The organism is Azospirillum endophyticum (genome assembly GCF_016595245.1).
GTDB lineage: Bacteria > Pseudomonadota > Alphaproteobacteria > Azospirillales > Azospirillaceae > Azospirillum > Azospirillum endophyticum.
On the sequence record NZ_JAENHM010000018.1, the window covers coordinates 1 to 104,915 of the forward strand.

General features: G+C 68.1%; 98 protein-coding genes. 38 read left to right on the forward strand and 60 right to left on the reverse strand.

The features are described from left to right. Positions 1–481: 481 nt before the first annotated feature. Both JHL17_RS04920 and JHL17_RS04925 read left to right on the forward strand, forming a co-directional pair. Positions 482–1,180, forward strand: coding sequence for a hypothetical protein (locus JHL17_RS04920; protein ID WP_200190944.1), 699 nt, complete (start codon positions 482–484; stop codon positions 1,178–1,180). Between the two features lie 201 nt (positions 1,181–1,381). Next, positions 1,382–2,389 (forward strand): LysR family transcriptional regulator, encoded by a 1,008-nt coding sequence (locus JHL17_RS04925; RefSeq protein ID WP_200190945.1) that lies wholly within the window; start codon positions 1,382–1,384, stop codon positions 2,387–2,389. Positions 2,390–2,396: 7 nt separating this feature from the next. Here the strand turns inward: JHL17_RS04925 and JHL17_RS04930 are convergent, their stop codons facing one another. The 8 genes from JHL17_RS04930 to deoC form a co-directional block, all read right to left on the reverse strand. Then, positions 2,397–4,037 (reverse strand): FGGY-family carbohydrate kinase, encoded by a 1,641-nt coding sequence (locus JHL17_RS04930; RefSeq protein WP_200190946.1) that lies wholly within the window; start codon positions 4,035–4,037, stop codon positions 2,397–2,399. A gap of 21 nt (positions 4,038–4,058) precedes the next feature. Further along, positions 4,059–4,982 carry a ribokinase gene (rbsK, locus tag JHL17_RS04935; protein WP_200190947.1) on the reverse strand — a complete coding sequence of 308 codons (924 nt, stop codon included), beginning with the start codon at positions 4,980–4,982 and terminating at the stop codon, positions 4,059–4,061. A gap of 30 nt (positions 4,983–5,012) precedes the next feature. Beyond that, entirely contained in the window at positions 5,013–6,098 is a 1,086-nt protein-coding gene (locus tag JHL17_RS04940; RefSeq protein WP_200190948.1) for an aldose 1-epimerase family protein, read from the reverse strand. 26 nt (positions 6,099–6,124) lie between these two features. Next, positions 6,125–7,117 (reverse strand): ABC transporter permease, encoded by a 993-nt coding sequence (locus tag JHL17_RS04945; RefSeq protein ID WP_200190949.1) that lies wholly within the window; start codon positions 7,115–7,117, stop codon positions 6,125–6,127. A gap of 12 nt (positions 7,118–7,129) precedes the next feature. Further along, complete coding sequence (locus JHL17_RS04950) at positions 7,130–8,107, reverse strand: ABC transporter permease (RefSeq protein ID WP_012977088.1); 978 nt, start codon at positions 8,105–8,107, stop codon at positions 7,130–7,132. Positions 8,108–8,118: 11 nt separating this feature from the next. Then, positions 8,119–9,621 carry a sugar ABC transporter ATP-binding protein gene (locus JHL17_RS04955; protein ID WP_200190950.1) on the reverse strand — a complete coding sequence of 501 codons (1,503 nt, stop codon included), beginning with the start codon at positions 9,619–9,621 and terminating at the stop codon, positions 8,119–8,121. Between the two features lie 87 nt (positions 9,622–9,708). Continuing rightward, positions 9,709–10,755: an autoinducer 2 ABC transporter substrate-binding protein gene (locus tag JHL17_RS04960; RefSeq protein WP_109047330.1), complete on the reverse strand. Its 1,047-nt coding sequence runs from the start codon at positions 10,753–10,755 to the stop codon at positions 9,709–9,711. A gap of 183 nt (positions 10,756–10,938) precedes the next feature. After that, on the reverse strand, positions 10,939–11,610 hold the full coding sequence (gene deoC / locus JHL17_RS04965) for a deoxyribose-phosphate aldolase (protein WP_200190951.1): 672 nt from the start codon (positions 11,608–11,610) through the stop codon (positions 10,939–10,941). A gap of 237 nt (positions 11,611–11,847) precedes the next feature. Between deoC and JHL17_RS04970 the strand changes: the two genes are divergently transcribed. Beyond that, positions 11,848–12,615, forward strand: coding sequence for a DeoR/GlpR family DNA-binding transcription regulator (locus JHL17_RS04970; protein ID WP_200190952.1), 768 nt, complete (start codon positions 11,848–11,850; stop codon positions 12,613–12,615). Between the two features lie 3 nt (positions 12,616–12,618). Here JHL17_RS04970 and JHL17_RS04975 read toward each other — a convergent pair whose 3' ends face one another. The 13 genes from JHL17_RS04975 to JHL17_RS05035 form a co-directional block, all read right to left on the reverse strand. Beyond that, positions 12,619–13,005, reverse strand: a complete 387-nt coding sequence (locus tag JHL17_RS04975; protein ID WP_200190953.1) for a DUF6455 family protein — start codon at positions 13,003–13,005, stop codon at positions 12,619–12,621. A 69-nt stretch (positions 13,006–13,074) separates the two neighbouring features. Next, entirely contained in the window at positions 13,075–13,821 is a 747-nt protein-coding gene (locus JHL17_RS04980; protein WP_200190954.1) for a TetR/AcrR family transcriptional regulator, read from the reverse strand. A 79-nt stretch (positions 13,822–13,900) separates the two neighbouring features. After that, the gene (locus JHL17_RS04985) at positions 13,901–14,515 is read right to left on the reverse strand and encodes an isochorismatase family protein (RefSeq protein ID WP_200190955.1); all 615 of its coding nucleotides are present in this window, start codon (positions 14,513–14,515) and stop codon (positions 13,901–13,903) included. After that, positions 14,512–15,558, reverse strand: a complete 1,047-nt coding sequence (locus tag JHL17_RS04990; protein ID WP_200190956.1) for a 2,5-dihydroxypyridine 5,6-dioxygenase NicX family protein — start codon at positions 15,556–15,558, stop codon at positions 14,512–14,514. The genes JHL17_RS04985 and JHL17_RS04990 overlap by 4 nt, the downstream gene beginning before the upstream one ends. Positions 15,559–15,582: 24 nt before the next feature. Further along, positions 15,583–16,389 carry an alpha/beta fold hydrolase gene (locus JHL17_RS04995; RefSeq protein WP_200190957.1) on the reverse strand — a complete coding sequence of 269 codons (807 nt, stop codon included), beginning with the start codon at positions 16,387–16,389 and terminating at the stop codon, positions 15,583–15,585. An 11-nt stretch (positions 16,390–16,400) separates the two neighbouring features. Then, positions 16,401–17,156, reverse strand: a complete 756-nt coding sequence (locus JHL17_RS05000; RefSeq protein ID WP_282189276.1) for a maleate cis-trans isomerase family protein — start codon at positions 17,154–17,156, stop codon at positions 16,401–16,403. A gap of 13 nt (positions 17,157–17,169) precedes the next feature. After that, complete coding sequence (locus JHL17_RS05005) at positions 17,170–18,390, reverse strand: FAD-dependent monooxygenase (protein WP_200190958.1); 1,221 nt, start codon at positions 18,388–18,390, stop codon at positions 17,170–17,172. Between the two features lie 106 nt (positions 18,391–18,496). After that, positions 18,497–19,255, reverse strand: coding sequence for an ABC transporter ATP-binding protein (locus tag JHL17_RS05010; RefSeq protein ID WP_247893319.1), 759 nt, complete (start codon positions 19,253–19,255; stop codon positions 18,497–18,499). Beyond that, on the reverse strand, positions 19,252–20,040 hold the full coding sequence (locus tag JHL17_RS05015) for an ABC transporter ATP-binding protein (protein WP_200190959.1): 789 nt from the start codon (positions 20,038–20,040) through the stop codon (positions 19,252–19,254). The genes JHL17_RS05010 and JHL17_RS05015 overlap by 4 nt, the downstream gene beginning before the upstream one ends. Next, a complete protein-coding gene (locus JHL17_RS05020) occupies positions 20,037–20,996 on the reverse strand; it encodes a branched-chain amino acid ABC transporter permease (RefSeq protein ID WP_200190960.1) in 960 nt (319 codons plus the stop codon). Before JHL17_RS05020 ends, JHL17_RS05015 begins: the two co-directional genes overlap by 4 nt. Position 20,997: 1 nt before the next feature. Beyond that, positions 20,998–21,870: a branched-chain amino acid ABC transporter permease gene (locus JHL17_RS05025; protein WP_200190961.1), complete on the reverse strand. Its 873-nt coding sequence runs from the start codon at positions 21,868–21,870 to the stop codon at positions 20,998–21,000. Between the two features lie 31 nt (positions 21,871–21,901). Continuing rightward, positions 21,902–23,038: an ABC transporter substrate-binding protein gene (locus JHL17_RS05030; RefSeq protein ID WP_200190962.1), complete on the reverse strand. Its 1,137-nt coding sequence runs from the start codon at positions 23,036–23,038 to the stop codon at positions 21,902–21,904. Positions 23,039–23,448: 410 nt separating this feature from the next. Continuing rightward, positions 23,449–24,423, reverse strand: coding sequence for a LysR family transcriptional regulator (locus JHL17_RS05035; protein WP_247893320.1), 975 nt, complete (start codon positions 24,421–24,423; stop codon positions 23,449–23,451). 123 nt (positions 24,424–24,546) lie between these two features. On the opposite strand from JHL17_RS05035, the gene JHL17_RS05040 reads away from it, so the two are divergent. The 11 genes from JHL17_RS05040 to fdhF all read left to right on the forward strand — a co-directional run bounded on the left by JHL17_RS05040 (position 24,547) and on the right by fdhF (position 38,799). Next, positions 24,547–26,043 (forward strand): form I ribulose bisphosphate carboxylase large subunit, encoded by a 1,497-nt coding sequence (locus tag JHL17_RS05040; RefSeq protein ID WP_200190963.1) that lies wholly within the window; start codon positions 24,547–24,549, stop codon positions 26,041–26,043. A gap of 15 nt (positions 26,044–26,058) precedes the next feature. Next, entirely contained in the window at positions 26,059–26,499 is a 441-nt protein-coding gene (locus tag JHL17_RS05045) for a ribulose bisphosphate carboxylase small subunit (protein ID WP_200190964.1), read from the forward strand. Continuing rightward, complete coding sequence (gene rpe, locus JHL17_RS05050) at positions 26,489–27,229, forward strand: ribulose-phosphate 3-epimerase (protein ID WP_200190965.1); 741 nt, start codon at positions 26,489–26,491, stop codon at positions 27,227–27,229. The genes JHL17_RS05045 and rpe overlap by 11 nt, the downstream gene beginning before the upstream one ends. Continuing rightward, positions 27,226–28,146: a CbbX protein gene (gene cbbX / locus JHL17_RS05055; RefSeq protein WP_200190966.1), complete on the forward strand. Its 921-nt coding sequence runs from the start codon at positions 27,226–27,228 to the stop codon at positions 28,144–28,146. The genes rpe and cbbX overlap by 4 nt, the downstream gene beginning before the upstream one ends. A 45-nt stretch (positions 28,147–28,191) precedes the next feature. Next, complete coding sequence (locus tag JHL17_RS05060) at positions 28,192–29,304, forward strand: class 1 fructose-bisphosphatase (RefSeq protein ID WP_200190967.1); 1,113 nt, start codon at positions 28,192–28,194, stop codon at positions 29,302–29,304. Between the two features lie 14 nt (positions 29,305–29,318). Then, positions 29,319–30,194 (forward strand): phosphoribulokinase, encoded by an 876-nt coding sequence (locus JHL17_RS05065; protein WP_200190968.1) that lies wholly within the window; start codon positions 29,319–29,321, stop codon positions 30,192–30,194. 37 nt (positions 30,195–30,231) lie between these two features. Then, entirely contained in the window at positions 30,232–32,283 is a 2,052-nt protein-coding gene (tkt, locus tag JHL17_RS05070; RefSeq protein WP_200190969.1) for a transketolase, read from the forward strand. A gap of 31 nt (positions 32,284–32,314) precedes the next feature. Beyond that, on the forward strand, positions 32,315–33,406 hold the full coding sequence (gene fba, locus JHL17_RS05075) for a class II fructose-bisphosphate aldolase (RefSeq protein ID WP_200190970.1): 1,092 nt from the start codon (positions 32,315–32,317) through the stop codon (positions 33,404–33,406). An 11-nt stretch (positions 33,407–33,417) separates the two neighbouring features. Further along, positions 33,418–34,128 carry a phosphoglycolate phosphatase gene (gene gph / locus JHL17_RS05080; RefSeq protein WP_200190971.1) on the forward strand — a complete coding sequence of 237 codons (711 nt, stop codon included), beginning with the start codon at positions 33,418–33,420 and terminating at the stop codon, positions 34,126–34,128. Between the two features lie 125 nt (positions 34,129–34,253). Continuing rightward, positions 34,254–36,017, forward strand: coding sequence for an NAD(P)H-dependent oxidoreductase subunit E (locus JHL17_RS05085; RefSeq protein WP_345773752.1), 1,764 nt, complete (start codon positions 34,254–34,256; stop codon positions 36,015–36,017). Positions 36,018–36,027: 10 nt separating this feature from the next. Beyond that, on the forward strand, positions 36,028–38,799 hold the full coding sequence (gene fdhF / locus JHL17_RS05090) for a formate dehydrogenase subunit alpha (protein ID WP_200190972.1): 2,772 nt from the start codon (positions 36,028–36,030) through the stop codon (positions 38,797–38,799). Here fdhF and JHL17_RS05095 read toward each other — a convergent pair. The 5 genes from JHL17_RS05095 to JHL17_RS05115 all read right to left on the reverse strand — a co-directional run bounded on the left by JHL17_RS05095 (position 38,759) and on the right by JHL17_RS05115 (position 42,562). Next, on the reverse strand, positions 38,759–39,496 hold the full coding sequence (locus JHL17_RS05095; RefSeq protein ID WP_200190973.1) for a (5-formylfuran-3-yl)methyl phosphate synthase: 738 nt from the start codon (positions 39,494–39,496) through the stop codon (positions 38,759–38,761). The two genes, fdhF and JHL17_RS05095, sit on opposite strands and share 41 nt — an antisense overlap. Then, positions 39,493–40,077 (reverse strand): DUF447 domain-containing protein, encoded by a 585-nt coding sequence (locus JHL17_RS05100; protein ID WP_200190974.1) that lies wholly within the window; start codon positions 40,075–40,077, stop codon positions 39,493–39,495. The genes JHL17_RS05095 and JHL17_RS05100 overlap by 4 nt, the downstream gene beginning before the upstream one ends. Further along, positions 40,068–41,462, reverse strand: a complete 1,395-nt coding sequence (locus JHL17_RS05105) for a DUF6513 domain-containing protein (RefSeq protein ID WP_200190975.1) — start codon at positions 41,460–41,462, stop codon at positions 40,068–40,070. Before JHL17_RS05105 ends, JHL17_RS05100 begins: the two co-directional genes overlap by 10 nt. A gap of 82 nt (positions 41,463–41,544) precedes the next feature. Further along, complete coding sequence (locus tag JHL17_RS05110; protein ID WP_200190976.1) at positions 41,545–41,988, reverse strand: dihydroneopterin aldolase; 444 nt, start codon at positions 41,986–41,988, stop codon at positions 41,545–41,547. A gap of 43 nt (positions 41,989–42,031) precedes the next feature. Continuing rightward, positions 42,032–42,562: a DUF3280 domain-containing protein gene (locus JHL17_RS05115; protein WP_200190977.1), complete on the reverse strand. Its 531-nt coding sequence runs from the start codon at positions 42,560–42,562 to the stop codon at positions 42,032–42,034. On the opposite strand from JHL17_RS05115, the gene JHL17_RS05120 reads away from it, so the two are divergent. Continuing rightward, positions 42,554–43,291, forward strand: coding sequence for a hypothetical protein (locus JHL17_RS05120; protein ID WP_247893321.1), 738 nt, complete (start codon positions 42,554–42,556; stop codon positions 43,289–43,291). The two genes, JHL17_RS05115 and JHL17_RS05120, sit on opposite strands and share 9 nt — an antisense overlap. Positions 43,292–43,300: 9 nt before the next feature. Here JHL17_RS05120 and JHL17_RS05125 read toward each other — a convergent pair whose 3' ends face one another. From JHL17_RS05125 to JHL17_RS05145, 5 genes are all read right to left on the reverse strand, one after another. Then, positions 43,301–44,608, reverse strand: a complete 1,308-nt coding sequence (locus JHL17_RS05125) for a quinoprotein dehydrogenase-associated putative ABC transporter substrate-binding protein (protein WP_345773753.1) — start codon at positions 44,606–44,608, stop codon at positions 43,301–43,303. A 46-nt stretch (positions 44,609–44,654) separates the two neighbouring features. After that, positions 44,655–45,236, reverse strand: a complete 582-nt coding sequence (locus JHL17_RS05130) for a c-type cytochrome (RefSeq protein WP_247893322.1) — start codon at positions 45,234–45,236, stop codon at positions 44,655–44,657. A gap of 96 nt (positions 45,237–45,332) precedes the next feature. Then, positions 45,333–47,171 (reverse strand): methanol/ethanol family PQQ-dependent dehydrogenase, encoded by a 1,839-nt coding sequence (locus tag JHL17_RS05135; protein WP_247893323.1) that lies wholly within the window; start codon positions 47,169–47,171, stop codon positions 45,333–45,335. A gap of 410 nt (positions 47,172–47,581) precedes the next feature. Beyond that, the gene (locus JHL17_RS05140; RefSeq protein WP_200190979.1) at positions 47,582–48,397 is read right to left on the reverse strand and encodes an ABC transporter permease; all 816 of its coding nucleotides are present in this window, start codon (positions 48,395–48,397) and stop codon (positions 47,582–47,584) included. Further along, positions 48,394–49,197, reverse strand: a complete 804-nt coding sequence (locus JHL17_RS05145; protein WP_200190980.1) for an ABC transporter ATP-binding protein — start codon at positions 49,195–49,197, stop codon at positions 48,394–48,396. Before JHL17_RS05145 ends, JHL17_RS05140 begins: the two co-directional genes overlap by 4 nt. A 161-nt stretch (positions 49,198–49,358) precedes the next feature. On the opposite strand from JHL17_RS05145, the gene JHL17_RS05150 reads away from it, so the two are divergent. The 3 genes from JHL17_RS05150 to JHL17_RS05160 are packed head-to-tail and all read left to right on the forward strand — an operon-like array spanning position 49,359 to position 52,221. Then, entirely contained in the window at positions 49,359–50,483 is a 1,125-nt protein-coding gene (locus tag JHL17_RS05150; protein WP_247893324.1) for an ATP-grasp domain-containing protein, read from the forward strand. Beyond that, positions 50,480–51,388 (forward strand): RimK family alpha-L-glutamate ligase, encoded by a 909-nt coding sequence (locus JHL17_RS05155; protein ID WP_200190982.1) that lies wholly within the window; start codon positions 50,480–50,482, stop codon positions 51,386–51,388. The genes JHL17_RS05150 and JHL17_RS05155 overlap by 4 nt, the downstream gene beginning before the upstream one ends. After that, entirely contained in the window at positions 51,385–52,221 is an 837-nt protein-coding gene (locus JHL17_RS05160) for a RibD family protein (protein WP_200190983.1), read from the forward strand. Before JHL17_RS05155 ends, JHL17_RS05160 begins: the two co-directional genes overlap by 4 nt. Before the next feature lie 51 nt (positions 52,222–52,272). Here the strand turns inward: JHL17_RS05160 and pqqA are convergent, their stop codons facing one another. The 9 genes from pqqA to JHL17_RS05205 form a co-directional block, all read right to left on the reverse strand. Continuing rightward, positions 52,273–52,353, reverse strand: coding sequence for a pyrroloquinoline quinone precursor peptide PqqA (gene pqqA, locus JHL17_RS37955; RefSeq protein ID WP_085083035.1), 81 nt, complete (start codon positions 52,351–52,353; stop codon positions 52,273–52,275). Positions 52,354–53,013: 660 nt separating this feature from the next. Continuing rightward, complete coding sequence (fae, locus tag JHL17_RS05170) at positions 53,014–53,496, reverse strand: formaldehyde-activating enzyme (RefSeq protein WP_345773754.1); 483 nt, start codon at positions 53,494–53,496, stop codon at positions 53,014–53,016. 358 nt (positions 53,497–53,854) lie between these two features. Beyond that, positions 53,855–54,241 carry a hypothetical protein gene (locus JHL17_RS05175; protein ID WP_200190984.1) on the reverse strand — a complete coding sequence of 129 codons (387 nt, stop codon included), beginning with the start codon at positions 54,239–54,241 and terminating at the stop codon, positions 53,855–53,857. Between the two features lie 150 nt (positions 54,242–54,391). Further along, positions 54,392–55,366, reverse strand: a complete 975-nt coding sequence (locus JHL17_RS05180; RefSeq protein WP_200190985.1) for a PQQ-dependent catabolism-associated beta-propeller protein — start codon at positions 55,364–55,366, stop codon at positions 54,392–54,394. A 13-nt stretch (positions 55,367–55,379) separates the two neighbouring features. Then, positions 55,380–56,579 (reverse strand): ABC transporter substrate-binding protein, encoded by a 1,200-nt coding sequence (locus JHL17_RS05185; RefSeq protein ID WP_247893325.1) that lies wholly within the window; start codon positions 56,577–56,579, stop codon positions 55,380–55,382. A 49-nt stretch (positions 56,580–56,628) separates the two neighbouring features. Then, entirely contained in the window at positions 56,629–57,384 is a 756-nt protein-coding gene (locus JHL17_RS05190; protein ID WP_200190986.1) for a formylmethanofuran dehydrogenase subunit C, read from the reverse strand. Next, positions 57,381–58,292: a formylmethanofuran--tetrahydromethanopterin N-formyltransferase gene (fhcD, locus tag JHL17_RS05195; protein ID WP_200190987.1), complete on the reverse strand. Its 912-nt coding sequence runs from the start codon at positions 58,290–58,292 to the stop codon at positions 57,381–57,383. The genes JHL17_RS05190 and fhcD overlap by 4 nt, the downstream gene beginning before the upstream one ends. Next, positions 58,292–59,959: a formylmethanofuran dehydrogenase subunit A gene (locus tag JHL17_RS05200; RefSeq protein ID WP_200190988.1), complete on the reverse strand. Its 1,668-nt coding sequence runs from the start codon at positions 59,957–59,959 to the stop codon at positions 58,292–58,294. Before JHL17_RS05200 ends, fhcD begins: the two co-directional genes overlap by 1 nt. After that, positions 59,953–61,257, reverse strand: coding sequence for a molybdopterin-binding domain-containing protein (locus JHL17_RS05205; RefSeq protein ID WP_200190989.1), 1,305 nt, complete (start codon positions 61,255–61,257; stop codon positions 59,953–59,955). The genes JHL17_RS05200 and JHL17_RS05205 overlap by 7 nt, the downstream gene beginning before the upstream one ends. A gap of 291 nt (positions 61,258–61,548) precedes the next feature. Between JHL17_RS05205 and JHL17_RS05210 the strand changes: the two genes are divergently transcribed. From JHL17_RS05210 to JHL17_RS05240, 7 genes are read left to right on the forward strand one after another with little or no spacing between them, the layout of a single operon-like run. Further along, positions 61,549–62,565 carry a beta-ribofuranosylaminobenzene 5'-phosphate synthase family protein gene (locus tag JHL17_RS05210; RefSeq protein WP_200190990.1) on the forward strand — a complete coding sequence of 339 codons (1,017 nt, stop codon included), beginning with the start codon at positions 61,549–61,551 and terminating at the stop codon, positions 62,563–62,565. Between the two features lie 32 nt (positions 62,566–62,597). Then, positions 62,598–63,503: an NAD(P)-dependent methylenetetrahydromethanopterin dehydrogenase gene (locus JHL17_RS05215; protein ID WP_200190991.1), complete on the forward strand. Its 906-nt coding sequence runs from the start codon at positions 62,598–62,600 to the stop codon at positions 63,501–63,503. Next, positions 63,500–64,492 (forward strand): methenyltetrahydromethanopterin cyclohydrolase, encoded by a 993-nt coding sequence (gene mch / locus JHL17_RS05220; RefSeq protein ID WP_247893326.1) that lies wholly within the window; start codon positions 63,500–63,502, stop codon positions 64,490–64,492. Before JHL17_RS05215 ends, mch begins: the two co-directional genes overlap by 4 nt. Beyond that, the gene (locus tag JHL17_RS05225; protein ID WP_200190992.1) at positions 64,489–65,349 is read left to right on the forward strand and encodes a triphosphoribosyl-dephospho-CoA synthase; all 861 of its coding nucleotides are present in this window, start codon (positions 64,489–64,491) and stop codon (positions 65,347–65,349) included. The genes mch and JHL17_RS05225 overlap by 4 nt, the downstream gene beginning before the upstream one ends. Positions 65,350–65,354: 5 nt before the next feature. After that, positions 65,355–66,443, forward strand: a complete 1,089-nt coding sequence (locus JHL17_RS05230; RefSeq protein ID WP_200190993.1) for a hydantoinase/oxoprolinase family protein — start codon at positions 65,355–65,357, stop codon at positions 66,441–66,443. Further along, entirely contained in the window at positions 66,428–67,354 is a 927-nt protein-coding gene (locus JHL17_RS05235) for a quinoprotein relay system zinc metallohydrolase 2 (RefSeq protein ID WP_200190994.1), read from the forward strand. The genes JHL17_RS05230 and JHL17_RS05235 overlap by 16 nt, the downstream gene beginning before the upstream one ends. A 43-nt stretch (positions 67,355–67,397) precedes the next feature. Further along, positions 67,398–68,225, forward strand: a complete 828-nt coding sequence (locus tag JHL17_RS05240) for a quinoprotein dehydrogenase-associated SoxYZ-like carrier (protein ID WP_200190995.1) — start codon at positions 67,398–67,400, stop codon at positions 68,223–68,225. 11 nt (positions 68,226–68,236) lie between these two features. Here the strand turns inward: JHL17_RS05240 and JHL17_RS05245 are convergent, their stop codons facing one another. Further along, the gene (locus JHL17_RS05245) at positions 68,237–68,581 is read right to left on the reverse strand and encodes a hypothetical protein (RefSeq protein WP_200190996.1); all 345 of its coding nucleotides are present in this window, start codon (positions 68,579–68,581) and stop codon (positions 68,237–68,239) included. A 141-nt stretch (positions 68,582–68,722) separates the two neighbouring features. On the opposite strand from JHL17_RS05245, the gene folP reads away from it, so the two are divergent. Beyond that, a complete protein-coding gene (gene folP, locus JHL17_RS05250) occupies positions 68,723–69,829 on the forward strand; it encodes a dihydropteroate synthase (protein ID WP_200190997.1) in 1,107 nt (368 codons plus the stop codon). 19 nt (positions 69,830–69,848) lie between these two features. On the opposite strand, the gene JHL17_RS05255 is transcribed toward folP, so the two are convergent. From JHL17_RS05255 to JHL17_RS05325, 15 genes are all read right to left on the reverse strand, one after another. Beyond that, entirely contained in the window at positions 69,849–70,043 is a 195-nt protein-coding gene (locus JHL17_RS05255; RefSeq protein ID WP_200190998.1) for a hypothetical protein, read from the reverse strand. A 196-nt stretch (positions 70,044–70,239) separates the two neighbouring features. After that, complete coding sequence (locus JHL17_RS05260; protein ID WP_200190999.1) at positions 70,240–70,713, reverse strand: hypothetical protein; 474 nt, start codon at positions 70,711–70,713, stop codon at positions 70,240–70,242. A gap of 30 nt (positions 70,714–70,743) precedes the next feature. Then, on the reverse strand, positions 70,744–71,076 hold the full coding sequence (locus JHL17_RS05265) for a cytochrome C oxidase subunit IV family protein (RefSeq protein WP_200191000.1): 333 nt from the start codon (positions 71,074–71,076) through the stop codon (positions 70,744–70,746). Then, positions 71,073–71,729, reverse strand: coding sequence for a cytochrome c oxidase subunit 3 family protein (locus JHL17_RS05270; RefSeq protein ID WP_200191001.1), 657 nt, complete (start codon positions 71,727–71,729; stop codon positions 71,073–71,075). The genes JHL17_RS05265 and JHL17_RS05270 overlap by 4 nt, the downstream gene beginning before the upstream one ends. Then, positions 71,722–73,365, reverse strand: coding sequence for a cytochrome c oxidase subunit I (gene ctaD / locus JHL17_RS05275; RefSeq protein WP_200191002.1), 1,644 nt, complete (start codon positions 73,363–73,365; stop codon positions 71,722–71,724). Before ctaD ends, JHL17_RS05270 begins: the two co-directional genes overlap by 8 nt. Further along, the gene (coxB, locus tag JHL17_RS05280) at positions 73,362–74,336 is read right to left on the reverse strand and encodes a cytochrome c oxidase subunit II (protein WP_200191003.1); all 975 of its coding nucleotides are present in this window, start codon (positions 74,334–74,336) and stop codon (positions 73,362–73,364) included. The genes ctaD and coxB overlap by 4 nt, the downstream gene beginning before the upstream one ends. Before the next feature lie 4 nt (positions 74,337–74,340). After that, positions 74,341–75,162 (reverse strand): SCO family protein, encoded by an 822-nt coding sequence (locus tag JHL17_RS05285; protein ID WP_200191004.1) that lies wholly within the window; start codon positions 75,160–75,162, stop codon positions 74,341–74,343. Beyond that, on the reverse strand, positions 75,159–75,629 hold the full coding sequence (locus JHL17_RS05290) for a hypothetical protein (protein ID WP_247893327.1): 471 nt from the start codon (positions 75,627–75,629) through the stop codon (positions 75,159–75,161). The genes JHL17_RS05285 and JHL17_RS05290 overlap by 4 nt, the downstream gene beginning before the upstream one ends. Next, entirely contained in the window at positions 75,622–76,713 is a 1,092-nt protein-coding gene (locus tag JHL17_RS05295) for a hypothetical protein (RefSeq protein ID WP_200191005.1), read from the reverse strand. The genes JHL17_RS05290 and JHL17_RS05295 overlap by 8 nt, the downstream gene beginning before the upstream one ends. Beyond that, entirely contained in the window at positions 76,710–77,240 is a 531-nt protein-coding gene (locus JHL17_RS05300) for a c-type cytochrome (RefSeq protein WP_200191006.1), read from the reverse strand. The genes JHL17_RS05295 and JHL17_RS05300 overlap by 4 nt, the downstream gene beginning before the upstream one ends. Then, positions 77,237–77,788: a DUF3341 domain-containing protein gene (locus JHL17_RS05305; protein ID WP_200191007.1), complete on the reverse strand. Its 552-nt coding sequence runs from the start codon at positions 77,786–77,788 to the stop codon at positions 77,237–77,239. The genes JHL17_RS05300 and JHL17_RS05305 overlap by 4 nt, the downstream gene beginning before the upstream one ends. Next, positions 77,788–79,158: an NrfD/PsrC family molybdoenzyme membrane anchor subunit gene (nrfD, locus tag JHL17_RS05310; RefSeq protein ID WP_345773755.1), complete on the reverse strand. Its 1,371-nt coding sequence runs from the start codon at positions 79,156–79,158 to the stop codon at positions 77,788–77,790. The genes JHL17_RS05305 and nrfD overlap by 1 nt, the downstream gene beginning before the upstream one ends. A 4-nt stretch (positions 79,159–79,162) precedes the next feature. Further along, complete coding sequence (locus tag JHL17_RS05315) at positions 79,163–82,159, reverse strand: TAT-variant-translocated molybdopterin oxidoreductase (protein WP_200191008.1); 2,997 nt, start codon at positions 82,157–82,159, stop codon at positions 79,163–79,165. Next, a complete protein-coding gene (locus JHL17_RS05320; RefSeq protein WP_200191009.1) occupies positions 82,156–82,809 on the reverse strand; it encodes a cytochrome c3 family protein in 654 nt (217 codons plus the stop codon). Before JHL17_RS05320 ends, JHL17_RS05315 begins: the two co-directional genes overlap by 4 nt. 279 nt (positions 82,810–83,088) lie before the next feature. Beyond that, complete coding sequence (locus JHL17_RS05325; protein WP_200191010.1) at positions 83,089–83,784, reverse strand: hypothetical protein; 696 nt, start codon at positions 83,782–83,784, stop codon at positions 83,089–83,091. Positions 83,785–84,162: 378 nt separating this feature from the next. On the opposite strand from JHL17_RS05325, the gene tcuA reads away from it, so the two are divergent. Both tcuA and tcuB read left to right on the forward strand, forming a co-directional pair. Continuing rightward, positions 84,163–85,548: an FAD-dependent tricarballylate dehydrogenase TcuA gene (tcuA, locus tag JHL17_RS05330; protein WP_200191011.1), complete on the forward strand. Its 1,386-nt coding sequence runs from the start codon at positions 84,163–84,165 to the stop codon at positions 85,546–85,548. Further along, positions 85,535–86,701 (forward strand): tricarballylate utilization 4Fe-4S protein TcuB, encoded by a 1,167-nt coding sequence (gene tcuB / locus JHL17_RS05335; protein ID WP_200191012.1) that lies wholly within the window; start codon positions 85,535–85,537, stop codon positions 86,699–86,701. The genes tcuA and tcuB overlap by 14 nt, the downstream gene beginning before the upstream one ends. Before the next feature lie 196 nt (positions 86,702–86,897). Here the strand turns inward: tcuB and JHL17_RS05340 are convergent, their stop codons facing one another. Continuing rightward, positions 86,898–88,478, reverse strand: coding sequence for an aldehyde dehydrogenase (NADP(+)) (locus JHL17_RS05340; protein ID WP_200191013.1), 1,581 nt, complete (start codon positions 88,476–88,478; stop codon positions 86,898–86,900). A 260-nt stretch (positions 88,479–88,738) separates the two neighbouring features. On the opposite strand from JHL17_RS05340, the gene JHL17_RS05345 reads away from it, so the two are divergent. From JHL17_RS05345 to JHL17_RS05375, 7 genes are all read left to right on the forward strand, one after another. Continuing rightward, positions 88,739–89,470: a FadR/GntR family transcriptional regulator gene (locus JHL17_RS05345; protein ID WP_247893328.1), complete on the forward strand. Its 732-nt coding sequence runs from the start codon at positions 88,739–88,741 to the stop codon at positions 89,468–89,470. 483 nt (positions 89,471–89,953) lie between these two features. Next, the gene (gene kdgD / locus JHL17_RS05350; RefSeq protein ID WP_200191015.1) at positions 89,954–90,865 is read left to right on the forward strand and encodes a 5-dehydro-4-deoxyglucarate dehydratase; all 912 of its coding nucleotides are present in this window, start codon (positions 89,954–89,956) and stop codon (positions 90,863–90,865) included. 160 nt (positions 90,866–91,025) lie between these two features. Continuing rightward, positions 91,026–92,414, forward strand: a complete 1,389-nt coding sequence (locus tag JHL17_RS05355) for an MFS transporter (RefSeq protein WP_211113317.1) — start codon at positions 91,026–91,028, stop codon at positions 92,412–92,414. 70 nt (positions 92,415–92,484) lie between these two features. Beyond that, complete coding sequence (locus JHL17_RS05360; protein ID WP_200191016.1) at positions 92,485–93,573, forward strand: mannonate dehydratase; 1,089 nt, start codon at positions 92,485–92,487, stop codon at positions 93,571–93,573. A 45-nt stretch (positions 93,574–93,618) separates the two neighbouring features. Further along, positions 93,619–94,944, forward strand: a complete 1,326-nt coding sequence (gudD, locus tag JHL17_RS05365; RefSeq protein WP_247893329.1) for a glucarate dehydratase — start codon at positions 93,619–93,621, stop codon at positions 94,942–94,944. A gap of 208 nt (positions 94,945–95,152) precedes the next feature. Then, a complete protein-coding gene (gene garD, locus JHL17_RS05370; RefSeq protein WP_200191018.1) occupies positions 95,153–96,676 on the forward strand; it encodes a galactarate dehydratase in 1,524 nt (507 codons plus the stop codon). A 98-nt stretch (positions 96,677–96,774) separates the two neighbouring features. Further along, on the forward strand, positions 96,775–97,875 hold the full coding sequence (locus tag JHL17_RS05375; RefSeq protein ID WP_200191019.1) for a lactonase family protein: 1,101 nt from the start codon (positions 96,775–96,777) through the stop codon (positions 97,873–97,875). A gap of 21 nt (positions 97,876–97,896) precedes the next feature. Here the strand turns inward: JHL17_RS05375 and JHL17_RS05380 are convergent, their stop codons facing one another. From JHL17_RS05380 to JHL17_RS05390, 3 genes are all read right to left on the reverse strand, one after another. After that, the gene (locus JHL17_RS05380; RefSeq protein WP_200191020.1) at positions 97,897–99,591 is read right to left on the reverse strand and encodes a methyl-accepting chemotaxis protein; all 1,695 of its coding nucleotides are present in this window, start codon (positions 99,589–99,591) and stop codon (positions 97,897–97,899) included. Positions 99,592–99,901: 310 nt separating this feature from the next. After that, a complete protein-coding gene (locus JHL17_RS05385) occupies positions 99,902–100,153 on the reverse strand; it encodes a hypothetical protein (protein WP_200191021.1) in 252 nt (83 codons plus the stop codon). Between the two features lie 196 nt (positions 100,154–100,349). Further along, positions 100,350–101,282 (reverse strand): LysR family transcriptional regulator, encoded by a 933-nt coding sequence (locus tag JHL17_RS05390; RefSeq protein ID WP_200191022.1) that lies wholly within the window; start codon positions 101,280–101,282, stop codon positions 100,350–100,352. A 333-nt stretch (positions 101,283–101,615) separates the two neighbouring features. Here JHL17_RS05390 and JHL17_RS05395 point away from each other — a divergent pair, with 333 nt between their 5' ends. Genes JHL17_RS05395 through JHL17_RS05405 form a run of 3 tightly spaced genes read left to right on the forward strand, consistent with a single transcriptional unit; the run spans position 101,616 to position 104,658 of the window. Next, on the forward strand, positions 101,616–102,962 hold the full coding sequence (locus JHL17_RS05395; protein ID WP_200191023.1) for a CitMHS family transporter: 1,347 nt from the start codon (positions 101,616–101,618) through the stop codon (positions 102,960–102,962). Positions 102,963–102,998: 36 nt separating this feature from the next. After that, the gene (locus JHL17_RS05400) at positions 102,999–104,342 is read left to right on the forward strand and encodes an acyclic terpene utilization AtuA family protein (RefSeq protein ID WP_200191024.1); all 1,344 of its coding nucleotides are present in this window, start codon (positions 102,999–103,001) and stop codon (positions 104,340–104,342) included. A gap of 1 nt (position 104,343) precedes the next feature. Then, on the forward strand, positions 104,344–104,658 hold the full coding sequence (locus JHL17_RS05405) for an AtuA-related protein (RefSeq protein WP_200191025.1): 315 nt from the start codon (positions 104,344–104,346) through the stop codon (positions 104,656–104,658). The last annotated feature ends 257 nt before the right edge of the window (positions 104,659–104,915 follow it).

Consider the following 104,915-nt stretch of genomic DNA (forward strand, 5'->3'; position numbering starts at 1 on the left):
GGCATGCCCCACCCCCCAGGGCTTCTCTTCTAGCAAAACTCAAAGACACAAGGGGTGCGGCTGGCCAGAGGCCTGGAAATCTCAGTTTGCCCCCCTCACCCCAACCCCTCTCCCGCGAGGGGAGAGGGGCTTTGCTCAACGCCAGACTGCATGAATTGTTGCAAGCGCGAGATCTGTGCATCCCGTAGCGCGAAGGCGGGGATCCAGGCTTTCCCACAAGGTTCGTTCTGCGAACTCTGGATCCCCGCCTTCGCGGGGATGACGGGATATCCTATAAACAAGACTATGTTCCTTCACCCGATTGCCCTGAATAAGCCGGCCACCGGCCGGAAACGGTTCGCCAACGCCGTTCCGAGACCCTCACCCCGCTTGGCTCTGCCCCCTCCACCATCGTCCCGTTCCCGGTTTTCAGAAAACCCGCGGAAAAGGACAAATTTCCTATAATCTTCGCGAAGGTCCCTCCATCCTGCGGAGCAAAGCCATGCCTCTCGCCACCCGTACCCTCGCCGAAGACCGTTTCCCCTGCTGGGCCGAAGAGCCGCCGGTGCCCTCCGAAGGCTTGCTGGTCCCCGGTTCCCAGTTCCACGAGGAGCAATGGATCATGGCCGCCGGCATGCTGTCCCGCGGCAACAGCTTCCTCCAGGTCTCCCGCGCCATGGGCTGCAGCCGCACCACGCTGTGGCGGGCCTATTACGGCTCCAAGGATTTTCGTCACAGGGTGTGGTGGGAGCGGCAGGCGCTGAACCGCGAGGCAGAGTTGCGGCTCTCTTCGCTGCGCATCCTGGTGGCCGAGCAGATCGAGCGGCTGGTCACGGCCGGCGATCCCTCCATCGTCCGCTGGCTGGCCGAACGGCTGGGGTTGTTCGCCGCCTTCGACCTGCCCACCGCCACCCGGCAAGCGGCCCCTCCGTCCGACGATCGGCCAGCCGCCAAACCCGCCCCGAAGCCGGAGGATCCCCCCGCCGTCACCGTCGCCGAACTCGACGACGACATCCCCGGCGACCTGCGCGAGCGCACCCCGCCCGATCCGCGCGCCGTCGCCGCCATCCTTGCCCGCCCGGAGGCGGCAGGCCCCAAGGGTGTCTTCCCCTGGACCCTCAACGAGCATGAGCCCTATCCCAACCTCAACCCCGGCCCGGTGAACCGCCGCGCCGCCGGTCCCTTCACCCGCTCCCGCTGACGCCTCCGCCGGCAGATGCGACATCCGCCGGAAAACGTTCCACGCCGTTCCACCCCCCAGCCGCCGAGATCGCCCAGACGAGGCCACCATGTGACAACCGACGACACCCCTTGAACCGTTCCCGCCCGATTGCTATTCGCCGTTCATCGGTGGACACTTCTCCCGCGCGCCGGGGGCGGGATTGGAAAGGACTGGATCCGTATGGACAAGCTGCATGCGATGCGCGTCTTCATCCGGGTGGTCGAAGCGAACAGCTTCTCGAAGGCGGCGGAAACGCTGGGGCTGCCGCGCGCCTCGGTGACGACGACGGTCCAGAACCTGGAGGCGGCGCTCGGCGTGCGCCTGCTCCAGCGCACCACCCGCAAGCTCAGCCTGACGCTGGACGGCGCTGCCTATCTGGAGGGCGCCAGCCGCATCCTGTCGGAGATCGACGAGATCGAATCCACCTTCACCACCGCGCGCAAGACTCCGCGCGGCCGGCTGCGGGTGGACATGCCGGGCTCCATCGGCCGGCTGGTCATCATTCCTTCGATCCACGAATTCCACGACAAATACCCCGACATCGATTTGATGCTGGGGCTGGGCGACCGCGCCGTCGACCTGATCCAGGAGGGGGTGGACTGCGTCGTCCGCGTCGGCGAGCTGGCGGATTCCAGCCTGCTGGCGCGGCGCATCGGCGCCGTCCAGCAGATCACCTGCGCCAGCCCGGCCTATCTCGCCGAGCATGGCGTGCCGAAGACGATCGAGGATCTGGACCGCCACATCGCGGTGAACTATTTCAGCAACCGCACCGGCCGGAACATGGAGCTCTGCTTCCAGCGCGACGGCGCGGTGGAGGAGGTCACCATGAAGGGCGTCATCTCCGTCAACGACGCCGACGCCTACGTCACCTGCGGGCTGGAAGGGCAGGGCATCCTGCAACCCGCCCGCTTCATGGTTCTGCCGCATCTGCGCAGCGGCGCCCTGCGCGAGGTCCTGTCGGACTGGCGTCCGCCGCGGATGCCGATCTCCGCCGTCTACCCGCACAACCGCCACCTCTCGCCCAAGGTGCGGGTCTTCGTCGACTGGCTGGCCGAACTGTTCGAACGCTGCCCGCTGCTCCAGGGCGAGGAGCTGCCGGGCGACCTGTGCGAGAAACACGAGAAGCAGAAGGCCCAGAAACCCAAGGCGCCGGTGGAGCGGGAGGAGGTGCGCGACTGCGTGATGTGAGGCCGCTTTACCCCGCCGTCTCCATCAGGGCCCGGTAAGCCATCTGGTCCTCGTGCAGCCGCAGGAACACGGCGTATTTGGCGTCGTGATAGGCCCGCATCGGCCCCTCGGCTGGCTTGATGCTGCGGCCGGCGCGGCTCATCCCGGCCATGCCGGCGGCGATGTCGGGGAAGGCGCCGCCCGCCACCGCCCCCAGCACGGCGGCGCCCAGCAGCACCGCCTCCGGCTCCTCCGGCAGGACCAGGGTGCAGCCGGTGGCGTCGGCATGCGCCTCCAGGAACACCGGATTCTTGGTGCCGCCGCCGCAGGCGAGGATGGTGTCGATGGCAAAGCCGCGGCCGTTCATCGCGGCGACGATGTGCCGGGTGCCATAGGCCACCGCCTGCACCGTCGCCAGATAGAGCAGCGCCAGATCCTCCAGCCCGTCGGACAGCCGCAGGCCGGCGATGGTACCGCGCAAACTGGCATCGGCCCGCGGCGAGCGGTTGCCGTGGAAGTCGGGCAGCACATGCAGGTCGCGGGTCAGCAGCGCCATCGGTTCGCCGCTGCGTTCGGCAAGATCCGCCAGTTCCTCGTTCAGCAGTTGGTAGACCGTGGTGCCGCGCTGGGTAGCTTCGGCGGCAAGCTCGCCATGGCGGGGATGGCCCTGCACCACATGGTCGATCAGCGCCCCGGTCGCCGACTGCCCGCCCTCGTTCAGCCACAGCCCCGGCAGCATGGCCGAATGATAGGGGCCCCAGACGCCGGGGATGAAGCGCGGCGCTGCGGGGCTCATCACCATGTGGCAACTCGACGTGCCGCCGATCAGCGCCAGCCGCCGGTCGAAATCGACGGTCCCCGCCGCCTCCAGCGGCACCCCGATCACCCCGATCCCGCCGGCATGGGCGTCGATCATCGAGGTGCCGACCGCGATGCCCGGCGTCAGCCCAAGCTCGCGCGCCGCCTCGGCGGTCAGCCCGCCGGCGACGGCGCTGCCGACCTCGCCGACCTCGGTGCCGATGCGGGCATGCCCCTCATCGACCAGATCGCCCAACCCGATGGCGCGGATATAACCGTCGTCCCAGCGTCCCTCATGCCCCAGATAGGTCCATTTGCACACCAGCGAGCACAGCGACCGCCGTGCCGAGCCGGTCGCCCGCCAGGTCAGGAAGTCCGGGAGGTCGAAGAAATGGGCGGCCCTGCTCCAGCTCGCGGGAAGCCTCTCCTTCAGCCACAGCAGCTTCGGCGTCTGCATCTCCGGCGACAGCCGCCCGCCGACATAGCGCAGCACCTCGTGACTGCCGGCATTGATGCGGTCGGTCTGGTCGATGGCGCGGTGATCCATCCAGACGATGACGTTGCGGGCGTCGTCGCCCTCCGGATCGACCGTCACCGGCCGTCCGGCGGCGTCCAGCACCACCAGCGAACAGGTGGCGTCGAAGCCGATGCCGACCACCTCCGGCGTCTCGGCGCAGGCCGTCAGCGCCTCCCGAACCGCGGCGCAGACGGCGGCCCAGATGTCGTCGGAGGATTGCTCCGCCCACTCCGGATCGGGCTTCCACATCCGGATCGGGCGGGCGGCGGCGGCCAGCCGGCGGCCGGCAAGGTCGAAGATGCCGGCGCGGGCGCTGCCGGTCCCCACATCCACCCCGATCACGGCGCGTGTCATGGCGTTTCCTCCATCCGATGCTTACAGGCTGGCGCAGAAGGCCTCGAACGCCTCGCGGCCGGCATAGGATTTCTGGGTGCCCAGCCGGGTGATGCTGTCGGCGGCATAGCGCACCGCCATGTGCAGCGCCGCATCGAGGTCGCGGTCCTCGACATAATAGCGGGCGAAGCTGCCGATGAAGGCGTCGCCGGCCCCGGTGGTGTCGACCGGCGTCACCCGCACCGGCTCGATCCGCCGCGTCTCCTCGCCCTTGGTCACCAGCAGCGCGCCGCGGGCGCCCAGCGTGACGATCACCGTGCGGATGCCGCGGTCGATCAGCGTGCGCGCCGCCGTCTCGGCCTCCGCCTCCGAGGTCACCGGCAGTCCGGAGATGGTCGCCAGCTCGGTCTGGTTCGGCACCAGGAAGGTGACCTGCTCGATCCGCTTCGGATCGAGGTCGGTGGGGGCGGGGGCCGGGTTCAGCAGGGTCTCGATGCCGTGCCGCGCCCCGAACTCGATGGTGTGGTAGATCGTCTCCAGCGGGACTTCCAGCTGCATGACGATCAGGTCGCAGCCCTTCAGGTCTTCCGCCGCGCGGTCGATGTCGGCCGGCGACAGCAGGGCGTTGGCGCCCTTGATGATCAGGATGCTGTTCTCGCCCGATGGCTCGACGAAGATGGGGGCGACGCCGCTGGAGGTGCCGGGCACCCGCTCGACATGGCGGGTATCGATGCCGGACTCCTCGAAGTTGCGGATGGTGTTGTCGGCGAAGACGTCGTCGCCGACCTTGGTGACCATCATCACCTCGGCGCCCAGCCGGGCGGCGGCGATGGCCTGGTTGGCGCCCTTGCCGCCGCATCCCATCTCGAAGCGCGGCGCCTCGATGGTCTCGCCGGGGCCGGGCATGCGGGCGGTATAGGTGATCAGGTCGACCATGTTGCTGCCGACCACGGCGATCTTGCCCATCTTCGGTTCCTCCTCTTACAGCGCCCTAAATCACAACGCCCGGATGGCGCATTCCTCGGCTTCGGCCTCGTCGGCGGTCAGGTAGCCCAGCCGCACCGAGAAGCGCCGGGTCTCGCCGCCCGCCAGCGTCTGCACATTGCCTTTCGCGCTTTCCGCATTGTAGCCCTCCGGCTCGCAGGTGGAGGGCAGGGCGAAGGCGCAGACCTTCTGGTCGCTGTTGACCAGCACCCAGCGCACCGTCTTGGGGAACTCCCGCGTGCTGTAGGCGATGTGGAAGGCGTCGCCCTCGCGCCGCCGCATCATCACCGCGGTGCCGCCCTCGTCATCGGTGCGCAGGCCGCGGATGTAGAAGACCTGCTCCGGGTCGTAGCGTCCGGGTTCGTCCAGCACCTCCATCACCGCCGGATCGCGGGCGAGGTCGGCCAGCAGCGCGTCATAGGCCGGGCTGCGCGGCACATGGGCCGGCACCACCGTGCGCACCGCCGTCGCCTCCGGTGTGAAGGGGGCGGGCTGGACGATGCGGGCGCCCTCGGCGAAGGCGAAGTTGACGTGGCACATGTACATCAGGTCCATGGCGGCGCCCGACAGGTTCTCCACCGCCATCCCGATGTCGAACAGGGCGGAACCGGGGCGCAGCACCACCCGCGGGCGGGCGACGTAATGGGCGCCGAAGCCCATCACATACTCACGCCGGCCGGTGACCGCCATGTAGGGGCCTTCGTCGTCCTCCCCCACCTCCAGCCCGGCGGCGTCCATCGGCGCGCAGGGCATCTCGCCATGCAGGAGGTGGCTGTCCTGCGGGCCGGGGCAGCCGTTGCGCAGCAGTCCGGAATGGAAGGCGAAGCAGCCGTAGGTGCCGACGATCTCGGTTGCCGGACGCGGCATGTCGAACATGTTCGCCATGGTCAGGTCGACGCCGTCGAACACGGCATCCCACACCATCTGGCCGTAATAGGGCAGCACCACCAGATGCCCGCGCCGGTTGGACAGCCGCACCGCCTCGATCCCGCTGTCGTAACGGAACAGGCTGGCGGTCATGCCGTGCGCCTCGGCGACCGGGCGCTCGGCCTCGCCGAAGAAGCTTTTGCGGAAATGGATGGCGGTTCGGACGCTCATGGGATTTCCTCCCTATCGGAAACCGGCTAGCGGGTGCGGTTCTTGTAGGCGTTGATGGCGATGACCAGCAGAAGGAACGCGCCCCAGATGAAGTCGATCAGGTGGTTGGAGAAGCGCAGGATCTGGAAGCCGCTCGACAGCAGCATCAACGCCGCCACCGCGATGGTGATGCCCAGCACCGTGCCGCGCCCGCCCGCCGGATTTGTCCCGCCCAGCACGGCGATCAGCACCGCCTGCAACAGGTACGAGGTGCCGTAATCCGACTTCGCCGCGTTGGTCCGCCCCGACAGGACGATGCCGGCGACCGAGGCCAGAACGCCGGTCAGCATGTAGCTGTACAGTACCATCCGCTCCCGCTTCAGCCCGGCGAACAGTGCCGCCTTCGGGTTGGTGCCGATCAGCATCAGGTTGATGCCGAGTGCGGTGCGGCTCAGCACGAAGGCGATCAGCGCGGCGATCACCGCGAACAGCACGAAGGGCGTCGCCAGCCCCAGGATCTTGCCGTTGCCGAGGAAGGCCCAGGCGGTGGGGAAGCCGACGATGGCCGGCCCGCCGGTCAGCACGATGGCGAGCCCGGTGAAGACCTGTCCCGTCCCCAGCGTCGCCAGGATCGGCGTGATGCCGAGCCGTGTGATCAGCAGCCCGTTGACCGTCCCCGCCACCAGCCCGGTGCCGAGCGCGATCACCCCGCCCAGCAGGACGGTCAGGATGCCGGCGTCGGCGATGCCGGCCGCTCCCGCCATCTTGTGGAACAGCACGCCGGCCAGGATGCCCGACAGATTGGCGACCCCCACCACCGACAGGTCGATGCCGCCGGTCAGCATGGCGATCATCATCGCGATGGAGAGCAGCCCCAGTTCGGGGAAGATGTAGGTGATCGATTCGAAATTGTAGTAGCGCAGGAATTTGTCGGGGCTGAGCGCCGTCATCACGGCGAAGATCAGCACCGTCATCACCAGAAGCTGGACGATGTTGTTGTCGCGGTTGATCAGGCTGCGGATGTTCATTTGGGTTTTCATACTCCCGCCTCCTCAGGCCGCCCGGCGGCGGTCGCGCCACGCCGACAGCGCGGTCGCGGCGATGACGATCAGACCCACGACGACGAGCTGCCAGGTGGTGTCCACGCGCATGATGATCAGGCTGTTCTTGACCATCACCAGCATGAAGACGCCGAGCATGGTGCCGAGCACGCTGCCCCGCCCGCCGAAGATCGACGCCCCGCCCAGCACCACCGCCGCGATGACGTCCAGCTCCAGCCCGACGAAGTCGCGCGGGTTGGCCAGCCAGATCATGCCGCTGTGCAGGAGGCCGGCAAAGCCGGCCAGCGCGCCGGCAACGCAATAGATGAAGAAGATGGTCTTGCGCAGGTCGAAGCCGGCGCGCCGCGCCGCCTCCGGATCGCCGCCCAGCGCATAGGCGCTGCGGCCGATCATGGTGTAGCGCAGCACCAGATGCATGGCGAGCGCCAGCCCGAGATAGATCAGCACCATCGCCGTCAGGCCGTAGGTGGTGCCGTCGGCCTTGGTCACGCTGACCACGTCGGTGCGGGCGAAGTCGATCAGCGCGGTCGGCATCTTGTTGATGTTGATCATGCTGGTGCCGACGACGCCCAGCAGGAAGCCGCGCACCATGGCGCTGGTGCCCAGTGTCACGATCAGCGGGATCATGCGGAACTTGTAGACGAAGAAGCCGTTCACCGCGCCGAACGCCAGCCCCATCAGGGTGGCGGCCAGCAGCGGCAGCACGACGCCGTTGTAGCCCAACGCCAGCATGCCCTTGATCGTCAGATACATGGCGGCGACGGCGAAGGCCGGGAACGACACGTCGATGCCGCCGGAGATCAGCACCAGCAGAACGCCCATCGCCATGATGCCGATGATCACGTTGCTGCGCATCAGGCTGAACAAATTGTCGAGCTGCCAGAAGGCGGGGTTGATCGTGCCGATGAGGACCATGGCGAGCAGCAGGATGCCCGCGATGACCGTTTCCGACCGGCGGAGCAGGGCCATCGGTTCCTCCCTCAGGTAAAGGTCTTGAGCCGGTCGCTGACCGTCTCTTCGGTGACGGCGGCGGCGGGCAGATCCTCGATGAAGCACCCGCGATGCATCAGCACGATGCGGTTGCAGTTCTGCACCAGCTCCAGCACGTCGTCGGAGATCATCAGGACGGCGAGGCCGTGATGCTGCGCCAGCTCCCGGATCTTGGCGTGGATTTCCGCCTTCGACCCGACATCGACGCCGACGGTCGGGCCGTTCAGGATCAGCACGCGGGCGTCGGTCAGCAGCCAGCGGGCCAGCACCACGCGCTGCTGGTTGCCGCCCGACAGCTGCATCACCGGCTTCTCGGCGGTCGGGGTGGCGATCTGCATGGCGCGGACCATGCCCTGCGTCATCTCCTCCGCTTGGCTGCGGTCGATCACCAGCTTGGGCGCCAGCCGCTCGTAGGAGGTGGCGAGCATGTTGCGCTTGATGCTCTGCGGCAGGAACAGCCCCTCGGTCAGCCGGTCCTCCGGCACATAGGCGATGCCGGCGGCGATGGCCTCCTGGGTCGTGCGCAGCCGAACCGGCGCGCCGTCGATCAGGATTTCGCCCTTATAACCGGGGACCATGCCGAACAGCGCCAGGGCGAGATCGGTGCGGCCGGAACCGAGCAGGCCCGACAGCCCGACGATCTCGCCCGGCCGGATTGCGAGGCTCAAATCCTCGCACTTGCCGGGCACGGTCAGGCCGCGGATCTCCAGTCGGGGCACCGGCGGCGGGCCGGGCGGCGGGGTCCAGGCATAGGGTTCGTTGAGGATGTCGCCGCCGGTCATGTGGCGGGTGATCAGCGCCTCGTCAAAGTCGCCGGTCGGCCCCTCCGCCACCTTGCGGCCGTTGCGGATCACGGTGATGCGCTCGCTGATCTCCAGCATTTCGCGCATCTTGTGGCTGACGAACAGGATGGCGATGCCGCGCGCCTGGATGTCGCGGACGATGCGGAACAGCGTCTCGACCTCCTTGCGGGTCAAGGCCGTGGTCGGTTCGTCCATGATGATCAGGCGGGCGTCGGACATCAGCGCGCGGGCGATGGCGACCAGCTGCTTGCCGGCGGTCGGCAGCGAGGCGACCTCCGCATCGAGATCCAGCTCCACGCCCAGCCGGTCGACCGCCTCGCGGGCGATGGCGCGGGTGCGCCGCCAGTTCATCAGGCGCCGCTTCTCGCCGAGATGGACGTTCATCGCCAGATTTTCGGCGACGGTCAGGTTCCCGAACAGGGAGAAGTCCTGGTAGATGACCTGGACGCCATGGGCGATCGCCTCGATCGGCGTCATCGCAGCGATCGGCTTGCCGTCGATCAGGATCTCGCCGCCGTCCGGCCGGTAGACGCCGGACATGATCTTGATGACGGTGGATTTGCCCGACCCGTTCTCGCCGGCCAGGCAATGGATCTCGCCGGGCTTGATGACCAGCGACATGGCGTCCAGCGCCACGACGCCGGCAAACACCTTCCGGATGTTCCGGAGTTCGATGAAACCGTCCGACATGTCTTCCGCCCGGCGGTTCGAGGAAAGGATGAAGACGCGGGCGCCGGCCGCCGTTCTTCCCGGCCGCCGGCGCCCGCCCTTGGGTCGTCAGAAGTCGTAGGAGCCCATGTTCTCCTTGGTGACGCCGACCCAGCCCTGGCCGTACAGCAGGTTGGCCTTGGCCCCCTGCGGCGTGGTCAGGGCGGTGTAGCCGGGCAGGCCCAGGTTCAGGCCGGCCTTGATCTGGTCCTTTTTGCCGTCCAGCGCCATCACCGCCAGCATGTTCATGGCATAGCCGGCCACCGCCGGATCCCAGAACTGGATGTACTGGATGTCGCCCTGGGTCAGGTACTGGCCGGCCACCGACACCAGACCAGTGCCGGAGAAGAACAGCTTGTTCTTCAGCCCGCGTTCCGCCACCAGACGGCCGGCGCCGGCCGAGGTCGGCATCGGACCGCCGACGATGCCCTTCAGGTCCGGATAGGTGGTCAGGACTTCCTTCAGCTTGTTGTAGTCGGTGTTTGCGTCGTCATAGGTCTCCAGACGGTTAGTCACCATCTGCATCTTCGGGAAATGTTCCTTCTGATAGGCGACGGCGCCGTCGATCCACTCGTTCTGCGACTTCGAGGTCAGGCTGCCGACGGTGCAGACATACTTGCCCTCGCCGCCCATCGCCTTGCCCAGCACTTCCATCAGCTTGGCGCCGTAAGCGAAGTTGTCGAAGGCCTCCAGCACATAGTCGGCGTTCTGGATGTTCGACGCCTCATGCGCGATCACCACAATGCCGCGGTCGCGCGCCTTCTTCAGCACCGGCTCCACCGCCTCGACCGAGAAGGGGACGATGGCGATGGCGTCGACGCCCTGGGCGATCAGGTTCTCGACCAGCTGGACCTGTGCCGCCGCGTCGGCCTGGCTCGGCCCGACCATCCAGGTGTCGTGGCCGGTGTCGCTGGCGAACTGCTTCACGCCGTCGCGCATGCGGTCGAACCAGGCGATGCCGTCGACCTTCACCACGGTGGCGATGGTGTATTTCTTCTTGGTGGCGTCGGACTTCAGCGTCTTGACGGCATCCGGGGTCGGGACCGGATCGGCGGCCATCGCCGGCCCGGCGACCAGCGACGCGGCGACGATGAGCGAGGACAGCAACTTCTTCATGTCGGCGTGACTCCCATGAGAGGCGATGAGCGCCATGCGGTGGGAGAAATCCTCGACCCACCGCCGGTGCCGGGGTGTTTGCCACCCGCTGCGCGTTCCGTTTTTGATGATGCCGTGCCGGGTGGGACGGACGGAACCCCCGCCCGCCCGGCACGCTGTACAGCGTGTGCGCCGCCGTCGGTATCAGCCGCCGATGATCGCCACGCTGGCGCTGGCGCCGATGCGCGAGGCACCGGCCGCGATCATGCGGCGGGCGTCCTCGGTGGTCCGCACCCCGCCCGACGCCTTGACGCCCATGCCGTCGCCGACGGTACGGCGCATCAGCGCCACATCCTCGGCGGTGGCGCCGCCCCCGGCGAAGCCGGTGGAGGTCTTGACGAAATCGGCCCCGGCCTCCTGCGACAGGCGGCAGGCCAGGACTTTCTCCTCGTCGGTGAGCAGGCTGGTCTCGATGATGACCTTCAGCAGGGCGTCGCCGCAGGCTTGGCGGACCGCGGCGATGTCGTCGCGCACCTCGGTTGCCCGACCGGCTTTCAGCAGGCCGATCGGGATCACCATGTCGACCTCACGTGCGCCGTGGCGCACAACCCATTCGGCCTCGTCGGCCTTGATCGCCGTGGGATCGGCGCCGAAGGGGAAGCAGATCACGGCGCAGGGCGCCACCGGCGAGCCGGCCAGCCGGTCGGTCACCAGCGGGATGAAGACGGGGTTGACACAGACCGCCTTGAAGGCGTGCGCGCGCGCTTCGTCGCACAGCCGCTCGACCTCGGCGGGCTGGGCATCGGGGCGCAACAGGGTGTGGTCGATGAACGGAGCCAGACCGGCCGCATCGGCCGGAACGCTGGGTATCGGCATCTTGGTCCTCCCGGGGAGCCCCTTGTCCTTGGGGGCTCTCCTCGATTGTCGCCGGGATGCCGACACCGCATCCAAATCCGTTGCGATGTTAACATCCTAACATTTTCTGAAAGGATAGTTCCATGCTGTCGCAGGATGTGTCAAGATCAATACATAGGATTGTGATCTTGACCACGGCCATCCCGTTCACGGCCCGATGCCATCGGGATTAACTCGCCTGGATTGCGGGATTTGGACATGTCGATGAGAAGAGCCGAGCGTCTGAACCGGTTGCAGTCCACCCTTGATGCCGGCGGCTATCTCCGATTGAAGGATGCCGCCCATCTGCTGGGCGTCTCGGAGATGACGGTGCGGCGCGACATTGCGTCCTGCGGCGGCCGCTTCGCCTATCTCGGCGGCTACATCGCCGGCGGGCCGGAGAGCGCCGGGGGGATGGGATACATCCTGGACCGCGAGCGGGACGCCCACATCGAGATGAAGCGGGCCGCCTGCGACGCGGCGGCGACCCTGTTGAAACCGGGGGAGACGGTGTTCATCGACTGCGGCACCACCACCACCCATCTCGCCAGCCGCATCCCGGCCGAAAGCCGGATCACCGTGGTCTGCTACGCCATGAACATTGCGGAGATCGTCTGCAGGAAGCCGGGCGTGCGCGTGGTCATGCTGGGCGGCCTCTACCATGCCTCCTCGGCGTCCTTCTCCAGCCCGGAGTCACTGGAGATGCTGCGCGGCATCGGCATCAACACCGCCTTCATCTCGGCCGGCGGCGTGCATGAATCGCTGGGGATCAGCTGCTCGAACTTCCACGAAGTGGAGATCAAGCAGACCGCCATCGCCAATGCGGTGACCAAGGCGCTGGTGGTCGACAGCAGCAAATTCGGCCAGGTCAAGCCGGCCTTCTTCGCCAAGCTCGACAGCTTCGACTTCCTGTGCTGCGACGACGGGCTGGAGTCCGCGCGGGCGGAGCGGCTGGCAGCGGCAGGGGTGCACGTTGTCCCGGCCTGAACGCTACCTCAAGGAGGCGATGGTCGATCGGTTCGGGCAGAGCTGCTCATGCTCCCCGCCGGCGCCGCCGGCCAGCAACCGGGCGCAGTCGCGCGCCTTGCGGCACTGCATGCACACCCGCAGGAGATCCCGCATGACGTCGCCGTGGTCGGCCTCCAGTGCCGGAGCGTCGATGCCGTGCAGGGCGAGTGCTGCCGGCAGCAGGATCCGCGCATGGGTGCCCCGGGAGACGGCCGCCAGATCGCTCTCCGCCAGCCCGGCCTCCTGCAGCACCGCCTTGCGGTCGAGCGGCTCCAGCGAGGCCAGCACCCGCATCTCCCGTCCGGTCCGCCACCGGTCGAGCAAGGCGGCGTAGCGGCCTTTGGGGGTGATGGACAGGGAAGTCGGCATGGCGGGATGTCCTTGAATTAATCACTCGATTAATATCGCAGGACCGAGCCGGGGAGGCCTTGATCTGGATCAGTTCCGGGGTGGCGGAGCCACCATGCCGGCGGTGACGAAGCTGGTGATGGCGTTCAGGATCTCGTCCGGATCGTCCAGATTGCAGATGCCCGGCGCCATCTCCTCCAGCCGGTGGGTGTCGGAGAAGGCGTAGAGATAGGCGCCGATCATCAGCGTCATCCGCCAATAGACGTCCTTCGCCGCCAGATGCGGCAGCGCTTCGCGCAGGGCGTCGGTGAAGCTGCGGGTAGAGGCCTCGTAGGCCTCGTTGCGCAGCTTGTAGGAAATCTCCGGCGGTTCGGTGTGAAGGCGCGCCTGCAGCCGCATGAACGTGCGGCCGGCTTCCGTCGCCCGCATCGACAGGGCCGGCATCAGGAAGGCGCGGACGATGTCGTCTACCGCCGGCGGCTTACCGGTCTGGCGCAAGGCTTCCAGCCGCTGCACCCGGTCTTCCGAAATCTGCCGCCCGCGCCGCAGGAAGACCTCTTCGAACAGCCCGTATTTGGAGCCGAAATAATAATTGATCAGCGCCTGCGTCACCTGGGCGGCGTCGGCGACGTTGCGCAGGCTGGTGCCGGCATAGCCGAGGTTGGCGAACTCGATCTCCGCCGCGTCGAGGATCTCGTCGCGCACGTTGCTGATGCCTTCCGGCCGTCCGGGACCGGCCCGGCGGCGTTGCGGCGGGCGCCCCCGCTTGCCTGCCGTCTCCGGAGCCGCCGCTTCCGGATGTGCCGCCGCCTTCGACTGTGAGCGTACTGATTTCATGGAATCCGCGGAGGGTTCGTCCCTGTCGCGGAGACGTATAACATCTTTGGGCAAGGGCACATCCACTCCTTTCACCCCGTCAAAGCGTCAGCACACGCTCGGCGGGTACGACGTCGCCGTATTTCTGGGCGATGTCGAACAGATTGGCCTCGTGCGGAGCGATGGCCCGGTCGCCGACGCAGTCGGACAGCACCACCGGCCGGAAGCCGTGGCACATGGCGTCGACCACGCTGGCCCGCACGCATCCCGAGGTGGTGCAGCCGGCGACCAGCAGCGTCTCCACCCCTTTCTGCGTCAGCCAGGGGGCGAGGCCGGTGCCGAAGAACGCCGATGGGTTGGTCTTGCGCACCACCAGTTCTCCGGCGGCCGGCGTCAACTCCGGAACGATGGCGCTGGCCGGGGCGTCCTCCGTCAGCGTCAGCATACCCGGAACCTTGATCGAGAAGACCGTGGCGTCCGATCCGTCGTCGGCATAGACGATCCGGCTGTGGGCGACCGGCCAGCCGCGCTTGCGCGCCTCGCCCAGCACCGTCACCGTCCGCGCGATGGCGGGGGCGATGTTGCCGCCGCCGAACACCGCCGGGTCGGCGAAGCCGTTGACGAAATCGACGATCAGCAGGCCGATCCGGCCCTGGATGCCCAGCGACCGGCCGAAGCCCTGGCGCTCGTAGACCGCTTGTGTCGGCTCGCTCATGCCACCGTCTCCTGTTCGAGGAGGCGGCCGCTTCGGACCACCTCGCGCCCGTCCAGCCGGACGGTGCAATTGCGCATGGGGATGTCGATGTGGCAGGCGGTGGTGCGCGATCCGCCGCCCTCGTTGTTCGGCCCCATCGAGAACAGGAAGTTGCCGGCGAAGGCACGGGCGTCCATGCCGATGGTGCCCTCACGGTCGTAAAGGCCGAGCGTCGACCAGCGCGCCCGCTTCTGCAGCCCCCAGCCGACATGGGAGACGGCATAGGCCTCCCGGTCGTCGAAGACCTCCATGTAGTCGTTCAGCAGGTCGGCATCCATGCCGCCGGTGATCGCAGTGACGTAGCCCTTTTCGACAACCATCTCGATGCGGTCGGTGACGTAGGACTTCATCGGGAGCAGGATGTCGCCGCGCTCCAGCACGACGCGGCCCTCCGCCTTGCCCTCGTTGGGGAAGGTCAGGCTGAAGCCGCTCGGCCAATGGTCCCAGCGGCCGGGCTCGTCGACGAAGCCGTATTCCTGGATCGCCGGGAACTCGCCCAGCGGCAGCCGCAGATCGGTGCCGGCGGACGAGGTCACCGTCATCTCCTTCGTCCCCGCCAGCAGGGCGGCGGCCTCGGCGACGCGGGCCTTGTCCTCCAGGCTGGGCAACAGGCGGACCAGCACCTCCGGCGGCTCGACGGCCAGCAGGATGCGGGTGCCGCTCTCCAGGATTTCCGCCTGCTCGGGCGAGAACAGCAGCGTCATCAGGTCGAGAACGATGTCGCTTTCCTTCAGCGCCGCGATGGCGGCGCGGTTCCCGGTCAGCGGCGTGGTGCCGAGATAGGCCAGGCTGTCGCGGCTGTGCGCGAACTCGGCGTTCATCGGCGGCAGGTCGAGCCGGTTTACCACCGCCCCCATCATCCCGGCGGCGATCCGCGCGGTCTGCAGGGTCTGCGGATGGGTGTTGGCGCTGGTCAGCAGGGTGACTGTGTTTCCGGGCTTCAGATTCGACAGGGTGAGGACATGGGTCCAGGCGCGGACCATGTCGGCATCGCTGACGGACATCGCGGGGGTCCTTTCGGTTGGAGGTCAGACCGGCTTGCCGAGGAAATCGCCGAATGCGCGGTAGAAGCCTTCCTCATCGTCCCAGGGGATCATGTGGCCGGCATTCTCTACCCGAACCACGCCGATGGCCGGGTTAAGATCGCGGATTTCCGCCTCCTCCTCCGACAGGATCACGCCCCCGCGGCCGGCGGCGATCAGCAGGGCCGGGCAGTGCAGGCGCGGGAGGTCGGCGTGGATGTCGTCCGTCCGGAAGCCCTCATAGGCGGTGACGATGGCCCGCTCGTCGCAGGTATGCAGCCATTCGGCGCGCAGGCGCAGCTGCTCGTCGGTCCAAGTAGGGCAGAAGGGACGCATCGCCTCCAGATCGGCGCCCTGCGTCATCAGGCGGATGGAATCGACATACCAGGGGAGTTGCGCCGGATAGGGGCGGCGGCCCGGTCCCGACACCGGCGGATCGACCATGACGAGGCAGCCGGGTTCCGCCCCATGACGGCTGACGGAGCGCAAGCCGATGCGGGCGCCCATCGAGTGACCGACCAGCGCATAGTCCGCCAGACCCAGTTCCGCCGCGAAGGCGGCGACGTCCGCGGCCATGGCGTCCAGCCCATAGTCGAGCGTATCCGAGGTTTCCGACAGGCCGCGGCCCCGGGCGTCCAGCACATAGGTATCGAAGCCCTTGCCGAAGCGTTCGGCGACGAAGCCCCAGGTCGGAGCCGGGCTGGTGATGCCCGGCACGATCACCACCGGACGGCCGGCGCCGCCGTAGCGCAGGTAATGCTGGCGAATGCCGTTGGCACGGACGTTGGCTCCGTATTGGAAGGTGCTGCTCATGCCGCCCTCCCTCAATAGGCGCCGGAGAGAAGGGCACCGGCACCGGGCACCGCCGTCTTCAGGCCCAGCGCCTTCAGCATGGCGTAGGTGGTGGCGGCGGCGGCGGTGACCACCGGCTTGCCGGTCATCGCCTCGACCTTCGCGATCACCGGCAGCGACGGCATCTGGACGCAGGCCGACAGCACGATGGCGTCGACGTTGCCGGTGTCCATGCCGGCGACGATCCCGGGGAGGTTTTCGGGATCGTGGCGACCGACGGCGATATTGTCGGGGATCTCCAGCGCCCGCCAGTCGGCGACCTCGACCCCTTCCTGCTCGATGTAGTCGATGACCAGCTTGGTCAGCGGTTTCATGTAGGGGGCGACCAAGGCGATCCGTTTGGCACCGATGACGGGGAGCGCATCGACCAGCGCACCGGCGCTGGTGATGACCGGGGCCGGTGCGCCGTTCTCCGCGGTGCGGCCCTGGAGGCGTTCCTGCGAGACGCGGTGATAGCCGCGGCCCATGCTCATGATCGCGACCAGGCAGGCGTAGCCCAGCACGTCGACGCGGGCGTCGGTCAGTTCGAGCGCGCAACGGTCGGACTCGCCGTCCATCGCCGCCAGCTCCTCCTTCGCCACCGTCTTCATGCGCATGCGGCTGGAGTGGAAGGTGAAGCGTGTGCCGTGCGCCAGCGCATGGGCGGTCAGCATCGCCGGAATCTCCGTCTCCATCGTCGTGTTGGAGCTGGGGACGATCTGGCCGATGCGATAGGTGCGGATGGTCATTGCGGTGCGGTCCTCAGGCGGCGAGTTCGGAAGCGGCGGCGACGCCGGGGCGGAACTTGCGGGCGTCGTACTCGTAGACCCAGTTGGCCTGGATGCCGGTGGCCTGCGGGTTGATCAGGCCGCGCAGCCAATAGACGAAGTCGCGCTTGGCCTGGGCGAACGGGGAGGGCAGGTGGTAGGTCCGCCCGCGCTCCCGCGCCTCCAGCTGGACCCGGCTGGTGCGGGGCAGCCGCTCGCGCTCGTAGTCGCGCAGGGCGGAGGCGACGTCGTGGCCATGGCCGTCCAGCGAGGCGGCGAGCACATAGGCGTCCTCGATCGCCATCGCCGCACCTTGCGACAAAAAGGGCAGCATCGGGTGGGCGGCGTCGCCCATCAGCGTCACTCGGCCCTTCGACCAGCCTGTCATCGGATCCCGGTCGAATAGGCCCCATTTGTAGACGGTGTCCACCCGCTGGAAGAGCGTCTCGACATTGCGGTGCCAACCCTGGAAGGCGTTCAGCAACTCGTCGCGGCTGCTGGGCGCGTTCCAGTTTTCCTCCACCCACTCGCTGGTCTCGGCGACCGCGACGATGTTCACCGCCTCGCCACCGCGGACATAGTAAGTGACGACATGGCTCTTCGGCCCGAACCAGAAGGACGCCTCCGGCGCCACGAAATCCACCGGGCCGCCGACCGGCACCACCGCGCGGTAGCACATGTGGCCGGTAAATCTTGGCGCCTCTGGTCCAAACAGTGCGGCCCGTACGGCGGAACGCACGCCGTCTGCGCCGACGATCAGGTCGGCCTCGTACTCGCTGCCGTCGTCGAAGGTGGCGACGGCACCGTTCGGCTCCTGCCGGACGCCGGTGCAGCTGACCCCGAAGGTCGCAACGGACTCCGGCACCACCGAGGCGAGGATGGCATGCAGGTCGGCCCGGTGGATGTGGATGAAGGGCGCGTCATACAGGGTCGGGCAGTCGGTCAGCGGCGTACGGAAATTCTCCCGTGCCGTGCGCCAGTTGCGGCCGGCCAAAGCCTGCGGCAGGAAGCCGGCCTCCAGCATCTTGTCGAGCAGCCCCAGGGTCTTGATCACCTTGACGGCGTTCGGCGTCATCTGGATGCCGGCGCCGATTTCGCCGAAACCGGGGGCGCGCTCGAACAGGCGCACCTCGAAGCCCCGTTGCAGCAGGCAGCCGGCCAGCGCAACGCCGCCGATGCCGCCGCCGACGATTCCGATACGCGGTTTGCTTCTCACTATACCCTCCAAGGAATCGGCCAATTATTAATCGGCCGTTCGTTTAATTAACTTCTGCGCTCAATGCCAGCGATTTGGCGCCGATGGTTCGGGGGTTTCTCGGCGCTCAGCCGCCCAGATAGGCCTTCAGCAGCTCCGGGTCCCCGCGCAGTTCCGCGGCAGGGCGGGCGGCGGCAATGCGGCCGGTCTTGACCACATAGGCGCGGCTGGCGACGGCCAGGGCGTTGTGGATGTTCTGCTCGACCAGCAGCACAGTCACGCCATGGGCGTTGATGGCGCGCACCACGTCGAACACCTCGTCGGCCATGCGCGGACTGAGGCCCAGGCTGGGCTCGTCCAGCATCAGCAGGCGCGGTTCCGACATCAGCGCGCGGGCGATGGCCAGCATCTGCTGCTCGCCGCCGCTGAGCGTACCCGCCATTTGCCTGGCCCGTTCGCGCAGGCGCGGAAAGCGATGGAAGGCCATGCCCATGCGGGTGCGCACCTCCTCTTTCGACCGGCAGAGATAGGCGCCGAGCGCGATGTTCTCCTCCACCGTCATGCCCGACCAGACGTGGCGTTCCTCCGGGCAATGGGCGATGCCGGCGGCGACGATCTCTTCCGGCGGGCGGTTGGCGATCGGTTTTCCGTTCCAGGCGATGCTTCCCGACCGCGCCTTCAGCAGGCCGGAGATAGCGCGCAGCGTGGTGCTCTTGCCGGCGCCGTTGGCGCCGATCAGCGCCACCGTCTCCCCGGCATGGACGTCGAGCGAGATGCCGTGCAGCGCCGCGGTGCTGCCGTAGGAGACATGCAGGTCCCGCACCCGCAGCACCGGTTCTGTTCTGCCTGCGACCGCGTCCGGGGCGTCCATCGTGATGGCGCTCATGCCGCCGCCTTGCCGAGATAGGCCTCGGCGACCTTCGGGTTGTCCAGGATCTCGCGCGGCTCGCCTTCCGCCAGCATCTGGCCGAAGTTCAGCACGACGATGCGGTCGCACACGCCCATCACCAGCTCCATGTTGTGTTCGACGATCAGCAGCGACTGCACGGCCTTGCCGATCAGCGTCTTCAGCGTCTCACCGAACAGCATGGCCTCGTGGCTGTTCAGTCCGGCGGCCGGTTCGTCCAGCATCAGCAGGGTCGGCTTGGCTGCCAGCGCCACGGCGACCTCCAGCAGGCGCAGCTCGCCGCAGGACAGCAGATGCGCCGGGGCGTTCATGCGGCGGGACAGGCCCATGGTCTCGACGATGGCCGCCGCACTCTCCCGTGCCTCGCGTTCGGCGCGGCGGACCTTCTCGCCGGGAAAGAAGGTGGCGAGCAGCGATTGCCGGCCTTCCATGTAATGCCCGGTCAGCACATTCTCGAAGACCGTCAGCCGCTTCATCACGTTGGTCTTCTGGAAGCTGCGGATCAGGCCGAGCCGCGCGATGGCGTGCGGCCTGTGGCTGGTGATATCGGTGCCCTTGAAAAATACCCGGCCTTCGGTCGGTGCGTAGAAGCCGGTCAGCATGTTGAAGCAGGTGGTCTTGCCGGCGCCGTTGGGGCCGATCAGCCCGACGATCTCGCCGGGAGCAACCGCGAACGCCACCTGCTTCACCGCGGTGATGCCGCCGAAGCGCATCGTCAGGTTCTCGGCCCGCAGGAGCGGTTCGGTCATGCGGAGGGCGGTCATACGGTGCGCTCCTCGATGGCGGGGGAAAGGGACGGGGCGTCGCCGCGCTGTTCGCGGCGCCGGGCGACGAAGCCCATCAGGCCGTTGGGCAGGAACAGCACGATCGCCATGACGATCAGCCCGAACAGCGAGAGGCGCAGCTCCTGCAACTCGCGCAGATATTCCTCCAGCAGGGTGACGATGACCGCACCCACCACGGGACCCAGCAGCGTGCCCTTGCCGCCCATCAGCACCATGATGATGATCGTCGCCATGAACGAGAAGCGGAACACCTCCGGGCCGACGAAGGAGATGTAGAAGGCATAGAAGCCGCCAGCCAATCCTGCCAGGAAGGCGCCCAGCACGAAGGCCTGCATGGCGGTGCCGAAGGGGTTCACGCCGATCGACTGTGCGACGTAACGGTTCTCTCGCACCGCCACGGCGGCGCGGCCGGCGTTGGAATAGACGAAGCGGTAGGACAGGTAGAAGGTCACCGCCGCCAGCCCGAGAACGATGGCGAGGAAGACGGTCTTGTCGGCGATCCCGCCCTGGCCGACCCCGGCCAACCCCATCGGGCCGTTGGTCAGGCCGATCCAGTTGTTGGCGACGATGCGCAGCACCTCGGCGAAGGACAGGGTCACGATGACGAAATAGGGGCCCTGCAGGCGCAGCGTGATGGCACCGATGGCGAGACCGAACAGGGCGGCCACCACGCCCGCCGCCGGCACCGCCGCCCACATAGGCCAGCCGGCATTCACCGACAGCAGTGCCGCGGTGTAGGCGCCGGTGCCGAGGAAGGCGGTGTGGCCGAGCGAGAATTCGCCGACATAGCCCACCACCAGATTCAGGCTGTTGGCGAGGATGGCGTAGAAGATCGCCATGACGGCGAGGTGCAGGACGTACTGGTCGGTGACCGCGAAGGGCAGCAGCGCCGCCAGGACCCCGAGGGCGAGGAGGATGTTGCGTTCGAGCGTCATGTCAGGCCCTCTCCGCCCGGATCGAGAAGAGACCCTGCGGCCGCAGCACCAGGATCAGGATGACCAGCAGGAAGCCGATGATATCGACCATGCCGGTGGCGACGTAGCCGCCCCACAGTGCCTCGGCGACGCCCAGCAGCAGGCCTCCGGCGATGGCACCGGGGAAGCTGCCCATACCGCCCAGGATCACCACGACGAAGCTCTTCAGGCTGACCAGCCCGCCGACCGACGCCTGGGCCGAATAGATGCTGGCCAGCAGCATGCCTGACAGCGCCGACAGGGTGCAGCCGAGCGCGAAGGTCGCGGCATAGACCTGCTTGGTGCGGATGCCGGCCAGGCTGGCGGCCATCGGGTCCTGGAAGGTGGCGCGCATGGCGCTGCCCAGCCGGGTGCGATGGATGATGGCGTGCGCGCCGAAGATCAGCGTGACGCCGATGGCCATGGCGAGCAGACGCATCTTGGTGATGGTGACCGGGCCGAGGAAGATCGGCCCCTCGGTGATGGCGCGGGTGACCTTGAGCGGCGCCGGGCCGATGGCGAGGAGGGTGATGTTGACCAGGAAGATCGACAGTCCGATGGTCAGCAGGATGCCCGGCTCCTCGCCCTGGCCGCGGACGCGCTCGATCAGGAAGCGGTCCACCACCCAGCCGAAGCCGCCCATAGCCAGCGCCACCAGCACCAGCCCCGAGAAGAAATCGAGCCCGAGGTAGGTGGTGGCGAACCATCCGACCACGCCGCCCAGCATGTAGAATTCGCCATGGGCGAAGTTGACCACCCGCATCAGGCCGAAGATCAGCGTCAGTCCCAGCGCCGACAGCGCATAGAAGACGCCGACCACCAACCCGTTCGTCAGAAATTGCAGGAACAGATCCATTGCAGTCTCAGCCTCGCTGTGGCGTGCCGCCTCACTGCGGCGCTTCGACGGGGGCCGACGCGACGACCTTGGGCGTCCCGCCTTCGATGCGCACCAATACGGCGTCGAAGCCGTAGGCTTGGCCCTTGGCGGTGAAGCGGTATTCGCCGTTCGGCGCCTTGTACTCGGTCTTTCCCAGCGCCGTGCGGATGGCCTCCGCATCGGTGCCGCCGGCTCGGGCGATGGCCTGTGCCGTGATGTTCAGCGCGTTGTAGCCGGCTGCCCCATACTTGCCGGGCTTCACCTTGTATTTGGCCTCATAGGCCTTGACGAATTCCTGGTTGCGCGGCGTGTCGACGCTGGAGACGTAGGGAACGGCGGCATAGATCCCCTCGGCCGCGTCGCCGGTCAGGTTGATGAAGTCAGCGGTCGCCCAGGATCCGACGCCGAACACCTTGCTCTGCACTCCCATCTCCTGGAGCTGCTTGACCAGGATGGAGCCGTCCTGCGTCTCGGCCGCGACGAAGATGCCGTCGGGCTTAGCAGCGCGCAGCTTGGTCAGCAGGGTGAAGAAATCGGTGGAGCCGTGGTCGAAATATTCGGTCAGGGCCGTCTTCACGCCCAGCGCCGACAGGTCGCGGGAGAATTCCTCCACCCCGCCGCGGCCCCAATCGTCGTTGACGCCGACATAGGCGACGGATTTCAGTTTCAGATCGTTGGCCAGGATCTTGGCGAAGGCCTTGGCCATCAACGCGTCGGTTTCGGCGGCGCGGAAGAACCAGGGATTGTTCTGCTCGGTCAAGGCGGCGCTCGACGACACGCCGGTGACCAAAGGAATCTTGTATTTCTGCGCCACCGGCATGATCGCCGCAGTGGCAGAGCTGCAGAAGGCGCCGACCAGGACGGCCACCTTGTCCTTCTGCACCAGCTTCTCGACCGCGTTCACCGAATTGGCGGGAGCGCATTGCCCGTCCTCGATGACCAGTTCGACAGGCTTGCCGAGAACGCCGCCCTTGGCGTTGATCTGCTCCACCGCCAGCTTGGCGCCTTCGACCACCGACTTCCCGTTGTAGGCGACGGAACCCGTAAGCGGTTCGACCAGACCGATCTTGACACTGTCCTGCGCATTGGCCGGACCAGCCGCAGCGACGCCTGCGGTGAGCGCGCATCCCAGAACGTAGCGGTACATCTCTAACCCTCCTGTCCCTTGCGGAAATCCGCATAGATTTTGTGGTTTTGCGGAATTGCATGTGACCCCACGCCTGCGCGGGCCCCGGCGATGCCGGAGGCGTGCACAGGGATTGCCCCCATTCGGGGTTCTTCTACGCCCTGTTTCAGTCAGTTAGGCGATTTTATTGTTCGACTAATTAATTCTTTGTCCGACGTTAACGAGGGCTGCGGCCCCCTGTCAATCCTGTTTCTTGCGTCGCCCGTCGTACGTCTTCATTGTACGCCGTGAGCGTCAAAGCAAAAAACAGGCCAATGGTGGGGACCGGGAAAGGGCGGTGGGAATCGCGGAAAGCGACGATACCGGATCAGCGGAGCCCCGGGCGGGAATGGCTAAGAGGCGTGCATCCGCATGGGTTCGGTGCAATGTGCTCAAACCCTGGGCGAGGATTTTGGTTTGCCGGCACCAGAGGCAAGTGCCTGGTGACCGGCTTGGAGGCCGTCGATGATCGCCTGTCCACGCTCCAGCAGATAGCTGCGCAACTGCGCATGCACCGGCAGCAGCGGCAGGCTGCGGCGGTGGGCGATGTACCAGGACCGCATCAGCGGCAGCCCTTCCACCTTCAACTCGCGCAGCATGCCCAGTGCCAGTTCCAGGTCTACGGTGTGGCGGGACAGCAGGGCGATCCCGATGCCGGCCATGACCGCCTGCTTGATCGTCTCATTGCTGCTGGAGGTCATGACGATGTTTGGCGTGAAGCCGCGGCTGTTGAAATAAGCGTCGGTCAGCGCCCGCGTGCCGGCCCCTTCCTCCCGCGCGATGAAGCCGCTGCCGGCCAGATCGGACAAGCGCAGGGCCGGGGCGTCGGCCAAGCAATGGGTCGGCGCGCAGATGATGCTGCTGGGATGGCGGGCGAAGGGCTCGCCAAGCAACTCCTCCTCGTCCAGCGGACGGCCCATGATGGCGAGGTCGACCTCGCCCTTGGCGACCATCGCGTTCACCTCCCGCCGGTTGCCGTCCTGGAGATGGATCGACACGCCCGGCCGCTCCTCGCGAAAGCGGGAGATCATGTGCGGCGCGATGTATTTGGCGGTGCTGACCAGCCCGATGGTGACGTTGCCGCCGGTCACCTCCCTTAGCGCCTGCATCCGCCGGTCGGCATTGTCCAGCGCCTGGAGGACGAGTGCCGCATGGTCCAGCAAATCACGTCCGGCCTCCGTCAGCACGACGCCTCGTCCCATCCGCTCGAACAGTGGGAAGCCGCAGTGGCCCTCCACCTGCTTGATCTGGAACGAGACTGCGCCGGGGGTCAGGCCGAACTGCTCCGCCACCCGGGCGAAGGACAGGCTGCGGGCGGCGGCGGTGAAGATCTGGAGCTGGCGCAGGGTGGCGTGCTGGATGGTCAACGGCCGCTCCAGTCATCAGGGATTCCTATCCATACTGTGCTGTGTATTTGAATTTTCCTCAACAGTGCGTGTGGCTAACATTTTCATCGGAACGAACCTAACGCCATCGGCGAGGTGAAGACGATGAATTACGTATCGACGACGCTCACTCCTGACCAGAAGGCCGGCAACGCGGTCGTCAGCGACCCCAAGGCCCGTTACCGGCCCGGCGTACTGAAATACCGCCAGATGGGCTATTGGGAACCGGACTACGAGCCGAAGGACACCGACGTGCTCGCCGTCTTCCGCATCACGCCGCAGGACGGCGTCGATCCGGAGGAAGCGGCGGCCGCGGTCGCCGGCGAAAGCTCCACCGCCACCTGGACCGTGGTGTGGACCGACCGGCTGACCGATTGCGAGCGCTATCGCGCCAAGGCCTACCGCGTCGATCCGGTGCCCGGCACGCCCGGCCAGTATTTCGCCTACATCGCCTATGAACTCGACCTGTTCGAGGAAGGGTCGATCGCCAATCTCACCGCGTCGATCATCGGCAACGTCTTCGGCTTCAAGCCGCTGAGGGGTCTGCGGCTGGAGGACATGCGGATCCCCGTCGCCTATCTGAAGACCTTCCAGGGACCGGCCACCGGCATCGTGGTGGAGCGCGAGCGGCTGAACAATTTCGGCCGGCCGCTGCTGGGCGCGACCATGAAGCCCAAGCTGGGCCTGTCCGGCCGCAATTACGGCCGCGTGGTGTACGAGGCGCTGAAGGGTGGGCTCGACTTCACCAAGGACGACGAGAACATCAACTCGCAGCCCTTCATGCATTGGCGCGACCGCTTCCTCTACTGCATGGAGGGGGTGAACCGCGCCATCGCCGAGACCGGGGAGGTCAAGGGCACCTACCTGAACGTCACCGCCGCCACCATGGAGGACATGTACGAGCGCGCCGAGTTCGCCAAGGAGCTGGGCAGCGTCGTCATCATGATCGATCTGGTGATCGGCTACACCGCGATCCAGTCGATGGCGAAATGGGCGCGGCGCAACGACATGATCCTGCACCTGCACCGGGCCGGCCATTCCACCTACACAAGGCAGAAGAGCCACGGCGTGTCCTTCCGGGTGATTGCCAAGTGGATGCGCATGGCCGGCGTCGACCACATCCATGCCGGTACCGTCGTCGGCAAACTGGAAGGCGATCCCAACGTCATCCGCGGCATCTACGACACCTGCCGCGAGACCCATGTCGCGCAGAATTTCCAGCATGGCATCTTCTTCGACCAGCCCTGGGCCGGGCTGAAACGGGTGATGCCGGTGGCGTCCGGCGGCATCCATGCCGGGCAGATGCACCAGTTGCTGGCGTATCTGGGCGAGGACGTCGTCCTGCAGTTCGGCGGCGGCACCATCGGCCATCCCGACGGCATCCAGGCCGGCGCCACCGCCAACCGCGTCGCGCTGGAGGTGATGGTCAAGGCGCGCAACGAGGGGCGCGACATCTGGAACGAAGGGCCGGAGATCCTGCGCGACGCCGCCCGCTGGTGCGCTCCGCTGCGGGCGGCGCTCGACACCTGGAAGGACGTCACCTTCGACTACGCCTCCACCGACAGCGTCGATTACGTCCCCACCCCCACAACGGCGATGTGAGAAGGAGAGAATTCCATGCGACTGACACAGGGCCAGTTCTCCTTCCTGCCGGACCTGACGGACGGGGAGATCACCCGCCAAGTGCAATACGCCCTCGACCAGGGCTGGGCCGTGGCGGTGGAGTTCACCGACGATCCGCATCCGCGCAACAGCTATTGGACGATGTGGGGCAATCCCATGTTCGATCTGCGCGACGCAAAGGGCGTGATGATGGAGATCGACGCCTGCCGCGCCGCCCATCCCGACCAGTACGTCAAGGTGCTCGCCTTCGACAGCTCGCACGGCTTCGAGACGGTGCGCATGTCCTACCTGATCAACCGCCCGGCCGAGGAGCCCGGCTTCGAGCTGCTGCGTTCCGAAGGACCGGGGCGGCGTATCGGCTATACGGTGCGCAGCTATGCCACCGGTCGTCCTTCCGGGGAGCGCTATGGCGGGGAGACCCGTCATGGAACGTGAGCTTGGGGCCGGACATCTCCTCGCCCCCTCGATCCTCTCCGCCGACTTCGCCCGGCTGGGCGAGGAGGTGGAGCGGGTGGCGGAGGCCGGATGCGAAGTCATCCACGTCGACGTGATGGACAATCATTACGTTCCCAATCTGACCATCGGTCCACTGGTCTGCGCCGCCATCCGCCCGCGCACCCGCGCCGTCATCGACGTGCATCTGATGGTGCGGCCGGTCGATGCGCTGGTGCCGCTGTTCGCCAAGGCCGGTGCCGACATCATCAGTTTTCACCCCGAGGCATCCGATCATCCCGACCGGACCCTGGGCCTGATCCGCGAGCTGGGCTGCCGCGCCGGTCTGGCGCTGAATCCGGCCACGCCGCTGACCCATCTCGACCATGTGATGGACCGGCTGGATCTGATCCTCGTCATGTCGGTCAATCCCGGTTTCGGTGGCCAGTCCTTCATCCCGTCGGCATTCGATAAGATCGCCCAAATCCGTCGCCGCATCGACGGTCACCGCGAGCGCACCGGCCGCGACATCCGCTTGGAGGTGGATGGCGGCATCAAGCCCGACAACATCCGCACTGTCGCCGATGCCGGGGCAGACCTTTTCGTCGCCGGCTCCGCCATCTTCGGCGCGCCCGACGCCGACGGCGGCTATCGCGGCGTGGTCGGCCGCATGCGCGCCGCGCTGAATGCGCAGCCGGCGGAGTTGACCGCACCGGCATGGAGGGTGGCATGAGCGAAGCCGCCGACCTGCTCGACCCCGAAGCCCGCGACCGACCACCTGACAATCAGTTGATCGACCTCGACGCACTCTATCGCGAGTCCGGCATCTGCGGGATGCTGGCGGGAATGGATCGCGAACTGGTCGGCCTGACGCCGGTGAAGACGCGCATCCGCGAGATCGCTGCCCTGCTGCTGGTGGAACGCGCACGCCGCAGCATCGGCTTCAAGGCGGAACCGCCGTCGCTGCACATGTGCTTCACCGGTAATCCCGGTACTGGAAAGACCAGTGTGGCTCGCCGCATGGCCGGGCTTCTCCACGGGCTGGGTTACATCCGGCGCGACCACGTGGTCGGCGTCACCCGCGACGATCTGGTCGGCCAGTACATCGGTCACACGGCACCCAAGACCAAGGAGGTGCTGAAGCGCGCCATGGGCGGCGTGCTGTTCATCGACGAGGCCTATTATCTCTATAGGCCGGAGAACGAGCGCGATTACGGCCAGGAAGCCATCGAAATCCTGCTCCAGGTGATGGAGGACAACCGCGACGACCTCGTTGTGATCCTTGCCGGCTATCGGGACCGCATGGAGGTCTTCTTCCGCTCCAACCCCGGCATGGCATCGCGCATCGCCCACCATGTCGATTTCCCCGATTACGAAGCCGATGAATTGCTGGAGATCGCCCGGCTGATGACGGCGGATATGCAGTACCGCCTGGAGCCAGAGGCCGAACGGGCGATGGCCGACTACATCCTTCGCCGCATGGCGCAGCCGCGCTTCGCCAACGCCCGCTCCATCCGCAACGCGCTGGACCGCGCCCGGCTGCGGCAGGCCAACCGCCTATTCGAAGCGCGCGGCAGCGCCATCGGCGCCACCGACCTGCTGACCATCGCCGAGGAGGACATCCGCCGGAGCCGCGTCTTCACACAATAGGCCGGCAACAAGCCGGCCGTGCAAAACACGAGAGAGGGGGAACCGATGCCGCACCGTCACACGACCTTCAGCAAATTCATCATCGAGGACCAGCGCCGCCGCGGCGGAGCCGACACCGACCTGACCGCCCTGCTCAACGACGTGCAGACCGCGTGCAAGTTCATCGCCCGCGCCGCCGCCCGCGGGTCGCTGTCGCCGGTGGCCGGCCAGCCCGCCGTTTCGGCCCCCGAGCCAGGCGTCAATGTCCATGGCGAGACGCAGAAGCCGCTGGACCTGATCGCCAACGAGATCATGCTGCGCACCTGCGAGTATGGCGGCAAGCTCTGCGGCATGGCGTCGGAAGAGATGGAGGAGCCCTACCGCATCCCCCGGGAATATCCCCGCGGCCGCTATCTGCTGGCCTTCGATCCGCTGGACGGCTCGTCGAACGTGGACGTCAATCTGACGGTCGGCACCATCTTCTCCATCCTCAAGGCACCTGACGGCGTGGACGAGCCGGAGGTCGAACATTTCCTACAGCCCGGCACCCAGCAGGTGGCGGCCGGCTTCGCCCTCTACGGCCCGGCCGACATGATCATCGCCACCTTCGGCGAGGGCGTGCACGGCTTCACGCTCGACCGCGAGATCGGCGCCTATACGTTGACCCACCCGGACATGCGCATTCCCGATCATGTCTGCGAGTTCGCCATCAACAGCTCCAACGCCCGCTTTTGGGAGCCGCCGGTGCGCATGTATGTCGAGGAATGCATCAAGGGCAGTTCCGGCCCGCGCGAGGCGGACTTCAACATGCGCTGGATCGCGTCCCTGGTGGCGGAAGTCTACCGAATCCTGATCCGCGGGGGTGTCTTCCTCTATCCGCGCGACGCCCGGCCCACCCACAAGCCCGGCCGGCTGCGCCTTCTCTACGAGGCGAACCCGATCGCCATGCTGGTGGAGCAGGCCGGCGGGGCGGCAAGCACCGGACGGCAGCGCATCCTCGACATCAAGCCGATGGCCCTGCACCAGCGTGTGCCGGTGATCCTGGGCTCGAAGGCGGAGGTTGAGCGGCTGGTCGCCTACCACGCGGCCTACGACCGGGGGGAGGAACTGTCCTTCCACGCGCCGCTGTTCGGCAGCCGGTCGCTGTTCCTGGCCTCGGAAACCGCGGCACTCGGCTGAAGGAGGAGGATGCCATGTCGGCCCGTCACCCGATCATCGTCGTCACCGGTTCCTCCGGTGCCGGCACGACCACCGTTACCCGCACCTTCCAACAGATCTTCCGCCGGGAGGGTATCGCCGCGGCCATCGTCGAAGGCGACAGTTTCCACCGCTATGACCGGCGGGAGATGCGCGCCAAGGTCGCCGAGGCGCAGGAGAGCCCCCATTCGACCTTCAGCCATTTCGGCCCCGACGCCAACCTGTTCGAGGAGTTGGACGACCTGTTCCGCAGCTATGGCGAGACCGGCGGCGGCCGGACCCGCCGGTATCTGCATGACGAGAAGGAGGCTGCTCCCTACGGCCGGGATCCCGGCACCTTCACCCCGTGGGAGGAGATCGACCCTGGGACCGACCTGCTGTTCTACGAGGGACTGCACGGCTGCGTGCGCACCGACCGCGTCGATCTCGCCCGCCACGCCGACCTGAAAATCGGCGTCGTCCCCATCGTCAACCTCGAATGGATCCAGAAGATCCACCGCGACCGCAACATGCGCGGCTATTCGGAAGAGGCCATCGTCGACACCATCCTGCGGCGCATGCCCGACTACGTGAAATACATCTGCCCGCAGTTCAGCAGCACCGACGTGAATTTCCAGCGCGTGCCGACGGTGGACACCAGCAACCCCTTCATCGCCCGCGACATCCCGACCTCGGACGAGAGCATGCTGGTCATCCGCTTCACCCGGCCGAAGGGCATCGACTTTCCCTATCTGCTGTCGATGCTGAAGGAAAGTTTCATGACCCGGCCCAACACCATCGTCTGTCCGGGCGACAAGATGGCGCTGGCGATGCAGCTGATCTTCACGCCGATGATCTGGCAGCTGGCCGACCGCAAGAAGAAGGCGTTCTGAGGAACGCTGGAAAGCAACATCGGGGAGGACGCCGACCATGGATGCATCCGTCACCGCGGCCGTCGAGGTCCGCGAACAGGGCCGGCTTGCCTTGCCGCCCGACATGCCTGACCGTGGCTCCGGCCGCCGCATGCTGGCGAACGCGTTGCGCGTGCTCGCCATCGATGCGGTGGAGGCCGCGAACTCCGGCCATCCCGGCATGCCGATGGGCATGGCCGATATCGCCGAGGCGCTGTGGCGCCGCCATCTACGCCACAACCCGGCCGATCCGCGCTGGCCCGACCGCGACCGTTTCGTGCTGTCGAACGGGCACGGCTCCATGCTGCTCTACGCCCTGCTGCACCTGACCGGCTACGACCTGCCGATGGAAGAATTGCGGCGTTTCCGGCAACTCGGCTCGCGCACCCCGGGGCATCCGGAATATGGCGTCACGCCGGGAGTGGAGACGACCACCGGTCCGCTGGGGCAGGGTCTCGCCAACGCCGTCGGCATGGCGCTGGCCGAACGGCTGCTGGCGGCGGAGTTCAACAAGCCGGGGTACCGGATCGTCGATCACCGAACCTTCTGCTTCGTCGGCGACGGCTGCCTGATGGAGGGCATCAGCCACGAGGCCTGCTCGCTCGCCGGCACGCTGGGGCTGGAAAAGCTGGTGGTCTTCTATGACGACAACGGCATTTCGATCGACGGTCCTGTGAGCGGTTGGTTCACCGACGACACGCCGCGGCGCTTCGAAGCCTATGGCTGGCGGGTGCTCCGCGAGGTCGACGGCCATGATGCCTACGCGCTGGATGCCGCCATCGATGAGGCGCTGACATCCTGCGGCAAGCCGACGTTGATCTGTTGCCAGACGGTGATCGGTTGCGGTTCTCCCAGCCGGGCCGGATCGGCGGACGTGCATGGGGCGCCGCTGGGCGCGGCCGAGGTCACCGAGACCAGAGCCGCACTCGGTTGGGCCTCTCCGCCCTTCGTGTTGCCGGAAGAGGTGCGGGCCGGTTGGGATGCCCGGCGGCGTGGCGCTGCGGCACAGGCCGACTGGCAGGCCCGCTTCGACGCTTATGCCGACGCCCATCCGTCGGCTGCCGCCGAATTCCTGCGGCGGATGCAGGGCGAGTTGCCGGAGAGTTTCGCCGCCGCAGTCGACGCCTGGATCGCCACCGTCGCGGAGCGGGCGGAATCGATGGCGACGCGCAAGGCCTCCCAGCAATCCATCCGGATGTTGGCGAGCCTGCTGCCCGAACTGCTGGGCGGATCGGCGGATCTGACCGGCTCCAATCTTACCGACTGGCCGGGAAGCGGCGGCCGCCACCTCCATTACGGCGTGCGGGAGTTCGGCATGGCCGCGGTGATGAACGGCCTGGCGCTGCATGGCGGCATCATTCCCTTCGGCGGTACTTTTCTGGCCTTTTCCGACTATGCCCGCAACGGTCTGCGGCTGTCGGCGCTGATGGGGCTGCGCGTCGTCCATGTCTTCACCCATGACGGCATCGGCCTTGGCGAGGATGGCCCGACGCATCAGCCGGTCGAGCATGCCGCCAGCCTGCGCTTGATGCCGAATCTCGACGTTTGGCGCCCCTGCGATGTCCTGGAAACTGCCATTGCCTGGCGTGCCGCGGTCGAGAGGCTCGACGGACCGACCGCCCTGCTGCTGTCGCGCCAGACCTTGCCGGCCCAGCAGGGCGCGGATCGGGTGCGCGATGCCGCCCGCGGTGGCTATGTGCTGACCGATGACGGGAAGCCCGACGTGGTGCTGATCGCCACCGGGTCGGAAGTGCCCATCGCCATGGAGGCGCGGCTTCTGCTCATCCACCGGGGCATCGCCGCCCGTGTCGTCTCTATGCCTTGCTGCGAGGTCTTCGAGCGGCAGGATCCGGCATGGCGCCGGACTGTGTTGCCGGACGGTGTTCCACGGCTGGCGGTGGAGGCCGGGGCGACCGGCTTGTGGCGCGCCACTGTCGGGCTCGACGGCGACGTGGTCGGGCTGGACCGCTACGGGGAGTCCGCTCCCGCTCCCGACCTCTACCGCCATTTCGGCATTACGGCGGACGCGGTGGCGGATCGCGCCCAGCGCCTCTGCTTGCCCCAGTCCTGAATTCCCGATCCTGAACCGGAGACCTCCCGCGATGGCCCTGATCTCCCTCCGACAGCTCCTCGACCATGCGGCCGAGCAGGGCTATGGCGTGCCGGCCTTCAACATCAACAACATGGAACAGATCCAGGCGATCATGCAGGCGGCGGACGACTGCGCCAGCCCGGTGATCCTCCAGGCCTCCGCCGGCGCGCGCAAATATGCCGGCGAGCCGTTCCTGCGCCACATGGTGCAGGCGGCGGTGGAGATGTGGCCGCACATCCCCGTCTGCCTGCACCAGGACCATGGCGCCAGCCCGGCCGTCTGCCAGCAGGCCATCCGTTCCGGCTTCACCAGCGTGATGATGGACGGCTCGCTGCTGGACGACATGAAGACGCCGGCCGGCTATGACTACAACATCCGCGTCACCCGGCAGGTGGTGGAGCAGGCGCATGCCGTCGGCGTGTCGGTGGAGGGCGAGTTGGGCTGTCTCGGCTCGCTGGAGACCGGCCGGGCAGGGGAGGAGGACGGTTCTGGCGCCGCCGGCACGCTGTCGCGCGACCAGTTGCTGACCGATCCGGAGCAGGCGGCGGACTTCGTGGCGCGGACGGGGGTGGATGCGCTCGCCATCGCCATCGGCACCAGCCATGGCGCCTACAAATTCAGCCGCTGCCCGGACGGCGAGGTGTTGGCCGTCGAGCGCATCCGTGCCATTCACGACCGCATCCCCGACACCCATCTGGTGATGCACGGGTCCTCCAGCGTGCCGCAGGAGTGGCTGGAGATCATCCGCGCTCATGGCGGCAGCATCCGCGAGACCTATGGCGTACCGGTCGAGGAAATCCGCGAGGGCATCCGCAACGGCGTGCGCAAGGTCAATATCGACACCGACATCCGCCTTGCCATGAGCGGCAGCCTGCGCCGCGCGATGATGACGCGGCCCGAGGAGTTCGACCCGCGCAAGTTCCTGGCCGAAGCGACCAGGGCCGCCGGCGCCCTGTGCCGGGACCGGTTCGAGGCCTTCGGATCGGCTGGGCAGGCCGACCGCATCGTGCCGTTGCCGCTGGAGCGCATGGCCGCCCGTGCCGCGGTGCTCGAATCTGCGGCGATGGAACGACGATCGCCGGTGATGATGGCGTCCGGCTGAGGGAGAGGGAGTTGGCAAGACCGGCGCCGGTGATCTTCGATCTGGATGGAACGCTGATCGACAGCGTCCCCCATCTGGGCCAGGCCCTCAACCGCCTGCTCGGCGAATGGGGTCGGACGTCGGTGACCGACGCCATGCTGCGCTCCTTCATCGGCGACGGGCCCCGGCGGCTGGTGGAGCGTGGTTTCGCCGCCACCGGCCGTGCGCTGTCGAGGGAGGAGGTCGGGCCGGCTTTGGCCCGTTTCCTCGATTTCTACGCCGTGCTTCCCGCCGACCCCGGCAGCATCTATCCCGGCGTGCCGCGGACGCTGGCGCGGCTGGCCGGTGCCGGTCATCCCATCGGCCTGTGCACCAACAAGCCCCAAGCGATCGCCCGCGACCTGCTGGATGAATTGGAGCTTCTGCCCTTCTTCGGCGCCATCGTCGGCGGCGACAGCCTGCCCCAGTGCAAGCCGGCACCGGAACCTCTGCTTGCCGTGCTGACTGCGCTGGGTGGGCCGTTCGCCGGTGCGATCATGGTGGGGGACGGTCCCAACGACATTGCCGCCGCCCATGCCGCCGGAATTGTGTCCATTCTCGTTTCTTACGGTTATGGCGGCGAACCAGCCGACCTTTCCGCCGATCTGGTGATCGACCGCTTCACCGACCTTCCGGACGCGCTGGAGGCCGTTCATCGGAATCTTGCCTCACCCCATCCGACATTCCCATTCGGCCGAAGCTGAGGATAATTTAGATTGCTGACATTCGGTACCGGATGCGTTAGCGTGGCATCTGGTATACGACACGCCAGGAACTTGGGATCGCGACAGCCAGAAGCGCGAACCACCCAGCAGAGGCCAGAACCGCCGTGACCGCATTCCCCCCGATCATCAGCGCGACGCCGCCCGGCGGCGTTCCTGCCCGCAGCATCCATCCCGGCTCCGGCCGCCGCAAGACGCGCGACCAGCAGAAGGGCCGTCAGGTCGATCCACTCAGCCTTGATGAGGTGAGGGCGCTTCTCGGCGACCGGTCTCGTCAGGCCGACCTGCTGATCGAGCATCTCCACCTGCTTCAGGACCATTACGGCTGCCTGCATGCCCGCCATCTCGCCGCACTTGCGAAGGAGATGCGGCTGGCGCTGGTCGAGGTGTTCGAAGTGGCGTCCTTCTACGCCCATTTCGACATCGTGATGGACGGCGAGCCGGCACCGCCGAAGCTCACCATCCGTGTCTGCGATTCCCTGAGCTGTGCGCTCGCCGGGGCGGAACAGCTCCACGATGCGCTGAAGGCCGGCGTCGACGAGCGCGATGTCCGCATCCTGCGCGCGCCCTGCATGGGTGGCTGCAACAACGCGCCCGTGGTGGCGATCGGCCATGCCCCGCACGAGAATGCCACGGTGGACAGCGTGCTCGATGCCGTCGCCCATGGCCATGTCCATCCGGACATCCCCGATTATCTGGGCTTCGACGCCTATATCCGCGGCGGCGGCTACAAGATGCTGGCCGAATGCCTGAACGGCGCGCGCGACGTCGATGCCGTGTTGAAGGGGCTGGAGGATTCCAGCATCCGCGGCCTGGGCGGCGCCGGCTTCCCCACCGGCCTGAAATGGCGCTATGTCCGGGCGGAGCCGGGACCGCGCATGATGGCGATCAACGGCGACGAGGGCGAACCGGGCACCTTCAAGGACCGCTTCCACCTGGAGCGTGACCCGCACCGTTTCCTGGAGGGTATGCTGATCGGCGCCTGGACGGTGGAGGCGACAGACGTCTACATCTATCTGCGCGACGAGTACCCGCAATGCCGGGAAATCCTGCTGCGCGAGATCCCGAAGGTCGAGGCCGCCGGCTTTGCCCGCCACACCCGCATCCATCTGCGGCGAGGCGCCGGCGCCTACATCTGCGGCGAGGAATCGGCGATGCTGGAAAGCATCGAGGGCAAGCGCGGACTGCCCCGTCACAAGCCGCCCTTCCCGTCGGTGGTCGGTCTGTTCGGCCGCCCGACCCTGATCAACAACATCGAGACGGTGTTCTGGGTCCGCGAGATCCTGGAGAAGGGCGGGGCGTGGTTCGCCGGCCACGGTATGAACGGGCGCAAGGGGCTGCGCACCTTCTCGGTTTCCGGCCGGGTGAAGGAGCCGGGGGTCAAGCTGGCCCCGGCCGGCATCACCCTGCAGGAGCTGATCGACCAATACTGCGGCGGCATGGCCGACGGCCACACGCTGAAGGGCTACTTGCCCGGCGGCCCCTCGGGCGGCATCCTGCCGGCGTCGATGGCGGACATCCCGCTCGATTTCGGCACGCTGGAACCGCATGGCTCCTTCATCGGCTCGGCCGCCGTCGTCGTGCTGTCGGACAAGGACAACATGCGCGACGTGGCGCTCAACCTGCTGAAGTTCTTCGAGGACGAGAGCTGCGGCCAATGCACGCCCTGCCGGGTCGGCACCGAAAAGGCCGTGCGCCTGATCAGCGAACCGGAATGGGATGAGGAGCTGCTTGCAGCGCTCGCCACCGTGATGGGCGACGCGTCGATCTGCGGATTGGGGCAGGCGGCGATGAACCCGATCAAGCTCGTGATGAAGCATTTCCGTGAGGACTTCGTGTCGCGCCAAGCCGCAACCGGGTCGCAGGGGTAAGGAGACCGACATGTCCAACGGCATCACTTTCACCCTGGACGGCGCCGAGGTCGAGGCACGCAACGGCGAGACGATCTGGCAGGTCGCCACCCGGCTCGGTACCGAAATCCCGCATCTCTGTCATCGGCCGGAGCCGGGGTACCGGCCGGACGGCAACTGCCGGGCCTGCATGGTGGAGATCGAGGGCGAGCGCGTGCTCGCCGCCTCCTGCATCCGCAAGCCCAAGCCCGGCATGACGGTGCGCACCGCATCGGAGCGTGCCAAGGCCTCGCGCAAGCTGGTCTTCGAACTGCTGCTGGCCGACCAGCCGGAGCGGAAGGCCGCGCACGACCCCAATTCGACCTTCTGGAATTGGACCGACAAGGTCGAGGTTGCCGGAAGCCGCTTCCCGGCCGTGGACAGGCCGACCAAGACCGACGACATGTCGCACCCGGCGATGGCGGTCCAGCTCGACGCCTGCATCCACTGCAACCTGTGCGTCCGCGCCTGCCGCGAGGTCCAGGTCAACGACGTCATCGGCATGGCCGCACGCGGGCATCTGGAAAAGATCGTCTTCGATTTCGACGACCCGATGGGTCAGTCCACCTGTGTGGCCTGCGGCGAGTGCGTGCAGGCCTGCCCGACCGGCGCGCTGATGCCGGCGACCCTGGTGGACGAGAAGGGCGTCTACGCCAACGCCCCCGACCGCGAGGTCCATTCGGTCTGCCCCTATTGTGGGGTCGGCTGCCAGCTGACCTACCGGGTGCGTGACAACAAGATCGTCGCCGTCGACGGCCGCGACGGGCCGTCCAACCAGAACCGCCTGTGCGTGAAGGGCCGGTTCGGCTTCGACTACGCCCATCACGGCGACCGGCTGACCGTGCCGCTGATCCGCAAGGAGGGCGTGTCGAAGCACGACGTCGACATCGACCCGATGAATCCCTTCACCCATTTCCGCGAAGCGAGCTGGGACGAGGCTCTGGCCGCAGCGGCCGGGGGGCTGCGGAAGATCCGGGACGAGCGCGGCGGCAACGCGCTGGCCGGCTTCGGGTCGGCCAAGGGGTCGAACGAGGAGGCCTACCTGTTCCAGAAGCTGGTCCGCACCGGTTTCGGCACCAACAACGTCGATCACTGCACGCGGCTGTGCCATGCCTCCTCGGTCGCGGCGCTGATCGAGGGCGTCGGGTCGGGGGCGGTGTCGGCTCCCTTCATGGCGGCGGAGGATGCCGAGGTCATCGTCATCATCGGCGCCAACCCGACGGAGAACCACCCGGTCGCCGCGACCTTCTTCAAGAACGCGGCGGAGCGTGGGGCGAAGCTGATCGTCATGGATCCGCGCGGGCTCGCCATGGCGCGCCACGCCACCCACATGCTGCAGTTCACGCCGGGCCGCGACGTGTCGATGCTGAACGCCATCCTCCACACCATCATCGCGGAGGGGCTGTACGACCGCCAGTATGTCCAGGCCAACACCGAGGATTTCGAGGCGCTGGCCGAAACGGTCAAGGATTACCCGCCCGAGGAGATGGAGAAGGTCTGCGGCATTCCAGCCGCCACCCTGCGCACGGTGGCGCGGCTGTTCGCCCGGGCCAAATCGTCGATCATCTTCTGGGGCATGGGCGTGTCGCAGCACATCCACGGGACCGACAACAGCCGCTGCCTGATCGCGCTGTCGCTGGTCACCGGCCAGATCGGCCGCCCCGGCACCGGCCTGCATCCGCTGCGGGGCCAGAACAACGTCCAGGGCGCGTCCGACGCCGGCCTGATCCCGATGTTCTACCCCGACTACAAGTCGGTCGAGGACCCGGAGGTCCAGTCCTTCTACGAGAATTACTGGGGCACCAAGCTGGACGGCAAACGCGGACTGACGGTCGTCGAAATCATGGACGCGATCCATGACGGCCGGATCCGCGGGCTCTATGTCGAGGGCGAGAACCCGGCGATGTCCGATCCCGACGTGACCCACGCCCGCGAGGCGCTGGCCATGCTGGACCATCTGGTGGTCCAGGACATCTTCCTGACCGAGACGGCGAAATACGCCGACGTGGTGCTTCCGGCCTCGGCTTGGCCGGAGAAGGACGGCACCGTCATCAACACCAACCGGCAGGTCCAGATGGGCCGCGCGGCGGTGCCGTTGCCGGGCGAGGCGCGCCAGGATCTCTGGATCATCCAGGACATGGCGCGCGGGCTGGGCCTGAACTGGACCTACAGCCATGTGTCGGAGGTGTTCGCGGAGATGGTCGGGGCCATGCCGTCGCTCGCCAATATCACCTGGGAGCGGGTGGAGCGCGAGGAGTCCGTCACCTATCCGGTGGACGGTCCGGACGAAGCCGGCCATGACATCGTCTTCGGCAACGGCTTCCCGACCAAGTCCGGCCGCGGGCGCTTCGTGCCGGCGCGGCCGATCAATCCGGCGGAGACGCCCGATCTCGACTATCCGCTGGTGCTCACCACCGGTCGCCAGTTGGAGCACTGGCATACCGGTTCGATGACCCGGCGGTCGAGCGTGCTGGATGCGGTCGAACCGGAGGCGGTCGCCTATGTCTCGCCGCACGACCTCACCCGTGCCGGCATGAGGACCGGCGATTACATGCTGGTATCCAGCCGCCGCGGCACCATTCGCCTGAAGGCCCGCATCGACGACCGCATGCCGGTCGGGCTGGTCTTCATTCCCTTCGCCTATGCCGAAGCGGCGGCGAATGTTCTGACCAATCCGCAGCTCGATCCATTCGGCAAGATCCCGGAGTTCAAATACTGCGCGATCAAGATCGAACGGGCAGAGATCGCGGAGGCGGCGGAGTAGCGATGGGCAATTTGGCCATGCAGGCGGCGACCCGCGTCACCGCCTGTGGGTCGATGCCGGCGGTCCGCTCCCCGCCGCACAGAGCACCGCGGAAGCCGAGATAGTCCGGCGCCAGGGCTGACAGGGCCGGGATGTCCGAAACCCGCAACGACCCGGCCAGCCCGGTCAACAGATGATGCGCCTTTGCGCAGGACACGAAGGCACCCAACTGCGCATCGTTCCAGTGGTGGCGCAGGCCATGGCGCTTGCCGGAGGTGTCCAGCATCGCCCCGCGGAAGCCGGCGGCGGCAAGCCGGTCGATCGGCAGGCAGCAGGGATCGCCCGGCCACAAATCGGCGAAGAGCACGGCGATCAGCCGCGCCCCCTCCGCCGCAAGCGGTGCCAGCGCGTCGATGCAGCGGTCGGGCGCACCGTCCGGCGCGAAACCGATCTTGACGAAATCCACCCCGGTGGCCGCGATCCGGCGTGCTGCCGGAAGCACGGCATCGGGCCGCATCGGATGGTCGCCGATGGTGGCGCTCAACCGTGGCCGCTGCTGATTGGCTGCCAAGTCCCGCACCGCCGCGGCGATGTCCCCCGCGTCCCAGGCGCCGAGTGCCCCGGCGGCGGGGTCCTTCAGGTCCAGGATGTCGGGTGCCGTCGGCAGGATCAGCGAGATTTCCGCCGCGTTCGCGACACTGGCCAGCCATCCGGTCATGAATCCTCTCCCGCGCGGTGAGCGGCGATGCGGGCCATCAGCCAATCCCAGGCCTCCAGTTCCGGCGGGCCGGCGGTCTTGCCGATGGCGATGGTCAGATAGTCGATCTCGCACGCGATCTTGTCCATGGGCAGCATGTGCAGCCGGCTGACCAGGATGGCGGCTTCGATCACCGCCGCCTGCGCCCGGTTGAAGCCGCGGAAGCTGGCATGCGCCGCGGCATGGACGGTGCGGCAATGGAAACGCGGGCGTACCGGATCGTTCTCCATCTCCACCACCGCTATTTCCTCGTGCGACAGGCAGTGGGCCAGGCGCGGTGCGTCGATCCTGTCCGCCGGAACGGTCGGCCACTCCCGGCGGCGTCCGCTGATGCAGCCGGCGAAGACCCGGACATCGTCGGTGTGGTTGACGACGGCGCAGCGCCGGGCGAGCAAATTGTCCAACGTCCGCGACGGCCGGAACGGGGCCAGCACCAGCCGTTCGCCGTCACCATCCAAGTCGACGGTCACCCCCATCGGTGCCACATGAGGCCGCCCGTCGACGCCGGTCGTGGTGATGATGGTCTCGCGGATCAGGGGCATGGGTCGCTTCGCTTGGTCGGGCCGGTGGCGTGGAAGGCGCTGGGGTCCTCCCGCGGCTCATCGGTCGCGGCCCCCCAGCGCAATTCGCTGTCTTGGGCATAGCGTTTGCCGAGCTGCCACGCGATTTGTGCCCGGGCCAGTTCCACCCCCAGGTAGAAGGCATGACCGGAGTCGGTCGTCGGATCGAGTTTGGGGAACAGGTCGAAGGGATCGGTGGCGCGGTGAAGGCCGTCACGGTTGTAGAGGTGGATGCCCTCGGCACTGACCTCCACACGGTAGTTAGGATCGCGGATCCGCGCGGCGGTCTCCGCGATCTGCTCGGCGCTGCGGACGAAGGGCCGGCGGTCGCGCAGGCAGAGCAGGCCGTTGCCGAAGCCGCGCGGCATGCTGTGCGCGGCACGGGCGGCGAAGAACTGACGCCGCGCCGTGTCGAACTCGCGGATTGCGCGGCGGCAATGCGGGCTGACCTGCACCGCCAGCACATTGCCGATGCGCAGCTCCGAAACCACACCCATCAGCACGGCGGTGATGCCGGAGGTATCGGCGTCGGTCAACTCGGTGACATTGCCGATGCCCATCAGGATCTCGGCGTCGGGCCAGCGCTCCCGCACCGCATGGTAGCGCAGCAGGGACTGGGTGAAGCCATGGTGGATCGGCTCCAGGATCGGATCGACCAGGAAGCGACGGCCGCGGTCAAACATGGCGTCGACGGCCCGGCCGAGGCTGTCGAGATCGCGCGGCGTGGTCGGGATCAGCACGGGTACGGCCCCTCCCTCGTCGACAAGATGGATCGTCTCCTCGGTCAGGCTGAGCAGATAGTCTGCACCGGCCCGGTTGGCACGGCGCAGCTCTTCGGCATTCAGGGAGTCGACACTGACGGTGAACCCGGCACCGTGCAGCGCGTCGATCGCCTCTTCCAGATGGGGAAAGGGTGTGTCCGGCAGGCAGCCGAGGTCGATGACGTCGGCACCGTCGCGGCGAAGCTCCGCTGCCTTGGCCAGAATGGCGCCGATTTCACGCGACGGTGCGTCGACGATCTCGGCAAAGATGCAGGTGTCGTGGCGGCTGAGGTCGAGGGGACGGGCCTGTCGTTGGAAGAATTGCGGCAAATCCTCGAGTTCGTCCGGGCCGCGTTCGACCGCGGTTCCGAAATGCTCGGCCAGAGCGCCGAGATCGCCGCGGAACCTGCCCGGCAGCAGGATCAGGTCGGCGCCGCGCGCGGAGTCCAGTCGCCGCAGAACGATGTCGGTGGTGGCGAGTGCCGCGACCTTGACGCCGAGATTGACGATGGTCGTCTCGAAGGGCAGGGGGGAGAGCGATTCCAGGACCTGCCGCAGCCGCTCTTCCGCCAGGGAGCCGGTCAGGAAAAGGATGTGCCGGGCCATGCCGCCTCCCGGTCCCGCGCGTCCGGAACGATGGAATTGCGCCGCGACGTCTCGGCTGCCGGTTCGGCGACCAAGCTCCCCGTCATCGCGGCTGGTCCCGCGCGCCGGTCAGCACCACGCCGACGCCGGCCGCCTGGGGAAGGATCTCCAGCTTCTCCACCTGTACCCGGGCGAAGACCGCCTGCGGCGGCGACAGGCACAGCGCCAGCAGCTTTTCCGCCAGCACCTCCAGAAGCTGGATGTGGGGACTTCGGCTGAACGCCTCGACACCCTGGATCAGGTATTCGTAGGAGACGACCGCATCAAGATCGTCGACGAAGGGACGGTTGGGCACTTCGACGGTGACGGTCAGGCTGACGCGCACGCGCTGGGTGCCGGTCTTTTCATGGTCCCAGACGCCGATGCGGAAATCGCCGACATAGTCGCGCAGCACCAGATCGTAACGCCGCGTCACGGCGGCCGTGCGCGGCGGTGGCCGCAGGACGTTCATGATGCTGCTGTAGCCGCTCTGGGATTCGTCCGGCATTTCTCGGTTCTCCCCGCCGCCCGATCCGGCGGCATATGGCCACTCATCGTTTGGCCGGAGCATGGTCCGCCAGCCGATGCTCGACCAGCCAGCCGACACCGCGCGACCAGGCGGTTTCATTGTCGCCGCGGATGTCGCCCCGCGCCATCGTCACCGTCTGGCCGGTGGCGACATCCTCGACGACGACGCCGATCCACAGGATCAGGCTGCTGACCTTGCGGACGATGCCGAAGACGACCAGATCGGCGCCGGCCGCACGCGCGATGTCTCGTTCGCAGCCGTCGCAAGACCTGATTTCCGTCCCCGGCGGCACCAGCCGGGCCATGGTGGCCCCGTCGACGACGTCGTAACCCTTGGCATTCAATCCATCACGGAGCTCCCCGCTGACGCGTTTCAACCACTCCGCATGGTTCGCCGAAGGAGCCTCGCCGCTGCTGTCCTCCAGTTCAAGATCCAGCACCAATGTCCGCGCCGATGCGGGTGCCGCCGCAAAAGCCACCGCAAACGCCGCCGTCAGGCCCAATGCGGCTATGGCGATGATAGCGGCTCCGGCTCTCCTCCCCACATGATCCATCGGGCTTCTCCTTTTGCGCACCGGTTCCGATTGCGCCGGATCGTTGGTGGCGCCATCATTCATGCCATGCAACGAATTTCCTTCGTCCCGGGGACCGCCTTCGCCGCGCTTCTGGCAACGACCATGATCGTCGGGGCGCCTGCTGCCGCCGGCGCGCAGGATCCGAAGAATCCCGATTGGCCCTGCCCGCAAATCCTGGTTCCGGCTTTGTCGCCGGCCTCCGTCTGGGACGGTCCGCCGATCGACGGACTGGGAGATGCGTGGCAGCGTGATGCGGTGGTCGCCACCCTGGTGCGGCGCGCGGCCGACGACAACGTCGACCCCGCCACCCTGGAACCGGAGGCCGAAGCGCTGGCTGGCCCGATCAAGCAAGGCGGGAAACCAGAAGAGAAACAGGAAGCGGAGCGAGAGCGGGACCGCAAGTTGGTCCTGGTTTTCGCCGGAACCTTCCAGACGTTGGACCGCCAGCGCACCGCGGCCATCGCCTCGATCGAGCGCTATGCCCAGCACCAGCGGGCTCTGCGCGAACGCATCGCCGCAGCTTTGCGCGATCTCGACGCCGCAGCGGGCGATGCATCCCGTACGCAGGAGATCAAGGACGCCATCGCCTGGAACCGCCGCATCCTCGACGACCGTCGGCGCGCGCAGGGCGCGGTGTGCGAGCAGCCGGCCCGGATCGAGCAGCGGCTCGGCCAGATCGCCCGGATGCTGTCGGCGCTTCTGTCCTGAGTCGGTCACTCAGTTCGCCATTTTGGGTTCGGGCCGGGTTCCGGAACCGGGTTCCGGCTCGACCGTGGCGAGATCATGGCCCGCGGCCTTCCAGCCGTCGGTGCCGGCCGGATACCACTTGACCGCCTGATAGCCCAAGGCAATCGCGCGCTTGGCGGCATTCCAGCTCATCCAGCAATCCGGCTGGCAGAACACCACCAACGGGCGCTTGCGGTCGCCTGCGGTCAGCGCCTCGAGGCTGGTGCGGAAATAGGCCTCCTGTTCCACCGACGGCGCGCCGTATCCGACATTCGGCAGCCAATGCGCGCCGGGAAGGCTGTGATGCGGCGGCGGCACCCAGCGGCTGTCCGGCGTCAGCCCTTCCGGCTTCGGAGGGCTCGGCAGGACGTCGATCAGGATGGCGCCGGCCTTCGCCAGCCGTTCGACCTCCGCCGGGCCGACCGTTTCGGCGCCACGGAGGGCGGGCGGGGTCGGAGCCCGGTAGTCGGCCATGCGATAGCCGTCAGGTTCGGCCACCTCCGCCCGGATGGTCCCGTCGGCATTGGCGAGCGGGACATGGTATTCGGCCAGGATGCGGTCGATGTCGCCCTGGCGGCGGACGATGAAGTCGTTCAGCCAGTGCCGCCAGTCCGGCTCGTCCGGGCGGATGCCCATCGAGATCATGTATTGGAAGGGCGATGCCCCCGGCTCGTCCATCAGCGGCACGACCACCATCGGCACCTGTTGCCGGGTGGCGAAATAGCCGGCGATGGGACCCCAGAGGATGGCGGCATCGGTGCGCGCCGCCGCGACGTCCTGCAGCGCCTGTTCGGCGGGGTGATGGGCGCGCGTGTCGGTGTCGAGCTGGTAGGGCTCCAGGTTGGTCAGCCCGTGGCGCAGCATCACGGCGGATGGCGGGGTGCGGGCGACGACGCCGATGCGTGCGCCCTGCAGCGACGGGTCGGCCAGCGTCTTCGCCGTGATCCCGGAATCCTTGCGGTAGACCAGTGCGTAGGTGGAGCGGTAATAGGGGTTGGTGTTTTGCATCAGCTCTTCGCCGACCGCGGTTCCCATCACCAGGTCGCATTGGCGGGTGCGCAGCGTGTTGCGGACGAAGCCGATGGTCTGCGGCCACCACGTGAAGGCCAGCGGCACCTTCAGATCATCGGCGATCAACTGGGCGATCCGGTTCTCGAATCCTTCCCTGCGGTCGTTGGAGAAGGGAAGCAGGTTGGCATCGGCACAGACACGCAGCACCTCGGTAGGAATGCCTTCCGCCTGCGCCGCTCGGGCGGATCGTCCGACAGGCATGGCCGCCACGCAGAGCGCGACGGCCACGAAAACGGCATGCCTCGGGGAGGGGAGCCGGCGGTTCATCGCGGCCTCACGACGGCGACTTGAACCGCTCGGGTCGGCCGCGGCCGATCTTGTCGTCGGAACGGGCCTTGAGGTAGCGGTAGATGTCGGCGAGGTTCAGCATCACGTTCGGATCGGAACCGAAGTTCGGCATCACCTTGTCGCCGGTGGAGCCCATGTTCTTGCGGCCGTTGGTCACCACGTCGGTGAATTGCCAATAGTCCATCCGCTTGAGCGAATCGGCCAGCGCCGGTGCGAAGGACGAACCGAGCCCGTCCGGCCCGTGACAGACATGGCAGGACGAAGCATAGCGCCGATAGCCGTTGTAGGTCCCCTGGTCCACCTTGCCGTCGCGGACCGCGTAGAGCGGCACGCCCTGGTCATCGGTCAATTCTTCCGGTTCGGCGACCTTCGCTTCCTGTGCCTTGCTGCCGCTCTGCGAGGGCTGAGCCGCCTCGTTCGCCGTCGCGGGCTTCGCCGCGGCTTGGTTTTCCGATGTCTGGCCTTGCGCCGGTTTTTGTGCGGCATCCTGCTGGCCGAACGCCGTACCGAGGGTCACGGTTGCGGTGAACCCGGCGGCGACGCACAGCCCGATCAGGTATTTGGGCATCTCGCTCTGTCTCCCCACTGCCTTCATGCATAGGCGCCATCAGCTTGGATGAGGGCGGGCACCGGTTCCCGGGAGGAGCCGGTGCCCGCTCTTGCGTCATTGGTTGTCCGGCAGGGCGAAGACGGTCAAAGTGCCGCCCAGCTGGGTGTATTCCCCCAGCGCCTTGTGCGCGCCGACCGCGCCTAACCCTTCCTGCTCGCCGGTCAGACCGGCGGCCAGCCCGATTCCGGCCCAGCCGCCGACGCCCGACAGCACCGCGATGTACTGCTTGCCCTTGTGCATGTAGGTGTTGACGTTGCCGATGATGCCGGACGAGGTCTTGAAGTTGTAGAGATCCTTGCCGTCCTTCAGGTCGAACGCCTTCAGATAGCCTTCAAGCGTCCCGTAGAAGCCGATGCCGCCCTTGGTCGACAAGGCACCGCTCCACACCGCGAAACGTTCGGGCTTCGACCAGACGATCTTGCCGGCGGCCGGATCCCAGGCGATGAAGTTGCCCATGCCGCCATGCGAGTCCGGGGCCGGATACATGCTCAGCGTCGCGCCGACATAGGGCTGGCCGGCCGAATACTCCACCTTGAACGGCTCGTAATCCATGCAGATGTGGTTGGTCGGCACATAGAGCAGGCCGCTTTCCGGCGAGTAGGAGGCCGGCTGCTGGTCCTTGGACCCCAGTGCCGCCGGGCAGACGCCGGTGGTGTTGTGATCCTCGCCCTGGGCGAAGGTGCTGTATTTATCGTTCACCTTCGGCCGGCCGGTCTTCATGTCGATCTCGCTCGCCCAGTTGACGGACGGATCGTATTTCTGCGCGACCAGCAATTCGCCATTGGTGCGGTCGATGGTATAGGCGAAACCGTTGCGGTCGAAGTTGATCAGGGCCTTGCGCTTCGATCCGCCGATGGTGACGTCGGCCAGGATATTCTCGTTGACGCCGTCATAATCCCATTCGTCGAAGGGTGTCTTCTGGAACACCCATTTCGCCTGTCCGGTGTCGGCATCCCGGGCGAAGATGGTCATCGACCATTTGTTGTCGCTCTTGGCCCGGTCCTTGTCGACGGCGCGTTGCGCCGGGTTCCAGGTGCCGGGATTGCCGGTGCCGTAATAGATCAGGTTCAGTTCGGGATCATAGGTGTACCAGCCCCAGGTGGTGCCGCCGCCGATCTTCCATTGGTCCGCCGGCCAGGTCTTGATGCCCAGATCCGGTTCGCCGATCGGCTTGCCGAGCATCATCGTCTTTTGCGGGTCGATCATCACGTCCTTGTCGGGACCGGTCGAATAGGCCCGCCACGCCATCTTGCCGGTGTTGATGTCGTAGGCCGTCAGGTGGCCGCGCACGCCGAACTCGCCGCCGCTGATGCCGACATAGACCTTGTCCTTCACCACGAGCGGGGCGGCGGTCAGCGTCTCGCCCTTGCTGGCGTCGCCATTCTTGGCCGACCACACCACCTTGCCGGTTTCCGTGTCCAACGCCACCAGCGTGTTGTCGGCCTGACCCAGGAACAGCTTGTTGCCGGCGACCGCGACACCACGGGTGACGGTGTCGCAGCACATCACCGGGATGACGGACGAGTCCTGCTTGGGCTCATACTTCCACTTGATGCGGCCGTTGTCGTTCAGGTCGAGCGCGTAGACGATGTTGGGAAAGGGGGTCGATATGTACATCGTATCGCCGACCACGATGGGGCCGCCTTCGTGCCCCCGCAGCACGCCGGTGGAGAACTGCCACACCGGCCGCAGGTTCTTCACGTTGTCGCGGGTGATCTGGTCGAGCGTGCTGTAACGCTGTCCGGCATAATTGCCGAGTTGCAGCGCCCAATTCGCCGAATCCTTCTGGTTCTTGAGGATGTCGTCGTTGGCAGAGGCGGCGGTGATGCCGATGGTGGCGGCGGCCGCCTGGATCGCGGCGGTGACGAGCAGACAGCGCACAAAGGGGCTCATATGTTTCCTCCCGTTTTTTAGCGATGGTCCGTGGTCCCAGGGACTGTGCGGCGACAGGCGGCGGCTTCGGCAAAGGCGGTCTTCGTGAGGGCGGTGTCCCTCGACGGTTGATGCGTGGCGTCGACCAGTAAGGCGTCGGGCAAAAGGGTCCCCGGCGCTCCAGAATCCAAGCTGCTGTTGCATCGCCGGCGTGCGGGCCCTAAGTGCCCATGCACGTCCGTTGGCGGGGTTCTAAACTGCCCCGCACTATGTTGGCGATGCTGACATTCAGTGTGATCAAATAAAGATAGGCTGTGAAGATTATTTTCCGCTACCGTGCGAAAGTTTTTGGAAGAAGCGAAATTTCGGAGAGGTCAGGTCGATATGGGTAATCAATACGGATAGGCGCGGCGAAGCTGCCGCTTCGGATGTTATGCCTGTTCCGCCGGTCCACCCCTCCGTGCCCAGAATCCGCGCCCGGGGTCGTAGGCCAGAACCGCGGCACCGAGAAACAGCGCAAGGCAGCCGGCCACCCACAGCAGTGCCGGCACGTCGACTCGGAGATACAGGCTGAAGCGGATCAGTTCCACGGCTTGGGTGAAGGGATTCCAGGCGGCGATCTGGTACAGCGTCGGGCTCCCCTCCCTGATCCGCCAGAGCGGGTAGAGGGCGGAGGAGGCGAAGAACATCGGGAAGATCACGAAGTTCATCACCCCGGCGAAATTCTCCAACTGCTTGACGAAGGACGACAGCAGCAGGCCGAGCGCTCCCAGCATGAGCCCGCTGAGCAGCAAGGCCGGCAGTGCGGCAAGGTAACCCAGCGGCGGCGGCTCCACCCCCCACAGCCATGCGATGCCGAGGAACACATAGACCTGCGCGATCGACACCGCGACGCCGGCCAGCAGCTTGGCGACCAGCAGGTACCAGCGCGGCAGCGGGCTGACCAGCAGCGTCCGCATGCTGCCCATCTCGCGGTCATAGACCATCGACAGGGAGTTCTGCATGCCGTTGAACAGTTGGATCATCGCGACCAAGCCGGGCACGACATACTCGTCGTAGAGGATGTAGGTCTCGTAGGGCGGGATGATGGACACGCCCAGGACGGCACGGAAGCCGACGGCGAAGATGGCCAGCCAGACCAGCGGCCGGACCAGCGCCGCGAAGAAGCGTTCACGCTGGTGCAGGAACCGCAGCCCCTCGCGCACGATGATGCTGCGCAGGCAGTACCAGTAGGTGGCGGCGTTCATGGCCGGCGCTCCCCTGTCGTCAAGGCGGCGAAGGCGGCTGGAAGGGTGGCGGCGCCTGCTTCGGCGCGGACCGCACGCACGGTGCCGGAGGCCCGCAGCCGGCCCTGGTGGAGCACGACGACGGAATCCTCGTCCGTCGCCTCGTCCATCAGGTGGGTGGCCCACAGGACCGCCAAATCCTGACCGCGGCAGAGCGCGCGGACATGGTCGAGGATGTGGCGGCGCGACTCGGTGTCGAGGCCGACGGTCGGTTCGTCGAGCAGCAGCAGCTTCGGACGGTGCAGCAGGGCGCGGGCGATCTCCACCCGACGGCGCTGGCCGCCGGACAGGGCACGGACCCTGTCGTCAGCGCGGTCGGCAAGGCCGATGCGCTCCAATTCCTCCCGCGCGCGGGCCTCGCAGTCGGAGGGCGCCATGCCGTGCAGGCCGCCATGATAGCGCAGGTTCTGCCGCACGGTGAGGTCGAGATCGAGCGTCGGCTGCTGGAACACCACGCCGATCCGCTCAAGCGCGCGGGTCGGCTGACGGCGCAGGTCGAAACCGAAGATGCGGATGGCGCCGCTCCGATTGGAATAGAGCCGGGTGATCAGCGAAAACAGCGTGGTCTTTCCGGCTCCGTTCAAGCCGAGCAGCATGGTGAAGCCGGCCGGCGGCACAGCGAAGGACACATGGTCCAGCGCCATGCGCTTGCCGAAACTGTGGCTCAGCTCCTCCACCGCGAGGGCAGGCACGGCCTGGGCCGGCGGGCCATGGATCGCGGGAATCGACGGAGGATCCGCAGGGATCGCGGCTTCGTACATCCAATCTTCCCCCCAGGCGGCACCGCACCTGCGTCAGATCGGCGGCGTCGGTTCGGCGGCCCTCGCCCTTGTTCGGAAGGGTCATTGCAAAGACGGCGCCTGCGCATGATTGTTGGGATTGCGGACGAATGTTCAAGAAGTTTTCGCGAGGAGAGCGGAGCTTGACCCCGAAGACGGTCCCGGAAATGGTGGTGGTGGCGCTGTCGGCGCGGGCGCTCGCGGCCAGCGCATGCCGTGGCGGGCGGCGCGTCGTCGCCTTCGACCTGTTCGCCGACGCCGATACGGCGGCCATGGCCCACAGCTGCCTTGCTCTGCCGTCGCCGCGCTTGAGCATTCCCGGTGCGGCTTTGCGGCGGGCGCTGGCCGTGCCGGAGCTTCATCGGCTGCCGTTGGTCTACGGCGCCGGTTTTGAGGATCATCCCGACCTTCTCGCGGCGCTGGCCCTTGACCGGCCGGTGATCGGCAATGGTGCCGAGACGGTGAAGCGCTTGAAGACTCCCATGGTTTTCGCGGCTCTCCTCGCCCGCCTCGGCATCCCGCATCCGGAGATCGCCGCATCGCCACCGGCCGACCCCGGAGGCTGGCTGATCAAGCGCGCCGGCGCCAGCGGCGGTGCCCACATCCGGCCGGCCGCCTCGCGACTGCCGGCCGGCCATTATGCCCAGCGCCGCATGGCCGGGCGACCGGTGTCCCTGCTGTTCCTGGCCGATGGCCGCCGCGCGATGCCGGTGGGCTTCAGCCGGCAATGGGTGGCGCCGGCAGCCGGCCAGCCCTACCGCTACGGTGGTGCGGTCGGTCCGCTGCCGCCATCGTTGTGCGGGGCGACCGGCGCTGCAATGATCGTCGCGGCGTCTCGGATCACCGCCGCAGTGGGGCTCGTCGGGCTCAACAGCGCCGATTTCCTGGCCGGACCGGCCGGCTGGTGCCTTCTGGAGATCAACCCGCGGCCGGGGGCGACGCTCGACCTGTTCGATCGTCCGCCGATGCCCAGCCTGCTGGACCTGCATCTGGCCGCCTGCGCCGGGGAGTTGGCTGCCGAACTGCCGCCGCTTGCGGGGTGCCGTGCCGCAATGGTCGTCTACGCGTCCGCGCCGGTCCCGCTGCCGGATCGCCTGCGCTGGCCGGACTGGACCGCCGACCGTCCACGGACGCCGGCACTCATTCCGGCAGGCGCCCCGCTCTGTACCGTGATTGCCGATGGCCCTGATATGCTGGAGGCCCGGCGGCTCGCCGGCCGGCGCGCGCGCGGCCTGTGCCTGCGTCTTGCCCTGGCGGAGGCCGCATGAGCGGCGCGGTCGCCCTGTTCACCGACGGGCTCGACTGGCATGCGGCGCGGCTGGAGCGGGCGATCACGCGCCGGGGAGTCGAATGCCGCCGCGTCCCGCTGAATGCCTGCGGTTTCGCCGTCGGACGAACGGAGACGGGGCTTCTGCTTCCGGGTTTCGGCGACACTCTGCCGTCAGGAGCCTTCGTGCGGGTGGTCGGGCAGGGCAGTTTCGAACAGGTGACGCTGCGGCTGGGGGTGCTCCATGCGCTGGATCGCCTGGGGGTGCCCGTCTACAACACCGCCCGCGCCATCGAACGCTGCGTGGACAAGAGCACCACCAGCTTCCTGCTGGCCCATGCCGGCCTGCCGACGCCGCCGTCGATAGCCGTCCAGTCCGCCGAGATGGCCCGCGCTGCGGTCGAGGCGGTGCCGGACAGCGTGCTGAAGCCGTTGTTCGGCGCCCAAGGCCGCGGGCTGCGTCGTCTGTCGCGGCCGGACGAGGTACCGGAGCCCGACGCCGTCGCCGGCGTCTATTACCTGCAACCCTTCGTGCCGCCACTCCGAAAAGGCGAATGGCGCGATTGCCGTGTCTTCGTCGTGGGGGGCATCGCGGTGGCGGCGATGATCCGCCACGGCCGCGGCTGGATCACGAATGTCCATCAGGGAGCCAGCTGCGAGGCCCTCGGGCCGGACGGCATCGTCGCCGATCTGGCGGTCCGCGCCGCAGCCGCGGTCGGAGCCGATTATGCCGGTGTCGACCTGATCGCCGATCCGGACGGCGGGGATCGCTGGCTGGTTCTGGAAGTCAATTCGATGCCGGCATGGCAGGGATTGCAGTCCGTCAGCAAAATCGACATCGCCGCCGTGCTGGCCATCGATTTCATCCGCCGGGTTGAGGGTGGCGCGGCAGGAGGGACGCAATGAGCGCATGCATGCTCCGGCTCTTTCCAGGTGCACCGGAAGAGGTCGCGCTTCCCGGCGCCTATCTCGCCCACCGTCTGCATGAGCGGGGACGTGTAGACGCTCCCTTCGTCTATGCCAGCTTCGTCAACAGTCTGGACGGGCGCATCGCCTTGCGCGATCCCGCCACGGGAGAGAGCCGGCTGCCGGGCGGACTGGTCAGCGGCAATGACTTCCGGCTGTTCCTCGAACTCCAGGCGCAGGCGGATTGTCTGATCACTCATGGCGGCTATCTGCGGGATCTCTCCGCCGGCCGGCTGGACGACGTGCTGCAAGTCGGCATGCAGGAGTCTGCGCGGGAGCTTGCGCAGTGGCGGGTGGACAACGGCCTGCCACCCCAGCCGGCCATTGTCATCGCCAGCGCCAGCCTGGACTTCCCGATGCCGGACTCGCCGGCTCGTCACGGCCAGCGTGTGCTCATCGCCACCGGTGCTAGCGCGCCGGCCGACCGGATCGCGCGTTGGCGCGCCGCCGGATACGAGGTGCTGATTGCGGGGTCCGGGGCGTCGGTGGAAGGTGGCCCGCTGGTCCTGGAATTGGGGAGCCGGGGGCTGCGGAGCCTCTATCTGCTGACGGGGCCGCGGATGCTCGACACCATGCTGCGGGACGGCAGGCTCTCACGGCTTTATCTCACCACCGCGCATCGTCTGCTTGGAGGGGAGAGTTTTCACAGTATGCTGTCCGGCCCGGAACTGGGTGATGCTGGCCGGCTGCGGCTCTGCACGCTGCATTATGATGTCAGCGCGCCGGACGGTACCGGGCAGTTCTTCGCCCATTTCGAGCCGCGGCCGGCCTGAGTGGAAGACGTGGAAAGTGGAAGGACGTTTGAGGGAAGGATCGCCTGCCGGTTACAAGCCGGCGCAGGCGTAGGCGTTGATCTCGGTGCCGACCGAAATCTCGACAATGGTCGGCTTGCGCCAAGTCTTCATGTCCGCTTCCTCCGCTGGGATGGGCGATCAGGCAGGATTGCCGGGGAGCCCATTAGGAAATTGTACCCGTGGCACGGCAAGGCGGCCATAACCCGAACGGATAGCAAAGTGAGAATTATGGCTAGTTCTTTGTGCGATGCAGAAAGGGAGATCCATGAGGGATTTTCTTAGAACTGGAATAAATTAACGCAATAGCTCATGATTCAGTGTGTTGTTAAATAATTCTATCAATTTCCTAAAAATCGGAAAACTTGATGTGGAAGATTTGAAAGGCGGTTCGCGGTGCGGTGCAGACCGAAGAAACGCTTGGTCAACGGAAGGTATTTCGTCCTTTTCCGTCGAACGGCAGGATGCGTCATGAGTGCCCGGCACTGGTCCCCCGCCTCTGCGATCACTGGAGTGGGACCAGCCGGCTTGACCGTTCGAACACGCCATTGCTTTCCGGGTTGATCGGCCACACCACGTCGACGGTATCGGTGAGGTGTGACCGAAGGAGACAGGGCTCCTCCGGTCCCTGTGGGACTGACCACCATTTCGTATCTGCCATTCCGCAGGTCGGGTTGTCTGCGGCCCGCGGCTTGCGGTATCGGGAGGCTTCCCGGGCGCAGCACTGCTGCCACCCCGGAGGCCCCCCATCCGATAACACGTCTTCGGCCTTGGTCAGGCGGCGAAGGGATGCTTGGCCGAATCCTTCTGATTCAGCAGATCCTTGAGGGCCGGATAGCCGGACACCGCGCGTTCGATGGCTTCCTTGGTGGCGCGGTAATTGTAATCCTGGATCTTGGCGTTGTCCTTGGCCTCCCAATGGATGAAGACCCCGACACAGATGAAGATGTTGTCGATCTCATCCTGTGGGATGGTGCCCGCGGCGACGCAATCGGCGACCGCCTTGGCGACGCCATGCTGGGCCGGGCCGAACATCTGCACCGCCTGTTCCGCGCCCTTGATCGTCACCTTGTTGAACAGGATGGTCGAGGGCTTGCATTGCAGGTTGGGGGCGATGACCGCCAGAAGGCTGGTGAAGCCGTCCTTGTTGTTGGTCAGCGCATTGCAGAAGGCGGTCTCCGCAGCACTGCCGCGGGGGCCCATGATCAGGTCGATGTGGGCAACCTCGTTGCCGTCACCGACCAGAGATTCGCCCACCAGTACACGATTGATTTTCGGGGAAGACCCCTGCCACATGCCCATCGCCGCTTTCTCCCATGCATTTTGAAATCATTGGAGGACCGCCGCAGGTCATGCGGGCACGCCGGTTGCGCCGATCCAGCATGACTGATTGCTGGATACCTGCGGGCACGGCGTCGGTCACGGGCGGCATTATGGCATCTTGTTTGTTTTGCCAACAAACTCTCAAAAGGGGTCGGGAGTAACTTGAAATCGCAACCGCCGCCGTTCCGCCGATCTTATCCGCACCGGGAGGGCACGGCCTTTCGGGCAGAGCTACCCCATCTTCGGGAGGGCGGCGGCCGCGATTCCTTCAGGAAACCGCGGCCGGTCCCGGTTATTGGTTACCCTGCTGCTTGCCGTTCGACTGGCCCGAGCCGCCCTGGGTGACCGGAGAACCGCCGATCACGCCCTGCCTTTCCTGCTGCAGGGAGCCGCCCGGCAACTGTCCGGTCGGTGCATTGGTACCGTCGGTGGAAGCGCCGGAGCTGCCCTGGGGGACCGGTGCGCCGCCGATCGCGCCCTGGCGCTTGCCGGGCAGGGAGTCTGGCGGCAGTTGTCCGCTGGTCCCGGCCGGGGCGTTCTGGGTGGTGGTGCCAGTGGAGTTGCCAGTGGAGTTTCCGGTCGAGTTGTTGGTGGATTGCGCTGAAGCCGGCAGCGCGGCAATCGCGAAGCCGGCAGCCAGTGCAAGGCCTGTCAGGGAAATGGTTTTGAAGGGTTTCATCGCGAGTCTCCGGGGATGGACAATCCTGGCGAGGCGGTCAAGGACCCTTCGATCCTGCCGCGCGCCGCGTCGGGCCATCGTCGACGGATTCGCCGACGCACCCGGCCTTCCCCATCAACCGGGCGATCCGGTTACGGGTTCCGCGTCGGCTTACGGTTTGACGACGATGCCCCAGGGGGCCCCGCCGACCGGGATGCTCTTGATCACCTTGTTGCGCTCCAGGTCGATCACCGACAGGTCGTTGCTGATGCCGTTGGTGGTGTAGAGCCGTTTCTCGTCGGGCGAAAAGGCGAGGTTCCAGACACGCTGGCCAACCAGGAAATACCGCTTCACCTCGAAGCTGTCGGTGTCGACCTCGGCGATCCGGTTCGCCGGACCCAGCGCCACGAAGGCGCGCTTGCCGTCGCGTGTCATCTGGATGCCCACGGCCTGGATGGCCTCGCGTCGGACACCGGTGACCTCGAAGCGGATCTTCTTGATCACCTTGTGCGCCGCCGCGTCGATCACGCTGACCGTCCCGCCGATCTCGCTCGATACCCAGACCTGCTTGCCGTCGTCGGTGAAACGGGCGACGCGTGGGCGGCTGTCCACCAGCACGTTGCCGACGACGGTATGTTTCTCCGTGTCGATGAAATGCGCCATGTTGGTGGTTTCGGAAGTGTTGACCAGGATCCTGCCGTCGGGGCTGATGCCCATGCCTTCCGGTTCGACGCCGACCTGGATGTTGCCGATGGCTTTCCGTTCGGCGACGTCGATGACCGTCACCATGTTGTCGTTCTCGTTGGCGACATAGAGTTTCTTCCCGTCCGGCGACAGCACGAACAGCTCCGGGTCGGGACCGGAGGGCAGCGTGTGGACGATCTTGCCGCTGGCGATGTCCAACACGTCGATACGGTTGTCGTCGCCGACGCAGACATAGAGCTGCGTGCCGTCGGCGCTCAGCGTGATGCCGCGCGGCCGGCGGCCGACCTTGATCTTGTTCTTGATCTGAAGGCTGTCGCCGTCGACCACGGCGATCTGATTGTCCTTCTCGTTGGATACGAAGATGGTTTCTGCGAATGCGGGCTCGGCGATGAGGACCGGGCCGGCGAGAAGCAGCAGGGAGCAGGAGAGTAGAAATCGCATGGTGTGGTCCGCCCTATCGGTTGAGACGGCATTTGCTTTCCGGCGCATCGTCGCCGAGCGTGTCGAGAGGCGTTACGGGGTGGAGAAAACCCTCCTGCGGCGATACGGAGACCAGCATCCTTGGTCCGGCGATCAGGATGGGCTGGCGCATCTGCCCGTCCCAGGCCCTGAAGGACAGCGCCTCGCCCTTGAAACCGGCGAGTTCGAAATCGGGGCTGTGCAGATAGGCGGACAGGTCGTCGAAACCGGCGGCGTTGGTGCGGGCCGCTGCCTCGCCGATGCTGCGCACGGCCAGCCAAGCGGCATAGTCGCGCGGCGTCATCCAGCGGCCGGCCAGTTTTTCGAAACGGCTTTGCAGCTGGGTGCCGCCCCACTGCTCGTTCACCCGCGACCAAGCGGTGGCGGTCAGACCCTGGGTGCCGGCGACCGGACGGGGATACCAGGTGCGTCCGTCGAGATAATCGCCGAAATCGCCCGCTTCGTCGGCGACGACCAGCACGTCGTAGTCGGCCCCCTGGGTGGCGAGCGGGATGTCGGATTGGATGGTGGTGACGCCGGTGTCGGTGCGCCGGTTCCCCGTATCGAAGGTCCAGGATTTCTCATCGACGATCCGGCCGCCGAAGCGCTTGGCGGCGCGGCGGACGGCTTCCGCATACAGCGCATCGCCGGGATCGCGCCCGCTCAGCAGGCTCCACCGCGTCCACTTCTTCCAGGCGAGATATTGTGCCAGCGCGTCGGCCAGCATGCGCCGGCTGGGGGCGGTGTGCAGGATGTTGGTCCGGCACCGTTCGTTGCGCAACGTGTCGTCGGTGGCGCGCGCGTTGAACAGCAGCATGGATTTGGCTTCGGGCAGACCGGCGGCGGCAAGGAGCGCGTCGGCCGGCAGATCGGCGACGACGAACCTCACCCCCTCGTCGGCCAGCGCCTTCACCCCGGTGGCGATGTCGCCGTCCTGCGGCAGGGTCTGCTCCACCAGCCGGTAGCTCTGCTTCAGGAACGCGCCGGTCATGTTGTTGTCCGCCAGCGCGAGCCGGGCGCCCTGAAGCCCCTCGTCCGTCGCGACCGGCTCCAGGAAGCTCAGCGGCGTGCGCGGATCCTCCTGGCGCGCGAGATAGCCGATCAGGATCACCGTTGCACCGGCCTCCTGAGCGCTCTTTCCTTGGCTCTGGGCCATCGCCGGTGGCACAAGGGCGAGGAACGCGACGATCGGCAAGGCCGCAGCGTCGAAACGGTGCAGCCGTGCCGATAAGTCGGTTCGTCGTTCAGGCCATCGCCAAAATCTCACCATGCCCTCCTTCAGCAACATCGCCGATGAACCGATGAGCGCGGGTGGTGCCCGCACGCTCGACCCAGCTCCCGGTTCCCTGCAGCGCGCGCCGCAGCAGATGCAGGAACAGCCAGTCGCGCGTGCCGCCGTCGGCGAAGTTGTCCGGGGCCGTATCCTGCGGCCGGCCCAGCAGCAGCGTGCCGCGCCGCATGCCGAAGCCGGGATGCGGGCCGCAGCCTCGGCCGGCGGCCAGCGTGCCGGCGACCATGAAGCCGGCGGCGAAGGCGCCAACCGCACCGTCGACGACGATGATGCCGCGCCTCATCCGTTCCGCCACGCGGTCTCCGGCGGAGCCGCCGACGCTGATCAGCCCGCCGCGCATTCCCAGCGGCAGGCCGGGCAGGGCTCCGCCGAGCGCCTCGCCGGCATCGCCCTCGATGCGCAGCTGGCCGCCACCCATTCCGGCGCCGGCGTGGCCGCCGACATCGCCGTCGACCAAAATGCGCCCGGACGTCATGCCGGCACCGACCCGCTGCAGGACGGCACCGATCGGCCGGATCAGCAGGCCTTCGGCCGCATCGCCCGCCGACAGGTCGAACATGTCACCCACGGTCGACTGGCCGCCACCGCAAGGCAGCGGCAACCCGGCGACAGTCTCCACCGTCCGTCCGGCCAGCCGTTCGGGCAGGATGGCGGACATGTCCACCATCGTCCCGGCCTTGCCGCGGAAGGTCAGGGTCATGCCGCTCATGCCATCACCTCGCGGAGGTGGAAATGGTGCGGCCCGAGCTTGCCTCCGTAATTCCCGGCGGTGATCGCCAGCACGCCCGCCGCCGTCCCGCCGGCCGTGGCGGCGGCGATGCCGGCCCGCATGCCGGTGCGGATCGCCGCCTCGTCGGTGCCGTCCAGCACCAATTCCAGCACCGCCTCGACATCCGGTGTCAGCAGCGTTTCCGGTTCGACCGCCCGCAAGGTCGGGCAGAATCGCGTGTTGGTGGAGGCGATCAGCGCCTTGTATTTCGAGCCGACCTTGGAGCCCGACCGCACCACACCACCGGGGAATGGAAGGATGATCCCAGGCAGCGGCCGGATCGCCGCGACCGCCGCCTCCGCCGCGGCGAGGCACAGGCGGTGGCTGGCCGCCAGGATCAGGAAATTGCCGCCGCCGATCCCCTTGGCCACGGCGACGCTGTCCTCGCAGACGAACTCGCCATCCATCACCGGCAGGCGCCAGAAGCGGCGGTCACCGAACTTCTTGGAGATCTGGTGACCGTCGGCGAAATAGCGCAGGCCACCGCCGAGCGGAATGCGCTTGGTCCCTTCCAAAAGCCCGGCGTAGCAGGCCGACCCCGGCGAGGTCATGATGCATTGCCCGACCCGGTTGACCACGAGCTTGGCGAGATCGCCGGTGGACATGCCGAAGATCATCACCGCGGCGCCCGGCCGGCTGTCCGGCGTCTCCTCCGCCGTCAGCAGGCGCTCCACCGCCGCCTCGCAGCCGCAACCGATGACCGAGGTGGCGAAGCCGGTCAGGCTGGATGTTGCCGCATCCACCCAGGCCGGCGTATCGGCGGTGATGACCAGCCGCGTGTAGGTCATCGGAAACGCCTCGGCGAAGGTATCCTCGATGCGCACGCCGTTGATCCGCATCTCCGTCATCACGGCACCTCCCGCCGTCGGCAGGGATGGAGCTGCGGACCGGCCCCATGTCGGATCTCCGCGTCGCCTATCCGGAAATGCTTGATCGGCAGGCCGATGCGCTCGTCGAAGTGGCGGGCGATGCGGCGCTCGATCAGGTCGTCGAAGCCGGGACGGATGACATGGGTGCAGCCTGTGGCCATCGCCACCAGGGTGCCGTCCCGCACCACCAGCCGGCCGCTCTTGAAGACCAGATCGGGCCGTTCGAACATGGCGCGGCGGTCAGGCAGATCGCTGTAGACGGTGACGTCGGCCGAGGCGCCCGGCGCCAGGTGACCGCGATCGGAAAGTCCCAGGATGCGGGCGGGCGCCGCGCGGGTCATGATGGCGATCTCGGCCAGGGTATATTCGCGGGTGATCGAGCCCAGCGTGGTGTGGGCCGGCGCGTCGGGATGGATCTCCGCCAGCTTCGCCAGCCGGTAATCGCGATCCATCAGCAGCCGGATCAGCTCCGGATAGAAGGTGAAGGGCGCGCCGTTGGGGTGGTCGGTGGTCAGGAACACCCGCCAGGGATCGTCGAGCAGGAGGAACAGCTCCAGCCCGATCGCCCATTGCAGCGCATTGACATAGGAGCTGTCGCGATACCGGAAGGGCACTACGCCGCACCCCGCATCGCATTCGATGTCCATCGCCAGCCATTTGCGCGGATGGGCGAGCGGCGCGGTATGGCGTTGCGCCATGGTGTCGGCCGATGCGGTCACCGTCTGTCCGAACATCACCTGTCCGATGTCCACCGACAGGGACGGCGTCCGGTTCACCGCTTCCGCCAGCGCTGCGGCACCGGAAGAGAATTTGCGGTCGCCCGCCGTATCGTAGCTGTGGAACTGGATATGTGTCATGTGCATGGGCAGGCCCGACGCCGCCTGGATGGTGTCGAGCGTCGTCGCGATGTTGCCGGGAACCCCCAGGTTGCAGCCATGGACATGCAGCGGGTGGGGCAACCCCAACTCGTAAACCGCCCGGGCCAGCACCGTCAGGACGCTGCGCGGCGTGACCCCATAGTACGGACCGACCTCGTCCAGGTCGAGCTTGCGGGCATTGAACTTGAAGGCGTTGATCCCGCCGGGATTGACCACCTTGACGGCAAGGCTCTGCGTCGCCGTCAGCATCCAGGCGACATAGTCGTTGACCGCAGCCTGCCCGGCGTTGGTGGCGATCAGGTCCAGCAGGAAATCGTCGTTTCCCAGAACCAGATAGCCGCCGGTGTCGATATAGGGGATGTCGCTCATCTCCAGATGCGCGTGCCGGGCGTTGGACCCCAGCATCGCCGGCTCGAAGGCGGCGGTGAATCCCATTTCGATGTAGCGGGCGCCGGTGGTGTGGGTGGAAGGGGTGGCGATGCCGCTGCCTCCCCCGCAGCCGCAGGGGCTGCCGGCGAAGCGATGCCGGTCATGCTCCTCCCCCATCAGCAGGCGGGCGAGGTTGACCTTGCCGCCGGCGATGTGGCTGTGGATGTCGATGGCTCCGGCCATCACCACCTTGCCGGTCACGTCATGCACCGCGTCGGGCGTCGCCCCCGGCCCGGGATCGCCGACGATGCGGCCGTCCCGCAGCCAGAGGTCGGCGACCTCGCCATGCCGGCCGTTGGCCGGGTCGAACAGCCGGCCGCCGGCAAGCTTCGTCAGCATCCGGCAGCCTCCCCGCCAACAGTATTGCCGACAGCGGTTCCGTCCAGCGCCGCCCCGTCCAGCGCCGCCCCGTCCAGCGCCGCCAGGATCCGGCCGATCACGGTGGCGACGCTGGACAGGCCCCTGTCGATCAAGGCACCCGCATGCAGCGCGACCACGCTGTCGGCACGGAACACGTCGCCGGCATGGTCGATGCCCGGCGTCCCGACCGGAATGAACAGCGCCGGCTCCGGCGTCACCGCCAATTCCGGCGGTGCCAGCATGATGACGGCGCCGCCCGTGTCGAACAAAGGTATCTCCGGGCGGAAAGCGGAAATCCACAGGGTCACGTCCGCATCCCGGAGGCGTTGCCGCCAATCGAACCGCTCGGGGTCGTGCAGCGGCACGCCGGCGTCGAAGCCGGTGCGCAGCGGAAAGCCGGTGCGCCAAGCGCAGGCCTGATTGGCACCGATCAGGTTGTCCGCTCCGGACAGCGGCAGGCCGGCGCAGCGGGTGGTGCCGTCCACGCTGCGGATCAGCCGGACCAGCCCCTCGACGATCAGGTCCGGCTGCGGCGTGTCGAACAGCCCCGCGGCCCAAATCACCACGGCATAGCGGGCGGCACGCAGCCGAACCGCAAGCTCCATCATCGGGTCGCCGTCCATTGCCCGGCCGGCCAGCGCCGCCCGCAGCCTGCCCACCAGCGCCACCAGATCCGCCGCACCGCCATCCAAGCCGTTCACCTCGATCCGGCCGGCAAGACACTGCAGGGTCTCCGGCAGCGGTTCGCCGCCCAGGAAGACGACGCTTCGGGCTCCGTCGGCAACGAAGGCCGGTTCCGGGAGCACCCAGCGTTCCCACAGGCGCGGAAAGGCGGCAGCCGGGTCCGGTCCGACGACGAGGACGAGGTCGCAGCGGTTGCGCAGTTCGGCCAGCGTGGTGGCCGACCAGCCGAAGCGGCGCAGGACCGCCAGATTGCGGAACAGCGCCTCGGACCGCTCATGGTCCACCGTCGCCCCGATGCGTTCGCCCAGGGTCAGGGCGGCGAGCACGCCGTCCACATCGGCAGCCAGCCCGGCGATCGACGGCGCACGGCCGGCTCTCAGCAGCCGGGCTGCCTCGGTGATGGCGTCGTCCATGGCGACGGCGGCACCGGCCATGCGGGCGTTCGTCGACACGGCCGTGGACCGGCGGAACAGCCGGTCGGCCTGCGGACAGCCGCTGGGCCGCGGAGCGATGCCGGAGTCGTCCTGGTCGATTCCGACGTCGCCGCAGCCCAGGCCGCAGAACGGACAGAGAGTATCGGGGTGGAAGGTCATGGCCCCCCAACGCGGCTGATTGAAACGATTACCGGAGCAGGAAGTCAGATCGATGGATCCGAAATGGACGGTCGTCTTCGCGGCAATCCCTCCGGGCATCCATTTCCGAATGGAATGTCGGATGCTTGGGAACGGCCGGCTCCCGACAGGTGGAGCAATCGGTTCATGCCGGTTTCCTCCCTCGATCGCCGCACCCCGTTTGGGTTACCGCGCGTGGATACTCGTTCGCGCTACGGACAATTTTGTTCGTAACGCTAACATTGTGCGGTGACCCGCGCAAAGGGAATGCAGATGAGCCATCAGCGCAATCGGATAGGGGAGGTTTGGGTTCATGCTCCCGCGCGCCTGCACGCCGGCTTCGTCGACCTCAACGGCGGGTTGGGGCGCCGCTTCGGCAGCTTGGGCATCGCCATCGACCGGCCGGCCATCGTCCTGCACGCCCGCCTCGCCGACCAGTTGACCGTGAACGGGCCATCGGCCGACCGTGTCCGCCGCAGCATCGAGCGGCTGGGCCGCGAAGCGGGATTGTCGGATGCCGTCGCGGTGACGGTGGAGGAAGCGATCCCGCCCCATGTGGGCCTGGGGTCCGGCACCCAGACGGACCTTGCGGTCGCCGCCGCGCTCGTCTGTCTCGAAGGGCGGGGAACCGGCTCCCGCGAATTGGCTCGCGCGCTGGAACGGGGCGCACGGTCCGGCATCGGTCTGGCCGCCTTCGAACAGGGCGGCGTGCTGCTGGACGGCGGTCGAGGCGGGCTGGATGCGGCACCGCCGGTGATCGCTCGGGCGCCGTTTCCCGAGGATTGGCGCATCCTGCTCCTGCTGCATCGCGGCGGCCATGGCCTGCACGGCGCGCCGGAGGCGGAGGCTTTCCGCCGGCTGCCGGCCTTTCCGTCCGACGCTGCGGCCCATCTCTGCCGGTTGATGCTGATGGTCGCCCTGCCGGCGCTGGCCGAACGCGACGTGGAGCGGTTCGGACAGGCGATCGGCGAGCTTCAGCGCACGGTCGGCGACCATTTCGCCCCGGCCCAGGGCGGGCGCTTCACCAGCCCGCTGGTGGCCGAGGTGCTGGCTTGGCTGGAAGGGCAGGGGATTGCCGGGGTCGGCCAAAGCTCCTGGGGGCCGACCTGCTTCGCCATCGTCGGCGACGCGGGGCTGGCGGAGCGGCTGGCCGGCGAGATGCGCGTGCGTTGGGCCGGTTCGCCGCTGGAGGTGATGGTTTGCCGTGGACGCAACGTCGGTGCGACCGTGCGGAACCTGTCGGCCGAAGCGGTCGCCGCGCCCCCGGTGCGTTGGGCCGCGGGTGAATGACCGGATCGTTGAACGACTGGAAGGAGGCAGGCATGAGCGCCCCATACGTGCTGCACATGATCACGCCGCTGGCGAATGTCAGCCCGTTCGACGTCAACATGGCGGTGGACGCCGGCATCGACACGGTAATTCCCTATACGGGCATCGAGACCGCGCAGGTCGAGGCCCTGACCCAGGACGCCATGTTTTCCCGCGATCCGAGGAACGCGGTGCGCACCGGCCTGTTCATCGGCGGACGCGACGCGGCGATGGCGCTCGACATGCTGGAGGCGGCGCGCAAGGCGATGTTTCCGCCCTTCCGGATCTCGGTCTTCGCCGACCCCTCGGGCGCCTTCACCACCGCCGCCGCCATGGTCGCCGTGGTCGAGCGCGCCTTGCGGCGGTCGGGGCTGGATGGGCTCACCGGGCTCGCCGTCCAAATCTATGGGGCGACCGGCGTCGTCGGCGGCATCGCCGGCCTGATCGCGGCACAGGCCGGCGGCAACGTCACGCTGGTCAGCCACCGCGGCGTGCCGGCGGTCCAGGGCAAGGCGGAGGAGTTCGGCCGGCGCTATGGCGTGGCGCTGTCCTGTGCCGACACCTCCGCCGCAGGCAAGGCGGAGCTGATGGAGCGGGCGGAGGTCGTGCTGGCCTGCGGCAAGGCGGGGGTCACGGTGCTGACTGCCGACGATCTGCGGGCGGCCAAGCGCCTGCGCGTCGCTGCCGACATCAATGCAGTGCCGCCGGCCGGCGTGGAAGGCGTCGGCGTGCAGGACGACGGGGCGCCGTTGCCGGCCCAACCGGTCGCCGTCGGCATCGGCGCACTCGCCATCGGCAACGTCAAGTTCAAGGTCCAGCATCGGCTGCTGGAGCAAATGCAGACCGGCGGCAGTGCCGTCGCCTTCGATTTCCAGAACGCGATGGACGCGGCGCGGGCCATCGCGGGAAAGGCCTCATGATGCGGCAGCGTCCCAGCCTGTCGGCTCTCGCCGGCCCGCTCGCCGCCGCCCTGGTCGCCGATGCGGTGCCGCTGCGGCTTGGTATCGACGTCCTGGCCGGTGCGACGATCGTGGATGGCGGGATCGCCCGTCCCGGCGGGCTGGAGGCCGGATGCCGCATCGCCGAGCTGTGCATGGGCGGCCTCGGCCGGGTGACCCTCCAGGCCGGCATCCAGCCGGATCTCTGGCCCTTCCAGGTGGTGGTGCACAGCACCGATCCGGTGCTTGCCTGCCTGGGCAGCCAATATGCAGGGTGGAGCCTGTCGCACAAGGAAGAGGGCGGATCCTTCTTCGCCCTCGGCTCCGGTCCCGGACGTGCCATGGCCGGCAAGGAAACGCTGTTCGACGAGTTGGGCTATGCCGACAGCGGCGGCCATGCCGTGCTCGTCCTGGAAAGCGATGCCGTCCCGCCGGCACCACTGGTCGAACGGATCGCTGCCGATTGCGGGGTGGGGACGGATCGGCTGACGCTCGTGCTGACGCCGACGGCAAGCCTCGCCGGCACGGTGCAGATCGTCGCCCGCGTGCTGGAGGTGGCGATGCACAAGGTGCATGCGCTGGGTTTCCCGCTGGACCATGTCGTCGACGGCATCGGGGCCGCCCCCCTGCCGCCGCCCGGCAAGGGCTTCGTCGAGGCGATGGGCCGGACCAACGACGCCATCCTGTTCGGCGGCACCGTCCAGCTTTTCGTCACCGGACCGGAGGATGCGGCCGCCGATCTGGCACAACGTCTGCCGAGCACGGAGTCCCGCGATTACGGACGCCCCTTCGCCGAGGTGTTCGCGGCGGTGAACAAGGATTTCTACGCCATCGACCCGCTGTTGTTCGCCCCCGCCCGCGTGGTGGTGACGGCGCTCGACAGCGGCCGCAGTTTTCATGGTGGGCGACTTGCGCCCGATATGCTCGATCGTTCTTTCGGAGGGACGGGGCGCGCAGGGCCTGGAAAATGAAAGCTGCGGTGGCGGAGCTGTTCCTGGCAGCCTGCCGGGCGGAGGTGATGGCGCTGAAGCCCGGCAACGTCCATGTGCACGCCGCCGGCCATGGCATGACGGTGGAGGACTTCTTGCTGTCGGCTGAGGCTGCGGCGCCGGAGATCGCGCGGGCGGATGCCGCGGTCGGCGAGCGGATCCTGCGGGCGGTGCGGGCGACCCGGAGGGCGGTGAATTGCAACACCAATCTGGGCATCCTGCTGCTGTGTGCCCCGCTTGCCCGCGCGGCCGAAATGCCGGCGGTTCGGCCGTTTCGGGACAGGGTGTCCGCCGTGCTGGCGGCGCTGACGGTGGGCGATGCCGATGCCGCCTTCGAGGCGATCCGCCTCGCCGCACCGGGCGGACTTGGCCACGCTGCCGAACACGATGTCGCGGAACCGGCGACGGTGGATTTGCGCAAGGCGATGGCGGCGGCCCGGTCGCGCGACCGCATCGCAGCCCAATATGCCGACGGCTATCGCGATGTCTTCGACATCGGCGTCGTCTGCGCGCGGTCGATGGCGGATTGCGATGCCGTCTCGTTGGCCGAAACGGTGTATCTTGAGTTCCTGACCGCCTTCCCCGACAGCCATGTCCTGCGCAAGCATGGAGAGAATGTCGCGGCGGTCGTACTGGCCGAAGCCCGCGAGGTGCGTCGGCGGGTGGCGGAGTCCTCGTCGGCCGCCGAACGGCGCGAGCATCTGTTCGTCTTCGACGCGCGTTTGAAATGGCAGGGCATCAACCCGGGCACCTCCGCCGACCTGACCGTCGCCAGCCTCCTTGCCTATTGGCTTGAAGGGCGAGGGACGGAGGACCGGGAAGCCGAGGAAAGAGGATGACAAGCATGACGACCACGCTCGGCCTCGATGTCGGCGGCGCGCATCTGAAGGCGGCTTGGCTCTCCGGCGGCGAGTTGATCGACGTGGCACAGGAGCCGTGCCCGCTTTGGCAGGGCCTCGACCGGCTGGAGGCGGCGCTGGCGACCGTCGCCGGCCGTCATCGTCCGGTCGCCGTCGCAGCGGTCACCATGACCGGGGAACTGGTCGATCTCTTCGCCGACCGCGCCGACGGCGTCGGACAAATCCTGGATGCATTGGCGTCGGCGCTGCCGGGGGTAAGGCTTGAGATATTCGCTGGCCCCACCGGCTTCCTGCCGCCGGGGGAGGCGCGTCGCCGGGTGGCGGAGGTCGCTTCGGCCAACTGGCATGCCACGGCGGCGCTGGCGGCCCTGGCCCTGCCGGAGGGGATCCTCGTCGACATCGGCAGCACCACGACCGACATCGTTCCTTTCGCCAACGGACGGGTGCTGCACGCCGGCTATACCGATGCGACGCGGATGGAGACGGGGGAGCTGCTCTACACCGGCGTCGTCCGCACGCCGGTCATGGCGGTCGCCTCCCAGGCTCCCGTCGACGGCGTCTGGCGCGGCGTGATGGCGGAGTATTTCGCGACCATGGCCGATGCCCACCGGCTTGCCGGCACGTTGCCGGAGGGTGCCGACCTGCATCCGACGGCCGATGGCCGCGACAAGGGGCCGGAGGCCAGCGCGCGCCGCCTCGCCCGCATGGTGGGGGCCGATCTGGGGGAGGGGGATCATGCGGCCGGCGGTGCCGTCTGGCGGCGGCTCGCCGACCATTTCATCGACCGGCAGATCCGCAAGGTCGAGGATGGGCTGGCCCAGGTCGTCTCGCGCGGGGTGGTGCCGGACGAAGCCCCCGTGGTCGGGGCGGGCGTCGGCCGCTTCCTGGTGGAGCGGGTGGCCGCCCGCACCGGCCGCCCCTACCGCTTCCTGATGGAGGCGGCGACGCTGCCGGACTGCTGGCGGTCGATCGCCGCGGATTGTGCACCGGCGGTCGCGGTGGCGCTGCTGTGCGCCCTGGGCCGGTCGCCGGATGGCGCGCGGCGGGGGAGGGTGGCATGGGCATCCGGCTGAGCCGAGCGGCCGCCACCGCGGCGCTGTGCCTCCTCGCGGTGGCGGTACCGGCATCGGCGGAGCCGCTCGCCGTCACGGAGATCGCGCCCGGCATCTTCGTCCATCAGGGTACCATCGCCGAACCGGCGGCGGACAACCGCGGCGACACCGCCAACATGGGCTTCATCGTCGGCGACGACGGCGTGGCGGTCGTCGACAGCGGCGGCACGCCGGAGTTGGGGCGGCGCCTGCGCGAGGCCATCGCCGCCCGCACCGGCAAAAGGCCGGTCATCGTCATCAACACCCACATGCATCCCGACCATGTCTTCGGCAATGCCGCCTTCGCCGATGTGCCCATCGCCGGCCACGCAACTCTCCGGGATGCGCTGGCCGCCCGCCAGGACGTCTACCGGCAGCGCCTGACCGAGGAACTGGGCGCGGAGGCGGCGGGCGGAATCGCTCCGGTCCGGGTCGACAGGCCGGTGGCCGAGGAGGTGCGGATCGATCTCGGCAACCGCATCATCGTGCTGACCGCCCATCCGACGGCGCATACCAACAACGACCTTACCGTTTTCGACCGCAAGACGGGGACGCTGTTCGCCGGTGACCTGCTGTTCATCGACCATCTTCCGGTGGTGGATGGCAACGCCCTGGGCTGGCTGCGGGTGATCGACGGGCTGGAGCGGATGCCGGCAATGCGTGCCGTTCCCGGCCATGGTCCCGCCGTTGTCGACTGGCCGAGCGCGCTCGACGCCGAACGGCGTTACCTGACGGTCCTGGTGGACGGGGTGCGGCGGGTGCTAAAGGCGGGCGGCGGCATCCAGGATGCGGTCGCGCGGGTGGCGGAGGGCGAGCAGGACCGTTGGCTGTTGTTCGATGCGTATAATCCGCGCAACGTCACGGCAACCTTCGCGGCGCTGGAATGGGAATAGGAGCGGACAGCGGGACGACTACGGAAAAGCCAAGGAGGGAGCGATGACGCAATATCCGCTATCGGGGCTTCTGGCAGGGCTTCTGCTTGTCCTGTCCACGCCGGTGCCTGTCGCCGCCGCAGACCGGGCGGACGACGTGGCGCGCTGGGACCTTCTGCACGACATGTATTTCAAGGACCGCCCGGTCGAGGAGGCCGGCGGCCGCATCCGGATCGAGGCGCCGGCCCGCGCCTATGACGCCGCCCTGGTGCCGGTTCGGGTGGAAGTCGAGCCGTCGCTGCGCCTGAAGACGCTGTCGCTGCTGGTCGACAAGAACCCGGTGCCGCTGGCCGCCACCGTCCGTTTCGGTCCGGCCAGTGCCGGCAGCGGTATCGAGACACGCCTGCGCGTCAATGAATACACCAACGTCCGCGCCTTGGGGGAGACCCAGGACGGCCGGCTGCTGATGGCGGAGGCCTATGTCAAGGCGGCCGGCGGCTGTTCCGCCCCCGCCGTCAAGGATCCGCAGGAGGCGCTGGCGCGCCTCGGCCGCATCAAGGTGAAACTGCCGGACACGCTGGCCCCCGGCAGCCCCGCCACCGTCCAAGTCATGATCAGCCATCCCAACAGCAGCGGGCTGCAGTTCGATCAGGTCAGCCGCACCTACATCCCCGCCCATTACATCCAGTCCATCACCATCCGTTCCGGCGGCCAACTGGTGCTGGAGGCGGAGACCGACATCTCGATCAGCGAGGATCCGAACCTCCGCTTCAGCGTCGTCCCGATCGAGGGCGGCAGCCTGGAGGTGGTCGCCCATGACACCAAGGGCGCCAGCTTCGCCCGGACCGTTCCGTTGACAGCGGGAGCTGGGGCGGACGGACCGGCGCTGTAGCCGCCGCCTTCTCAGAAGCACTGGCGGTCGGCGGCGACCTGGGCCTGACGGAAGCGGTCCATCAGGTCCTTGGCCCAGCCGGAGCTGCGGAATATCCCGGCGCGCTCGCCGGGCAGGTCGGACATCACCTTGACCGTCTCGATGGCCGTGTAGTCGTCATAGGTGATGCGGTCGGCGATGGCGTCGATGCTGCAGGCGCATTTTTCCATGACGATGTGCGACTGGCCGTTGGATGCCATGCAGGCGATCACGTAATCGGCCCGCGCCGCGGTGGGGTAATCGTTCGCCGGACCCGCGGCGGCGGGAACGGTCGACAGCAGGGTGGCCGCGAGGACAAAGGCGATGCGAACTGGCATGGCCGGAAGTCTCCAGTCTTGTTCCGCGGACGCTTGCCGGGATGGCTGCGCCGAGGGTCAGCGATGATTGCATGCATTACAATCACGGATGCTGATTGATTTGGTCCACTCCAAAGGGGTGGGCATCCTTCCGAGGGGGGCATGATGGAGGATGACGAGACCCGGCTTACCCTGCGCCCGCTGGGTCTGACCGCACCGGAACAGGCCCTGCCCGGAGCCCGCCGGCTGGCCGGAGGCTGGCTGTGCTTCGATCGCTGCGAGGCGGTGCTGCGCACACCTGCGGGCAAGGCAACAGGCGGTGCGGCGGACCGCAGGATCCTGCCGCTCGCGGATCTCGATAGCTGGGCCGGCGGGCTGCCGGATCCGCTGCGGCGATCCTGCCGCCTGTGGCTGGAGCGGCTGACGGCGGAACGGCCGCCGGTCGCCGGGCTTTCCCTGGACCGGCCGCGCCTGATGGGCATCGTCAACGTCACCCCGGACAGTTTTTCCGACGGCGGATGCCATGCCGACGCGGATCGGGCGGTCGCCCATGGGATCGGGCTTGCCGAGGCGGGAGCCGACATCGTCGATGTGGGGGCGGAATCGACCCGCCCCGGTGCGGCTGCCGTCCCGGCGGAGGATCAGATCGCCCGAGCCGTCCCGGTGATCGCCCGGCTGGCGGAGCGGGGGATCCGAGTCTCGGTCGATACCCGCAGCGCCGCCGTGATGACCGCCGCGCTTGCCGCCGGCGCCCGGCTGGTGAACGACGTTTCCGGGCTCCGTCATGATCGCCGGGCATTGGCGGTGGTGGGCGACGCCACGGCCCGTGATCCCGATGTCGCGGTCGTCGTCATGCACATGCGCGGCGAGCCCGCCACCATGAACCAGGCGCCTGTTTACGAGGATCCGGCGCTCGACGTGTACGACGAGTTGGCCGAACGCCTGCGGTGGTGCGAGGAGGGCGGGCTCGACCGTGCCCGGATCCTGGTCGATCCGGGGATCGGCTTCGCCAAGCGGATGGAGCAGGGGGCAGCCGTCGCCCGCTCCCTATCCCTGTTGCACGGGCTGGGTTGCGGGGTGCTGGCCGGCTTCTCACGCAAGGGGCTGGTGCGGGGCTGGGCGGATTCCACGGCGCCGCGCGACCGGCTGCCGGGCTCGCTCGCCGCAGCGATCATCGCCTTCGAACAGGGCGTCCAGATCCTGCGCGTTCACGACGTGCGTGAGACCGCGCAGGCACGCGACGTCTGGGAAGCCCTGCGGCTGCGCTGAGGCTTCCCCGGCCGTCCCGTCAGACCTGGCGCGGCTCGCACCTCCAGCGGCGGACGGTGTATTTCGGGTGCTGTTCCGCCCATTCGGCGGCCCGGAACAGGCCGGTGCGCGAGCACGCCATCACGTTGACGAACGGTTCCTGGAACTGCGGGCGTTCGACGCTGCAGCGGTCGGGGTTGGAAACGAGGCAGACCACGAAGAGCAACTCGATCATGACATCTCCAGCCGTCATGGATGTTGCGGGCGACCTCGGTTCGGCGCCTTTGATCGGCGGCGGCCGTCCAGGTTCATGGGCGGGGTTATGTTGCAGTGCACACAAATCACGCGCCGGAGTCAAGGCGGATGGTTTATGGAAAGCGATTCCCTGTGAACACCAGGAGCCGGCCGATCGTTTCGATATGGTTCCTTCCTCATCCGTGCAAAGCCTTCGCGAGAAAGCGGTCGATCAGCCGGGCGACCGTCTCGCTGTCGAGCTCGTCCAATCGGCAGGTCAGCACGTCGGTGGTCTTCACCGGCGCCAGGAAATTCCCGGATACCGAGGTCGTGCCGTCTTCCCCGACATGGACGGTCATATAGGCGCGCGGCGCATCCTCCGCGGTGTCGATGGAGGTGAAGTGGACGATGGAACGCGGCATTTCGTGGACGAGGTCGATGTCCTCCTGGAACCACACGGTGCCGACCTCACGGACGATCGCTTGCCGGGAGTCGACGATGGGCCGGATGATGCGGTCGTGCAGATCGCGGATGTCCTGCAGCACAGTCACCTTGCGGCCGTCGCGGGAGCCTTCGCCGAAATGCTCCGTGGTGTCGCGCTTTGCCGCGTCCAGCATCCGGCGGGTGCGGACCACGGCATCGACCAGCCGGCTGGTGGCGTCCGAATGCATCGCGTCTGGCTCCTCCTGGAATTCGGTTGCTCATCGGTCGGCCTGCCGGTGTTCGCGGCCGGTCGGTGCCGACAGGTCGCCCACGGGATCCACCTTGCGGGTCAGATAGTCGGTCGCCGACAGGGCGAACAGGACCGCCAGCCAGAACAGGCCGGCAGCTGCGGCGGCACGGGTCAGCGCCGGGGCGCGGAACAGCTTCATGAACAGCGCCAGCACCAGAAGCGCCTTCGCCACCGAGATGCCCAACGCCAGCACGATGTTCAGCGGGCCAGGCATCGGCACATAGGCCAGCCCCAGCGTCGCCGCCAGCAGCGCCACCAGAGCCGCCCAGGTGAACAGGTAGCTGCGGGGAATTCCCGTCATGGTCCGCTCCGTCCGACCAGATAGATCAGCGGGTAGAGGAAGATCCAGACGACGTCGACGAAGTGCCAGTACAGCCCGGTCACCTCGACCGGTGTGTAATAGCCGGACGAGAAGCTTCCGCGCCGCGCCCGCAGCGCCAGCCATACGATCAGCCCGATGCCGATGGTGACATGGATGCCGTGGATTCCGGTCAGCAGGAAATAGAGGAAGTAGAACAGCTCGATCGTCCGGGCATGCGGGCCGTCTTCATGAAAATTCAGCCCCGGCACCAGATGCTCGGTCCATTCCCCATGATATTCATAGCCCTTCAGCCCGAGGAACAGCAGCCCCAGCAAGGCCGTGACCGCCAGCAGCCGGGTCAACGCCTTTCGCCGGCCCTGCTCCGCCGCATGGACGGCCAAGGCCATGGTGAGGCTGCTGGTCAGCAGCACCAGCGTGTTGACGGAGCCGATGACGATCTTGGTGTGGCGTCCGGCCTCGGCCACGCCGGCGGGATGGCTGGCGCGCAGCCAAGTGTAGGCCAGCAGCAGCCCGCCGAAGAACAGGATCTCCGTCGCCAGGAATACCCACATGCCGAAGGTGGCGGCCTCCGCCTGCTGGTCCGTCGTGGCGTATTGCGGCTCGGGCCGCGGGAGGGGGCCTGCCTCAGACATCCTGCGGCTCCGGTTCCGGCCGGTACTGGTAGGGCGGCCGGGTGACGGTGGGCATCCGGTCGAAATTGTGGGTGGGCGGCGGGGACGAGGTCTGCCATTCCAGCCCGGTCGCCGCCCAGGGGTTGGATCCTGCCCGCTTGCCGCGGAACAGCGACCAGCCGAGATAGAAGAAGGGCAGGGCATAGCCGGCGGCCAGCACCGACGCGCCGGCCGACGAGAGGATGTTCCAGGCCTGGAATTCCGGCGGGTAGGAATAGTAGCGCCGCTCCATCCCGAGATAGCCCAGGATGAATTGCGGGAAGAAGGTCAGGTTGAAGCCGAAGAAGATCAGCAGCGCGGCGATGCGCGCCCACCATTCGGGATAGAGCCGTCCCGTCACCTTGGGCCACCAGTAATGCAGCCCGCCGAAATAGGCGCTGACCATGCCGCCGACCATGATGTAGTGGAAATGCGCCACGACGAAATAGGTGTCGGTGACATGGACGTCGAAGGCGAGGTTGGCGACGAACAGCCCGGTCAGCCCGCCGATGGTGAACAGCCCGATGAATCCCAAGGCGTAGAGCATCGGCGCGTCGAAGCTGATCCAGCCCTTGTGCAGCGTGGCGGTCCAGTTGAACACCTTGATCGCCGACGGCACCGCGATGACGTAGCTGAGCAGCGAGAAGACCAGCCCGGCATAGAGCGAGATGCCGGCGACGAACATGTGATGCGCCCAGACGAAGAAGCCGATGACCGAGATGGCGATGCTCGACCACACCACGAACTTGTAGCCGAACAGCGGCTTGCGGGCGAAGCAGGGCACGATCTCGCTGATCACGCCGAAGCCCGGCAGGATCATGATGTAGACCGCCGGGTGGGAGTAGAACCAGAACAGGTGCTGGAACAGCAGCGGGTCGCCGCCCAGCGCTGGGTCGAAGATGCCCACCTTCAGCAGTCGCTCCGCCGCCACCAGGATCAGCGTGATCGCCAGCACCGGCGTCGCCAGCACCATGATGACGGAGGTGGCGTAGTTCGACCAGACGAACACCGGAAGCCGGTACCAGGTCATCCCCGGCGCCCGCATCCTGTGGGTGGTGACGATGAAGTTCAGCCCGGTGAGGATCGAGGAGAAGCCGACGGCGAGCACGGCGGCCAGCGCCAGCACGACATAGCCGTTGGAATAGAGCGAGGAGAAAGGCGTGTAGAAGGTCCAGCCGGTGTCGACCCCGCCGATCAGGATGGCGAACAGCGCCAGCAGCCCGGCGCCGACATACAGGTACCAGCTCAGCAGGTTCAGGCGGGGGAAGGCCAGATCCTTGGCGCCGATCATCAGCGGGATCAGGAAATTGCCCATGGTGTTGGGGATCGACGGGATCAGGAAGAACCAGACCATCACGATGCCGTGCAGCGTGAACAGGCGGTTGTAGATGTCCGGCGTGAAGATACCGGACGGCGTCACCAGGTTGAGCCGGATCAGCGTCGCCGCCGCCCCGCCGACGAAGAAGAAGACGGTGATCGACAGGGTGTAGAGGATGGCGATCCGCTTGTGGTCCCTGGTCAGCAGCCAGGAGCGCAGCGTGACGCCTCCCTCGGTCAGGTAGTTCCGGGTGGCGACGACGGGTTCGTCCGGCTTGCCGGTCACGGTCGCGCTGGTCATTGGGCGGGCCTTTCCACGCTGCCGGCTTGGGAGGTGCCGGCCGTCCCGTCGGCCAGCGACTTGATGTAGGCGACCAGCTTCAGCAGGTCGTCCTCGCCGATCTGCCCGGCGAAGGACGGCATGACCGGCGGGTAGCCGGCGGCGATCTCCGCCTTCGGCATCAGGATCGAATCGCGGATGTAGCGGTCGTCGGCGATGACGGTGCGGCCGTCCTCCAGCGGCACCGGGCGGCCGAACAGTCCCTCCAGCCGGGGGGCGCGGACGGTGCCGGCGCCGCCGTGGCAGCCGCTGCAGCCGTAGCTGCGGAACAGCGCCTCCCCCTCCTGCGCAAGGCTGGGGCCGGGGTCCTGGCTGTCCAGCCAGCGCTGGAAGTCGGACGGCTGCATCACCACGACGCTGCCGCCCATCCGGGCATGCCAGGTGCCGCAGAACTCGGCGCAGAACAGGCGGTAGTCGCCGACCTCCGTCGGGGTGAACCACAACGTCTCGTAGCGGCCGGGGAGGGCGTCCTGGCGGATGCGGAAGGCGGGGATGGCGAAATCATGGATCACGTCCTCGGAGGTCAGCACCAGCCGCACCGGCCGGCCGACCGGGACATGCAGCGTGTCGATCTCGCGCTGGCCGCCGGGATGTTCGATCTTCCACATCCATTGCTTGCCGACGACATAGATGTCGGTGGCGTCCTTGGGCGGGCTGTGGATGTCGACATAGAGCTCGGCCCCCCAGAAATAGAGGCCGAGGAAGGCGATGAAGGTCGCGGTGGTCCAGGCCACCTCGACCCTCCAGGTGCGGCCCAGCCGGTTGCCGCGCTCCACCTTGCTGTTCTTCCGGTAGCGGACGCAGAACAGGATCATCAGGCCGAAGACCAGCAGCAGGATGAAGGCGCTGGTGCCGAGCAGGGCGGCGAACAGCCAGTCCATGTCGGCGGCGTGGGCGGAGGCGGTGGGAGGGAGGAGTTGCAGGCTTCCCATGGCCTCACCCCTTTCCCGGCCGGCGGGTGGCGCGCCACACCACCAGCCCGACCGCCAGGATCGAAGCGGCGCCGGTCGCCTGCATCAGGCGGCCGACCTCGGCGTTGTATCTGCCCTGCGCCGGGTCGTAGCCGTAGCAGAGCAGCAGCAAATGGTCGGCGACCGAGCCGACGGCCCCCCGGGAAGCGTCGACCAGCCCGAGCCGCAGGTCGGTGGGGTCGTAGCCGATCCCCAGGATGTAGCGGGAGACGGTCCCGCCCGGAGACACCAGAACCACGCCCGCCGGATGGGCGTATTGCCCCGTCGCCTCGTCGAGGCGGTAGGGGAAACCGGCTGCGCCGGCGAGGCGGCGAACCTCTCGCCCCCGATCGGACGGATCGCCGATCAGGGGGTGAATGGCACCGGCCAAGGCCGGGTTCCGGTCGAAATGCCTCGCCTTCAGCGCCGCGGCGTCGGCCGGGCCGTCTTCCGGATCGATGCTGACCGCCATCACCGCATAATCCTTGCCCGGCGTCAGCGGCACCTGGGCCAAGGCCGCCGCCAGATCGCCCAGCACCACGCCGCACAGCGTGGTGCAGCGGAAATAGTCGAAGACCAGGACCAGCGGCCTGTCCGCGTCGAACAGCGACGCGGTGGTGATGGCATGGTTGGCCTCGTCGCGCAGCCTGATATCGCGCGGCAATTGCGCGCCCGGATGCTGGTCGAAGGCAAAGTCCTTGAAGCTTCCGGGCAGCAGGGCGGTCGGCGCCGCCTGGGCGGGGGCTGGCAGGGCGGTCAAGGAACCGAGCAGGCAGCCGAGCAGGGCGGCGATGGCGAGCCGTCTCATCGCCGGCCCTCCTGCCTTGCATCCGCCGGCCAGTCGGGAATACCGTCCCCGGCGACTTGGCGCATCGCCTCGTCGATGGGGATATGGGCGATGCCGTGCTCACGGTCGGCCCAGCCGTAGCCGGCCAGCCGGCTCATCGACTCCGCCTTGTAGCGCTGCCAGTCGGCGGCGGGATCGGTCTGAAGACGCGGCTCCGGCATCGGCGTCGTCAGCGCGCGGTTCTCGTCCCTGGCCGCCTGGGGGAAGATCAGCAGCAGGGAGACCACGACCGTCCCGATCAGACCGGCGGCCAGCCCGCCCAGCAGCGGGAACAGCCAGGGCGGGGTGTCCCGCATCTCGAAGCCTGTATCGGGATTGCGGCCCCCCGGATGCGGCGTCGGCCGGCCGCGGCCCCGCCTCAGCCAGCCGAACAGCAGCGCCGCCGCGGCGGCGATGCCTGACCGGGCGATTCGGGTGGCCTTATCCATGGCGGACCCCCGATGCCGGAAGGCCGGCAGTCCGGGGGGCGTGCCCGTTCCGGCCGGAGGGCAGCCGGCCGGCATCCAGGCGCCACAGAAGCACCGCCGTGCAGGCCCCGCCCATCGCCAGCGTGGCGGCGGGGGCGAACCAGGTGAAGCCGCCGTCCAGTCCCGGCAGGATCAGCCACCAGCATTCCATCAGATGCGCCGCCAGCAGCAGCAGGCTGACGGCGGCCAGTCCGGCCCGGCTGCGCTTCACCGGCCACCAGATCAGCGCGGCGAAGGGCAGCGCCCCCTGCGCCAGCGCGCCGAGCGCCGCCACCCAGCCCCAGCCGCCGGACAGGCGGGCGACGTACCAGGTGATCTCGTGCGGCAGGTTCTCCTGCCAGACGATCAGGAACTGCATGAAGGACAGGTAGAACCACAGCAGGACCGCGGCGGTCAGCAGGCTGCCGAGGTCGCGTCGCTGCCCGGCGTCCGTCCGTCCGACCAGCATGGCCGCCAGCGTCGCCAGGGCCAGGGCGCCGAGAAGCTGGCCGCCGACGATCATCATCCCGTAGATGCTGGAGCCCCAATCGGGCTCGATCGACATGAACCAGTCGAAGGAGGCGAAGGTGACGGTCAGCCCGAGCAGGATAAGCCCGGGCGCCGCCAGCGGGTTGCGGCCCCGGCCCGATCCCCGCAGCGCCGCCAGGGCCAGCCCCAGCCAGACCACGGCATAGAGCGCCGCCCGGCCGTAGAAGAAGGGGGCGTTCAGGTAGAAGCGGTTCTTCAGAGGCGCCGCCTCGGCCGCGCGTGCCCAGGGATACAGTTCCGGCAGCAGGAGCAGCACCGGCACCAGCAGCAGGAGCATCAGCGGCAGGAGCACGACCATCACCCGCAGGGGGGGCACCGCGGCGACACCCCAGCGCCCGCCGGTCAGGTCATGGGCGAACAGCAGCATCATGGCGCCCAGCGGCAGCCCGATCCAGAAGGCGAAGGACGCCAGCCAGCCGCGCAGCACCGCCTGCGGATCGGCCAGCGCGCCGACGGCGCAGACCGCACCGCCGGCCAGCGCTGCGGCGATGGCGGCGAGGAGCGGGCGGCGGCTCATCGCAGCGTCCCCCGCACGGCGTCCGGCAGATCGGCCGCGGCGGCGTGCTGGCTGGCCTGCAGGGCGCGGATGTAGGCGGCGATGGCCCAGCGGTCGTCGGGGGCGACGCGGTCGGCATAGGCGTACATCGCCCCCCAGCCGTTGGTGGCGACATCGTAGAAATGGCGGGTCGGGGCGTTGCGCAGGGCATCGCTGTGGAAGGAGGGTGGCCGCGGGAAGCCGCGCTGGACGATCATGCCGTCGCCGTCGCCGAGATAGCCATGGCAGGGCGTGCAGTGGATCTCGTAACGCTCCTTGCCGCGGGCCAGCAGGGCGGGGGTCAGTGCCGGAGGCGGCTGCGGCCGGTCCTCGCGCGCGACGGTGTTCGGTGCCGGCTGCGGCGGCCAAGCTCGGCCGTCGGAGGTGGAACTGGCAGGCGTCCAGGTCTTGTCGCGCGGCTGCTTCGCCATGTTGTCGCAGGCGCCGAGCAGCGCCGCCGTGCCCAGCAGAAGCGCCGGCAGAAGGACAGCAGGGAACAGCCGGGTCATGCCGGCACCTCGTCGATCCGCACGCCGTCGCCCTCGGGCAGCAGTTGGCGCAGCAACTCGCGGTCGTCGCGCCCCTCCCGCTCCGCGATCCAGATCAGGAAGCGGTCCTGCGAGGCACGCTCGAAGCCCGGCGCATCGAAGATCGGGTCGTAGAGGCGCGGCAGCCGGCAGAACCGGCAGAAGGCGAGAAAGCCGACCAGCAGGATGGCCAGCGCCGCCAACTCGAAGGTGCTGGGGGCGAAGGCCGGCCAACTGTTCAGCGGCCGGCCGCCGATGTTGAGCGGATAGCTCAGTGCCATTCCCCAATATTGCAGGAAGAAGCCGCCGACCGCACCCAACCCGCCCGCCGCCACGACGATCAGCGGCAGCGCCCGTGCCTGGCGTCCCAACAGTTCGTCCACCCCCTCCACCGCATGGGGGCCGTAGACCTCCAGTTGCGAGAAGCCTTCCTGCCGCAGGCGCCGCAGGGCCTCCAGCATCGCGTCGGGGTCATCGAAGGCGGCCAGCCTGCCCCGAAGGCTGTGCCCGGTGCCGCGCCGCACGCTCATCACCCGCCCCCCGCCTGTTTCTTGTGGAGGAGGTCGCGCAGCTCGAACATCGACACCATCGGGATGAAGCGCAGCGCCAGGAAGAATCCGGTCAGGAACAGCCCGACCGACCCGGCCAGAGTCGCCCAGTCCCAGACGGTCGGCACGAAGACGAACCAGCTCGATTCCGAGTGGTTCCGGTGCAGGCTGCCGACGACGATGACGTAGCGTTCGATCCACATGCCGATCACCACGCAGAGCGCCACCAGGAACAGCAGCGGCCGGTTCAGCCGCAGCGGCCGGACCCACAGCAGTTGCGGGACGAGGCCGTTCAGGACGATCTTCGCCCAGTACCAGGGGGCGTAATATCCGGTGAGCAGCGAGGTCATCACGGTGATCTCGCGCTCCTCCCCCCGGTAGAAGGGCATGAACGCTTCGATCAGGTAGCAGTAGGACAGCAGCAGGCTGGCGGTCAGCATCAGCCGGGCCAGCACGTCGAGGTGGCGCAGCGTGATGACGCCGGTCAGTTCCAGCGCCCGGCGCAGCGGGATGACCAGCATCAGCACGACGGCGAAGCCGGACAGCGCGGCGCCGAAGACGAAATAGGGCGGGAACTGCGTCTCGTGCCAGCCCGGCGTCAGGCCGCCGGCGAAATCCAGCCCGACGATGCTGTGGATGGAGCAGACCAGCGGCGCCATCAAGGCGGCGAACAGCCCGTAGAGCATCCTGAACTGGCGCCAGTGCTGCGACGATCCCTGCCAGCCCAGCGCTAGCAGTCCGTAGAATATCCGCTGCCAGCGCCGCCGCGCCCGGTCGCGCAGGGTGGCGAGATCGGGGAGCAGCCCGACATACCAGAACAGCAGGGACCCCGCGACATAGACCAGGATGGCGACGAAGTCCCAATGCAGCGGGCTGCGGAACTGCGGCCACAGCGCCATGGTGTTGGGATAGGGGAACAGCCAGTAGAAATACCACCAGCGCCCGAGATGGATGACCGGCATGATCCCGGCGCAGGCGACGCAGAACACCGTCATGGTTTCGGCGATGCGGCTGGTGGCGCTGCGCCAGTCCGACCGGGTCAGGAAGAACAGGGCGGAGATCAGCGTCCCGCCGCTGGCCATGCCGACCCACCAGACATAGTTGCCGATGGCGAAGCCCCAGGCGATCGGCCAGTCGATGCCCCAGATGCCGACGCCGCGGATGAACAGCCAGCCGACCGCCGCCAGGAATAGGACGAACAGCCCGAAGGACAGCCCGAAGCCGACCCACCACCACAAGGGCGTGCGGCGTTCCAGCACGAGGCCGCTGACATGGGCGGTCACCGCCAGGGCCGTCACCCCCGGTTCGACCACCCGCGCCAACTCCTGTCCGGTCTCGGTCGATGCGTTCACCGGCTCACGCCTCCCCAAGCTCGGGGTTGGGATTGCGCAGCCGCGCCTGATAAGTGGTGCGCGGCCTGGTGTTCAGGTCGGTCAGCACGCCATAGTCGAGCGGACTCGCCTTGCGCCGGCTGACCGCGCTGTCGGGGTCGTTCAGGTCGCCGAAGACGATCGCCTCGGCCGGGCAGGCCTGCTGGCAGGCGGTCTTCACCTCGCCGTCGCGGATCGGCCGGTTCTCGCGGTCGGCGGCGATGCGGGCGTTGCGGATGCGCTGGACGCAGTAGGTGCATTTCTCCATGACGCCGCGCGCCCGGACCGACACGTCGGGGTTCCAGGACATCGGCAGCCGGTTGTCGTCCGCCGCATAGTTGAAGTAGTTGAAGCGGCGGACCTTGTAGGGACAGTTGTTCGAGCAGAAGCGGGTGCCGACGCAGCGGTTGTAGACCATCACGTTCAGCCCGTCGGCGTCGTGCATGGTGGCGGCGACCGGACAGACCACCTCGCAGGGCGCGTTCTCGCAATGCATGCAGGTCATCGGCTGGAAAAGGGTCTGCTCCGGCGCCGCCGCTTCGCCCTCGTACCAGGTGTCGATGCGGATCCAGTGCATCTGGCGGTTCCGCAGCACCTCCTCCTTGCCGACGACGGCGATGTTGTTCTCGCCCTGGCAGGCGGCGGTGCAGGCGTTGCAGCCGATACAGGCGTCGAGGCTGATCGCCATGCCCCAGGCGTTGCGCGGATACTCGTAAGGCGGATAGAGCGAATGCTCCGGCTCCTCGCTCCGGGCGAAGCCGGGATCCCGGCGGAACGCGTCGAGCGTGGCGTGACGGACCGCGTCGGGAGAGTCGATCATCTGGTGGTGCTGGGTGGCGGCCAGCCGGTGGGTCTCCCCGGTCTTGCGCAGCTCCACCCCGGGCAGCTGCCAGAGCTGGTCCAGCCGGCGCAGTGGGAAGGCGTCGAAGCCGACATCGCGCCCGACCCGGCCCACCACCCTGCGGCCGAAACCGAAGGGCAGGGTGACGCAGTCGGGGGCATGGCCGGCCAGCCGCCAGACCGGCGCGCGGAGCGTGCCGGCGGCGCTGCGCAGCTCCACCACATCCTCGTTCTTCAGGCCGAGCCGCTCCGCGGTGGCCGGCGCGATCAGCAGGGCGTTGTCCCAGGTCAGGGTGGTGAAGGGGCGCGGCAGCTCCTGCAGCCAGCCGAGATTGGCGTAGCGCCCGTCGCGCAGCCACGGGTCGGGCCGGAACAGCGCGGTCAGTGTGCCGCCGCCGGTTGATGCCGGAATCGATGCCGGGGGAGGCGGCAGGCGGTCCGCCAGGCCGGGCAGCAGGGAGACGGACAGCGGGGCGGCGGCGCTGTCGGGGACGATGCCGAGGCGCAGGGCGTCGGTCCACATTCCGTCGGCATCGCCCTTGCCCTGGAAGCGCTCCATCCAGGTCGCGCGGACGATGGCGTGGCCGTCGGGGCGGGTCTCCCCGTCGAGGACGGCCAGCAGTTCCTGCGGCGACCAGCCGCCCCACAGCGGCCGGGTCTGCGGCTGCTGGATGGTGACGGTGCCGTCGAAGGCCCGCAGGTCGCCCCAGCGTTCCAGCTCATGCGCCTCCGGCACATGCCAAGTGCAGAGCATGGCGGTCTCGTCTGGCGCGGTGCCGAGATGGACCGAAAGCGGGACCTTCGCCAAAGCGCCGGCGAAGTCGAGGTCGGCGGGCGCGGTGAAGACCGGGTTGGCGCCGAGGGTCAGCAGCGTGTCGACCCGGCCGGCCGCCATGTCGGCGACCAGCCCCTTGAGCGAGTCCCCGTGGTCGACCGGATCGGCCTCCACCGGCTCGATGTAGGTCACCGTTTGGCCGGGTGCCCCCAGCGCGTCGTTGATGGCGTGGACCAGCGCGTGGACGGCGGGCGGCTGTGCCGGCCCGGCATGGACCAGCGCCGTGCTGCGGCTGGCGGACAGGTCGCGGGCGACAGCGGCCAGCCAGCCGGGCGCATTCCGCCGCCACTCCGCCGGCCCGGCCCCGAGTTCGGCGGCGAGCGCCCGCACCGCCGCCTCGATCTCGTTGGGGCGAACGGCGAAGCGGTGGTCGGCACGGGCGCCGGCCAGGGTGGGTGAGCTTTCGATCGCGTAGAGGCGGCTCATCTCCTCCGGCCGGCCCTCCCCGGCGGCCCGGCGGCGGCGGGCGAAGTCGCGGGCGTAGCGCAGATGGCCGGGAGCGCCGTCGAGAAAGTCGCTCTCGATCGCCAGGATCGTCTTCGCCCGGTCCAGGTGCAGCAGCGTATCGACCGGCCGGCCGAAGGCCAGAACCGATCCGGCCCGCAGCGTGTCGCGCCCGTCGGCTTCCCAGCGGTGCCACTGCATCGCCGGGAAGCGCCGCTTCAGTGCGGCGACCTGCCGGGCCAGCGTGGGGGAGGTGACGGTGCCGGTCAGCAGCCGAAGCCCGCCGCCGCCGTTCGCCGCCAGGGCGGGCAGGCGGTCGACCAGCGCCTTGAGCATCCCGTTGGTGCTCGCCGCCCGGCCGGCTTTCAGCACGCTGCGCGAGCGGTCTGGATCGTAGAGGTCGAGGATGCCGGCCTGGATGATCGGGTCGAGCGCGCCCAGGCTGGCGGGATGGTCCGGATTGCCCTCCAGCTGGACCGGGCGTCCCATCTGCTGGACCACCAGCACGCCGTCGGCATAGCCGCCGCGGCTGATCGCGGTGGCGACATGGCGGGCGACGCCGGGAACCAGGCCGGGCGGCGTGGTGACATAGGGGATCGCCTGATCCGCCGCTTCCCCCGCCGCTTCCCCAGGGCCGCAGCCGGTCAGGCCGGCCAGCGCAAAGGAGGCGCCCATCAGCTCCAGCAGCCGGCGGCGGCCGACGCGTGCCTCCGCGAGATCGGGCAGGCCGGGGAACTCGGCGCGCAGCATCTCCAGCACGGCCGGTTCCCGCGCCAGCTCGTCCAGGCTGCGCCACAGCGACCGGCCGCTCCGGCCGGCCAGCCTGCCTTCGATCCTCTCGGCCAACTCCTTCCGCGCCGTCATCGGTGGCACACCGAGCAGTCGGACAGGGTTTCGGGATGGATGTGGTAACGGGCCATCAGCTGTTCGCCCGACGGCGTCGCCGCGGTCGGTTTCCAGTCCATGTCGAAGACCGCCTCCTTCGGGCGCAGGTTGGGGGCCGGATCGCGATGGCAGTCGAGGCACCAGCTCATCCGCAGGCTCGCTCCCTTCCAGGTCAGCGGCATGCCGTCCACCGGCCCGTGGCAGGTGGTGCAGGCGACGCCCTTGGCGACATGGATGCCGTGGTTGAAGAAGACGTAGTCGGGCAGCGCGTTGACCCGGTTCCAGCGGATCGGCGTCCCGGTGGCGAGGCTCTGCCGCACCGGGGCCAGCAACTCCGCGTTGGTCCAGATCTGCGAATGGCAGGTCATGCAGGTGTGGGTCGGCGGCAGCCCGGCGGTGGCGGAGACCTCGACCGACGTGTGGCAATAGCGGCAGTCCAGCCCCAGCCCGCCGACATGATGCTCGTGGCTGAAGGGGACCGGCTGCGGCTGCGCGATGCCGACCCGCGTCGCGTAACTGGTGTTGGGGAAGAACCACGCACCGCCGGCCAGCGTGATCAGACCCGCCAGCAGGGTGTAGAGCACCAGTTTGGTCAGGATGTTGGCGGTGGGACCGAAGACACCCGGCACGGCTCGGGGCTCCCGTCACGCAGCCGGGGCTGCGGACAGCTCGAGGAGCAGGCGTCGATCCATGGCTTCCAGTCTCCCTGGCCCGGCGCGGCGGGCATCGGCGAGGGCCGGCATGGGCATGCCACCCCCACGCTACAAGGGTCCACTCGCGGTCTGGTTCCATGACTTCGGTCGGGCTAGCCCGACTGCCCCGGCCTTTCCGCACCCCGGCACCGGTTCGCATCCGGCGGTGGGATGGAACGGCGTGGAACGCTTTCCGGCTGATGTTCCATCCCCGGCCTACCGGCGCCGGGAGAAGGGGCCGGCGGCGCGGCCGTTCGCCGGCCCGGCGGCGAGGCTGGGATAGGGATCGTCGGGGTTGACGGTCCAGGGATAGACGCCCTTCGGGCCTTCGGCCTCCGGCCGGGCGAGGATGGCGGCGACGGCGCGCGGATCGGGCGGGGTGCGCTCGCGCAGAGCGCCGGGGAGGTCGTCGTCGAGTTCGGGGACGGTGACGGTGGGCGGGTCTTCCGGTTTGGGGGCCGGCTTCGGGGCGGGGGGATGGTCCGGTTGGGCGGCTTGCCGGGTGGGGGTGGGCATGTCGAGGGCGGCGAAGAGGCCGAGGCGTTCGGCCAGCCAGCGCACGGTGGAGGGATCGCCGGCAGCGACCAGCCGCTCGATCTGTTCGGCCACCAGGATGCGTAGCGAGGAGAGGCGCAGTTCGGCCTCGCGGTTCAGCGCCTGCCGCTCCCACCACACCCTGTGACGGAAGTCCTTGGAGCCGTAATAGGCGCGCCACAGCGTGGTGCGGCTGCAGCCCATGGCGCGGGAGACATGAAGGAAGGAGCTGCCGCGGGACAGCATGCCGGCGGCCATGATCCATTGCTCCTCGTGGAACTGCGAACCGGGGACCAGCGCGCCTTCGGAAGGAACCGGCGGCTCTTCGGCCCAGCAGGGAAAATGGTCGTTCTGGAGGGTACGGCTGTCGACGGGCATGGCGTGGCTCCGCAAGCGGGAAGGGGAAACTTGCGGAGAATATAGGAATTATTTCTCTTATCGGTGGGCTTTTGCAAAAGCGGGATGGGGCGCTGCCCTTTGCCGCAGGCGGAAGGGGGGCATGGGGTGATAAATGCCCTCTCCCGCCCCAGGCGCTGCGTGATGCACACGACTTGTAGCGCAGGAAGGATCCCCTCTCCCCCCTGGGGAGAGGGTTAGGGTGAGGGGGCGGCATGGCGAGGATTCTCGGGATAGCCACGCAGTGCATCCCCCCCCCCCCCCCCCCCCCCCCCCCGGGGGGGNNNCCCCCTCACCCCGACCCTCTCCCCGGGGGGGAGAGGGGGATTGTGGCGAAGCTGATGCCAAAGGCTGCGATCGATGACCGGTGTCCCGTACGACTGCGACGTTCTGGTGGTGGGGGGCGGGAATGCCGCCCTCTGCGCCGCCATCGCGGCGCGGCGGGCGGGTGCCGCCGTCCTGCTGCTGGAGGCGGCGCCGAGGGCGCTGCGCGGCGGAAACGCCCGCCACTCCCGCAACATGCGGGTCATGCACGACGCTCCGACCCCGTGGGTGCGGAGCAGCTATCCCGCCGACGACTACAGGGGGGAGTTGCGGCGGGTGGCGGGGTACGCCGCCGGGACCGATGACGGGCTGGCGCGCCTGTTCGTCGCGGACAGCGCCGGGATCGTCGACTGGCTGGCCGGCAATGGCGTGCGGTTCCAAAGCGCCACCGACGAGATCCTGCCCTATTCGCGCAAGACCGTCTTTTTCCTGGGCGGCGGCAAGGCGCTGGTCAATGCGCTCTATGCCACCGCCGAAGGGCTGGGGGTCGCCATCCGGTACGGCAGCGAGGTGCAGGCGCTGCATCTGCGCGACGGGGCGCCCGCCGTCACGGTCGGGCGGCCGGGCGGTTCCGCCCGCGGAACCGGGACCGTCCGGGCGCGGGCGCTCGTCGTCGCCTCCGGCGGTTTCCAGGCCGATCTCGGCTGGCTGCGGCGGCAGTGGGGCGGGGCCGCCGACCAGTTCACGGTCCGCGGCACTCCCCAGGCGACCGGCATCCCGCTGAAGGCGCTGCTGGCGGCGGGGGCCGAGCCGGTGGGGGCGGCGGACCGCTGCCACAGGGTGGCGGTGGACGGCCGGGCGCCGCGGTTCGACGGCGGTATCGTCACGCGGCTGGACGGCATCGCCCACGGCATCGTCGTCGACCGGGATGGCCGGCGCTTCGCCGACGAGGGGGCGAGCGTCGGGTCGGGCCGCTACACCGCCTGGGGCGATCTGGTGGCGCGCTGTCCGGAGGCCATCGCCTTTTCCGTCTTCGACGCGGCGATCGGCGAGCGGTTCCGGCCCTCGATCTTTCCGGCGGTCCGGGCCGACGGCATCGGCGAGCTGGCGCGGGCGCTCGGCATCGATCCGCCGGCGCTGGAGGCCACGGTGGCCGGCTTCAACGCCGCGATCGCCGATGGCGGGGCGACGGCGGGTCTCCATCCGCCGAAGACGCGGCTGGCCGCGCCGATCACGGTTCCGCCTTTCGGCGCCTATCCGGTGCGGGTCGGCGTCACCTCCACCTGTCTCGGGGTGCGGGTCGACGGGCGGGCGCGGGTGCTGCGGCGGGATGGGACGGCCCTCGACGGGGTCCATGCCGCGGGGGTGGTCATGGCGCCGAACATCCTGGGCACCGGCTATCTGGCGGGGAGCGCCATGGCGGTCGGCGCGGTGTTCGGACGCATCGCCGGGCGGGAGGCGGCTGCCCATGCCCTGCACTGACGCTGGCGTGGAACGGATCGCGGCGGAGGCCCGCCGGGCGCTGGACCTCTGCAATGCCTGCCGGTTCTGCGACGGCTATTGCGCCGTCTTCCGAGTGTTGAGGTCGCGGCGGACGGTGTCGGCGGCCGATCTGGCCTTCCTGTCCAACCTCTGCCACAACTGCCGGTCCTGCTATCACGCCTGCCAGTACGCGCCGCCGCACGCCTTCGACCTCAATCTGCCGAAAAGCCTCGCCCTGGTCAGGCAGCAGTCCTATCGCGACCATGTCTGGCCGGTGTGTGTCAGGGGACGCCCGCCCGGCTCGGGCTGGGGCTTCGTCGCTGGCGTGACGGCGGCCTCGGTGGCGCTCGTGGCGCTTCCGGTCCTGCTGTCGGTGCCGCCGGAGCTGCTGTTCGGGCGGCAGGCCGGGCCGGGCGCCTTCTATCGGCTGGTGCCGTGGGGGGCCATCGCCGGGGTGGCCGGGGCGGTGCTGCTGTGGTCGCTGCTCGCCATCGGCCTCGGCGTCGCGTCGTTCTGGCGCGGCATGGGGCCGGCGCCGGCGGGGGTGGCTCTGCTGCCGGCCTTGCGCGACGCCCTGTCGGACGCCGCCAGCCTGCGCAATCTCGGCGGCGGCGGGGCCGGCTGCAACGACCGGGACGAGCGCTTCTCGCAGGCGCGGCGGCGGTTCCACCATGCGCTGTTCTACGGGGTGATGCTGTGCTTCGCCGCTACGGTCGTGGCGACCGTCTATGACCATGTCTTGGGCTGGCAGGCGCCTTATCCGCTACTGAGCCTGCCGGTGCTGCTCGGCGGGCTGGGGGGAGGCGGGATGGTGGTGGGAACCGCCGGGCTGGCGCTGCTGAAGCGGCGCGCCGATCCGGCGCCGCTGGCGCCCGGTCTGACCGGCGCGGACTGCGCCCTGCTGGGGCTGCTGTTCCTGGTGGCGGCGAGCGGTCTCGCGCTGCTCGCCCTGCGCGAGACGGCGGCGATGGGGCCGTTGCTGCTGGCCCATCTGGGCCTCGTGCTCGGCTGGTTCGCGACGCTGCCCTACAGCAAGTTCCTGCACGCGCCCTTCCGGTTCGCCGCTCTGCTGCGGGCGGCGATGGAACGGCGGGGGCTTGATTCCCTCTCCCGCCCCGGGAGAGGGAGGGGACCCACGGAGTGGGGAGGGTGAGGGGTGATCCAAGGAACCATGCGGTTCGGGATTCTTGTCCTGCCCCTCACCCTTCCCACCGCTTCGCGGTGGGCCCCGAGGTCGCTTGCAAGTCTCGCGACCGCATTCCGCCTACGACTGCGTTGCAGTCGTCCAGCCTGCGGCCGTCGGCTCCATGCCCTCTCCCGGGACGGGAGAGGGGAATTTGGGTCGACGGTCAGCCGCGGCCCAGCTCGCCATCCACCCGGCGCCACAGGCCGAGCGGGTTGCCGTCGCGCAGGGACTCCGGCAGCAGGTCGGCGGGGATGTCCTGGTAGCAGACCGGGCGCAGGAAGCGGCGGATCGCCAACGTGCCGACCGAGGTGCTGCGCGGGTCCGAGGTCGCCGGGAACGGGCCGCCATGCACCATCGCGTGGCAGACCTCCACCCCGGTCGGCCAGCCATTCGCCAGGATGCGGCCGGCCTTGCGCTCCAGCGTCGGGATCAGCCCCGCCACCGCAGCCCTGTCCGCCGCGTCCATCTGCAAGGTTGCCGTCAGCTGCCCTTCCAGCTTTTCGGCGACTGCCGTCATCGCCGCCACATCCGGGCAGCGGATCAGCAGCGAGGCGGCGCCGAACACCTCCTCCTGCAACTCAGGATCGGCCAGGAAAGCCTCGGCCGTCGTGGTGAAGAAGGCCGCCTGCGCCTGGTTCGGCCCGCTGCAGGCCAGACCGCGCGCCAGCATCGTCACCGCGCCGCTGCCGGCCAGCTTCGCCACGCCGGAATCGAAAGCGGCATGGATGCCCGGCGTCAGCATGGTCGAGGCGGCGCTGCCGCCGAGAGCCTCCGTCGCCGCGGCGACGAAGCGGTCGAGGTCCGGCCCGTCCACCACCAGCAGGATGCCGGGGTTGGTGCAGAACTGCCCGGCGCCCATGGTCAGCGAGGCGACGAACGCCTTGCCCAGCGCCTCGGCCCGCGAGGCCAGCGCCGCCGGCATCAGGAAGACCGGGTTGATGCTGCTCATCTCGGCATAGACCGGGATCGGCTCCGGCCGCTTGGCCGCCACCTCCATCAGCGCCAGCCCGCCGCGGCGCGAACCGGTGAAGCCGACCGCCTTGATGCGCGGATCGGCGACCAGCGCCGTGCCGATCTCGTTGCCGGTGCCGAACAGCAGCGAGAAGACGCCTTCCGGCAGGCCGCAGGATGCCACCGCCGCCTGGATGGCGCGGCCGACCAGTTCCGAGGTGCCGGGATGGGCGCCATGGCCCTTGACCACCACCGGGCAGCCGGCGGCGAAGGCCGACGCGGTGTCGCCACCGGCCACCGAGAAGGCGAGCGGGAAGTTCGACGCGCCGAACACGGCGACCGGCCCCAGCGCGATGTGGCGCTGGCGGATGTCGGCGCGCGGCAGCGGCGTGCGGGCCGGCAGGGCCGGGTCGATGCGGGCCTCGACCCAGCTTCCCTCGCGCACCACCTGGGCGAACAGGCGGAGCTGGCCGACGGTGCGGCCGCGCTCGCCCTCCAGCCGGGCGCGCGGCAGGCCGCTTTCGGCCATGGCGCGGGTGATCAGGTCGTCGCCGATGTCGAGGATGTTCTGGGCGACCGTCTCGAGGAAGGCGGCGCGCTGCTCCAGGCCGGTCTCACGGAAGCTGTCGAAGGCGGCCCAGGCCAGCGCGCAGGCGCGCTCCACGTCCGCCGCGCCGCCGCCGCCGAAGACGGGGTCCAGCGCCTCGCCGGTGGCGGGGTCGACGGCGCGGAACTCGCCCTGGCTGCCGCGATGGGCGGTCGCGCCGATCAGCATCTCGCCGGTGATGGTCATCTTGGGGTCTCCTTCAAGGGCGGAGCGCCGGGGGAGGGGCGCCCGCCGACAAGAGCGGCCGGACATTCGTTGGAGAGGCGATCTATCATGACATCGGTCATCATACAAGTGGGGCGGTGCGGAGCGGCCCCGATGCGTCGCCTTTCCACGGGCTGGCAGGCCGGCTTGTCTATTGTCGTATAGGTTTTGGGGGTGTTAACTCTGGACATGGAGTGGTGACGGGCGGTCCGTCCCGGAACCGGGTTTGGGTGAGGATGGTGATGACAGCGCGCAGGCGCCGGGACCCGCTGGCGAAGCAACTGGTGGATGCCCTGGCCGAACGGATCTCCAGCGGACAGTTCAAGAGTGGCGACCGGCTGCCGAGCGAACAAGACCTGATCGACGAATTCGGCGTCAGCCGCACCGTGGTGCGCGAGGCGATCGCCAACCTGAAGGCGGTCGGCATGGTCTCCACCCGGCAGGGGCTGGGGGCCTTCGTCCTGCGCGACGCCGCGATCCTGCCCTTCCGCATCGAGGAATCGACGCTGGAGGCGGTGAACGAGGCGATCTCGGTGCTGGAGGTCCGCATCAGCCTGGAATCGGAGGCCGCCTACCTCGCCGCCATCCGCCGCGACGACGCCCAGCTTGCCCGCATGCGCGAGGCGCTGGACACGATGACGGCGGCGGTGGAGGCGGGCGAGGATGCCATCGACGCCGATCTGGCCTTTCACAGCGCCATCGCCGCGGCGACCGGAAACAAGCATTTCCTGGCCCTGTTCTCGTATCTCGGGTCGCTGCTGATCCCGCGTGCCCGCGTGCGCTACGGGCATCTGGAAGGCGACTCGCGCCGCCAATATCTGCGGCGGATCAACGACGAGCACCAGACCATCTATTCCGCCATCGAGCGCCAGGACCCGGAGGGCGCCCGCGCCGCGCTGCGCCTGCATCTGAACGGCAGCCGCGACCGGCTGCGTGTCGGCGGCGATTTCAAGGCGCCCGCCGCGACGGGGTGAGCCGCTGCCCATTGCGGGATGAGGAGACCAGAAGGGACGCTGCCGGACCGCCGGTTGCGTCCCTTTTGCTTTGTGCGAAAGCATATGGCCCCTCTCCCGCCTCGGGAGAGGGAAGGGGCCCGCCGCGAAGCGGTGGGAAGGGTGAGGGGCTAGGCACGAAGCCATGCGCTTCAGGTTCCTTGGAGCACCCCTCACCCTCCCCACTTCGTGGGTCCCCTCCCTCTCCCGGGGCGGGAGAGGGCGTTCGGCGCCGGACGGCGCCCGCTGTCGCCGACCACGGATTGGTGGGGAGGCGGATTGCCGCTGCCTGCACCAAACCACTTGTATGATGACTGATATGATGGTAGTCGTCCTGTCATCGGACGCCGCCGGTGTCGAACGGACCGCCATCCCGAACGCCGCCCCGGCCATCGTCCCAAACCACAATCGGCCCGCAGCCTTTTTCCTGCGGATCGTCTCCACCGTTTTCCAAGGATGCTCCCGATGGAACCGCAAGCCCTGAAGGCCGTCGTCAGCGAAGGTCTCCTGTCGTTCCCGCTGACCGATTTCACCGCCGACGGCACCTTCGAGCCGGGCGGCTATGCCCGCCGCCTGGAATGGCTGAAGCCCTACGGCGCGTCGGCCCTGTTCGCCGCCGGCGGCACCGGCGAGCTGTTCTCGCTGACCCCCGACGAACACAAGGGCATCGTCTCGCTGGCCGTCGAGGTCTGCGGCAAGGAAGTGCCGATCATCGCCGGCGTCGGCTATTCCACCCGCATCGCCATCGAGATGGCGCGGGCCGCCGAGAAGGCCGGGGCCGCCGGCATCCTGGTGCTGCCGCATTACCTGACCGAAGCCGACCAGGAGGGCGTCGCTGCCCATGTCGAGGCGATCTGCAAGTCGGTCGGCATCGGCGTTATCATCTACAACCGTGCCACCTGCAAGCTGAGCGCCGACCGTCTGGCGACGCTGGCGGAGCGCTGCCCCAACCTGATCGGCTTCAAGGACGGGCTGGGCGACATCGAGATGATGACGACCATCCGCCGCAGGATGGGCGACCGCTTCAGCTATCTGGGCGGCCTGCCGACCGCCGAGGTCTATGCCGCGGCCTATCGCGCCATCGGCGTCCCGGTCTATTCGTCGGCCGTCTTCAACTTCATCCCGCGCACGGCGATGGAGTTCTACCAGGCGGTCGCCGCCGGCGACACCGCCACCACCGACCGGCTGCTCGACCAATTCTTCCTGCCCTATCTGGCGATCCGCAACCGCAAGGCCGGCTATGCCGTCAGCATCGTCAAGGCGGGCGCCGCCATCGTCGGCCGTCCCGCCGGCCCGGTGCGCGCGCCGCTGGTCGATTGCACCGCGGCCGAGGTCGAGGACCTGCGCGCCCTGATCGACGCGCTGGGACCCCAGTAAGCCGCTAACCCGCGGCAACGAACCATCGCCGGACGGGCAGGCGCCGGGCTTCATCCCGGATGCCGGACACAAGGTGCAGCCAGCAAGCCGGATCCGCCAATCGGGTCCGGGAACGGACTGCCGCGCCTGCCCGCCCTCATGCCTTGAGGGAGGAAATTTCATGACAATCGAGAGCACCGCCGCCAACGCCGAGCGCGCGTCCTATTCGACCGCCGCCGCTGCCGCCGCCCCGCCCGCCGCCAAGCAGACAAAAGTCCGCTATCTCATCCTGGCGATGCTGTTCCTGGTCACGGTCATCAATTACGCCGACCGGGCGACGCTGTCGATCACCGGCCCCGTGATCTCGAAGGAGCTGGGGATCAACGCCGCCGAGATGGGCTTCATCTTCTCCGCCTTCGGCTGGGCCTATGTGCTGGGCCAGCTGCCGGGCGGCTGGCTGCTCGACCGCTACGGGTCGAAGATCGTCTATGGGCTGAGCATCTTCATCTGGTCGGTCTTCACCCTGATGCAGGGCTCCATCGGCTTCTTCGCCGGCGGGACCGCGGTCATGGTGCTGTTCGCCCTGCGCTTCGCCGTCGGCTTCGCCGAGGCGCCGTCCTTCCCCGGCAACAGCCGCGTCGTCGCGGCGTGGTTCCCCGGACAGGAGCGGGCGACCGCGTCGGCCATCTTCAATTCCGCCCAGTATTTCGCCACCGTGCTCTTCGCGCCGCTGATGGGCTGGCTGACCCATTCGTTCGGCTGGCACTGGGTGTTCGGCGTCATGGGCGGGCTCGGCATCGTCATGGCCGGCGTGTGGATGAAGACCGTCTACGCGCCGAAGGACCATCCGCGCATCAATCAGGCCGAACTGGACCACATCGCCGCCGGCGGCGGTCTGGTCAACATGGACGACGGCCAGAAGAAGGCGGTGTCGGCCGAGAGCGGAGCGAAGTGGGATTACATCCGCCAGCTCTTCGCCAGCCGCATGATGGTCGGCATCTTCCTCGGCCAGTTCTGCATCAACGCCATCACCTACTTCTTCATCACCTGGTTCCCGGTCTATCTGGTCCAGGCCCGCGGCATGTCGATCCTGAACGCCGGCTTCATCGCCTCGATCCCGGCGATCTGCGGCTTCGTCGGCGGCATCCTGGGCGGCGTGATGTCGGACGCCATGCTGCGCCGGGGCTATTCGCTGACCGCGGCGCGCAAGACGCCGATCGTGCTGGGCATGGTGATGTCGATGGCGATGATCGCCTGCAACTACACCGACCTCCAGTGGGTCATCGTGTCGCTGATGGCGCTGGCCTTCTTCGGCAAGGGCATCGGCGCTCTCGGCTGGGCCGTGATGTCGGACTGCGCGCCGAAGGAGATCACCGGGCTTAGCGGCGGCGTGTTCAACATGTGCGGCAACCTGTCGTCGATCTCGACGCCGATCATCATCGGCTACATCATCCAGAGCTCCGGCTCCTTCAACGGCGCCCTGGTCTTCGTCGGCGCCAACGCCCTGATCGCGGCGGTCAGCTACCTCGTCGTCGTCGGCGAGATCAAGCGGATGGAACTGAAGAAGTAACGACCGGCGGGGTGGGGTTCCCGCCCCGCGTCCAACTCCACGTCGAACGGTTCGGCAAAGGGTCTTTCCCATGTATATCGGCGAACAGCTCATCAACCCCACCGACAAGCGCCTGCGCCTGTCCGCCCAGCTCGGCGCCCGGGGCATCGTCATCGACAGCCGGCCGAACGTGCCGGTGATGGCAGGCGACGATGTCGAGGCCGGGCTGTGGGACGGCCGCAAGGTCGCCGACCAGCGCAAGTGGGTGGAGGGCCATGGCCTGACGCTGGACTGTCTGGCGCTCGACGTCGGCTCCATCCTGCTCGACAGCCTGCGCGCGCCGGAGAAGGCGGCGGCCACCGCCGAGCGGCTGCGCCACAACATCCGCGCCGCAGCGGACGGCGGGGTGGATACCGTGAAATACACCGTCGCCATGGTCGGCATCACCCGCACCGGCGTGGTCGACGGCCGCGGCGGCATGAAGTGCAGCACCTTCCGCGCCGACGAGTACAAGGCGGAGAACGACGCCCGCTTCTCCTACTGGGGAACCGTGCTGCCGGAGGACGAGACGGGGACCAAGCCGTCGCCGCTGGCCGCCCGGGGTGCGCCTGAGACCTGCGGGCAGGTGATGGCGAGCGAGGCCGGCGGCGTCAGCGAGGCCGACGGCTGGCGCGCCATCGAATATCTGGTCGAGGCGATCCTGCCGACCGCCGAGAAGGCCGGCGTCAAGCTGGCCTGCCACCCGCACGACCCGGCCTATCCGCCGGGCGGCCTGAACGGCGTCCACCATGTGCTGGGGTCGCTCGACGGGCTGCGGCGCTTCGTCAACCTTGCGCCGGAGAGCAAGTCGCTCGGCTTCAACTTCTGCCAGGGCACCATCGCCGAGATGTCGCGCGATCCGACCGGGACGGTGCTGGAGGCGATCCGCGAGTTCGGCCCGCAGAACCGCATCTTCATGGTCCATTTCCGCAACATCAAGGGCGGCTACCTCGACTTCCGCGAGGCGATGCCGGACGAGGGGTCGGTCGACATGGCGGCCTGCATCCGCGCCTACCGCGAGGTCGGGTACCAGGGCATCCTCTGCCCCGACCATGTGCCCTTCTCCGAGGTCGATCCCGACCGCGAGCGCTTCTTCGCCTTCGCGCTCGGCTATACCCAGGCGCTGCTGCAAGCCGCCTGATCCGTCCTTTTCCCGCTTTCGAGACCCCGCATCATGGTCCCTCAGATGTCGTCGCCCAAAGTCACCGAAATGCTGGTCGTGCCGGTCGCCGGCCAGGACAGCATGCTGCTGAACCTGTCGGGCGCCCATGCGCCCTATTTCACCCGCAACGTGGTGATCCTGAAGGACAGCGCCGGCCATACCGGCGTCGGCGAGGTGCCGGGCGGCGAGCGGATCCGCCAGACGCTGGAGGATGCCCGCGCCCTGGTGGTCGGCCAGCCGGTCGGCGCCTGGAACGCCATCCTCAACAGCGTGCGCCAAGGCTTCGCCGACCGCGATTCCGGCGGGCGCGGTTTGCAGACCTTCGATCTGCGCATCACCATCCATGCGGTGACGGCGCTGGAGGCGGCGCTGCTCGACCTGCTGGGCCAGTTCCTGGAGGTGCCGGTGGCGGCCCTGCTGGGCGAGGGGCAGCAGCGCGACGCGGTGGAGATGCTGGGCTACCTGTTCTATGTCGGCGACCGCAACAGGACCGATCTGGGCTACCGCGCCGAGACGGACGCCAAGGACGACTGGTTCCGCCTGCGCAACGAGGTGGCGCTGACCCCCGACGCGGTGGTGCGGCTGGCCGAGGCGGCGCACGAGCGCTACGGCTTCAACGACTTCAAGCTGAAGGGCGGCGTGCTGCGCGGCGAGGAGGAGATCGAGGCGGTGACGGCGCTGGCCAGGCGCTTTCCCCAGGCCCGCGTCACGCTCGATCCCAACGGCGCGTGGTCGCTGGAGGAGGCGATCCGGCTGTGCAAGGGGAAGGGCGACGTGCTGGCCTATGCCGAGGATCCCTGCGGCGCCGAGCGGGGCTATTCCGGCCGCGAGGTGATGGCGGAGTTCCGCCGCGCCACCGGCCTGCCGACAGCCACCAACATGATCGCCACCGACTGGCGCCAGATGGGCCATGCCATCCAGTTGCAGTCGGTCGACATCCCGCTGGCCGACCCGCATTTCTGGACCATGCAAGGGTCCGTCCGCGTCGCCCAGATGTGCCATGAATGGGGCCTGACCTGGGGGTCGCACTCCAACAACCATTTCGACATCTCGCTGGCGATGTTCACCCATGTCGCCGCGGCGGCACCGGGCCGGATCACCGCCATCGACACCCACTGGATCTGGCAGGACGGCCAGCGCCTGACGAAGGAGCCGTTCCGCATCGAGGGCGGTCTGGTCGCCGTGCCGCAAAAGCCGGGGCTGGGCGTCGAGATCGACATGGACGAGCTGGCGAAGGCGCACGACCTCTACAAGCGGCACGGGCTGGGCGCGCGCGACGACGCCACGGCGATGCAGTACCTGATCCCCGGCTGGACGTTCGACAACAAGCGGCCGTGCCTGGTGCGGTGAGGTTGATCCTCCCTCTCCCGTCCCGGGAGAGGGAAGGGGCCCATGGCATCGCCATGGGAAGGGTGAGGGGTTTGGCACGAAGCCATGCGGTGCAGGTGCCTTGGATCACCCCTCACCCTCCCCACCGCTTCGCGGCGGGTCCCCTCCCTCTCCCGGGACGGGAGAGGGCGTTTAAACTCCGGATATCCCGACACAGTCAGGGCAAGCCATGACCCAGAAGCCTCTCTACATCCTGGTCCATCCCGAGGACAACGTCGCCATCGTGGTGAATTCCGGCGGGCTGCCGCCGGGGACGGAGTTCGAGTGCGGGCTGGTCCTGACCGACTTCGTGCCGCAGGGCCACAAGGTGGCGCTGGCCGACCTGGACGAAGGGGCGTCGATCGTCCGCTACGGGCAGGTGATCGGCACCGCCGCCCGCCCGGTGCGCCGCGGCGCCTGGATCGAGGAATCGCTGGTCCGCCTGCCCGCCGCGCCGGATCTCGACACGCTGCCGCTGGCGACCGCCGTGCCGCCCGACGCCCCGGCGCTGGACGGCTACACCTTCGAGGGCTACCGCAATCCCGATGGGACGGTCGGCACCAAGAATGTGCTGGGCATCAGCATCAGCGTGCAGTGCGTCGCCGGGGTGATGGATTTCGCCATCGAGCGGATCAAGAAGGAACTGCTGCCGAAATACCCCAGCGTCGATGACGTGGTGGCGCTGAACCACACCTACGGCTGCGGCGTGGCGATCAACGCGCCGGGCGCCGTGGTGCCGATCCGCACGCTGCAGAACCTCGCCCGCAACCCCAACCTGGGCGGGGCGGTGATGGTGGTCGGGCTGGGCTGCGAGAAGCTCCAGCCGGAACGGCTGCTGCCGGCCGGGGTCGAGCCGAGCATCGTCACCTTGCAGGACGAACGCCACCAGGGCTTCGGCGACATGGTCGCCTCCATCCTGGAGATGGCCGACCGCCGGCTGGCCCAGCTCAACGAGCGGCGGCGCGAGACCTGCCCGGCCTCGGACCTCGTCGTCGGGCTGCAATGCGGCGGCAGCGACGCCTTTTCCGGCGTGACCGCCAACCCGGCGCTGGGCTATGCCGCCGATTTGCTGGTGCGGGCCGGGGCGACGGTGATGTTCTCCGAGGTGACGGAGGTGCGCGACGCCATCCATCTGCTGACCCCGCGCGCCATCGACGAGGAGACCGGCCGGGCGCTGATCCGCGAGATGCGCTGGTACGACGACTATCTCCAGACCGGTTCGGCCGACCGCAGCGCCAACCCGACCCCCGGCAACAAGAAGGGCGGCCTCGCCAACGTGGTGGAGAAGGCGCTCGGCTCCATCGCCAAGTCGGGCACCAGCCCGATCGTCGGCGTGCTGTCACCGGGAGAGCGGGCGACGCGCAAGGGGCTGCTCTATGCCGCGACGCCGGCCAGCGACTTCATCTGCGGCACGCTGCAACTGGCGTCGGGCTGCAACATCGAGGTGTTCACCACCGGGCGCGGCACGCCCTACGGCCTCGCCATGGCGCCGGTGATCAAGGTGGCGACGCGGACCGAGCTGGCCTCCCGCTGGCACGACCTGATCGATGTCGACGCCGGCCGCATCGCCACCGGCGAAGCCAGCATCGAGGATGTGGGCTGGGAGCTGTTCCGCCTGATCCTGGAGGTGGCGAGCGGCCGCAAGCAGACCTGGGCCGACCATTGGGGCCTGCGCAACGCGCTGACCCTGTTCAACCCGGCGCCGGTGACCTGACCTGAGCTGACCGGAGACGGGATCCGAAGACCCCCGCCGTGGAGATGACCGGAGCAACCGGCGCCTGCGGCGGGGACATCCACATAATGGAGGAAACTATGGGACGCCGCACCGGCATCGCGCTGGCGATGCTGCTGACTTCCGCTGCCTTCGCCATGCCTGTTCCGGCACTGGCCGACAGCTTCGCCTACGTGTCCAACGCCGGCAGCAACGACATCAGCGTCTTCCGGCTGGACAGCAACACCGGGGCGATGACCCCGGTGGGGACGGCGCCCTTCGTCGGGGTGGACAAGCCCGGCTCCTCCACCCCCCTGGCGCTCAGCCCCGACCGGCGCTTCCTCTATGCCGGCGTGCGCTCGCAGCCCTATCAGGTGCAGATCTTCGCCATCGACGTGGCGACCGGCAAGCTGAGCCATCTCGGCAGCGGCCCGCTGGCCGACAGCATGGCGAACATCGTCACCGACCGCAGCGGCAAATACCTGTTCAGCGCGTCCTACGGCGGCGACAAGGTGGCGGTGAACCCGATCGGGCCGGACGGCAAGGTGGGGGCGCCGCAGCAGGTGGTGGCGACCGGCAAGAACGCCCATTCGATCCAGCCGTCGCCCGACAACCGCTTCGCCTTCGCCACCAACCTTGGATCCGACCGGCTGGTGCAGTTCCGCTTCGACGCGGCCACCGGAGGGTTGAGCGAGAACGATCCGCCGTCGGTGGCGCTGCCGGCGAAATCCGGTCCGCGCCACATCGTCTTCCATCCCGACGGCCGCCACCTCTATCTGGTGGACGAGCTGGACGCCGCCGTCGCGGTGTTCGCCTACGACCCCGCGACCGGCAGGCTGGCGGAGAAGCAGCGCTTGGCCTCCCTGCCGGCGGACTTCAAGGGCGAGCCCTGGGCCGCCGACATCCATGTGACGCCGGACGGACGGTTCCTCTACATCTCCGAACGGCGGACCAGCACCATCCGCTCCTTCCGCATCGACCCGGAAAGCGGCCAGCTGACCCCGCTCGCCAGCGTGGCGACGGAGGAGCAGCCGCGCGGCTTCAACATCGACCCGAGCGGCCGCTTCCTGGCGGCGGTGGGCGAGAAGTCCGACGGCATGACCGTCTACCGCATCGACGGCGGCAGCGGCGCGCTGACCACGCTCGCCCGCTATCCGGCCGGCAAGCAGCCGAACTGGGTGGAGTTCGTCGCCGTGCCGTAAGGCGCCGGCCTTGCGGGCCGGTCAGCCGGCCCGCACCTGCGCCAGGAAGCGGCCGACCTCGTCGCGCAGGCTGTCGGTCTGCATCGACAACTCGCGCACATTCTCCAGCACTTCGTAGGCGACCGTGCCGCTGCGCCCGGCGGCGGTGTTCACGCCACCGATGCTGGACGACACCTCGTGGCTGCCCTGGGCGGCCTGCTGGATGTTGCGGCTGATCTCGCGGGTCGCGGCCCCCTGCTGCTCGACCGCCGAGGCGATGGAGGTGGCGACGTCGTTGACCCGGCCGATGACCTGCGCCACGTCCCTGATCTCGTGCATGGCCTGGGCGGTCTCGCTCTGGATGCCGGCGACCTGGGCGGCGATCTCCTCGGTGGCCTGGGCGGTCTGGTTGGCGAGCGCCTTGACCTCGTTCGCCACCACGGCGAAGCCGCGCCCCGCCTCGCCGGCACGGGCCGCCTCGATGGTGGCGTTGAGCGCCAGCAGGTTGGTCTGGCTGGCGATGGAATTGATCAGCCCGACCACGGCGCCGATCCGCTCCACCGCGCCGGCCAGCCCCTCGACCTTGCCGTTGGCCCGTTCGGCACTCTCGACCGCCTCATGGGCGATCTGCGCCGATTCTCCGACCTGCCGGCTGATCTCGTTGATCGAGCTGGTCAGCTCCTCCGTCGCCGCGGCGACGGTCTGGACGTTGGCGGAGGTCTGTTCGGTCGCCGCGGTGACGGCGCCGGCCAGCCTGCCGGTCTCGTCGGCGGCGCGCGTCATGTCCTGGGCGCGCCGTTCGATGGCGTCCGCCTCGCCGGCGACGTCGTGGATCAGGTTGCCGACGGTCTGTTCGAAATGGCTGGCGAGCGTCGTCATCGCCTCCCGCTTCTCGGCCGCGGCGCGCTCCGCCTGCTCGGCTTGGCTGGCTTCCAGGCTGGCCTTGGCCTGGGCATTCTCCTTGAACACCTGAAGCGCCTGCGCCATGCCGCCGATCTCGTTGCGCCGCGCCGCCTCCGGGAAGGTGACGCCAAGGTCGCCGGCGGCGAGCGCCGTCATATTGTCGCGCAGCCGGTGCAGCGAGCGCACGATGTCGCGGTTGACCAAAAAGGCGATCAGCACCAGCGCGGCGATCAGCGCGGCGGTGGCGGCGCCCGTCCTGGCCAGGAACTCGTGATAGGCGGCGTCGATGTCGTCGGTGTAGACCCCGGAGCCGACGATCAGGCCGAGCGGTTGGTAGCGCTGCACGTAGTTGGTCTTCAGCAGCGGGACGTCGGACCCCAGCTTCGGCCAGACATAATGGATGATGGCGTTGTCCTGCCGGCGCAGCGTGTCGACGATCTCGCGGACGAAATACTTGCCGGCCTTGTCCTGCAGCCCCATGCGGTCGGTGCCGACCGCCTTGTGGTTGGAGGGGTTGGCGACGGCGATGCCGTTGAGGTCGTAGGCGAACAGATAGTCGGCGCCGTCATGGTAGGACATCGCATGCACCGCGTTGCGGAAGCGCGTCAGCGCCTGCTCGCGCGGCAGGGTTCCCGCCTCGACCTCCGCATTCAGCCCCTTCGCCATGCCGACCGCCATCTCCACCGCCGAGCGGATGGTGTCGATGCGGTCGTCGACCATGCGCTGGTGGGCGAAGCTGCTGCTGATGGCGATCACGACGGCCGGGGCCAGGACGGACAAGGCGACCAGTGCGGTCAGCTTTGCGCGGATCGTCAGATTTTCCAGGAGTCTCATGGGTGCCTTCATGTCGCGCGCCATCGGGGAGCGACAACTGATATACTACGGAGGATGGGGTCGGTTGAATTCGTATTGGCTGATTGCAGTAATAAAATAATGCCACTGTGTTAAAAAAATCTTCATGGTGGTGGTCACGGCCCGGATGGGCGCCAAGTGCTGCCGATGGTTGCCGGATCATCGACGCCGTCCGGCAAATCGGTGAAAAGCGGAGTGTGGCGTCCCCGAAGCGCCAGTTCCTGAACCAACCGATCGGTCACCGAAGGGCTCTCGGATGGTCCCGCATCGGGAATGATGACGGTGCACCGCTTCAGGACTGCGTCCAAAGTTCGGCGAAGGCCGTGACTTGGTTCTCGACATCGCGAGGCGACGGCAGGGGGATCGGCAGAGCGGCATCCCCAAGCGCGACCAGCAATCCGGCATAGTCGCGGAGTCCGAGACGCTGGACAGCATCGCTTCGGGCCAGGCGTCCCTGCGAGTATGCCAGCAATGGATTGTCCGTGACAGGAGCAGCGCCGTCGGTAACCACCGCTTTCAAGGGCTTCCGAATGATTGCCATCATCTCGCCAAGGCTTTCTCATATAAGTTCGATTTCTTCACAGTCTCGGAGACGGGAATCACGTGCGCCCTTGTGCAGGGGTCAAATTTGCCAGATGCGATTACCCCTGAGGGGTCAGAGTGACCTCGGTTAAAAGTCAAATCGAAGGGTCGGCGCACTGCGGCTGCTCCGATGCGCACCCAGCACAGCTCAACCCGCTTCACCGCTTCGCGGCGGTCTCCATGGCGGAGAAATGGGCGAGCGTCGGGCCGGCGACCTCCCGCAGCAGGGCGACGAAGCGTTCGGCCGCCGGCGACAGGGAGCGGCCGGCCTTGCGGATGAAGCCGATCCGGCGCACCAGCCCGGCGGTGCGGATCGGCTCCACCACGATGCCTTCGCAGGAGGCGGCGTCGACGGCGGATTCCGGCAGGACCGAGACGCCGAGACCGGCCCGCACCATGCCGACCGCCGTCGACATGTAGTTCGCCTCGCAGGACAGGCTGATCTCCAGCCCTTCCTTCTCCAGCGCCCGTTCGACCAGCGAGCGCACGCTTGTGCCGCGCGCCGTCAGGATCAGCGGGTAGGCGACGATGTCCTTCAGCAGCAGCGGACGCCGGCCGTTCAGCGGGTGGTCGGCGGGGAAGAAGGCGCACATGCGGTCGCAGAGGAAATCGATCACCTCGACGTCGCGGTCGGGACCGACCCGGCTGCCGATCCCGAAATCGACTTCCTCCGCCTTGACCAGCTGGATGATCCGCTCGGCGACGACGTCGCTGACCCGGACGTCGATGTTCGGGTGGTCGGCGGCGAAGCGGCGGATGGCGATGGGCAGCAGCCCGGCGGCGACCGACGGCAGGGTGGCGACCGACACCGTGCCGCGCCGCAGCCCGGCCAGATCGTGGCTGACGCTCATCACCGCATCCAGCTCGGCCAGCACCCGCTGCAGGGCGGGCAGCAGATCGCGGCCGGCCTGGGTCAGCACCACCTGACGCTTGTTGCGGTCGAACAGCCGGACGCCGAGGCTCTCTTCGAGCTGGCGGATCTGCACGGTCAGCGCCGGCTGCGACAGGTTGACCTCGGCCGCCGCCCTGGTGAAGCTGCCGAGACGCGCCACCGCGACGAAGGCCTTGATATGTCTCACTCCCTGGAGCATGGCGCGCCTCTTATAGAAAAATCAAATTACCGTGATACAACAAATTCATTTCTCTAATCTGATTGTGGGTTCGTACAGTGTCAATCGCGGACACCGGTCCGGCATGGTGCGGCAAAATGGCTGAGCTATAGAAAGCCCCGCTCCCAGTCCCTTCGCCGGCCGTCTTCGCAAAAGATGAAGTTTTATTGAAATCCGCTTGGGCGGCGTTACTCGGGGACCGCAACCGGCCGCCCGCAGGACTCCGCCGTGGTTCTTCGCCTGGGACGAAGGGATCGCGCAGCGGACGGAAAACAACAATAACAACGGCCATAGAGCGGCCATAGAGGAGGTCACATGCTCGCGTTACTCGGCCTGGCCACCATCGTCGTCCTGCTGACGGCGATCATGACCAACCGGATGTCGCCGCTGGTCGCGTTGATCGCCGTGCCGATCATCGCGGCGCTGGCGGGCGGCTTCGGTCTCGAAACCAGCAAGTTCATCATTTCCGGCATCCGCTCCATCGCGCCGACCGCCGGCATGTTCGTCTTCGCCATCATCTTCTTCGGCGTCGTCACCGATGCCGGCATGATGGACCCGATCATCGACCGCATCCTGCGGGTGGTCGGCACCAAGCCGGCGCGCATCACCGTCGGCACCACCCTGCTGGCCCTGCTGATCCATCTCGACGGGTCGGGCGCCGTCTGCTTCCTCATCACCATTCCGGCGATGCTGCCGCTCTACGACCGGCTGGGCATGGACAAGCGCATCCTGGCGCTGTGCGTGTCGATGGCGGCGGGCGTCAACTTCCTGCCCTGGACCGGGCCGATGATCCGGTCGGCCGCCGCGCTGAAGGTGCCGGTGACCGACATCTTCAATCCGCTGATCGCGGTGCAGGGCGTCGGGCTGCTGTTCATCTTCACCGTCGCCTTCCTGCTCGGCAAGCGCGAGGAGCGGCGTCTCGGCCTGTCCTCCCCGCATCTCGCGGCGGGGGAGGCGCGGTCGGTCGGCGCCATGGGCGTGGACGCAACCCCGGTCGGGCCGGCGCCGCGCGTGCTGACGCCGGAACAGATCAAAATCCGCCGTCCCAAGCTGTTCTGGGTCAACCTGATCCTCACCGCCGTCATCATGGCCGTGATGATCGAGGGGGCGGTCGACCCGGTGGTGATGTTCATGGTCGGCACCGTGCTGGCGCTGATGATCAACTATCCCGACGTCAAGATGCAGAAGGAGCGCGTCGACGCCCACGCCAAGGCGGCGCTGATGATGGCGAGCATCCTGCTGGCGGCCGGCGTCTTCACCGGCATCATGACCGGCACCAAGATGCTGACGGCCATGGCGCAGTCGGCCGTCGCCTTCGTCCCGCCGGAGATGGCGCAGCATGTCCCCTTCGCGCTGGGCATCCTGTCGATGCCGCTCAGCCTGCTGTTCGATCCGGACTCCTATTATTTCGGCATGATGCCGGTGATCGCCGAGGTCTACAAGACGCTGGGCGGCGACCCGATCCAGATCGCCCAGGCCTCCGTTCTCGGCCAGATGACCGTCGGCTTCCCGGTCAGCCCGCTCACCCCCGCCACCTTCCTCGTCGTCGGCCTGTGCGGCATCGGGCTGGGCGAGCACCAGAAATTCTCGATCCCCTATCTGTTCGCCGCCTCGGTCGTCATGACCGTCGCCGCGGCCGTCCTCGGGGTCATCCCCTTCTGACGCGGCGGAAGAATGGCCGCATACAGGAGTACCATCATGAAGACCATCCGCATCGGATCGGGCGCCGGCTATTCGGGCGACCGCATCGAGCCGGCCGTGGAACTGGCCGAGAAGGGCGACATCCGCTATCTCGTCTTCGAATGCCTGGCGGAGCGCACCATCGCCATCGCCCAGGGCGCCAAGCTGAAGGATCCGACGCAGGGCTATGACCCGCTGCTGGCCGAACGCATGCTGGCGGTTCTGCGGCCCTGCCATGAGAAAGGCATCCGCATCGTCACCAACATGGGGGCGGCCAACCCGGCCGCCGCTGCCGCGAAGACGCGGGACATCGCCCGGTCGCTCGGCCTGGAAGGGCTGAAGATCGCCGCGGTGTCCGGCGACGACGTGCTGGAGACGCTGAAGACCGGCGACCACCGGATCGAGGAGACGGGGGAGCCGGTGTCGGCGATGGCCGGCAAGCTGGTGTCGGCCAACGCCTATCTCGGCGCCGCCCCGATCGTCGAGGCGCTGAAGTCCGGGGCCGACATCGTCATCACCGGCCGCGTCGCCGACCCGGCCCTGTTCCTCGCCCCGCAGATCTTCGAGTTCGGCTGGTCGATGGAGGACTGGGACCGGCTCGGCAAGGGGACGGTGGTCGGGCATCTGCTGGAATGCGCCGGCCAGATCACCGGCGGCTATTTCGCCGACCCCGGCGTGAAGGACGTCGCCGCGCTGGCCCGGTTGGGATTCCCGATCGCCGAGGTGGGGGAGGACGGCAGCGCCGTCATCACCAAGGTCGCCGGCTCGGGCGGCGCGGTGACCACCGCCACCTGCAAGGAGCAGCTGCTCTACGAGATCCACGACCCCGCCGCCTATTTCACGCCCGACGTGGTGGCCGACTTCTCGCGGGTGCGCTTCACCCAGGAGGGGCCGGACCGGGTGCGGGTGAGCGGCGCCGGCGGGCGTCCGCGCCCTCCAACGCTGAAGGTCTCGGTCGGCTATCGCGACAGCTTCATCGGCGAGGGGCAGATCTCCTACGCCGGTCCCGGCGCGCTGGCGCGCGGCCGGCTGGCGCTGGAGATCGTGCGCGAGCGTCTGGCGCTGACCGGCGTCGAGGCGACCGAACTGCGCTTCGACCTGATCGGCGTCGATTCCATCCACGGCAACGCGCTGTCCACCGCGGGCGGGCGGGAGCCCTACGAGGTCCGCGTCCGCGTGGTCGGCCGCACCGGCAGCCTGAAGGAGGCGCAGCGCATCGGCAACGAGGTCGAGACCCTCTACACCAACGGCCCGGCCAGCGGCGGCGGCGCCACCAAGTCGGCCAAGGACGTGGTGGCGATGCTGTCGGCCCTGCTGCCCCGCGAGCTGGCAAAGCCCGCCATCGAATTCATGGAGGCCTGACATGAAACTCCGCGACATCGCCCATTCCCGCACCGGCGACAAGGGCGACATCTCCAACATCTCCGTCATCGCCTTCGACGAGGCGGACTATCCGCTGATCGAGGCCCATGTCACCGCCGACCGCGTGAAGGCCCTGTTCCACGAGGTCGTCCATGGCGAGGTGGTGCGCTACGCCATCCCCAGCGTCGGCGCGCTGAACTTCGTGATGCGGCAGGCGCTGGGCGGCGGCGTGACCCGGTCGCTGGCGCTCGATGCCCATGGCAAGTGCCTGGCGTCGGCGTTGCTCGACCTCGAAGTCCCCGACCGCGCGGCGTGAGGGATCAGCACGCCGGCGGCTGGAAGCCGTGGCGCTGCAGGATCGTTTGTCCGGGCGGGGAGAGCGCGAAGTCGAGGAACCCCCGCCCGCGTTCGGCGTCGCTTGGGCATGTATTGGAAAGAGCACCGCATTTGGCCCCCTCTCCCCCTACGGGATGCGCAGATCTCGTATCCGCGAAGAAAACACAGCCTCTGGTGGTGAATAGCCCTTCTCCCCTTGCGGGGCGGGATCGGCCAAACGCCAACGGCGTTTTGCCG

What these genes read in the sequence shown, in the direction of transcription:
- JHL17_RS04920 (WP_200190944.1), top strand. Translation starts at nt 482, where the DNA reads ATGCCTCTCGCCACCCGTACCCTCGCCGAAGACCGTTTCCCCTGCTGG.
- JHL17_RS04925 (WP_200190945.1), top strand. Translation starts at nt 1,382, where the DNA reads ATGGACAAGCTGCATGCGATGCGCGTCTTCATCCGGGTGGTCGAAGCG.
- JHL17_RS04930 (WP_200190946.1), bottom strand. Translation starts at nt 4,037, where the DNA reads ATGACACGCGCCGTGATCGGGGTGGATGTGGGGACCGGCAGCGCCCGC.
- rbsK (WP_200190947.1), bottom strand. Translation starts at nt 4,982, where the DNA reads ATGGGCAAGATCGCCGTGGTCGGCAGCAACATGGTCGACCTGATCACC.
- JHL17_RS04940 (WP_200190948.1), bottom strand. Translation starts at nt 6,098, where the DNA reads ATGAGCGTCCGAACCGCCATCCATTTCCGCAAAAGCTTCTTCGGCGAG.
- JHL17_RS04945 (WP_200190949.1), bottom strand. Translation starts at nt 7,117, where the DNA reads ATGAAAACCCAAATGAACATCCGCAGCCTGATCAACCGCGACAACAAC.
- JHL17_RS04950 (WP_012977088.1), bottom strand. Translation starts at nt 8,107, where the DNA reads ATGGCCCTGCTCCGCCGGTCGGAAACGGTCATCGCGGGCATCCTGCTG.
- JHL17_RS04955 (WP_200190950.1), bottom strand. Translation starts at nt 9,621, where the DNA reads ATGTCGGACGGTTTCATCGAACTCCGGAACATCCGGAAGGTGTTTGCC.
- JHL17_RS04960 (WP_109047330.1), bottom strand. Translation starts at nt 10,755, where the DNA reads ATGAAGAAGTTGCTGTCCTCGCTCATCGTCGCCGCGTCGCTGGTCGCC.
- deoC (WP_200190951.1), bottom strand. Translation starts at nt 11,610, where the DNA reads ATGCCGATACCCAGCGTTCCGGCCGATGCGGCCGGTCTGGCTCCGTTC.
- JHL17_RS04970 (WP_200190952.1), top strand. Translation starts at nt 11,848, where the DNA reads ATGTCGATGAGAAGAGCCGAGCGTCTGAACCGGTTGCAGTCCACCCTT.
- JHL17_RS04975 (WP_200190953.1), bottom strand. Translation starts at nt 13,005, where the DNA reads ATGCCGACTTCCCTGTCCATCACCCCCAAAGGCCGCTACGCCGCCTTG.
- JHL17_RS04980 (WP_200190954.1), bottom strand. Translation starts at nt 13,821, where the DNA reads ATGAAATCAGTACGCTCACAGTCGAAGGCGGCGGCACATCCGGAAGCG.
- JHL17_RS04985 (WP_200190955.1), bottom strand. Translation starts at nt 14,515, where the DNA reads ATGAGCGAGCCGACACAAGCGGTCTACGAGCGCCAGGGCTTCGGCCGG.
- JHL17_RS04990 (WP_200190956.1), bottom strand. Translation starts at nt 15,558, where the DNA reads ATGTCCGTCAGCGATGCCGACATGGTCCGCGCCTGGACCCATGTCCTC.
- JHL17_RS04995 (WP_200190957.1), bottom strand. Translation starts at nt 16,389, where the DNA reads ATGAGCAGCACCTTCCAATACGGAGCCAACGTCCGTGCCAACGGCATT.
- JHL17_RS05000 (WP_282189276.1), bottom strand. Translation starts at nt 17,156, where the DNA reads ATGACCATCCGCACCTATCGCATCGGCCAGATCGTCCCCAGCTCCAAC.
- JHL17_RS05010 (WP_247893319.1), bottom strand. Translation starts at nt 19,255, where the DNA reads ATGAGCGCCATCACGATGGACGCCCCGGACGCGGTCGCAGGCAGAACA.
- JHL17_RS05015 (WP_200190959.1), bottom strand. Translation starts at nt 20,040, where the DNA reads ATGACCGCCCTCCGCATGACCGAACCGCTCCTGCGGGCCGAGAACCTG.
- JHL17_RS05020 (WP_200190960.1), bottom strand. Translation starts at nt 20,996, where the DNA reads ATGACGCTCGAACGCAACATCCTCCTCGCCCTCGGGGTCCTGGCGGCG.
- JHL17_RS05025 (WP_200190961.1), bottom strand. Translation starts at nt 21,870, where the DNA reads ATGGATCTGTTCCTGCAATTTCTGACGAACGGGTTGGTGGTCGGCGTC.
- JHL17_RS05030 (WP_200190962.1), bottom strand. Translation starts at nt 23,038, where the DNA reads ATGTACCGCTACGTTCTGGGATGCGCGCTCACCGCAGGCGTCGCTGCG.
- JHL17_RS05040 (WP_200190963.1), top strand. Translation starts at nt 24,547, where the DNA reads ATGAATTACGTATCGACGACGCTCACTCCTGACCAGAAGGCCGGCAAC.
- JHL17_RS05045 (WP_200190964.1), top strand. Translation starts at nt 26,059, where the DNA reads ATGCGACTGACACAGGGCCAGTTCTCCTTCCTGCCGGACCTGACGGAC.
- rpe (WP_200190965.1), top strand. Translation starts at nt 26,489, where the DNA reads ATGGAACGTGAGCTTGGGGCCGGACATCTCCTCGCCCCCTCGATCCTC.
- cbbX (WP_200190966.1), top strand. Translation starts at nt 27,226, where the DNA reads ATGAGCGAAGCCGCCGACCTGCTCGACCCCGAAGCCCGCGACCGACCA.
- JHL17_RS05060 (WP_200190967.1), top strand. Translation starts at nt 28,192, where the DNA reads ATGCCGCACCGTCACACGACCTTCAGCAAATTCATCATCGAGGACCAG.
- JHL17_RS05065 (WP_200190968.1), top strand. Translation starts at nt 29,319, where the DNA reads ATGTCGGCCCGTCACCCGATCATCGTCGTCACCGGTTCCTCCGGTGCC.
- tkt (WP_200190969.1), top strand. Translation starts at nt 30,232, where the DNA reads ATGGATGCATCCGTCACCGCGGCCGTCGAGGTCCGCGAACAGGGCCGG.
- fba (WP_200190970.1), top strand. Translation starts at nt 32,315, where the DNA reads ATGGCCCTGATCTCCCTCCGACAGCTCCTCGACCATGCGGCCGAGCAG.
- fdhF (WP_200190972.1), top strand. Translation starts at nt 36,028, where the DNA reads ATGTCCAACGGCATCACTTTCACCCTGGACGGCGCCGAGGTCGAGGCA.
- JHL17_RS05095 (WP_200190973.1), bottom strand. Translation starts at nt 39,496, where the DNA reads ATGACCGGATGGCTGGCCAGTGTCGCGAACGCGGCGGAAATCTCGCTG.
- JHL17_RS05100 (WP_200190974.1), bottom strand. Translation starts at nt 40,077, where the DNA reads ATGCCCCTGATCCGCGAGACCATCATCACCACGACCGGCGTCGACGGG.
- JHL17_RS05105 (WP_200190975.1), bottom strand. Translation starts at nt 41,462, where the DNA reads ATGGCCCGGCACATCCTTTTCCTGACCGGCTCCCTGGCGGAAGAGCGG.
- JHL17_RS05110 (WP_200190976.1), bottom strand. Translation starts at nt 41,988, where the DNA reads ATGCCGGACGAATCCCAGAGCGGCTACAGCAGCATCATGAACGTCCTG.
- JHL17_RS05120 (WP_247893321.1), top strand. Translation starts at nt 42,554, where the DNA reads ATGATCCATCGGGCTTCTCCTTTTGCGCACCGGTTCCGATTGCGCCGG.
- JHL17_RS05115 (WP_200190977.1), bottom strand. Translation starts at nt 42,562, where the DNA reads ATGGATCATGTGGGGAGGAGAGCCGGAGCCGCTATCATCGCCATAGCC.
- JHL17_RS05130 (WP_247893322.1), bottom strand. Translation starts at nt 45,236, where the DNA reads ATGCCCAAATACCTGATCGGGCTGTGCGTCGCCGCCGGGTTCACCGCA.
- JHL17_RS05135 (WP_247893323.1), bottom strand. Translation starts at nt 47,171, where the DNA reads ATGAGCCCCTTTGTGCGCTGTCTGCTCGTCACCGCCGCGATCCAGGCG.
- JHL17_RS05140 (WP_200190979.1), bottom strand. Translation starts at nt 48,397, where the DNA reads ATGAACGCCGCCACCTACTGGTACTGCCTGCGCAGCATCATCGTGCGC.
- JHL17_RS05145 (WP_200190980.1), bottom strand. Translation starts at nt 49,197, where the DNA reads ATGTACGAAGCCGCGATCCCTGCGGATCCTCCGTCGATTCCCGCGATC.
- JHL17_RS05155 (WP_200190982.1), top strand. Translation starts at nt 50,480, where the DNA reads ATGAGCGGCGCGGTCGCCCTGTTCACCGACGGGCTCGACTGGCATGCG.
- JHL17_RS05160 (WP_200190983.1), top strand. Translation starts at nt 51,385, where the DNA reads ATGAGCGCATGCATGCTCCGGCTCTTTCCAGGTGCACCGGAAGAGGTC.
- pqqA (WP_085083035.1), bottom strand. Translation starts at nt 52,353, where the DNA reads ATGAAGACTTGGCGCAAGCCGACCATTGTCGAGATTTCGGTCGGCACC.
- JHL17_RS05175 (WP_200190984.1), bottom strand. Translation starts at nt 54,241, where the DNA reads ATGAAACCCTTCAAAACCATTTCCCTGACAGGCCTTGCACTGGCTGCC.
- JHL17_RS05180 (WP_200190985.1), bottom strand. Translation starts at nt 55,366, where the DNA reads ATGCGATTTCTACTCTCCTGCTCCCTGCTGCTTCTCGCCGGCCCGGTC.
- JHL17_RS05190 (WP_200190986.1), bottom strand. Translation starts at nt 57,384, where the DNA reads ATGAGCGGCATGACCCTGACCTTCCGCGGCAAGGCCGGGACGATGGTG.
- fhcD (WP_200190987.1), bottom strand. Translation starts at nt 58,292, where the DNA reads ATGACGGAGATGCGGATCAACGGCGTGCGCATCGAGGATACCTTCGCC.
- JHL17_RS05200 (WP_200190988.1), bottom strand. Translation starts at nt 59,959, where the DNA reads ATGCTGACGAAGCTTGCCGGCGGCCGGCTGTTCGACCCGGCCAACGGC.
- JHL17_RS05205 (WP_200190989.1), bottom strand. Translation starts at nt 61,257, where the DNA reads ATGACCTTCCACCCCGATACTCTCTGTCCGTTCTGCGGCCTGGGCTGC.
- JHL17_RS05210 (WP_200190990.1), top strand. Translation starts at nt 61,549, where the DNA reads ATGAGCCATCAGCGCAATCGGATAGGGGAGGTTTGGGTTCATGCTCCC.
- JHL17_RS05215 (WP_200190991.1), top strand. Translation starts at nt 62,598, where the DNA reads ATGAGCGCCCCATACGTGCTGCACATGATCACGCCGCTGGCGAATGTC.
- mch (WP_247893326.1), top strand. Translation starts at nt 63,500, where the DNA reads ATGATGCGGCAGCGTCCCAGCCTGTCGGCTCTCGCCGGCCCGCTCGCC.
- JHL17_RS05225 (WP_200190992.1), top strand. Translation starts at nt 64,489, where the DNA reads ATGAAAGCTGCGGTGGCGGAGCTGTTCCTGGCAGCCTGCCGGGCGGAG.
- JHL17_RS05230 (WP_200190993.1), top strand. Translation starts at nt 65,355, where the DNA reads ATGACGACCACGCTCGGCCTCGATGTCGGCGGCGCGCATCTGAAGGCG.
- JHL17_RS05235 (WP_200190994.1), top strand. Translation starts at nt 66,428, where the DNA reads ATGGGCATCCGGCTGAGCCGAGCGGCCGCCACCGCGGCGCTGTGCCTC.
- JHL17_RS05240 (WP_200190995.1), top strand. Translation starts at nt 67,398, where the DNA reads ATGACGCAATATCCGCTATCGGGGCTTCTGGCAGGGCTTCTGCTTGTC.
- JHL17_RS05245 (WP_200190996.1), bottom strand. Translation starts at nt 68,581, where the DNA reads ATGCCAGTTCGCATCGCCTTTGTCCTCGCGGCCACCCTGCTGTCGACC.
- folP (WP_200190997.1), top strand. Translation starts at nt 68,723, where the DNA reads ATGATGGAGGATGACGAGACCCGGCTTACCCTGCGCCCGCTGGGTCTG.
- JHL17_RS05255 (WP_200190998.1), bottom strand. Translation starts at nt 70,043, where the DNA reads ATGATCGAGTTGCTCTTCGTGGTCTGCCTCGTTTCCAACCCCGACCGC.
- JHL17_RS05260 (WP_200190999.1), bottom strand. Translation starts at nt 70,713, where the DNA reads ATGCATTCGGACGCCACCAGCCGGCTGGTCGATGCCGTGGTCCGCACC.
- JHL17_RS05265 (WP_200191000.1), bottom strand. Translation starts at nt 71,076, where the DNA reads ATGACGGGAATTCCCCGCAGCTACCTGTTCACCTGGGCGGCTCTGGTG.
- JHL17_RS05270 (WP_200191001.1), bottom strand. Translation starts at nt 71,729, where the DNA reads ATGTCTGAGGCAGGCCCCCTCCCGCGGCCCGAGCCGCAATACGCCACG.
- ctaD (WP_200191002.1), bottom strand. Translation starts at nt 73,365, where the DNA reads ATGACCAGCGCGACCGTGACCGGCAAGCCGGACGAACCCGTCGTCGCC.
- coxB (WP_200191003.1), bottom strand. Translation starts at nt 74,336, where the DNA reads ATGGGAAGCCTGCAACTCCTCCCTCCCACCGCCTCCGCCCACGCCGCC.
- JHL17_RS05285 (WP_200191004.1), bottom strand. Translation starts at nt 75,162, where the DNA reads ATGAGACGGCTCGCCATCGCCGCCCTGCTCGGCTGCCTGCTCGGTTCC.
- JHL17_RS05290 (WP_247893327.1), bottom strand. Translation starts at nt 75,629, where the DNA reads ATGGATAAGGCCACCCGAATCGCCCGGTCAGGCATCGCCGCCGCGGCG.
- JHL17_RS05295 (WP_200191005.1), bottom strand. Translation starts at nt 76,713, where the DNA reads ATGAGCCGCCGCCCGCTCCTCGCCGCCATCGCCGCAGCGCTGGCCGGC.
- JHL17_RS05300 (WP_200191006.1), bottom strand. Translation starts at nt 77,240, where the DNA reads ATGACCCGGCTGTTCCCTGCTGTCCTTCTGCCGGCGCTTCTGCTGGGC.
- JHL17_RS05305 (WP_200191007.1), bottom strand. Translation starts at nt 77,788, where the DNA reads ATGAGCGTGCGGCGCGGCACCGGGCACAGCCTTCGGGGCAGGCTGGCC.
- JHL17_RS05315 (WP_200191008.1), bottom strand. Translation starts at nt 82,159, where the DNA reads ATGACGGCGCGGAAGGAGTTGGCCGAGAGGATCGAAGGCAGGCTGGCC.
- JHL17_RS05325 (WP_200191010.1), bottom strand. Translation starts at nt 83,784, where the DNA reads ATGCCCGTCGACAGCCGTACCCTCCAGAACGACCATTTTCCCTGCTGG.
- tcuA (WP_200191011.1), top strand. Translation starts at nt 84,163, where the DNA reads ATGACCGGTGTCCCGTACGACTGCGACGTTCTGGTGGTGGGGGGCGGG.
- tcuB (WP_200191012.1), top strand. Translation starts at nt 85,535, where the DNA reads ATGCCCTGCACTGACGCTGGCGTGGAACGGATCGCGGCGGAGGCCCGC.
- JHL17_RS05340 (WP_200191013.1), bottom strand. Translation starts at nt 88,478, where the DNA reads ATGACCATCACCGGCGAGATGCTGATCGGCGCGACCGCCCATCGCGGC.
- JHL17_RS05345 (WP_247893328.1), top strand. Translation starts at nt 88,739, where the DNA reads ATGACAGCGCGCAGGCGCCGGGACCCGCTGGCGAAGCAACTGGTGGAT.
- kdgD (WP_200191015.1), top strand. Translation starts at nt 89,954, where the DNA reads ATGGAACCGCAAGCCCTGAAGGCCGTCGTCAGCGAAGGTCTCCTGTCG.
- JHL17_RS05355 (WP_211113317.1), top strand. Translation starts at nt 91,026, where the DNA reads ATGACAATCGAGAGCACCGCCGCCAACGCCGAGCGCGCGTCCTATTCG.
- JHL17_RS05360 (WP_200191016.1), top strand. Translation starts at nt 92,485, where the DNA reads ATGTATATCGGCGAACAGCTCATCAACCCCACCGACAAGCGCCTGCGC.
- gudD (WP_247893329.1), top strand. Translation starts at nt 93,619, where the DNA reads ATGTCGTCGCCCAAAGTCACCGAAATGCTGGTCGTGCCGGTCGCCGGC.
- garD (WP_200191018.1), top strand. Translation starts at nt 95,153, where the DNA reads ATGACCCAGAAGCCTCTCTACATCCTGGTCCATCCCGAGGACAACGTC.
- JHL17_RS05375 (WP_200191019.1), top strand. Translation starts at nt 96,775, where the DNA reads ATGGGACGCCGCACCGGCATCGCGCTGGCGATGCTGCTGACTTCCGCT.
- JHL17_RS05380 (WP_200191020.1), bottom strand. Translation starts at nt 99,591, where the DNA reads ATGAGACTCCTGGAAAATCTGACGATCCGCGCAAAGCTGACCGCACTG.
- JHL17_RS05385 (WP_200191021.1), bottom strand. Translation starts at nt 100,153, where the DNA reads ATGATGGCAATCATTCGGAAGCCCTTGAAAGCGGTGGTTACCGACGGC.
- JHL17_RS05390 (WP_200191022.1), bottom strand. Translation starts at nt 101,282, where the DNA reads ATGCTCCAGGGAGTGAGACATATCAAGGCCTTCGTCGCGGTGGCGCGT.
- JHL17_RS05395 (WP_200191023.1), top strand. Translation starts at nt 101,616, where the DNA reads ATGCTCGCGTTACTCGGCCTGGCCACCATCGTCGTCCTGCTGACGGCG.
- JHL17_RS05400 (WP_200191024.1), top strand. Translation starts at nt 102,999, where the DNA reads ATGAAGACCATCCGCATCGGATCGGGCGCCGGCTATTCGGGCGACCGC.
- JHL17_RS05405 (WP_200191025.1), top strand. Translation starts at nt 104,344, where the DNA reads ATGAAACTCCGCGACATCGCCCATTCCCGCACCGGCGACAAGGGCGAC.